Source organism: Tamlana carrageenivorans (assembly GCF_002893765.1).
GTDB classification, from domain to species: domain Bacteria; phylum Bacteroidota; class Bacteroidia; order Flavobacteriales; family Flavobacteriaceae; genus Pseudotamlana; species Pseudotamlana carrageenivorans.
The window spans coordinates 1,326,444-1,441,786 of the sequence record NZ_CP025938.1 but is presented as its reverse complement, the minus strand read 5'-3'; the positions used below and the strand labels follow the sequence as shown (position 1 = coordinate 1,441,786).

Here is a 115,343-nt window from a genome sequence, read left to right as displayed (position 1 = left end):
GCGCTATGGCATTAACTCTTATTAAAGGCGCGAATTCGGCAGCTAAAGATCTGGTTAATCCTTCGATGGCACCTTTGGATATGGCTATCTGTGAATGGAAGCTAAACCCGGATTGTACTGCTATAGTTGAGAATAGCAAAATTGAGGCCTTCTCGCTCTTTTTAAGCCTTGGTAATATTTGCTTGATAATGTTAGTTGCTCCTAGAACTTGTAATTGAAAATCTTGCATAAAGTCTTCGTCAGTAAAACGTTTGAATGGTTTTAAGTTTATACTCCCAGGACAATAAGCTAATCCATGAATTTCTTCAGGTAGTTCTTCAAGATTTAATGGTTCTACTGTAACATCTAATTTGATATACTTTACATGCGGTCTATTTTTAACTTTATTTTGGTTAAACGTAGCAATAACATGGGCTCCTTCATTCTCGAGTAGTGTTACTAATTCCTTTCCAATACCAGATGATCCGCCAATTATTAAATAGTTTTTCATGGGTTTGTTTTAATTTCGACTAACGAAAAATTTTATTCTTAGAATATCTTCAAAATTCCGCCGTTAGCTTGAGGAATTAATCAGATGTTGAAATATGGCATTCTGATTGCCTTAAAATTATATTATTGAAAATCAGTGATTCATAATTAATAAAGTTAGTCATTTAATTAAAGTTTACAGCTGCCATGGACTTAATTTTTGTTTTAAATAGAAATTCAATCTTATAAAAATGATAAGTGAGTAGGTGCTGATTCATGGTTATCTCACTTTTTTATCGATTAGGAATTACAGGACTGATGCATTGGTATTCAAATATTTTACTTAGTATTTAGCCTTATTCTGTTCAAAGAGCTTTATTTTAGTGTATTTCTTATAAATATTTACTTCTTTTACATCATCATTTTTAACGAACCTCCTATATGAAATTTATATTAACTACCTGTTTTATTTTATTCTCACTGGTATTATTTTCTCAAGAAAATTATACTATTAGTGGTACCGTAAAAGATTTTTCTAACGGTGAACTGGTGTTTGGTGCTTCGGTGTTTTTAGAGGGTACCTCTAACGGAAGCATTACAAACGCATATGGGTTTTATTCCATTACAGCGCCTCAAGGCTCCTATAATATTGTGGTGTCGTATTTAGGTTATGTTACCGAAAAGAAAGCGGTAATTTTAGATGAGAATCAGAATATAATTTTTGAACTTAAGGAAGACACGACAGCTTTAGATGAAGTGGTTATTACGGCAGAAGAATCTGAAAAAGCCAACATTAGAGATCCGCAAATGAGTGTAGCTGTTATAAAAAGTACGACCATAAAACAAATTCCTGCGGTTTTGGGTGAAGTCGATTTGGTGAAGTCCATTCAACTTCTTCCAGGGGTTACCAACAACGGCGAAGGTTCTAACGGATTTAATGTGAGAGGTGGTGCGGTCGATCAAAACTTAGTGCTGCTGGATGAAGCCATTATTTTTAATGAATCCCACTTATTTGGCTTCTTTTCGGTTTTCAATGCCGATGTGGTTAAGGATATCAAATTATATAAGGGAAATATTCCTGCTAATTATGGCGGTAGGGTTTCTTCTGTGCTTGATATTAGGCAAAAAGATGGGAATAGTAAGGGTTTTGAATTAAATGGTGGTATTGGCTTAATTTCGAGTAGATTGGCTGCCGAAGGCCCCATGTTTAAAAATAAGGGATCGTTTATTTTAGCTGGACGTTCATCCTATGCCCACTTGTTTTTAAAACTGGCGAATCAAGATAATACCGCTTATTTCTACGATTTTAATGCTAAAGGGAACTATGAGGTTGATCAAAAAAACCGCTTATATTTATCGGGGTATTTTGGGAGAGATGTTCTAAATTTCGATGATTCTTTTTCAAACTCCTATGGTAACAGTACCTTTAATTTGCGTTGGAATCATATTTTTAATGATAAACTTTTTTCTAATTTATCCTTCATTTATGGAACCTATAATTACCAATTACAACTTGGGTTTATTGGGTTAGATTGGACATCTAGTATTAACAATTTTAATACCAAGTACGATTTAAAATATTACCTAAATAATAAAACCACAATTGATTTTGGGTTAAGTTCTATTTATTACAATTTTAATCCAGGGGATGTTAAACCCTTAGATGATGAATCGGCTATTAATGAAAATATTTTAGATAAAAAACGTGCTTTAGAAACGGGTATTTACGGACAGATAGAGCATAAGTTTTCAGATAAATTTAATGTTCAAGTAGGGTTGAGAATTAGCATGTTTAATCGTTTGGGCGGACAATCTATTTCAACGTATTTAAACGATCAGCCTGTAGTTTATAATGATGAATTAGGTATTTATGAAGAAGGTGAAAGAACTGGTGAGATTGAATATGCTAAAAACGACCGTATTGCTAATTTCTCAAACATCGAACCGCGCTTAGGACTGGCTTATCAACTTAATGAAACTTCGTCTGTGAAACTTGGCTTTTCAAGAGTCGCCCAATACTTGCATTTATTATCTAATACAGCTAATGCTACACCTTTAGATGTTTGGACGCCAAGTGGCTCTTTTATCGATCCGCAAATGGCTAATCAATATTCTGCAGGATATTTTAAAGATTTGCATGGTGGCCGTTTCTCTATAGAATCTGAAGTGTATTATAAAACAGTTGATAACCGTATTGATTACATCGATGGTTCCAATTTAATTGCTAATAATTATATTGAAACGCAAATTTTACAAGGACAATCTCGCGCCTATGGTTTGGAATTTTTATTCCGAAAAAATAAAGGAAAATTTACGGGCTGGTTGGCCTATACCTTATCGAAATCTGAACAACAAACCCTTGGTGGATCGGCAGGCGGACCAGGGATTAACAAAGGTGATTGGTACAACACCCCATTTGATAGAACACATGATATTTCGGTAACAGGAAGTTACTTGTTAACCAAAAAGTGGAGTTTAAGTGGTAATTTTATCTTTCAAACCGGACGCCCCGTAACCTATCCCGTAGGGCAATATGAGTATGAAGGCTTGTCTATCGCCAATTACGATAGTAGGAATGCAAACCGTTTACCCGCCTATAACCGATTAGATTTTGGAGCGACCTATAAACCAAACCGTAAACCACAAGCCAAATGGAAAGGGGAGTGGGTGTTTAGTCTTTATAACGTGTATAATAGAAAGAATGCAGCATCCATATCCTTCGGTCAAAATCTTGAAACAGGCGCAAATGAGGCTACAAGAACAGCCATTTTTGGTATCGTACCATCGGTAACTTATAATTTTAAATTTTAAAACATCATGAAAAAGTATATATACACGAGTTTAATGGCTATTTCAGGACTTTTCTTGTCCTGTACAGATGTTATTGAGGTAGAAGTACCAACGGCCGACCCAAGATTGGTTATAGAGGCTTCGTTAGATTGGGAAAAAGGCTCTCTAGGTAATGTTCAAATGGTTAAATTGAGTACCACAACACCTTATTTTGATTCCGACCAACCCAATGCGGTAACCAATGCCGTGGTTTCTGTAACACGATTAAGTACGAATGATGTTTATAATTTCATTAACCAAAATGATGGGACATATACTACCACCCAATTTGAGCCCGTTTTTAACGAAAATTATGCCCTAACAGTGCAGTATAATAACGAAACCTATACGGCCACTGAAACCTTGTTGCCTACAACGCCAATAACGTATATTAACCAGTCGCGAAGTGGTGGTTTTTTATCTGATGCTTTAGAGTTAAATGTCCATTTTGAAGATCCAGAAGAGGAAGATAATTTTTATATTTTGAGGTTCTTACGTCAAGGCGATTTGTATCCAGAATTAAGAGATGTCTCGGATGAATTTTTAAACGGAAATGAAATTAATATTTTTTATGAAAAACGTGATGATGATGAGGGCGGTGAATTTAAACCTGGTGATGTGGTTGATATTAATTTGTTTAATGTATCCGAGCGTTATTATAAATTTATCCAACTGTTAAATAGTCAATCAGGATCAGGAAACCCATTTGCCCCTACACCTGTAGAATTACGCGGAAACTGTGTTAATATTACAAACCCAGATAACTATCCTTATGGCTATTTTCGAGTGACGGAAACCGATAAACAAGATTATATTTTTATTGAATAACCTGTAAACTGAATTTTTAAAACATAGCATGTCGTGCTGAATGACAACATATGCAAGGGAAGCTTGAAAGCGAGATGTTTAGAATTTAAAAAGTATGAATTTTGTTTTCACTGAAGCAAATACGCTCCAAAAACAGCAACTATAAAATAAATTGTGATGTTCCTAGCGCCGTCGAAGTCTTTTGCGATGCGCTGGCCCAATAGGAAGATTAAAAGCAATATACACGATAGTAGGCAAGTTATATGCGCATATAGTTTGACTTGAAAGGTTATAAGTTGGTAAATACCCAAAACAGAAAATACAACGATTAAAGCTTCTAAAAGCACAACAAAAACTAAAATAGGAGGTATGAGATTGACTAAAAAGGTTTTTGAAAAATATTGTTTTAAGAATAAAATCTGACCTTTCCAATCACTCACCTTATCGTAAAAACTCATGATAAAAGTGATGCTTAAAAAGCTTAAAATGAGGAGTTCGGCGCTATAGTTTAAAATGGTTTGCATCCTTAAAATTTAGGCCTTTTTGGTGTGTAGTAACCGGGTGAGTTTTATTGATAAATCGGTTAGAATAATTTTCGAATTGCCATTGCGTTCTATGTGGTATATGGCATCTTGTAATTCGTTGCTAATGTCCATAATGTTGTTTCCGTGAACAAAAGGTGCGAAATTTTCAAGTTTAAATTTATCGGTTTTTGGTTCGAAAAACACCAAGTCGGTGGCATTGTAATTTAATAGTAAAGCCTGACGGAAAAAATCGAGACAAAAGTTTAAAAATTGTTTTTGTGTTTCACGTCCCGTTTTAGCAATATCCTCACTCCAAGATATTAAATCGTGAATAGCAGCTTTGTTGCCCTTGGCTTTAAAGGCACTACGAATCCAGAAAATAAACCAAGTTTCAAACTGAATGTCCTCCGAATCGCGATAAATAAGGTCACAAGCCTTGTTGTAGTTTCCGTTAGATTGGTGAGCGATTTTGATGGCCTGAGCGGGCTCTACCTCATATTGTTTGATCAGGGCCTCTTTAATAACTTCTTCGGCTAACGGTGGGAAATGTAAAATTTGACATCGCGAGCGAATGGTGTTTATAATCTGCTCTTCATCTTCGGCAATGAGAATAAAAACCGTGTCCTTTGGCGGTTCTTCAATCAGTTTTAAAAGTTTATTGGCACAGGCGGTATTCATTTTTTCGGCCATCCAAATAAGCATGACTTTATGACCACCTTCGTAAGATTTTAGGGTAAGCGATTTTACAATTTCAACGGCTTCATCAACACCTATTTGTCCTTGTTTGTTATCCACTCCAAGGAGTTTATACCAATCGAAAAGGTTACCGTAGGGTTGCTCGTTTAAGAGCTGGCGCCATTCTTCCAAATAAAAGCTTGAAACGGGTTTGCTTTTTACTTTATCGCTAGTGGTTACAGGAAAGGCAAAATGCAAATCGGGATGCGAAAAGTTTTTAAACTTTAAGTTACACGACTCGTTTCCTGTATTGTTTTCGCCGCCAGAGTTTGAACACAAAATATATTGGGCATAAGCCAAAGCCATGGGTAAGGTGCCACAGCCTTCTTTACCAACAAACAATTGCGCATGCGGAATACGGTTGTTATCAACACTTTGTGTAAGGTGTTTTTTAATGTGTTCTTGGCCTAAAATATCGGAGAATAACATAAGGCAAACTTACATAAAAATTTAGTTTTTTGATGTGGGATTTGAAAGGGATGCTTTTAAATAATTAGAATTATTAATGATAATTTAAGTGCCTATATTCAAGGTGTTCTAGCGGAGTCGAGAATATGGTTTAAAATGAGTTTCCCTGTTCTCGACTCCGCTCGAACACCATAAGAAGCCGTTTATTGTATTATGAAAGTAGTGTTTTTTAGGACTTATGTTTGATGATAATAAGGCATTTCAGTGTTAGGCTATTTTTCTTGTTTCGAAGTTTATACCTATGAAAACGAAGGTTCCGCAAGAAGGATTGAGCAAGTTGTTTGAGCTCCTCGCAGAGAGCGAGTTGTGAAAGCCTGGTTGCCATTTTTCTTGGCAACTTGCCCAAAGCTATTTATTTACCAAGGACTCAGTGATGCGTACCGAGGCGATTTTTGAGGCGATAACACCTAAAATGGAAATGGTAAAAAACACAATAAAAAAGTTTTCAACCTCTATGGCAATTGGGTAGGCCAGGGTTGGAGTAATCATGACCAAGCTGAATTTTTGCTGTAAAAGGGTCACGCCAAAAGCGATGAGGATACCAATAATTCCGCCAATAATACTCATTAAACTGCCTTGGAGGAAAAAGATTTGTCGGATATCTTTTATGGTCACACCGATATTGAAAAGTGTAGAAAGGCTTTGTTTTTTATCTAACATCATCATGATTAAGGAGCCAATCACATTAAAAAAGGCAATAATTAAAACCAATGTAAATATTAAATACACTACTAAATTTTCGGTATTTAGCATTTTATACAACGAGTCGTTTAACTGGGTGCGGTTTTTTAAAATGACTTTATCGCCTAAACTGTTTTGAATTTGTAAGCGGGTTTGTTCCACATCGGCACCAGCTTTAAGTTTAAACTCGATGGTTGAAATTTGATTGGGTTTGTAGTTTAAAAGTTTTCTGGCCAAAGCGAGCGATGAAAAGACATAGGTTTCATTGAGGCTTTCATTGATAAAAAACACACCAACATTAATAACTTTTACGGTATTAAATGCTGTTTTAGCAGAAGTTATAGCACCTTTTCCTGGTTTAGGAACATATAGATTGATGTTTTTTGTGAAGTTTAAAACGCCTAATGATAAATCGTTTGAAATACCCCAACCTACAACAATTTGATTGCTGTTTTGGTCTAACCAATTCCCATGGTCGATAACCGAATCGATACTAACAACTTTCTGAAAATTTTCGTCGACACCTTTAACAACGGCTAAAGCATTTTTGTCTTGAGATTCAATGATGATGCGCTCTTCAATGGTTTTTGAATAGGATGCGATGGCATCAATTTTATTAAGACTCTCAATATTTTCTGGGGTAAGAATGAATGATTTTCCTGTGGCAGCTTCGGCTTTAAGATCGGGGTCGACTATACTCGTAAACTGAAGCGTAAAATCTTTTAAGCCCGAGAAACCAGAAAGCACAATAAATAGTGAGCCAGCACCTAAAATAACCCCTGCAATAGCGATATAGGTAATGAAATTGATGGCATTATTGGTGCTTTTGGAGCGTAAATAGCGCTTTGCGATATATAATGAAACATTCATGAGGTTAATATTATGAAAAAATAATGATTTAGAACTGAATTAAACTTTTTCCATTTGCTAAAAAATGGCCATTTTTTACCCATTTTTCACCTTTTTTTCTTTCCGTAGCTCAAACTATGGAACTCAAAAAAACTTTCAAATGGTCAAAAAATATCTAATTTTCGCTTAAACGCAAAAAGTTTAATTCAGTTCTTAATGAATGTTCAAAACCTGACTAAAAAGAATTATGATTTTTTTCTAGAGTCTAACATCGAAGGATCTTTGATAGGATTCTCGTCACCTTTAAGTGATTTTTCAATTTTATCGATGTATTCTAGTGAATCGTCTATGAAAAATTCTAAATGAGGCATGCGACGCAGTTGATTTCGTGTGCGTTGTGCCAATTCATGACGAATTAATGGGGTGTTGGATTTTATACCTTCAAGTAGGGTTTTAGCTTTGTCGTTAGGAAAAATGCTTAAATATACTTTGGCTACCGATAAATCTACGGTGACTTTAACTTTAGAAACAGAGATTAATACACCACGCATGCCGCCTTGAGTGGCTGCTTTTTGTAGCACATCGGCTAAATCGGTTTGTAAAACCGTTCCTATCTTTTTTTGTCTTTGACTTTCTTCTTCCACAGTATAAAAAATTATAACCCTTAGAGGTTTAGACTGCAAAAATACGGATATTTAGAGATTTTAAAGGCTTTAGTTGGTTATTTTCGTATTTTGATTGTTGTTTGGGTTCGTTTCATGATGTTTTTTTGGTTGTGGTTTAAATAAGTTCATATCGTGTTTATTTAGATGGTAATCAATCATATTGGCGTAGGAAGGTCCGTAACTCAGTAATTAAATAAAGGTTGATTTGTTTTATGAAGAAAATTGAACATGTCGGTATTGCTGTTAAAAGTCTAGAAGATTCCAACGATTTATTCTCAAAGTTGTTGGGAAAACCGCATTATAAAACTGAAATGGTAACTAGTGAAGGTGTAAACACGTCTTTTTTTCAAGTTGGTGAAAATAAAATTGAACTGCTCGAAGCCACCCGAAACGATAGTCCCATTGCAAAGTTTATTGATAAAAAAGGGGAGGGTGTGCATCATATTGCTTTTGATGTAGATGACATTTATGCTGAGGTTGAGCGGCTTAAAAAGGAAGGTTTCAGTATTCTTAATGAAACGCCTAAAAGAGGTGCCGATAATAAGCTGGTGGTCTTTTTACATCCAAAATCTTCTAACGGCGTATTAATTGAGTTATGCCAAGAGATAAAGGAATAATTTTCTTGTGAGGTATTAAAATAAGTAGTAATATTGCACTCCAATTTCGGTCCTATAACTCAGTTGGTTAGAGTATCTGACTCATAATCAGAAAGTCCCTGGTTCGAGCCCAGGTGGGACCACCTTAAAGCCTAAATTACAAATGTAGTTTGGGCTTTTTTTGTGCTTATTCTATAGTACTCCTGCATTTTACACACTTATACCATTTTTCTTTTAAAGCCAAGTTGCCAAGTTTTTTGGTAGTAAAAGGTTGCATATAAGGTTGCAATTGAAATTAAAAAGGTTGCAGTTTTTACCTAGTAAAACTTTAATAGATTATTGAATCTAATGATACACCTTCTTCATTTTAAAACTTCTAGATATCTCGGATCATATTGTTTGTGATTAAACCTTCTGATTTTAACTCCTCTAAATTTTAGTGATATCCAATTTAATACTCATCTTCATAGGTTGTTTTTAATAAAGAATCTTGTTGATGTATATATACTAACTCATCATCTAGATTGAAATATCACACAATGATAATTTTTCCACTAAAAGAGATTATAGCAATCTCACCTATAATTAACCAATTAAATTTTAAGAAATGAACTCAAGTAAACTTCATATATTATTTGTTATATCGACCAGTAGAATAAGAAAAGATAAAAGAGCTTCTCTTATATGTAGAATTACCTATTTAAAGGATAGAAAACAATTTGCTACAGGTAAATTTATAAATCCAGCCTACTGGCATAGAAAACAACAAGTGGTTAAACGCCCTCAACCCGATGCAGAACTAATAAACACACAATTAAGCCTGATTAAGACAAAACTTAGTCAGGCTTTTTTAATGCTTCAAGTTAAGGAGCAAAGCTTTACTGTTGAGGATGTTTATCTTCAATATAAGGGAGAAAAAACACAAAAGGATAAAGGTGCATTAGATGCTTTTAAACGTTATTTAGAATCTCTAAAAAAGCTTATAGGAATAGATATTCAAAGAGCTACTTGGGTAAAGTTTGATTATTCCTATAAACATGTTAAAGATTTCATTAAATATAAATATAAGCGCACAGATTACCCTCTAAATAAATTAAACCTTCAATTTTTAGCGGATTTAGAGTACTATTTAAAAACAGAAAAGAGTTTAGGGCAAGCTACTATAAATAAGATAATACAGCGCTTTAGAAAGCCTATTAGAATAGCTGTTGCTGAGGGTGATTTAGATAAAGATCCTTTTATGTTGTATAAAGCCAAAAGAACAAAAAACAGCATAGTCTTTTTGTCGCCTGAAGAACTTATTAAGTTAGAAAATCATGTGTTTTCACAACCTCGGCTAAAACTAGTAAAGGACTTGTTTGTTTTCTGTTGTTACACAGGATTGGCTTATACTGAATTAATGGATTTAGAACCTAAAAATATCGTTGTTGGTTTTGATAAAAACAGATGGATTAAAATGAATAGAAAGAAAACATCTAAAGCATTATCAATTCCTTTACTTCCTAAAGCTGAAACTATTTTAGATAATTATGTTAGCCATGAAATGAAGGTTTTTCCTAGAATTAGTAATCAAAAATATAATTCTTATTTAAAGGAAATAGCTGCCATTTCTGGAATAGAAAAGAACCTTACAACGCATATGGCTAGACGTACATTTGCATCGACAGTTTTGCTTTATAATAATGTGTCTATGGAAATTGTTAGTGAATTATTAGGTCATTCCAGTATGAAAATAACCCAAGAAAGTTATGGTAAGGTAGTGCAGAAGAAAATTAGTATTGAGATAGAAAAGTTAAAGGGAAGCGGTTAGCTTCCCTTTATGTTTAACTTTCTATTGTAAATACTGTAATTGTCGTCACTAAAACAAACAAAAGTAATGGACTCAATTTTGGAAGAACTGTATTTGGTTATAGTTTTAATTGCTATTTCAGCAGCTTCTTCCAAAGGGTATCAATAAATGCCAGTACTAATGTTGGGGATCAATAGTCTTAATTTCGTTTTCTTGAGTCAATTTTATTCTTTTCTAAGGCAAGAATAAAACGAAGAGGAACTAAATGATGATATTAAGATTGAGAATGAAATTAACTACGAAGTAGCTGTTTATTACATTTAAGCTTTAAAAATAAAAAAGTCGGCTACTTTTACCTCAATGGCATCTGCTATTTTTTTTAAAGTTAAAGCAGTTACATTTTGCCTGCCATTTTCGATGGCGGAAAGGTTGGGCTTTTCCATTTCTATTATAGCACAGACATCAAGTTGACTAAGATTTTTTTGTCTTCTGATGGTAGAAATGTTTCTGCCAATTGATTGTAGATATGCCTTTTCTGTATCTGTCATAATTAGATACGGCAAGGTGATTATAAATCTTTTTTAGAGGGTTATGATACATCATAACTGTTTTATTTATATTTGAAAAGAAGATTTTTTATATTAATTCTATCTAATTGTTTTTGTTACAAAATGAAAACTATAAAACTATTTAATTGAACTTATTCATGTTTAATATACTATTGATAATAAACGGAATAATCTTAACCTAAATTCTTAAAATGAAAAAACAATTTTTAAAATTAAGCCTTGTAATGTTGGGCTTAGTATCAGTTTCTTGTAGTAGTGAAGAAACTTCAGATGAAAAAGAAAATAACACAGATGAAACCCAGAAATACATTACATCTATAAAAAAACAAAACTCGAATGATTGGGAAGTTTCAACTCAGTTTATTTATGAAAATGATAAATTAAAATATACCTTTTTAGATGATTGTAGTGGAGAGTTAAATTATTACGAGTACAATAGTAAAGGTAAAATATCTAAAAGTTATCGTGGTAACATACAACTAGCAGAGGAAACTTTTAACCCTGATGTATTTGACTTAGAAGCCTTTATTAATCATGATTATACACAAGTTTTAAAATATTATTATGAGGATGATACACTTATTAGAATCCAGAAAGATGAGTCTTTCATAGATTATCAATTTACTTATTATGATGACGGAAAGCTCCAAACTGTAGAATGGTTTATTGATGGTGTAGGTTTGTGGGAAAAGTTAACTTTCGACTATTCAGAAGGAAAGGTTAGTAAGATGAATAAGAAGGAGTTTAATACCTCGGGAGGTACAGCTACTTCTAATTACGATTATACATTTGAGTTTGATGATAAGCCTAATCCATTTTATAATTTGGTTGAAAACTATAATTTAATGTTTCAATATACTTGTACTGGTTTTGATTATATTTCCTCTGAGGATATGGGGTTAAAACTTTTTAAGAATAATGTAAAGAAAGTACTTAGAGATGGAGAAGAGATATATTCAGCAACTTATCAATATGATGAAAATAATTACCCAAATAGAGTAAGTTTTACTAATACTCGAACCTCTGGTGTTTTATTACTCACATACTTAAAATAACAACAAGTGGGGGTTAAAGGGTTTATTTCTGTCTTTATTTTTTCATTATGTAGTGTTTTACAATCACAAGTAAATAGCAAAGCCCAGAAAGAATTAGAAAACAATATTGAGCTTAAAAATGAATTTAATGATTTCTTCAATCTTCATATTAAACAACCTGAAATTAATGAATTTGGAGAAATTGTTTATTACCAAATAGACCAGATTAACGCTGTAAATTATTTTGACTATAATTTTGATGGTAAAACTGATGCCTTAGTAGAGTTTTCGAGCTCTGCTTCAGATGGCGGTACGAGTTATTTTTTAACTGCGGCATTATTTGAGAGTGATTCAGTAAGTTATAACTATGTAGGTCATTTGTTTCCAAAACAAACTATGTTTGTTATGTTTCATAATAGATGTTTTTATTTTGGACGAGATGTTGAAAATCTTTTCAATGAATTGTGTTATTTTGAGTATTATGCATTTAACTTAAATAACAAAAAATTTATAAAATTGGATGAAAATTGGATTTCCCTAAAGAATTTTAAAAATTCAATAGTTAAACAAGATTCAATTAAAAATGCAAACACAGCCCCTCCTACAAAAAAGAGAAAGCTTAGACATAGAATAGACTCATCGCCTATCAAGTCTTTACCCGTATTGGGTGAACAATATCGTGCTCCTATAAGAGGTGAACAGTCTTCACGAGGAAGAGGAAGTGTTTCTCAAAGTGTAACTTCTAAAAGAAGTAGTATTGATTTACCAATTTCATTCTATGAATCCGATTCAGAAAAGCAGGAGGAAATATTGGCTAAGGAAATGCGTGAAAGTAATGTAACTAAGTATCCTCTTTCTTATGTTACACTAACTATTATAATTTTACTCGGTGTATATATTATTGCTGTATTTGTAATTAAATCAGAGTTGTCTGCGTCCAAAGCTGTTGATATAAAAAAAGGTTCAATTAAAAAAGTAGTTACCAATACGAAACCAGTACCTAAACAGATTGATATAGAATATGCTAATTCTCGTGCTTCTAAATACGATTTTAAATTATGGAAGAAAGAGATGATTGAGGGTTTGGATAAAAGTCAAACAGTTTCAGATTTATTGATTTTGAAAGAATGTAACGATATATTTTATGGAGACTTGTTAATGACTTTTGAGTGGCGGTTTAAAAGACTAAAAATTCTATTAAGAGATAATTACGCATGTCAAGATTGTGGAGATAGAAGTGTAAAAAATCATGTGCACCATAATTATTATTTAAAAGGTAAGTTTCCGTGGGAGGTTAAAGATGACGCGCTTGAAACTTTATGTCGTACCTGCCATTTAAAAAGACATGAGAATCAAACAATACCAGTTTATACTTATTCGTTGGTTGATGGAAGTTTAAAAGAAGTATCAAGAGAAAGGCCTGCTTGTTCTAGGTGTGACGGCATAGGGTATTTACCACAATATCGGTATTTCCATAATGGCGTGTGTTTTAAATGTTATGGTAATGTCATTAGCAGGAGTGTATTTTATAAAGCATTAGATAAAATCTATATGAATTCATTAGATGAGTACGAATTCAAGAAGAAGTCTGAAAGGTATTCAGCAGATTTATTTGTAAAAGGATTAAGTGATGTTGAACTATTTAGAAAGGTTCCAAATCTTGATGATTATGTTATAAATTATACTAATTATGACTCAAATGAAGTAGAAGAGGAGGAGGATTTGCCTTTTTAATCATTCATAAAAATTATCAATCCAAATACAACAATGAAAACTGAAACCCCAAAAAACATAACCCTTCAAACGTTTAATAAAACACCTCTTGAGCAAATTATTTATACCGAAATAGCTGATTCTGGTGCCATGGGTAATGCAGGTGGTATTTTGCTTTACACCATTGAAAGTGAAAAACTATGCTGTTACCAGACCAATATGTTTGAGGATGAAAAGTTATACTTAAAAATTAGAGAAGTTTTAACAAGACATCAAACAGCAATTAAAATTGAAGGTATTGAGATAGTTAAAGATATGTTTAATTATTACTATGCTGGATTTGGAAATCATGTTTTTATAAATAAATCATTCTCAGTGCGTAAAAAGGATGACTATTTGATGGTTAATGGCATGTATAAAGTAATATGTTCTGTAAAAGGTGTATTTGAAAGTATTTCGACTGGAATGGAACAATCTAAATCTTAATACTTATTTCATAATAAAAACTTGGCAAGTTGTCACGCCAACTTAATAGGTTTTTTCTAAAAAAATATTTTTAATTTTTTAAACAAAGACTACATTTCCATAAACGACTTATAAATAGCAAAACACCCCTCCCTAATCTTGAGGTGGGGGATAGTCTCCCGCCATGATTTTAATATAAACGTGTATCATGGTAACAATTAAAGATTACAAAAAGAGAGAATCAGAAAAAGGCGAGTTTTTCGTATTAGTACTTCAAGGCGAAATTGCTCCAGTAAAAAGTAAGTCAAATGGCAGAATGTATTTTACTGCTAAGACCTGTACAGTGTCTTGTACTTTTGACGAAGAAAGTTGTAAGCAACTTATAGGTATGCAGTTTCCTGGTGAAATTGTTAAGGTAACAACTGAACCTTATGAATTTGCACTTCCAGAAACAGGAGAAATCATCACGTTAGAACATCGTTGGGAATATCGAGAAAATTCAGATAAAGCTGTAGCGGAGAATGTTGTTGAAGAATCTGATGTATTCTAATAAGTGTTGATTATAAAGAATAATCAAAGAGCCATTATTGGCTCTTTTGTTTTTTATATACATGTCTAATTAAGTATTTGTTAAAATTTTAATGAAAATATATTATGGAATTACAAGTAGCAAAACGTCAAGAAGTAAAACTTAGAATTGGAATTTCGGGTGCTTCTGGTTTTGGAAAAACATATTCAGCCTTGCTTCTGGGCTTAGGTATAACAGGAGATTACAGTAAAATTGCTGTTATAGATACGGAAAATGGTTCTGCAAGCTTATATGCTAATATGGGGAATTTTAATGTGTTAAATCTAAATCCACCTTATTCGCCAGAAAACTATATTAAAGCTATTAAACTATGTGAAAATTCAGGGATGGAAGTTGTTATAATTGACAGTATTACTCATGAATGGAATGGAGCTGGAGGTTGTTTAGATATTCATGAGCAATTAGGGGGTAGATTTCAGGATTGGGCAAAAATTACTCCACGTCATCAAGCATTTATTGATGCTATTTTACAATCTAAGGTTCATGTAATTACTACAGTTAGAAGAAAAATTGATTATTCAATGGATGTGAATTCTAACGGTAGAACTAGTGTTGTTAAGCATGGAACTAAAGAAATTACGCGTGAAGGCTTTGAATACGAGTTAACAGCCAATTTTGAAATTGTAAACGATAATCATTTGGCAAGAGCCTCTAAAGACAGAACAGGACTATTTATGAATAAACCTGAGTTTGTGATCAATTCTTCAACTGGAAAAAGATTAATGAATTGGTGTAATGAAAGTACAGACTTAAAAACGGCACAAAAAGAAATTCTTAATTGTGAAACGGTGGAAGGGCTTAAGCATATCTATAAAAAGTATCCAAGTCTTCAATCAACAATTTTGGAAGACGTGTTAAAACGGAAATCAGAAATAGAAAACTTAAAAGAAGAGATAGTTGCTGTCGATGACATTACAGAACCACAAAATAACCTTGAAGATGATACAGAATCAGATTAACAATAGTGAACAATTAATAGTTCCAGAAATAGAAGTAGTAAGTGCTACTAAAAAACCATTTATTGAGGCTAATACCAAAGCTGTTAAACTTGTACATCTTAAAAAGGATTGTACTATTCCAGTATTCTCTAAGGATAATGAGTGTACTATTGCACACCAAGAGTTTATAGATATAGCCCAAGAATGTGCTTCAAATATTTTTAGTGGTCATAGTATATCACTTCCAGAAGTACGAGTAAGCCATGTTGTTAAAGGTAGAATTCCGAGTGCAATTGGTAAACCTGTAAAGGAGTTACTAGAACACGAAAAAACCATTTATTACGAGCGTATGATGTTTGCTATTGAAATACCAACAATTTCCGAAAATGTGTATGGACAGTCCTTAAAACTGACAATAGGAGGCGTTAGAGCTTACAATCAGGAAAATCTTTACAGTAAGAAGTCCATTGAAAAATTTAAATTTTTCATAGGTTTTAAAAATATGGTGTGCTGTAATTTATGTGTGTCAAGTGATGGGTATGTCGAAGAATTAAAGGTGTCTAGTGTTTTAGATCTTAAAAATAAAATCATGGAACTCATCGGTAATTACAGTATGCAAACCCATTTAAACGCTATGAGAGAGTTGCCAAATCATTCACTTACAGAGAAGCAATTCGCTCAGTTTTTAGGTAGGTGTAGGTTGTATAATTATTTGTCAAAAGAGGAAAAAGCAGCAATACCATTGTTGAGCTTAACAGATGGGCAGTTAAATATGGTAGCACGGGATTATTACCAAGATGAAAGTTTTTGTAAAGACCAGAAAGGCAATATAAATATGTGGAAACTTTTTAATTTGTTAACAGGAGCTAATAAGAGTAGTTATATTGATTCCTTTTTAGGAAGAAATGTCAACGCTTTCGAGATAGTCCAATCGCTGGGGAATTCCATTAAAAATAAAGAGAGACATTGGTTTCTTAATTAATTTACCATAGCTAAAAGGCTCAGACATTAGTTTGAGCTTTTTTAATTTAAATGTTATATGAAAGAAAATTATGCGGCAGGATTATTTAAGTATTGTTCGCCTAAAAGTATATTGGTATTAACCTGGTATAATAAACTTGTAGAGATTCATTGTCCTTTTAAGGTTAATGTTAAAGGAGATATTGGTGGTTTGAGAAAAGGGCAAAAAGTTGATGTTAGTGCTGTTAAGGTATCTTCTAATGGTAGAACAGTATTTGAAATTGCGGGAAAACCATATTACTATTTCCATTTCGATATTATTGTAAATCCTGTTTAATATTATAGCTAAAATTTATAAACGCAAATCTATAGATTGGACTTTATGTTGTATTTTGTTCCTAATTCTTTTGAGACGTTTTAGTCCAAATAAATAAAAACACTGAAAACGAATTAGAATTTTATTATATGATTGGATATACTTTTTTAGATTTTATTGATTATCAAAGATATAAGGAGCTTAAATCATCATTTTATAATATTTATTCTAAGCCGACACCAGATATTCTTATGAAGTATGAAGAATCTGAAAGACAGTATGTTATGCTGGAGTTTATTACTTTGCCAGATGAAAATGGAAAGGCAGGTTTTGATATTGTTCGTGAAATTACATTAAATGATTATTTCAAAGATATTATTGCAGACATAAAAAGAGATTATTTATATCAGGTACAGAAAGATGTTGAGGGTAAGTATAAATTCTCCAGAGAACAGTTGTTTATTTTTGTTAATTCAGAAATTGACTTATTAGAGGAGTATTCTAATCGAATAGATAAGTCAGAAATAACCTACAAAACGAAATCTTGTTTAGTTGAAACTATTAAACAGATTATAGGTGTTTTAAATGATAATTATCTGCCGAATGAATTTTTAAGTTTTGAAGAGGACAAGATAAAGTTTAAGTTGACTAAAAAAGAGGTTGTCCTGTTATTTAAAAAGATGGTTGATGCTGGTTTTATAAATTCCAAACAATCTTTTGATAAAGAACTGGGTAAACTGTTGGATAAGCATTTTTATTATTTCGATGCCAAATCAAAAACATATGTTAAAATGAATGATTCATATAAAACGATTCGGAAAGTTAATACCGATATAAATCATCAAACACCTTCAGAAATACTCAATAAGTTTTTGAAATAATCCACCAAATTATAAGCCCCATTTTATGGGGCATTTTTTTGCCCCAACCAACTTCGTTAAATCCTTTATTTCATGTGAATGATTATTGAAATTTGCATCAGTAATCAAGACAAATTGGGCCCTTTCTGTCTTTTCAAAAAGTAAAAAATGAAAGTAAAAAATGAAAACACCTTCATTGAAGTAAATAAAAACAAAGGTGTTAAATCGCAAAATGACAAAACTCCAAAACACATAAAGTTTTGGGAAACTGGTGCCACTAAGGAAGGGAAAGAGGGTACGCCAAGCATTGTCGAATCCAAATTAATTCAATTTTTAAATCAGTCTGGTTTTGGTAAAACCGAAATTTCTGAAACAGATTACGTATTAGTAGAGGATAGAGATAATATTGTTCGTGAAATCTCAGATTATGTAATTGTAGACTACGTAAAGAAGTACCTAGAAAAGCTTGAAGAACATGAAGTGTTGGAGGAATTTGTTCGCAAAGTTTCAACCTACGTTAGTAAACCTAAACTAAGGTTATTACAAACCTTTAAACTCATTAACGACCGTGATACAGAAGAAAGCAGTTGGTTCTTTTTTAAGAATATTTGTTGTCAAGTTGACAAGAATACAATTAAGGAGGTTGATTATAAGGATTTCCAAGGTAAAATTTGGAGTGCCCGAGTAATTAACAATAGTTTTAGTCTTAAGAGAGGTATTGATATTTCAATGTTTGAGAAGTTCTGTAAACGTTTAGCTAATCAAGATGAAGACCGTTTTTTAGCATTGCAAACCAATTTGGGATATGTGTTGCACAGATATCATGACCCAGCTAATCCCAAAGCGTGGATTCTCGTTGATGAAAAAATCAATTTTGATGGAACGGCAAACGGTGGGACTGGAAAAAGTTTGTTATTAAAAGCGGTTTCTAAGGTTCGTGAGGTAGTCGTAATAGATGGCAAAAACATTAAAGGTAAGAGTTGGTATAAAAATCAGCGTATTAACAGAACTACGGACGTTGTATTATATGATGATGTGACTAGAGATTTTAATATGGAAACTATTTACTCTATGTTAACCTCTGGAATTCCTATTGAGAAAAAGTACAAGGCGGAAGAATATTTATCTCCTGAAAATTCACCAAAAATTACAATTTCTAGTAATTACATGGTGCAGGGAACAGGTGGAAATACAGATGTACGTCGTCGTGCGGAATTTGAGGTTCATAATTACTATAATTTGAAAATAACGCCTGAAAGTGAATTTAAATGTTTGTTTTTTACAGGTTGGGATAACGATGAATGGAGTCGCTTTTATCATTTTATGATGACTTGTGTTCAAAAGTATTTAGAGTATGGTCTTATTATAGCAGAGCCGATAAACTTAAAAAGTAATCGTTTAATAGCAGCTACCTCGCCAGAATTTATTGCTTTTATGAGTGTTATGGAGGAAACTGATGCATGGATAGATAAACGTACGTTTTTAGACTTATTCATTAAAGAATATGTGATATACAAAACATTGTCTTCACATCAATTTACCAAATGGGTAAAGGAATATGCTAAACAAAAAGGCTTTAAATATTCTGATAGGTCCACTGGCGGTAAGTACGAATTCATGCTTGAAACACTAAAAGTAGGAAAGGAGGATACCAATGAAGAAGAATAATGGGAATTCGTTAGGTGTAATTTACACGGTTAAATGTGAAATTTCAGGAGAAATGTATGTTGGTGCCACTACAGATTCAGTCCAACAGAGAAAGTTAGATCATAATAATCGGGCAATGAGGGGTGAGAACCACCCCTTTGCTCAAGCCATTGCTACTTACGGAGCTAACGCCTTTACTTGGAATCAGACAGATACAGCATCCAGTATAGATGAACTCGCTAAAAAGGAGGTTGAAACTATTAAAAAACTTAAGGAAAATCATAAATTATATAATGCAGATAGAGGCGGAGGTTTTAAGAAAACTATATATCAGTATTCTAAAAATGATGGTAGTTTAATAGCTTCATATGATAGTTTAGAAGAAGCTGCTAAATCAGTTAATGCATCAAATACCTCTATAAGTAATGCGTGTTTAGGGTATAACAAATCTTGTTTAGGTTATTTCTGGAGTTATAATCTTTATAATACCTATAAGGGTGAAGATAGACGTTTAAAAAAAGTGCAGCAATTTGCTATTCCTTCTGGACTTCTGTTAAATACATTTAATTCTGTAGCTGAGGCATCTAGGCAAACAGGAGTGTCTAAAACCTGTATTAGCCGTGTATGTCGCGGCGAGCGTGAAAAAAGCGGCGGATTTCTTTGGAAATACAAATCCTAAATTAAAAACAATAAAGGGCAGTTTAACAGCTGCCTTTTTTTATTTTTATAACCTCATAAGAAAATGATATGTTCGAACAAATATTTAAAAATATAGACGATCTTTTATATAAAGATTCTGGTGCAGATAGTGAGTTAGATTATATAGGGCAAACCTCTTGGGTGATGTTCTTAAGATATTTAGACGAATTAGAGCAAGATAAAGCAGACGAGGCAGAATTAAAAGGGCAAGAGTATCATTTTATTCTAGCAGAAGAATACCGTTGGAATACTTGGGCAATGCCTAAAGATGCAGCAGGTAATCTAGATAACCATGCAGCCCTAACGGGTCCAGACTTAGTACAATTTGTAGATGGTAAATTATTCCCTTATTTGGCAGGCTTTAAACAAACTGCCGATAGTCCTCAAACCATAGAATATAAAATAGGTGAAATCTTTTCAGAGCTTAAAAATAAAATTCAGAGTGGGTATAACTTACGAGAAATTTTAGGCTATGCAGACGAGTTGCCGTTTCGTAGTACAAAAGACAAGCACGAGCTTAGTCATTTATACGAAAGTAAAATTAAAAACATGGGCAATGCAGGTCGTAATGGAGGGCAATATTACACCCCTAGACCGCTAATTAGAGCCATGATTCAAGTAGTAAACCCACAAATGGGAGAAACTATTTATGACGGTGCAGCAGGCTCTTGTGGTTTCTTATGCGAAGCCTACGAGTACATGTACGAGCGCATGGACAAAACCACTAGCAACCTTAAAACCTTACAAGAAAACACCTTTTATGGTAAGGAGAAAAAGAACCTTGCCTACGTTATTGGTATTATGAACATGATACTTCATGGTATAGAAGCTCCTAATATTATACACACCAATACATTAGGAGAAAATATACGAGACATTCAAGAAAAGGATCGTTATCATGTTATTCTTGCTAATCCACCATTCGGAGGTAAAGAACGTAAAGAAGTACAGCAAAACTTCGATATAAAAACAGGAGAAACGGCATTCTTGTTTATGCAGCACTTTTTAAAGAGCTTAAAAACAGGAGGGCGTGCAGCGGTAGTTATTAAAAATACGGTATTAAGTAATACAGATAATGCTTCGGTTGCTTTGCGTAAACTCATTTTAGAAGGCTGTAATCTACATACCATTCTAGATATGCCAAGTGGTACGTTTTTAGGGGCTGGTGTAAAAACGGTGGTGTTGTTTTTAACTAAAGGAGAACCAACTAAAAACATTTGGTATTACCAACTTGACCCTGGACGTAATATGGGTAAAACAAACCCTTTAAACGATAAGGATTTAGAGGAATTTGTAAGCCTACAACAAACCAAACCAGAAACAGAACAGTCTTGGAACTTACGTATGGCAGATGTAGACGGCACTACCTTCGATTTAAGTGTTAAAAACCCCAACACCCCAGAAGAAGCACCATTACGTTCACCAGAGGTTATTTTAGCAGAAATGGAGCGTTTGGATGCTGAAACGAATTGTATTTTGAATTCTATAAAGGAGTTGATATGAGAGAGGGATGGGAAGTGAAAACTTTAGATGAAATTTGTGAAAAAATTTTTGCAGGTGGAGATAAGCCGAAAGATAGTTTTTCAGAAATTAAAACTGAAGAATATAATGTGCCTATTTATGCTAATGGAGAAAAAAACAAAGGGCTTTACGGTTATACTAAAAAACCGAGAGTTTTAAAACCAAGTATAACAGTTTCTGCTAGAGGTACTATAGGTTATTCAGAAATTAGGAGAGAGCCATTTTATCCTATAGTTAGGCTGATAGTACTCACTCCAAATTTAAATTGTACATTTTCCGAGTTTTTGCAATATTTTCTAGGTGGGTTAGATTTTAAGAATAGTGGAACTTCAATTCCTCAGTTAACTGTTCCGATGATAAAAAAATATAAAATCCCAATCCCACCACTCCAAGAACAACAACAAATCGTTGCCATTTTAGATAAAGCATTTAAAGCCATAGACCAAGCCAAAGCCAATATTGAAAAAAATATAGAGAATGCTAAGGAATTGTTTCAGTCTAAATTGAATGCTATTTTTAGTCAGAAAGGTGATGGTTGGGAGGAGAAGACTTTGGGGGAGGTTGTGAAATATGACAAAACAAAATATTCAGCTACCAACAGACCTTATGTGGGTTTAGAAAATATAGAATCTAATACAGGTACATATTTAGGGTCTTTGGAAGCTCATGAAGTTAAGAGTTCAACATTTCAATTTGATGAAAGGCACGTTTTATATGGGCGATTGAGACCATATTTAAATAAAGTATTAGTGCCTAAATTTGCTGGTCATTGCTCAACAGAAATATTTCCTATTCTGCCTGGTCAAGAAGTATTAAGAGAATTTCTTTTCTATTGGTTAATGTCTCCACTTATTGTTTCAAAAATAGATGCAACTTGGACTGGAGCTAGAATGCCGAGGGCTAATATGAATGAGGTGATTAAATTTAAAATTAATATTACTTCTATAGAAAATCAAAAAGAAATTATAAAAGAACTCACTTTATTGAAGATTGAAATTAAAAATCTAGAGTCAAAATATAAAAATCTAATTAATAATATTGAAGAACTCAAAAAATCAATATTACAAAAAGCTTTTGCGGGAGAGTTAACAAGCAAGGAGGTAGTAGTATAAATTTTATTTGATGGTTATTTGATAGGTGTTGTTAATAAGCTTTAAAAGCCTTGTAGAATAAGCATTTTTTATTTGATAGTTATTTGATGGGCAGGTAAATATGACTTTTGTTGAAATCACGAATGCACCAGTAACCAACAAAAAGCTATTTTATAAGCAAAAAAATATAGAGATGAAACAAATACGTAACTTTGTAAGTTAAAAAGAAATAGAAGTAAATGAAGGGCATGTATTATAGAAGAAAAATAGTTTTAGCGTTATTACAGGCGTCTAAAGGAGCAAAGTTGGATAAATTAAGCTTGCAAAAACTATTATTCTTATTAACTAGACAGCAAGACAAAAAAAGTTACGACTTTGTACCTTATAAATTTGGTTGTTTTTCGTTTCAAGCTAATGCCGATTTGCATACGCTTTCTAAATATAATCTTGTAAAAGAATCAGACAATACCTGGGAGTGTATAGACGATTTGAATTATTTCGATGCTTTAAAAAAAGAAGATAAGGCAGCTGTATTATATATAAAGGAGAACTTCAGCAATTTTAATTCTAAGGAATTAATAAAATATACCTATCAACAATATCCATTTTATGCTACCAAAAGCACGATAGCCAAAGATGTATTAAATGACGAAGAATTAGCAAAAGTAATAGCTCAAAAAAGAATCAGTTCTGATACTGTGTTATTTACCATAGGTTATGAAGGGGTGAGTCTTGAAACTTATATTAATAAACTTATTCTGAATGATGTAAAGGTATTATGTGATGTTCGCAAAAACTCATTTAGTATGAAATATGGTTTTAGTAAATCGCAACTCCAAAAGGCATGTGAAGGGGTAGGAATTCAATTTTTACATATACCAGAAGTGGGTATAAAATCTGAAAAAAGACAAGTTTTAAATTGTCAAGCTGATTATGATGCACTTTTTGTAGATTATAAAAAAACAGTGCTACATAGCGAAACAGAAAAACAATATGAAATTTTAAAATTATTAAAAAGTAAAGATCGTATCGCTCTTACCTGTTTTGAGAAAAATATACATCAATGTCATAGAAAACACTTAGCAAATGCCATAAAACATTTAGAAGGGTTCAATTATATTGTAAAACACATTTAATGGCAAAGACTAAAGTTTTAATCATTGTAAAAACCTATCCTTCTATTTCTACCAAATACGAAGAAACTGTTTGCACTGCAGGGATGAAAGAAAATGGAGATTGGATTAGAATTTACCCGATGCCATTTCGTAAATTGCCTTATGCTCAGCAATATCCAAAATACCAATGGATTGAAATGGATTTGGTTAAAAATAAAAGTGATTTTAGACCTGAGAGTTATAGACCCAAAGATGTAGATGCTGAAGATTTAATTTCTTTTGGAGATAAAATCGATACCAAATATAAATGGGCAAAGCGTAAGCAAATTGTATTGCAAAATGTTTATACAGACCTAACATTACTTATTGATGAGGCTCAAACAGTTGGTAAATACACTTCGTTAGCAGTGTTTAAACCAACTCGAATTAAAAAGTTTGTTATAGAAAAAGCAACGAGAGATTGGAGTGAAAAACAAAAAGCAACTTTAAGGCAGGGCAATTTATTTGAGGATAAAAGTGATTTTGAAGTCGTGAAAAAACTTCCTTTTAAGTTCAGTTTTACATTTGAAGATTGTAATGGGCGCGAAAGTACTCTAATGAATGAAGATTGGGAAGTTGGTGCTTTATACTGGAAATGTTTAGAAAGACATCATGGTGATGAAGTGGCAGCATGTGCCGATGTAAAAAAGAAATATTGGGATGATTTTGCAAAAACCAAGGATCTTTTTTTCTTTTTAGGTACTACAAAGCTTAATCAATTAAGAGCTCCAAGCCCATTTGTAATAATAGGAACATTTTATCCGCCTATAGAATTGCAACAAAGTTTATTCTAAACAATGAATGAAGCACAAACCAGACTAGACCTAATAGATCCCGCCTTAAAAGCAGCAGGTTGGAATGTCGTACCAGAAAGCAAAATTAAAGTTGAAGTTATTACTATTGGTAGAATAATTGGTAAAACGGCTAGAGGAGAAAACCGTAGAAAACAACCTTTGGCTTGCGATTATGTATTAGAGTATAAAGGGAGACGTCTAGCGGTTATAGAAGCTAAAGCAAGAGATAAATATTACACCTCTGGTTTGGGGCAAGCTAAAGATTATGCCGAGAAATTAAATACACGTTTTGCTTATTGCACAAATGGTTTGCTTATTTATGGTGTAGATACACACGAAGGTACAGAGGGAGATGTCGCAAAGTTTCCTACACCAGCCGAGCTTTGGGAGATGACCTATCCTAAACCTAAAGAAGCATATAAGATAGAAATAGCTAATTGGAAGGAGCGTTTTGCAAACGTGCCTTATGCCTTATTTAAAGGGCAGTATTTGCCAAGATATTATCAACGTAATGCTGTAGAAAAGTCTTTAGCAGCTATAGCTGAGAAAAAAGATAGAATTCTACTTACCATGGCAACAGGTACAGGTAAAACAGCTACTGCCTTTCAGTTATGTTGGAAGTTATTTCATGCCAAGTGGAATCTAAAAAGAGATGGGTCTAGGAGTCCGAGAATTCTATTTTTAGCAGATAGGAATATATTAGCAGATCAGGCTTTTAATGCATTCAATGATTTTGATGTTATAGATGAAAATATAAAGAAACGTATTAGTCCAGGTGAGATACGTAAAACAGGAAGAATGCCTAAAAATGGCAGTATCTTTTTTACAATATTTCAAACGTTTATGACAACGTCTTTAGATGAGGAAACTATTGAAGATACAGAAGAAGCGCTTTCTATGGCAGCCGAGCCACCACAAGTTTATGAAAGTCCTTCTTTTAATTTTGGTCAATATCCAAAAGACTTTTTCGATTTTATTATTATAGATGAATGTCATAGAGGTGGAGCAAACGACGAGAGCTCATGGCGTGCTATCTTAGAGTACTTTAGCCCTGCGGTACAGTTAGGGTTAACGGCTACACCAAAACGTGATGTAAACGGAGATACATACGATTATTTTGGAGAACCTATTTATACCTACGCTCTTAAAGAGGGTATAAACGATGGGTTTTTAACACCATTTAGAGTAAAGCAAGTACGTACCAATTACGATGAGTACACGGTTACCTCAGACGACACTATTATTAGTGGAGAGGCTGAAGTTGGTGATACTTTTACTTATAAAGATTATGGACGAAAAATTATAATTGATGAGATTGAGCGTTTTCGTGTAAAGAAGTTTTTAAGTGAAATTAATCAAAACCATAAAACCTTAGTTTTTTGTGCCACACAAATACACGCTGCTGCAATACGTGATATTATTAACCAAGAAAGTGATAGCAGAAATATAGATTATTGTCAACGTGTTACTGCCGAGGATGGTTCGATGGGAGAACAAGCATTAAAATATTTTCAAGATAACGAGCGCATTATACCAACCATACTTACAACTTCACAAAAGTTGAGTACCGGTGTAGATGCGCCAGAAATAAGAAATATTGTCTTGTTGCGTCCTGTGAATTCTATGGTAGAATTTAAACAAATTGTTGGTAGAGGAACACGCTTATTTGATGGTAAAGATTATTTTACTGTTTACGATTTTGTAGAAGCGCATCAACATTTCCAAGATCCCTCTTGGGACGGTGAAGCAGAGCCGCCAGAACCACCAACAGGAGATGGGGGTTCAAGAACTTGTAAGGTTTGTGGTGTAAGACCATGTCAATGTACAGTAGACCCGCCAGAACCTTGTGCTGAATGTGATAACATACCTTGTATTTGTGAGCAACCACCGCAGCAAATAATAAAAATTAAACTATCAGATGGTAAGGCGAGAGAAATTGATGCTACGATACGTACAACCTTTTGGGGGTCTGATGGTAAGCAAATAGGGATGGAGGAATTTATGAATCAGTTGTTTGGCGATTTACCATCACTATTTAAAAACGAAGATGAATTAAGGGAAATATGGAGTTTACCAAGTACAAGAAAGAAGTTATTAGAAGAGTTGTCTGAAAAAGGATATACATCTTCTCAATTAGATGAATTAAGAAAGTTGGTTCATGGAGAAGATAGCGATTTATACGATGTATTATCTTTTGTTGCTTATAGTAAAGATTTAATGCCTAGACTGGATAGAGCAGAACGTGCTAAAATTCATTTCCAAGACTATAATCCTGCACAGCAGGAGTTCTTAAATTTTGTATTAGACCAATACGTAAAAGTTGGTGTAGAAGAATTAGACGACGATAAGCTAGGAGATTTGTTAATATTAAAATACAAAGGAATAGCAGATGCAAAAACACATTTAGGGGACATATCAACCATCAGAAATACGTTTATAGGCTTTCAGGAGCATTTATATCAACGTGGGGTTGTTTAATTTTTCAACTAGTAAAAAATAAAGTTGTTTTCTTCTTTCCCCAGAGTAAATTAGGTTGGTTTATTTTTGTAGATCAAAAGTTTATAAGCTCTATTTATTAGAAAAAGGTATACAAAAAGGTTGCTACTAAAGTTGGCAAGTTGTCAAATGTTTGAAAATAAGTAGTTTATTGTCCCTGGTTCGAGCCCAGGTGGGACCACTTTTAGAAATTGTAAAGCCTTACAGTAATGTGAGGCTTTTTTATTATAAATATATTTCTTATAAACCAATGCTTTATTAAAATCAAAGGCTTAAGTTTTTCCTGAATAAAGTTTAGAATATCAATTCATTGCCATCCAAAAGACGGTTGAAGTCTATAAATGAACTCTAATGGAAAAATAATTTTATGTTAATATCGTTTACTGATATTTTTTTTTAAATTTGTTCGCGTATGAAAGACAGACAATTTAAAAGAGGAGTTCTATTTGGCTTATTTTTAATAGTAAGTTTTACCGGAACAGCTTTGGTTCAAGACCCCCCTGTCCCAGCTCCACCCCCACCTCCAGGTCTTCCTATAGACGGCGGCATTATTGCTGGTATAGTTGTCGCTATAGCCTATGGGGCTAAAAAGACACTTTTTAATAAAGAGAAGTAGTTTTTATTCCTTACTTAGATCGTTTAAACGCGCCACATACTTTCCTAAAACATCAAATTCTAAATTTACAACACTACCTTTTTTAAAGGTTTTAAAATTTGTGTGTTCGTAAGTGTAGGGTATTATGGCAACGCTAAATTGGTCTTTTTGTGAGTTTACAACGGTTAAACTCGTGCCGTTTACAGTTATCGAGCCTTTTTCGATAGTGATGTTGTTTAAAGCTGCATCATATTTAAAAGTAAATATCCAACTGCCATTTTCTTCTTTCACTTCCGTACACACAGCGGTTTGATCTACGTGACCTTGTACGATATGACCATCAAGTCGGTCGCCAAGTTTCATGGCGCGCTCTAAATTGACGGCATCATCAATTTTTAAAGTACCTAGGTTTGTTTTGTTTAAGGTTTCTTTAATGGCTGTTACAGTATAGGCGTCTTCATCAATCTTCACCACAGTTAAACAAACACCATTATGTGCCACACTTTGATCGATTTTTAATTCGGATGTGATGCTGCTTTTTATAGTGATATGTAGGTTGTCTAGTTCATTTTCTAAATGAGAAACCGTACCAATCGTTTCAATAATTCCAGTAAACATAATATTGTGGGTTTATTTAATTAAATTTGCTGCATCAAAATTACAAACAAAAGTTATCATTATTTAATGACGGAGACAGAAAATATAGTAGTAGGAATATCCATAGGTGATTTAAACGGCATTGGTGGAGAAATTGTTTTAAAAACATTTGAAGATGCAAGGATTTTAGATTTTTGTACGCCCGTAATTTTTGCTTCGTTTAAAGTCATGACTTTTTATAAAACGCATTTTAAATCGGAAATAAATTTTAATAGTATAAAAGATTTAGATCAGATTGCTGCTGGAAAGGTTAATGTTTTTAATTGTTGGAATGATCCTGTTAAAATTGAATTTGGTAAAGAAGACCTTAATATAGGTGCCTTTGCTATTAAATCGTTGGAGGCAGCTACAAAGGCTTTAAAGGAAGGTTTTGTTAATGTGCTAGTAACAGCACCTATAAATAAACATAACATTCAATCGGAAGCTTTTAAGTTCCCTGGGCATACCGATTATTTGGCTCAAGAATTAGAAGGAGAAAGCTTAATGTTTATGATTCATAACGGATTTAGAGTGGGCTTACTTACCGATCATGTGCCTGTTAAAGATGTAGCCAGCCACATTACGCCAAAACGAATCGAGCAAAAAATTAATACCGTTTACGAATCCCTAAAAAAGGATTTTAAAATTCAAAAACCTAAAATTGCTGTTTTAGGGATTAACCCACATACTGGCGACAATGGTGTTATTGGGCATGAAGACGATGTTGTTTTACGACCAACTTTGCAAAAAATAAAAGAAAGTGGTAAGTTGGTATATGGACCTTATGCAGCCGATAGTTTTTTTGGTTCTAATAATTATAAAAACTTTGATGCTATTATTGCCTCGTATCACGATCAAGGATTAATTCCTTTTAAAACCTTATCCTTTGGTCAAGGCGTTAATTATACAGCTGGTTTAAATAAAGTTAGAACATCGCCCGATCATGGGACAGCTTATGAAATTGCAGGAAAAGGTGTGGCCGATGAAAATTCTTTTAAAGAAGCCGTCTACAGTGCTATGCAAATATTTAAGAACCGAACCGATTATGAAGAACTCACTGCAAATCCCCTAAAAAAGGCCTCGCGTAGTGAGCGTCGTTAACCTCTTGATTGCTAGTTTTTTTGGGTAAAACCAAAATAATTTAAGATATAAACAAAAAAATGTTAATAAGTAATGCTCCGTAAATAAAAATTTATATATTTGCGGGCTCAAAATAGATGTGATTATGAAGTCGTTAAAAGAGTTTACAATTCCATTTGTAGGGTTAAAAATTGGCAAGCATCATTTTGAGTATGACATTGAGCAATCGTTCTTTGAACATTTTGAGTATGAAGATTTTAATGATGTTAAAGTAAATGTTGATTTAGTTTTAGAAAAAAAGTCAACTTTATTAGAATTACATTTTAAAATTTCTGGATGGGTTAATGTCCATTGTGATCTCACTAACGAACCTTATAATCAAGATATCGAAAACGATTTTGATTTGGTAGTCAAGTTTGGTGATGAGTATAATGATGAAAACATTGACTTATTAATTCTTCCTCATGGAAGTTATGAAGTTAATATTCAGCAATATATTTATGAGTTAATTATTCTTGCTGTTCCTATTAAACGCATACATCCAGGTGTTGAAGATGGCACGTTAGATTCGGAAATACTCAAAAAATTAGAAGAACTAAGCCCTAAGCTTAAGGAAGACGAAACGAAAGTGGAGTTAGAGGATATGGATCCTCGCTGGAATACATTAAAGAAATTATTAACGGATAAATAGAAACTTAAAATGGCACATCCTAAGAGAAAAATCTCGAAAACAAGAAGAGATAAGAGAAGAACACATTATAAAGCAACTGCGCCACAGATTGCTACATGCCCTACAACAGGTGAGGCGCATCTATATCACAGAGCGCATTGGCATGAAGGAAAATTATACTACAGAGGTCAAGTATTGATTGATAATTCTGCAGAAATAGAAAATGTGGCATAATTAGCTATGCATGCATATTAAAAAACGCTCATTTATGAGCGTTTTTTTTATGAATTAATTTTTATGATTAACAAAAACGCGTAATTTGCGGAATATTATTTCAGAATTTAGTAGTTTTCGCCAAATTTTGAACGTTTTTGTCCATTTTTAATAAATTTTTGGTCAAATTAACTATAAAGTTATGAGTAAAATCTCAGCGGCAATCACAGCTGTAGGTGCATATGTGCCAGAATACGTATTAACCAATCAAATTCTTGAAACGATGGTTGATACCAATGATGAATGGATTACATCCAGAACAGGTATTAAAGAACGCCGTATTCTTAAAGATGATGGTAAAGGTACTTCTTACTTGGCTATAAAAGCAGCCCAAAATCTTATTGAGAAAAACAATTTAGATCCCAAATCTATCGAGTTGGTTATTGTTGCAACAGCGACACCAGATATGAAAGCAGCCTCAACAGCTTCTTATACAGCTTCTGAGATTGGTGCAACCAATGCCTTTTCATTTGATATGGATGCCGCCTGTTCTAGTTTCTTATTTGGAATGTCGGTTGCAGCCAGTTACATTGAATCTGGAAGGTATAAAAATGTATTACTTATTGGAGCCGATAAGATGTCGTCAATAATTAATTATAAAGATAGAGCTACGTGTATCATTTTTGGTGATGGTGCTGGAGCGGTGTTGTTTGAAGCTAACGATGAAGGTTACGGTCTTAAAGATGAATATTTAAGAAGTGATGGTACTGGACGTGAATTTTTACAAGCCACTTATGGTGGTTCATCGCATGCATTAACTGCTGAAGTTCTTGAAAAAGGTGGTCACTACGCTTTTCAAGAAGGACGAACCGTATTCAAAAATGCCGTTTTTAACATGGCCGATGCCGCAGAAAAAATACTGGAACGTAATAATTTAACCAAAGATACCGTTGATTGGTTAGCAGCGCATCAAGCGAATAAACGCATTATCGATGCTACGGCCCAACGTATTGAGTTAGACGAAGAAAAGGTTATGATTAATATTCACAAATACGGGAATACCACATCAGCAACTTTACCTTTATTAATAAATGATTATGAATCGCAATTAAAAAAGGGAGATAATGTTATATTTGCCGCTTTTGGAGGCGGATTTAATTGGGGGTCTATTTATTTAAAATGGGCATACGACTCTAAAAACTAACCACTAAATAATTAGCAATATTATGGATATAAAAGAAATTCAGAATTTAATTAAGTTTGTTGCCAAGTCTGGTGCAAGCGAAGTTAAACTAGAAATGGATGATATTAAAATCACCATTAGAACTGGGTCTGAGTCAGACACAACTATTGTTCACCAAGTACCTGCACCTCAATTAGCGCCACCTGTTGTCGCTGCTCCTGTAGTGGAAGCCTCGGCTCCTGCTGCCGCTCCTGTAGCTGCTGCTCCTGCCGATGAGGATTCGAAATATATAACTATCAAATCTCCAATTATTGGAACTTTCTATAGAAAGCCATCTCCAGATAAACCATTATTTGTTGAGGTTGGACAGACTATAGCCGAAGGTGATGTCCTTTGTATTATTGAAGCCATGAAACTATTCAATGAAATTGAGTCTGAAGTTTCAGGAAAGATCGTTAAAATATTAGTTGATGATTCTTCACCAGTTGAATTTGATCAACCATTATTTTTAGTAGATCCATCTTAATGAATTCAGAATTCTGAATTCAGAATTCATAATTTTTACAAAGTTATGTTTAAAAAAATATTAATAGCCAATAGAGGTGAAATAGCACTACGTGTTATTAGAACCTGTAAAGAAATGGGCATTAAAACCGTGGCTGTATATTCTACAGTCGACGAAGAAAGTCTACATGTAAAGTTCGCCGACGAAGCGGTTTGTATTGGACCAGCAGCCAGTAGCGAGTCTTATTTAAAGATGTCAAATATTATATCTGCTGCAGAAATAACTAACGCAGATGCCATTCATCCAGGTTACGGATTTTTGTCTGAAAACGCTAAATTCTCAAGAATTTGTGAAGAGCACGGTATTAAATTTATCGGTGCCTCTCCAGAAATGATTGACCGTATGGGAGATAAAGCGAATGCTAAAGCAACTATGAAAGCTGCAGGTGTTCCTTGTGTTCCAGGTAGTGATGGGGTTATTGAATCTTATGAAGATTGCGAAAGAATTGCTGAAGAAACAGGTTACCCAGTCATGCTGAAAGCTTCTGCCGGTGGTGGAGGAAAAGGGATGCGTGGCGTTTTCAAAAAAGAAGATTTAAAAGCAGCTTGGGACTCGGCAAGACAAGAGTCGAAAGCCGCCTTTGGTAACGACGATATGTACATGGAAAAGCTTATTGAAGAGCCAAGACATATTGAAATTCAAATTGTTGGAGATTCTACAGGTCGTGCGTGTCACTTATCTGAAAGAGATTGCTCGGTACAACGTCGTCATCAAAAATTAACGGAAGAAGTACCTTCACCATTTATGACGCCTGCATTGCGTAAAAAAATGGGTGAAGCGGCAGTAAAAGCGGCAGAGTACATCAAATATGAAGGCGCCGGTACCATTGAGTTTTTGGTAGATAAGCACAGAAACTTCTATTTCATGGAAATGAATACCCGTATTCAAGTAGAGCACCCTATTACTGAACAAGTGATCGATTTTGATTTAATTCGTGAGCAAATTTTAGTAGCTGCAGGTGTGCCAATTTCTGGTAAAAACTATTTACCAAAATTACACTCTATAGAATGTCGTATTAATGCTGAAGATCCTTTTAATGGTTTTAGACCATCGCCTGGAATGATTACTACGTTACATGCTCCTGGAGGTCATGGTGTGCGTTTAGATACTCATGTATATGCAGGGTATGCGATTCCGCCAAACTACGATTCGATGATTGCTAAGTTAATTACAACGGCGCAAACTAGAGAAGAGGCGATTAATAAAATGAAGCGTGCTTTAGATGAGTTCGTGATTGAAGGCATTAAAACAACCATTCCTTTCCACAGACAATTAATGGATCACCCAGATTATTTAGCTGGTAATTATACCACTAAGTTTATGGAAGATTTTGTTATGAAAAAGGAATAGTAAAACCATATAGAATAAAACTCCGAAATTGCTTTCGGAGTTTTTTTATGCCTTATTTTTACAGTCAAATTTTTAGTATCTACTTATGCGTTTTTTTAGATTTCTGTTTAAAATTTGCTTTTGGTTTGTTGTGTTTACACTGGCTTTAGTGCTCCTGTATAAATTTGTGCCCGTGCCATTCACCCCGTTAATGGTTATTCGTTATTTTGAAAACGATTCCTCCAAAGTATTAAAACATGATTGGGTTCCTATAGATGACATTTCTACTAATTTACAACGTGCAGTCATTTGTAGTGAAGATCAAAATTTTTTAAAACACTCAGGTTTAGATTATAAAGCTATAGAAAAAGCAATTTCATCTAGCCAAAAAGGAAAACGCTTGCGAGGCGGAAGTACTATAAGTCAGCAAACGGCTAAAAATGTATTTCTTTGGCCAGAACGTAGCTGGGTTAGAAAAGGTTTTGAAACCTATTTCACTTTTTTAATAGAATTGTGCTGGTCTAAACAGCGCATTTTAGAAGTGTATTTAAACAGTATTGAAATGGGAAAAGGTATTTATGGAGCCGAAGCAGCTTCGAAGTATTGGTTTAAAAAACCGGCTAAAAACCTATCACAATATGAAGCGGCTGCCATTGCGGCTATATTACCAAATCCGAGAAAATATAGAGCTTCTCCAGCCACAGCTTACATGGAGTCTAGAAAAGCGTGGATTGTGAAGCAAATGCGCTATTTTGGCCCTTTAAAGTTTAAAGAAAAGGATCATGGCAAGCGCTAAAATTAAGGAGGCATTATACCGTTTATGTTGCGATTTTATTGATGATCGCTTTAAAACCATTCAGAAAACCATCTCCGAAATTCAAGAGTCTTTAACTTCCGAAACTAAAAGTAGTGCAGGCGATAAACATGAAACGGGCAGAGCCATGCTTCAATTGGAACGCGAGAAAGCAGGAAATCAATGGGCCGAAATTCAAAAAACTAAAGAAATTCTGGATAAGGTCAATTTGAGTAAAGTGTCTAAACAGATCGGTTTAGGGAGTGTGGTTTATACCAGTCAAGCCAACTATTTTATTGCTATTAGTGCGGGCGTGCTAAAAGTTGAGGAAGAGCGTTTTTATGCGATATCTTCAAACACACCTATTGGGCAATTATTAATGGGGCATACTGTAAATGATAGCATCACCTTTAGGGATCAGCGTTTTATTATTACGCAGGTGTTTTAAACGTTTCAATTCATATTATAAAAATAATACAGTGGATACGGCAGGTTGTAAATGTTGAAGTTATGAGTATCGAACTTTTTGAATTGATTATATAACCTTATCTATCTTTTAGCCTTGTACCTTAGAAAATCTTGAACACTAAGTTATTTATATTAACTTGTCTCGTTTTTTGAAAAGACTGTCTATGGTTTATACTTTTTCATTTTTATGCTTGATCGCTGTAATCATTTTTGCTTTTCGTTTGTTAAAAACAAAAAAGCCTGACTCTTTTCCTGAGGGATGGAAACAGCTTTTAGTAGAGCATGTTACCTTTTATAAGGATTTAACACCCAAACAGAGAAGGGACTTTGAAAATCGTATCATGATTTTTCTAAATGAAGTGCATATTGAGGCGGTTGCGTTTGACTTAGAGGATTTAGATCGAGTATTAGTTGCGGCAAGTGCTGTTATTCCTGTATTCGGATTTCCAGAATGGCATTATACCAATTTGAGCGGTGTTATATTATATCCGGATAATTTTAATGCCGATTATGAATTTGGACATAAAAACGAGCATCGAAATATTATGGGCATGGTTGGTACTGGCCGTTTAGAAAAGCAAATGATACTTTCTAGGAAGGCTTTACATCACGGGTTTTCTAATGCGACCGATAAAAGCAATACTGCCATTCATGAATTTGTACATCTCATAGATAAAATGGATGGCGCTACCGATGGTGTTCCAGAGTATATTATGAAACACAGTTACAGTATTCCGTGGCTAAATCTTATTCATAAAGAAATGGAAGCCATACATAAAAACAAATCGGATATAAGAAGTTATGGAGGAACCAATCAAGCGGAATTTTTTGCTGTAGCTTCCGAGTATTTCTTTGAAAATCCTAAGCTCATGCAAAGGAAGCATCCTGAATTATACCGTATGCTTCAAATGAGTTTTCATACTAAAAAATGAAACTAGGTCCTTTCAGTTAGCTTTAAGTTTTTTCTTTAGATAATTCTTATTTATTCACCTCAAGATATACCTCATCAGAAGCCATTAAGGTCTTATCATGCTCAAAAAATATAGTTTGACCTTTTAAATCGGCTTCCACCAAATAGAAATGTCCTTTATAATAAGAGCGCTTTATAGTGGCCTTTAGATTGGAACGATTTACCACTTGCAATTGATGGGCATAGATTAAATCACCTTCAATAGTATTAAATTCTCCGAAAAAAGACGCGATTAAGGGGGTTTTAGGGCTTTTAAAAAGTTTTTCAGGGGTATTGTGCTCTAAGATTTTATGATCGCTTAAAACGATCATTTGATCGGCAAAACCTAATACATCCTCTTTATCATGAGTGGCTACGATACAGCTGATGTTTTTTTTCTTCAGATATTGAAACACATTCCGTCTTAAACTTTGCTTTTTGAAATTATCAATATGGCTAAAAGGTTCATCTAAAAGCATGATTTCAGGTTGTTTTGCTAAAGCCCGCGCTATGGCTACCCGCTGTTTTTGTCCGCCACTTAAAAGTTTTACTTTGGTTTTTGCGAAAGCTGTAAGTTCTACCACTTCAAGAAGTTCGGCAGTGCGTTCTTTTTTTTCTTCAGGAAAGAAATTAGATAGGAATTTCCCAATATTTTCGGCTACCGAGGTATAGGGCATCAAATCGAATTCTTGTGCCACATATTTCATGAAATCGTAGCCAACTACCAAGTTGTATTTGGGCCCTAGAATTTCGTCTTCCTTCCAAAAAATATGTCCGCCATCCAAATCATATTCACCATACAAAAGTTTTAAAAGGGTGCTTTTTCCGCAACCGCTTTCTCCAATAATGGCTAAGTTTTCACCCGGTTTCACCTGAAATGAAATATTGGCTAAAACAGGTTTTTTATGATAAGAAAAAGTAAGTTGATTAACGCGTAGCATATAGAAGAAGTCCTAATAATTAAGACGATAAAAATCGTTTGAGGTTTTAAAATTATACAAGGATGGTTAAAATAAATGAGCCAAATCCTCTAATTTAGAATTTGGCTCAAAGGTATTATTTATATAAACATGTTTATATTTTATTCGGTAAGCTTTTAAATTTCATATTGTATAAGGTAAAGCCAAAAATATCGGCATATTGCTCAATAGATTTACTAATAGGTGTTCCAGCGCCATGGCCCGCATCGGTTTCAATACGAATTAAAACGGGATGTTTTCCAACTTGTTTGGCTTGTAAAGCAGCAGCAAATTTAAAACTATGTGCAGGAACCACGCGGTCGTCATGATCGCCAGTTGTGATTAGGGTCGCAGGATATTCAAAGCCTTTTTTCACGTTGTGAACAGGTGAATATTTTTTAAGGTATTCGCACATCTCTTTACTGTCTTCTGCTGTACCATAATCATAGGCCCAACCGGCACCAGCCGTAAAGGTATGGTATCGTAACATATCTAAAACACCAACCGCAGGTAAGGCAACTTGCATAAGATCTGGTCGTTGTGTTAAGGTGGCTCCAACAAGTAAACCTCCATTTGATCCACCTCTTACTGCTAAGAACTTTGAAGACGTGTAGTTGTTTTTAATCAAGTATTCGCCAGCAGCTATAAAATCGTCAAATACATTTTGTTTTTGCATTTTTGTTCCAGCATCGTGCCATGCTTTTCCGTATTCGCCTCCACCACGTAGGTTAGGTACGGCATAGATACCACCTTGCTCCATCCATACAACATTAGGAACGCTAAAGGTTGGAGTTAAACTAATGTTGAAACCACCATAGGCATAAAGCATGGTTGGGTTTTTACCGTTTAATTCTAGGCCTTTTTTATAGGTAATCATCATGGGGATTTTAGTGCCATCTTTTGAGGTGTAAAATACTTGGTGACTTTCGTAATCGGCACTATTAAAATCGATAGCAGGTTTCCAGTATAATGCTGTTTCGCCAGTTTCAAGATCTAAGGCGTAGATGCTTAATGGTGTGTTGTAGTTTGTAAATCATTAGTGTCCGATAAAAGATTTAAAAAGCGGGATTTCCAAGATAGGATTTCCCGCTTATTTTGTATCTTGAAGTTATCACACATCCAAGATATGAATAAAAGTAAAAACTTTAGCGGACAACCCATAATCAAACAGGTATTAAATTTCATTTTGCCCAAAGATGTTCATCGGACAGCCAAAAAGCACAACAGCGATCGCTATACCAAAAAGTTTACCACCTATGAGCATTTGGCCACTATGGTATTTACCGTGATCAGTGGCTGTAGCTCACTTCGTGAGGTTTCCAGTATTATGCTTGCCTGCGAGGGAAAGATCAACCATCTAGGACTCACGGACTTTCCAAAACGCAGTACCTTGTCAGATGCTAACAGGAGAAGAAGCTCTGAAGTATTTGCCGATATTTATCATTTACTCTACAAACGTTACCATCGCTTTTTATCGGACAGCAGACCCTTAGAACCTGCAGTGAAGAACCTTAAAATCGTTGATTCCTCGACCATCCCCCTATTTAGTGACATTCTTAAAGGTGTAGGAAGGAACCCGCTCAACGGCAAAAAGAAAGGAGGTATCAAGATGCATACTATGATAAACGCCATGGAAGACGTTCCTTGTCTGATTAAGTTTTCAAGCGCGGCCACGCACGACCACACCTTTTTAAAAGACCTGGAACTCAAGAAGGGCTCTTATGTGGTTTTTGACAAAGGGTATGTGGATTATGAGCAATACCAAAAATGGACACTGGAAGATGTTTACTTTGTGACTCGGCAAAAGGACAATGCTCGCTATACAAGCCTTGAAGAGTTTGATATCTCCAATAAAGTGGACGATGCTGTCTTAAAGGACGAAAAAATAGGGCTTACGGACAAAAACGGCAATGCTTTTTCCCTGAGGAGAATCGCTTTTTGGCACGAAAAGCACCAAAAAGTTTATGAGTTCATCACTAATAATTATGATCTTGATGCAGACAAAATAGCCGACATCTATAAAAATAGGTGGCAGATTGAGACGATGTTCAAGCGGCTTAAACAGAACTTTCCGCTAAAGTATTTTTTGGGAGACAATCAAAATGCCATCGAAATACAAATCTGGGTCAGTTTGATAATCCAGCTCATTATGCTTGTGATCCAAAGAAAAGCCCAAAGAAACTGGGCTTATTCCAATATGATGTCCGTCATACGATACCATTTGATGACATATATCGATTTGTTCAAATTCCTGAAAAACCCAGAAGCTAATTGGGAAGAGATTACAACCAAAAACATTGGGCAATTAAGCCTTTTTGACCCATAAGGAGGTTCTGTTTTCAAAATAAAGAGTGCGATCAATAAAAAAGGCCAACACCAAAGCTTTTTTAGCTAATTCTGTTTTTTATCGGACAACAATAATAAAAAAATATTTAATTTGTTATACAATTATTTCATACCGCCACAAAAAAATAGTTACGTCTAACTAGCTCACTGCGTCCAGCGCTTTTGTTTTGGTATGGCTAAAGTAAACGCGTTCACTGCACAAACCTTGCAGTGAAGTATTTTTCTTTAAAAAATAGCTGCCGCCAAAAACCTCAATGGCTTCGTTATTACTTAATGCGGTTACCGATATACTTACTTGCAACTCAAAATCGTCGCAATAAAAATAGGTTTTGCGCTTACGGTTGTAGCATATTGGTGCTGTTAAATCCTTTAATTGCTCGATGAGTTTATATACTGTACGCTCGCTAATGCGCATGTTATGCGCTAATTCCTTAGGTGTTCCGGTGTTTTCCTGACTTATACGTTGATGCAATTGCTGCAACCGCTCTAAGTTTTTTAGGTTTTTCATTTTTATTGGTTAGTTTATTCTGGTTTGTTTTGTTTTAGGAATTACTATGCGTTCATGTAAAAGCAATTTAAAGCTTCGTCATGGTTACTTGATTTGTATCAGCAAAGGACTTCGCGCTTGGGTTTAACCAATTATCTACCTTGTCGTACAACAAGTCAAATAGGCTGCGTTTAGCTAATTTAAATTGAGCACTTAGTGTCATTCCTTTTTTTAGTTTGCCAACAAAACCATTTTTAAGTTGCAACTCTTTATTATGTAGCTGACACAAGACTTTAAACATAGAGGTGTTGTTTATTATTTCTACATCCTTCCCTATATCGGTAACACGGCCTGTGGCTAAGCCCCATTGGTTGTAATTAAAAGCATCTAATTGAAAATGAACTTCGTTATCCATTTTTAACAAGCCTATATCTTGAGGCGATATATAACACTCTACTAATAAGTTGGTGTTTGGTGAAATGTCCACAAAGGTTTGTCCGGCATTTAAATAGCTGCCCACCTCCATAGCAGCGGTATTAATTAAAACTCCAGTAATTGGTGCGGTTATCACAAATTGCGACTTGTTTTTTTCAAGCTGTGCGCTAGTACTTTTTAATTCTAGTAGCTTGTTTTGGAATTCTGTTAAACTAGATTGCCAGGTACTAAACTGTTGTTGGTTTAATTGATTGAAATTGCTTAAAGCCAAATCGTACTCAAAATTAGTATCTTCAAATTCCACCCTTGCAATAACACCTTTATCAAATAGCTTGGCACTGCGCTCTTTATCGATTTTAAGTTTATTAAGTCGGGTACGTAACTCTAATTTTTTCTGTTTGTATAACAGATACTCTTTTTTATATTTCCCTGATTGAAGTTCTGTTAACTTAACATTTTTGGTATTCAACAAATACGATAAATCTTCAACAAACGCACTCAGATCAACAATTTGCTGCTGCGCTAAATTGTATTTTTCAAGGATGATAGCATTGTCCATAACCAAAAGGGTATCCCCTTTAGTGACCTCTGTGTTATTTTTTAAATTTACATGTGTAATTTTACCCGAATTTGGGACTTGTAAAGTAAAACGCTCTTTATCTGGCCTTACAATGCCCCTTGCACTGGTGTAAATAGAAACCTTTAACACTGGCAATAAACAAATAACCACAAGTAAGGTTATTAAAATAACACTATAAATAATCTGACTTTTTTTGCCATGCATAAACTGATGGACTTCGGTAGTGCTACTTAAAATTTCTTTAGGAAATAGGTCTTTCATAATAAACTGTTTTGCAACAATTAATCATCAAATAATCCCGAAAAAGTAAAAAAAATGAGAGAGTAAATAATAGCAAATGCAATTATCTTCGCTTCAAATGAAAAAAAAAGAAACAAGCAGGTGAAGTTTTTTCCTACTTTTATAAAAGAAAAATAGTAAATGAAAAAATAGTATTAAACCATTTAATTATTTTCATTAAAACAACCTTTCAACAAGAAAATCTTCAACTTGAAGTAAAACAAAAAAATCGCCTAAAGCAAAAAGCTCCAGACGATTCCGTATTTTAAAAGCTATCTAAGCTTATTATTTCGCTGCTGCGTAACGTTTTTCAACTTCGTTCCAGTTTAGTACATTAAAAAATGCAGAAATGTAACCCCGATAGCGCGGACTTGTACCTTAAATCCGTAGGTACAGAGTAAAAAACAACCGCAAACTATTTGTTTACAAAGGTTTGCGGTTTTGTGTGTTTTCACCTAAATTGGTGTTGCTACAAAAAACACATTATGAAAATAATAAAATCTCAACGTATTAACCCTTTTGGGGGATTAAATTTTGTTATCAATGAGTTTGAACAGCTTGGTTTAGGCACATTGCTTGAAAACAATTTACCTCATATTGTTCAGCAAGCTTCTTATAGTTGGAAAGACTTATTATATTCCTTTTGGTCTATCTATTTTTGTGGAGGAGATTGTATTGAAGATATCTCGTTGAACTTAAAAGAACATCTAAGAGACAATCCTTTTTTTAAAGTACCAAGTCCTGATAGGATTCTTGATAGGTTCAAAGAATTATCACAGACAAAAGACCTTTTTACATTACCCAGAGGTACTAGTTTACATCAATTTGGCTTGAACTTTACTTTAAAGGAGTTGAATTTAAGGTTATTGAAAAAGTTGAACTTAACTACCACGAATGATCATATTTTAGATTATGACAATACGATTCTATACACCAATAAAAAAGACAGCATAAGAACTTACAAAAAGGGCTCTGGATACTGCCCAGGAGTGGGGATAATTAAGAATAATATTGTTTATGTTGAAAATCGAAATGGAAATAGTGCAGCCAAAGATTTACAGTTAGAAACATTAACTAGAATGTTTTATGAACTCGAAAATCAAGGAATACAAATTGATGCTTTTAGAGCCGATGCAGCTTCTTATCAAGTTAATGTGGTTGATTTTATTTCTACAAAAGTTAATCGATTCTTTATTAGAGCATGTATGAGCGATGCATTGGCTAAAAGGATATCTGAAATAACTAACTGGTCTGAAGAAGGGGTCGGCTCCGAAACAATTTTCAGAGGAGAAATAAAATTCACTCCCTTTATAAGATCATTAAAACGAAAAAAACAACTCCATAAAACTAAGGAATACAGGCTTGTTGTAAGTAAAATAGAGCGTAATGACAAACAGGTAAATTTATTTACTAAAGATGCTTATTTGTATTCAGCGATATTGACCAACGACTTTTCGATGTCCATCAATGAAGTTGTTGATTTTTACAATCAACGTGGAGCGATTGAAAAAGAATTTGATATTCTCAAGAATGACTTTGGATGGAACAACTTGCCGTTTTCAAAATTAGAGCAAAATACAGTTTTTCTGTTATTTACTGCTATGTGCAGGAATTTGTATCAGTATATTATAGAACGGTTTTCCAAACGGTTTAAGGGTTTAAAGGCAAACTATAGAATTAAAAAATTTATCTTTAGATTTATATCCATTCCTGCCAAATGGATAAAAACGGCTAGGCAATATAAGTTAAGGATATATGGAATTATTCACTTTAAAACTTAACCAAAAAAAGTGTCAAGCTCCAACAGTTTAGTGTGAAAAAAATTAAACCCCAACAAAGTTGGGGCTGTCCTATATACAGTAGCTTCCTTGTGTAAGCAAGCAGTTCAAACACAAACACAAGAACCTTAAAAACTTCAAACATTTAACACCTGAAAAAATGAGAAATACTACTAAAAATCATTACAGCTAAGCAAAATACTACAACCTACGGATTTAAGGTTGTAGTCCGTGCAACACGAATAACTAAATAGGACTGCTCATTATACCCTAAGTATAAATAGCTAAACCTTTATGTTGTTTACAGTATTATAATGCATTTAACCCGTTGTGCATTTTAAATAATGTTAATTTTAATATTATTAATGTTTCTCCCAAAAATAAACTTATTGATATACTGAATAGTTGTTAAAGCAGTTATCTTAGCTACGATTCTTGTTTTAAAACCTTCAAAAGTTTTAGCATAATTGCGTCTTATCATAAATTGGTCACAAAGTTGTGAAAATAATGTTTCTATCCTTTTCCTCTTTTTTCTAAATACATAAGGCTGTACTTTGTAATTTTTTTGATTGCTTCTCATAGGTGTATTTAGCGTTATATTACAGGTTTCAAACAAGTTAAGCTGTATTTCTGTTGATAAATAGCCTTTATCACCAATTAATGTACAATCGCTTATTTGCATCTTAATATCTTTAAGATAATTAATATCGTGTACAGATGCTGGACTCAAATCGATACTTTGAAAGACACCATTTACAGAACAAACAGCGTGCAGTTTATAACCGTAATAATTAGAACTTTGAGCTGCACAATAACCTTTATCTGGAAATGCATAAGTGTTTTCTTTACAAATCTTTGAACGAGAACTGCGTGATAATTTACAAACTTCTAAAGGCATACTATCTACTACAAAATAATCTTCAAATTCATTAAAATGGGAAGCTAAGCTTAACCTGATACTGTTGAGCTTATTAACTAGTTTTCGTCTTTGATAACTTAAAAGTTGTTCTTTCGATATTTTTCTTAATACTTCCAATATTCTTTCGTAATTTGCACTCAAGTTGTTCATTATTAATGATTTGTAGTTAAATCAATTTACTGATTTTCAGTAAGATGAACAACTTTTTTCTTTTAAATCATAATGCACAACGGGTAGTATTAATTAAATTTAACTATTATTGTATGATCTCTTAAAGTGGCACGGTTTGACCGAAATACGTGGCATGGTCACTCCGAAATAGCCAAATGCTAATGTGCATATTAAAAGAGTTAAAAAGGCCTTGCCTAAGCACGGAAAAATAGGAGTTTTGTGTATTACCGATAAACAGTTTGGTAATATGGAGCTGTTTCACGGTAAAAAGCCTACCGATTTACCGGGTGTTACCCAGCAATTAGAATTATTTTAAAATTACCTTTTTAAAGGTGCTTCAAGCGGAGTCGTGATGTTATGCGTGTAATTAGATACAATTATATTGTTCTCGACTCCGTTCGAACACCCCAGTTTAGAATTTTAAAACTTAAATTTATTTTTTAATACCTATATTATTGGGCTACTTTTTTTCATTCTAAAAAACAATCCCCAAACCTTTATTTGACTAAAGTTTTGGGGATTGACCTTGTGATTGCTCACGTAAAAATACAATTTGAAATCAATTCACAACCCGCTTAGAGTTACGGACGGAGCAGAGCAACTTGTGATTGCTCACGTAAAAATACAATTTGAAATCAATTCACAACTATTTGTGGTGCATAGCTTCAATCGATAAGCTTGTGATTGCTCACGTAAAAATACAATTTGAAATCAATTCACAACACTATTAATTTCGTTGAAAACGGAGTTTCTCTTGTGATTGCTCACGTAAAAATACAATTTGAAATCAATTCACAACTAGTAGCATTGGACTTACAACTCTGTGTGCCTTGTGATTGCTCACGTAAAAATACAATTTGAAATCAATTCACAACTGTTTACGTGATGTATCATAAAATGACAAACTTGTGATTGCTCACGTAAAAATACAATTTGAAATCAATTCACAACTTTTATTCATAAATTGAAAACACAACTGATCTTGTGATTGCTCACGTAAAAATACAATTTGAAATCAATTCACAACTAACCTTGGTCAAAATAAAACTGCACCTTACTTGTGATTGCTCACGTAAAAATACAATTTGAAATCAATTCACAACCTAACTGCTGATACCCTGCTGTTGTGGGGTCTTGTGATTGCTCACGTAAAAATACAATTTGAAATCAATTCACAACTGCTTAATCTCATCCCATTCTGGAGAGTTCCTTGTGATTGCTCACGTAAAAATACAATTTGAAATCAATTCACAACTTCAGCCCCTCTGTGTTTAAGCTAATTGCACTTGTGATTGCTCACGTAAAAATACAATTTGAAATCAATTCACAACAACACATCCTTACTCAATTCAAATATTCGGCTTGTGATTGCTCACGTAAAAATACAATTTGAAATCAATTCACAACAACTAATTGATAATGCAAACCTCTAATAGTCTTGTGATTGCTCACGTAAAAATACAATTTGAAATCAATTCACAACTGTCATATCTGTTATTTTTAAAATTATCAACTTGTGATTGCTCACGTAAAAATACAATTTGAAATCAATTCACAACTGAAGCTCTAAGCATGTATAATTTACTTATCTTGTGATTGCTCACGTAAAAATACAATTTGAAATCAATTCACAACTATAAAGCCAAACTTTTAAAAGCATCGAAACTTGTGATTGCTCACGTAAAAATACAATTTGAAATCAATTCACAACATCCAATTTGAAGGGATTAAAACCTACCAACTTGTGATTGCTCACGTAAAAATACAATTTGAAATCAATTCACAACTAGCAGGTGTGACAACATGGGTTTTAGATGCTTGTGATTGCTCACGTAAAAATACAATTTGAAATCAATTCACAACTGCTTTTTTTAAGTTTTTTCCAATTTGGATCTTGTGATTGCTCACGTAAAAATACAATTTGAAATCAATTCACAACACACCATTTTTCGTCGTCTTTAAAATTTACCTTGTGATTGCTCACGTAAAAATACAATTTGAAATCAATTCACAACTCAGGCAGCGCAACTATAATTAGAAACATGCTTGTGATTGCTCACGTAAAAATACAATTTGAAATCAATTCACAACGTATATAAAGGAATTTTAAAAATTGGAATTCTTGTGATTGCTCACGTAAAAATACAATTTGAAATCAATTCACAACAGTATTTGGATCACTTACCTGCTCTTCTGCCTTGTGATTGCTCACGTAAAAATACAATTTGAAATCAATTCACAACAAAGTTACATCAGTAGCAGAATAGAATCTACTTGTGATTGCTCACGTAAAAATACAATTTGAAATCAATTCACAACTGGAACTACCTTCAGGACTTTTAGATGTCCCTTGTGATTGCTCACGTAAAAATACAATTTGAAATCAATTCACAACTCTATAAAAAAAATGAAACGAAATCAATTACTTGTGATTGCTCACGTAAAAATACAATTTGAAATCAATTCACAACTGAAGTTCTAACCTTTCAGCCTCTTTTTCTCTTGTGATTGCTCACGTAAAAATACAATTTGAAATCAATTCACAACTTAAAATCTCCTTTTGTTTTTACCTCGAAACTTGTGATTGCTCACGTAAAAATACAATTTGAAATCAATTCACAACCAGGTTCAACAACTAAATCGGTTACTACATCCTTGTGATTGCTCACGTAAAAATACAATTTGAAATCAATTCACAACAACATCGTATTTTGATTTGGATTGATTTAACTTGTGATTGCTCACGTAAAAATACAATTTGAAATCAATTCACAACGATGCAGAAGAAAATAAATGGTTTGTAAACTTGTGATTGCTCACGTAAAAATACAATTTGAAATCAATTCACAACAAGCCGAGGTAAGTGCAGCGGTTAGAGTTGCTTGTGATTGCTCACGTAAAAATACAATTTGAAATCAATTCACAACATATAATGATGAATGTTATAAAACCCGTTGTGCATTTTAAATAATGCTAATTTTAATATTATTAATGTTTCTCCCAAAAATAAACTTATTGATATACTGAATAGTTGTTAAAGCAGTTATCTTAGCTACGATTCTTGTTTTAAAACCAATCCTGTCCTAAACATTTTTGATCTAATCAAAAGTCAACGATTTTACTGGTAATTAGCCATGTTTTTTATCTTTTTCAAAAAAGAACCCCTTGTGTATAATTTTGTTTGGGGGGAGGCTGCTCGTTAAAAGGGCTATCAATCCATTTTTGCAAATCCACTTTGACAAAAAGGTTAAGTCTTATAAAAGCTACTAAATTGGACAAGTACCAATTATATTTTGCATTTGCTTTTAAGGCTTTTAGGATGAGTATAGTAATAAGAGCCGTCCATATTTGTATCATTACGGCATTTTCAGAAGTTCCTATAAACGATTTAATATGTAGCTGTTGTTTGATGTCTCTAAAGAATATCTCAATATCCCATCTAGCTTTGTAGAGTTGGCTAATTGTGTTTGCTGTCTAAGACATTTGGTTGGTAATAAGTTCTATTTCCTGGTTATTTTTATCGTCCCATACAGCTATTCTACGTAGCTTCTTTGGGTATTTTGTTTTTGATTTAGCCCCTGTTAGCTCAATGATTTCATCTTTTAAAACATGATGATGTCTATTTTCTGGCAATTCTTTTTCTTTAATACTCTTAAATTGGATGTTTTCTTTGTGCCTAATTACAAAAAACACTTGGTTGCTGTCCCAAACGTTAAGTAACGAAAAATCATTATAAAATCGATCTGCGACAATAACCGAACGGCTAATCAAAGGAATATCGTAAGCTCCTTTATTATCTGCTGTTTTACCATCGCTAATATTTACATAGTGCGGTAAATTACCATCATAATCAAGCAAGGTGTGCATTTTTACAGCTCCTTTGTGGGTTTTGTATTTTGCCCAATCAAAGAGACTTAAACATAGACTTATCGTTGTAGAATCTAATAGAAATATCTTGGATTTAATTTTGAATTTAACACGTTTTAAGTGAGGGTGCTGTCCAAAACTTTTTAAAAGAACATAGTAGTAATCTCGATAAAGCGTCCAGTCTCGATGTTTGTTTTGATAGCTTATCGTTGATTTAGAAGGTGCTTTCTGTATGCCTAAATGATTAAGGTTTCCTGTGGCAGAGCGAAGTCCATTACTTATATCTCGGACGGATTGACTTTTTGCAAATTGACAAAACAACATGGAGACTAAATGTGTCCAACTATTAAATCCTTTTTGATGTTTATCTGTTCCCTTGGCTTTTACAAGTTTAGAAAAACTAGAACGGTCTAATTTGGAGATTATCTGAGAGAACAATGTTATATTTGTCATGGAGAAAGGTTGTTTTTTGTTGTGCAACTCAAAAATAATATTTTGAGATACAAAATCCCTTTCTCTTTTTAAGCGTTTTGGACGCTATTGGTTTGAAACCAATAATTTGTTTTAAAAATTATAACTTTTGTAGAATTTAAATACCTATAACCCGTTGTGCATTTTAAATAATGCTAATTTTAATATTATTAATGTTTCTCCCAAAAATAAACTTATTGATATACTGAATAGTTGTTAAAGCAGTTATCTTAGCTACGATTCTTGTTTTAAAACCTTCAAAAGTTTTAGCATAATTGCGTCTTATCATAAATTGGTCACAAAGTTGTGAAAATAATGTTTCTATCCTTTTCCTCTTTTTTCTAAATACATAAGGCTGTACTTTGTAATTTTTTTGATTGCTTCTCATAGGTGTATTTAGCGTTATATTACAGGTTTCAAACAAGTTAAGCTGTATTTCTGTTGATAAATAGCCTTTATCACCAATTAATGTACAATCGCTTATTTGCATCTTAATATCTTTAAGATAATTAATATTGTGTACAGATGCTGGACTCAAATCGATACTTTGAAAGACACCATTTACAGAACAAACAGCGTGCAGTTTATAGCCGTAATAATTAGAACTTTGAGCTGCACAATAACCTTTATCTGGAAATGCATAAGTGTTTTCTTTACAAATCTTTGAACGAGAACTGCGTGATAATTTACAAACTTCTAAAGGCATACTATCTACTACAAAATAATCTTCAAATTCATTAAAATGGGAAGCTAAGCTTAACCTGATACTGTTGAGCGTATTAACTAGTTTTCGTCTTCTTCTATTGTAGACACTTCTCTCTATTTTTGATAATAGGGAATCTGGAAGTTTTCTAAAAAGGTCATTTTCACTATCTATTCCCATAAATTCGGCAGTAAGACTCAAACTGATAAGTTCTAAATCACTAAGCTTTGGTTGTCGTCTTTGATAACTTAAAAGTTGTTCTTTCGATATTTTTCTTAATACTTCCAATATTCTTTCGTAATTTGCACTCAAGTTGTTCATTATTAATGATTTGTAGTTAAATCAATTTACTGATTTTCAGTAAGATGAACAACTTTTTTCTTTTAAATCATAATGCACAACGGGTTACCTATAATAATAAACTAATTAATTCACTTTTAAAAATGAAAAATTTCCTTTTAGCCTCCCTTTTACTTGTTGTGAGTTTTGTTCAAGCTCAGACTAATGATGATTTTAAAAATGAAGCCATTGAGTTTATAAAGCTTACAGGTGCAACTTCGGCGTTTGATGCTGCCATAGAGCAATTAGGTGCTACGGTACCTGCTGAAAAAAAAGAGGCCTATACTAAGGAGGCAGAAGGCACTTTAAAAACACTATACGATCAGATGGCCGATTTGTATATGAGTGAATTTACCCAAAAAGAAATAAAAGATTTAATTGCCTTTTATCAGACACCATTAGGTAAAAAATTGTCGTCAAAGCAATTGCAAATGACTCAAAAAGCCATGATGCTTGGGCAAAATTGGGCTATGGGGGTGCGTGATGTTGCAAATAAATACCAATAACATGCTAAAACTTTTTTTGAGTTTAGAGTGGAAGTCTTTTTTAAGATCAGCAAGTTTTGGTAAAAGCTTAGGCTTGAAAATTGTAATGGGCTTTTTTGCATTGTATTTTATGGTCATGTTTTTGGGTCTTGGTATTTCAGCTTTTTTTATTTTAAAGGATACCTTTCCCAACCAAGAGCCGTTATTTGTTGTAAATAGCTATTTGTTTTACTGGTTTTTAGGCGATTTAGTTATGCGTTTCTTTTTTCAGAAACTCCCGGTAATGTCGGTAAAACCCTTGCTAACCCTGCCTATTAAACGTCATAAAATCGTTAATTATGTGTTGTGGAAGTCGGCGGTAGCATTTTTTAACTTTTTACCTTTATTTGCTGTAATTCCTTTTGGACTGACTTTAATTTCTAATGGTTATCTAACGGGTAACGTCATCATCTGGATGTTAGCTTTGCTACTACTCACTTTAATAGTTAACTTTTTAAATTTTATTATTGAGAGTCTTAGTGCTCAAAATGAACTGTCGGCATTGCCCATAGTTGCCATTTGTTCGGTGTTATTTGGCTTAGATTATTTTCAAATTATATCCTTTTCAAATCTATTCGGAAAAGCATTTTATGCCATTTATGAAAATCCTATTTTTATAATAGTTCCTATTTTGGTTTTAGGAGTCTTATATCGTATAAATTTTAAGATGCTTCGCCAAAAAATATTTTTAGATAGTGGGTTGAAAAACAAGGTTGAAGAGGTAAAAGCATCCAATTTAGAATGGACTAATTATTTTGGTGATATTGCGCCATTTATGCAACTGGATTTAAAATTAATCTGGCGTAATAAACGCACAAAATCTTCCGTTTGGATGTTGCTTCTTGGGCTGTTTTATGGTTTGTTTTTTTATACGAATGAAAGGTATATAAATGCACCTTGGATGTACATCTTTATAGGAGTTTTTTCTACAGGGAGTTTTTTAATCAATTTCGGACAATTTATTCCGGCTTGGGATAGCACGTATTACAAGCTTTTAATGAGTCAGAATATTAAATATGAAAAGTATTTAAAATCCAAATTTACCTTAATGGCACTTAGTGTGATTATCCTTTTCGTTATAGGAATTCCTTATGTGTATTTTGGTTGGAAAATTCTATTGGCCCATTTTGCTTCAGCCATTTACAATGTTGGGGTGAATACCCATGTGATGCTTTATGGTGGTTCATATAATCGAAAAAAGATAGATCTTAATCAAAAGGCTGCGTTCAACTATCAGGGTACAGGTGCTGTGCAATGGTTAATAGGTATTCCATTACTTGTGGTGCCTATGGTTATTTTCGCCATACTTTATTATTTTTTAAATTTTGAATATGCTTGTGCTATAATTGCTGGTTTGGGGATTATTGGTGTTGTTTTACACGACAAGTTATTGGGTATAATAACCTCTAAATATTTAAAATCAAAATACGAAACGATTCATGCTTTCGAGCAAGATAACTAATTAAAAATATGATTACGACTTCTAATTTAACTAAAAAATATGGAGGTACTCAGGTTTTAAACATGGGGTCTCTAGAAATTCCTAAAGGACAAAGTTTTGGCTTAGTAGGAAATAACGGCGCTGGTAAAACCACATATTTTAGTTTGTTACTCGATTTAATTAAGCCTTCAACAGGGTTTATAAATTCTAATGCTGTTCAGGTTAATACGAGTGAAGACTGGAAGCCTTTTACGGCATCCTTTATAGATGAAAGTTTTTTAATCGGGTATTTAACTCCCGAAGAATACTTTTATTTTGTAGGGGAATTACGGGGACAAAATAAAGCCGATGTAAATAAAGTTTTGCTTCAGTTTCAAGATTTTTTTCATGATGAAATATTAGGAAAAAGAAAATATTTACGCGATTTAAGTAAAGGCAATCAAAAGAAAGTGGGTATTGTAGCGGCTTTAATAGGAAGTCCTGAAGTGGTTATATTAGATGAACCTTTTGCTAATTTAGATCCAACAACCCAAATTCGTTTAAAATCTATAATCAAAGATATCGCCGAAACACAAGGGGTTACCGTGCTTATTTCAAGTCATGACTTATTGCATATTACCGATGTTTGTGAGCGTATTGTTGTTCTAGAAAAAGGTGAAATCGTTAAGGATTTAGAAACCAATACAGAGACTTTAAAAGAATTGGAAGCGCATTTTGCAAATTAGTTTCCTTTTTAAAAGTGATTACATTATTTAGGTTAATTCAAAAAGATGCTTATTTTTACCCCTATATATAATAATTACAAGCCTTTGTAGTTATTATTAAGACTAAAAAAACCAGCGTTGAAAACATTTTTTAAAGTCTTAGTAACCTGTGTATTTTGTACCTTATTCGCCTTAAGTTGCTCCAGGAAAAAAGACAAATTTATTAGTAGAAATTATCATGCCGTTACAGCCGAGTACAATGTGCTTTTTAACGGTTATAATGCTTTAGAGGCCGGGAAATCTACTTTAAATGATTCTTATTTTGATAATTATTGGGAACTGCTCCCCGTAGAGCGGATGCAGATCTCTGAGGATATTTTACTTCCTGGTCAATCTCGAAACGAAAATTTTACCATCGCTGAAGATAAAGCAGCAAAAGCCATTCAAAAGCATAGCATGCATATTGATGGTAAAGAAAAAAATCCGCAAATGGATGAGGCTTATCTGTTATTAGGTAAGGCACGATATTTCGATCAGCGTTTTATTCCAGCTCTAGAAGCTTTCAATTACATTCTTTATAAATACGCGGCAAGCGATAAAATTAATCAGGCGAAAATTTGGCGCGAAAAAACCAATATGCGTCTCGATAATAATGAATTGGCTATTAAAAATTTAAAACGCTTATTGCGATACGCCGATTTAGAAGGTCAAGATTTAGCCGATGCCAGCTCAACTTTAGCTCAGGCATACATTAATACTCAAGTGATAGATACCGCGATAACAAAATTAGGTGTTGCGGCGCAAGCTACTAAAAGTCATGATGAGCGCGGTCGTTATCTTTTTATTCAAGGGCAGTTGTATAATGAATTGGGGAAAAAGGATAGTGCTAATATGGCTTTCGATAAAGTTGTTGCCCTTAATCGTAAAACGCCAAGAGTATATTGGGTAGTAGCACACCTTGAGAAAATTAATAATTTCGATTTTGAAAATGGCGACAAACTAGCCATGAGCGAAATGCTTAACGAGCTTGAGGAAAACAGAGAGAATCGTCCGTATTTGGATAAGATCTATCATCAAATTGCAGTGTATCATTTAAGAAATGGCTCCGAGTCCATAGCTACTCGTTATTTCAATAAATCTTTGCGAACCAATACCAAGGACACCTATTTAAAGGCTAAAAATTATGAAATTCTTGGTGATATGAATTTTGATAATTCTGTTTATGCTAAAGCGGGGCAGTATTACGATAGTACGATGATGAATATGACCGATAATTCCAAACCTTTTCGCGTCATGAAAAGGAAGCGGGATAATCTAAAAGATGTCATATTATATGAAGGTATTGCAAAGGTTGATGATAGCATCATAGGCTTGGTAAACATGCCAGATGCCGATAGGCAAGCGTATTTTTCTGAATATGTTGCCGAGTTAAAACGTAAAGATGAAGCGCTTAAGGCTCAAGAGGAAGCGGCAAAGCGCAATAGCGGTCTCGTTACTGTAAATAATCAAATTGGAGGTGTGCGCACCGGAACACCTGGACAAGCGGCCTTATTTTATTTCTATAACCCTACAACAGTGGCTTACGGAAAAAATGAGTTTGTTAAAATATGGGGTGATCGCGCTGTAGAAGATAATTGGCGTTTGTCTAGCAAAGGCATTTCAACTGGTTCGGCGACAGTAGAACCAGTGGTTGTTGCGGAAACGGCTTCAGATGACGAACGTTTTGATCCGGAGTTCTATATTTCCAAAATTCCTTCAGATGAAAAGGTTATTGATAGCATTTCTAAAGAGCGTAATTATGCCTATTATCAGTTGGGATTAATTTATAAGGAGAAGTTTAAAGAATACGAGTTGTCTAAAGATAAATTTCAGGATTTATTAGAAAGCGAGCCAGAAGAGCGCTTAGTGTTGCCTTCAAAATACCATTTATATAAAATTTATGAGTTGCTGGGCGAAACCGATGAGGCCGAAATCGCAAAAAAAGAGATCATTTCAAAATATCCAGATTCTCGGTATGCTCATATTTTAGAACATCCGGAGTTGGTAACTGATGCCGATGAAAATAGTCCGCAGTATATTTATGAGAAATTATACGAACAGTATGAAAATCAGGAATTTCAAACGGTAATTTCAAAATGCGAAGAATATATCAATCGTTTTGATGGCGAGACTATAGTGGCAAAATTTGAATTATTAAAAGCATCGGCTTCAGGACGATTAAATGGGTTTGAAGCTTATAGCGAGGGAGTCAATCGCGTAGCTGTAGAATATGCCAATACAGATGAAGGTAAGCAAGCTAAGCATATCGTTTCAAAAGTTTTACCACGCCTTGCTTCAAAGGAGTTTGCTGCCGATGTAGAGGGCGTTTCCGAGCATTATAAGGTTGTTTTTAGTTTTACAAATGAGAGTGACGAAGCCATTTCAAAATTCAAAACCACTTTGGATGAGGTGTTGAAAAACATCAGTAATTATTATGTGTTAAAATCTTCTATAGATGTTTACAATGCAAATACATTATTTGTGGTGGTTCACGGTTTAAAAACCAAACAACTTGCAGAAACATTTCATCAAATCCTACTTAGTAAAGACAAGAGTAAAATAAATGTCCCCTATTTTGTAGCATCGTCTACAAACTATCAAATTATTCAAATTCATAAAAATTTGGATGATTATTTGAATCTTTATAATAAATAACTTAACCAGATTATGTTCTCAGATAATAAAAAAGAAAAAAGCATGGCAGAAGGCGGATCAAGTCAGAATTTAATAGCACAAGGCACAAAAATAGTTGGTGATTTAACCAGTGAGGGTGATTTTAGAATCGATGGTACCATTGAAGGTAATATAAAAACTACAGGAAAAGTAGTTGTTGGTAAATCAGGGTTAATAAGTGGTACTTTAGATGGTACCGATGCTTATTTTGAAGGCAGTTTCTCTGGGAAATTAACCTTGTCCGGTACCCTTACTTTAAAGTCATCGGCACGTATTGAAGGCGAAGTGGTGTCAGGTAAATTAGCTGTCGAGCCAGGCGCTACATTTAATGTAACATGTTCTATGAAAGGAACTGGAATAGCATCTCAACATGGACAACAAAAATCAAAAACCGAAAAAACAACTAAATAAATACGTTAGGTTTACTTCCATAGCGCTACAAATGGGGTTAACCATTTATTTAGGTAGCTTGTTAGGTGGTTGGGTCGATTCTAAATTAGGAAACACCAATCAATTGTATTATAAAATTATAACATTGCTAGCTGTATTTCTAGCAATGTTTTCTGTTATTAGGCAGGTTCTTAATATCACAAACAACGATAAGAATGATTAAAAGAATTCTCGTTTTTACATTATGCATATTGCTGCTTTTTGCTATATCATTAAGTGTGCATAGTTATTTTATTTCCCAGCCTATAGCTTTCCAGCTTTGGCAAGTATATCTCTATCATGCCGTAGCGGCTTTAATCGTTTATGTGAGTATAGAAGGGGTGTCGCGTACTTTGCCCAATCAGGCGGGTTATGCTTATCTGGCTTTAATGCTTTTTAAAATTGGAATTTTTGTGTTTGTTTTTAAGGATTCGGTATTCGAAAATGAGGCGTTAACACGTACTGAACGCGTGGCCTTAGTAGTGCCATTATTTCTTTTTTTAACGGCCGAAGCCATTGGTGTGGCAAAATTGTTAAATAATCAAAAATAAACGCCTAACAGTTTAAAGTTGGTAATTCTAGATATCCATAAGTACTAAATATAAAAAACTGCTTGCCTTTTTAAATAATTATGTACATTTGCCAAAAATTTTAGAAAGCGTAATTTTTCATTAGTTTATAAAAATATGATGCTAGTAAAACAAACTACCAAGTTTATTGCAATTTTAGTTTTATTGATGACTTCAGTTTCGAGCTTTGCTAATACACAAGAGCATGGCGATGAGCATCAGGGGGATAAAGTGGATACTCCAGAGGAGATTAAAGAATATATTGCGCATCACTTAAAAGATTCACACGACTTTCATTTGTATACCAACCATGAAACCGGTAAACACGTTGGGTTTCCGTTACCAGTAATAGTTTGGACAAGCGAAGGATTAAAAACATTCATGTCTTCAGAATTTCATCACGATGATAACGGTCAAGTTATCGTAGAAAAAGGTGGTGTTAAACTAACAAAAATTCACAGTAAAATATACGAGTTGGAAGCTGGGGCAGAAGCCGTAGTTTTTGATGATCACCATCATGCTGAAAATGCACATAAGGTTTTAGATTTTTCTATTACTAAAAGTGTCTTCGGGATGTTGTTAACAGGGGTGTTGATGCTTTTAATGTTTGTGTCTCTTGCTAGAACTTACAAAAAAGGTCCTATCCCAACAGGTGTATCTAGAGCTTTAGAACCTTTAGTTATTTATGTGCGTGACGAAATTGCACGTCCGAATATTGGTGAGAAGAAATACAAAAAGTTTATGTCATTTTTGTTAACCGTGTTCTTTTTCATCTGGATATTAAATTTATTAGGCTTAACACCATTTGGATTTAATGTAACAGGTCAAATTGCCGTAACAGCATGTTTAGCGATTTTTACCTTAGTGATATACTTGTTTAGTGGTAGTAAGGATTTTTGGGCACACACCTTATGGATGCCAGGAGTACCAGTAATATTACGCCCGATATTAGCGGTAATAGAGCTTGTTGGTTTTATATTGATTAAACCTTTCTCGCTTCTAGTGCGTTTATTTGCCAACATTACGGCAGGACACTTCGTAGTTATGAGCTTAATTGCTTTAATGATTACCATGAAGCAAGCCTTTGGCCCTGTAGCTTCTACAGGAATGTCGTTGGTATTATCATTATTTATTATGGTCATTGAAATTTTAGTGGCCTTTTTACAAGCGTTTATTTTTACGATGTTATCATCGTTATTTATAGGTATGGCTGTTGAAGAACATGACCATCATTAATAAGAATTTGTTTAATTAATATTTTAAAAATCAATTAGTATGTACAATTTAATTGGAGCAGGTTTAATCGTTATCGGAGGTGGTATCGGTTTAGGTCAAATTGGTGGAAAAGCAATGGAAGGTATTGCTCGTCAACCAGAAGCAGCTGGAAAAATCCAAACTGCCATGATCATTATTGGAGCTTTATTAGAAGGTTTAGCATTTGGTGCATTAATCTTAGGTAAATAATCCTGCAAGAAACAAAGTAGAAGCAGCATTCTGTAACGGTTGGTTACAGAAGCTGTTTTTAAAATTAAACAAAAAAAGAAGTTAAACTTATTATATAGTTACACATGGATCAGTTATTAAATGATTTTTCTCCAGGATTGTTTTTTATGCAAGCCATCATCTTATTAATCTTAATTGTATTAATGAGAAAGTTTGCATGGAAACCTATTTTAGATTCTTTACAAACTAGAGAAGACGGCATAAAAGATGCCTTAGATGCCGCTCAAAATGCAAAATTAGAATTAGAAAATCTTCAAGCCGATAACGAAAAGTTATTACAAGAGGCTAGAATAGAGCGTGAAACTTTATTAAAAGACGCACGTGATATTAAAACTAAAATGATTGAAGACGCTAAAGATGAAGCTGAAACTCAAGCTAACAAAATGATTGAGCAAGCTCAAGCAGCTATTGAAAGCGAAAAGAAAAGCGCTATGGTAGAGCTTAAAAAGCAAGTGGCCGATTTATCTTTAGAAATCGCCGAAAAAATGATGCGTAAAGAATTATCTAGCAATGACAAGCAATTAGAATTGGTGGAAACCATGCTGTCTGAAAAATCATTAAACTAATACATAATGGCAGGAGCAAGAGCAGCAATACGATATGCTAAAGCAGTATTAAGTGTGGCAACAAATCAAGGTACAGCCGAGGTTGTAAATAATGATATGAAGCTTATCACCAGTACGATTGCAGAAAGTAAAGACTTAAGCGACATGCTTCAAAGTCCTGTAGTACCGTCTTCAGTAAAAAAATCGGTTTTATTAGAAGTGTTTAATACAGCAAGTAAAGATGTATTAAGTTTAATCGATGTTTTAATCAAAAATAACAGAATCAATATTTTTGATCAAGTGGCTATAAAATATAACCAGTTATTTGATGAACTAAACGGTATTGAACACGCTACAGTAACTACAGCAGTGGCTTTAACAGCAGATTTACAACAGCAAGTTTTAGAAAAAGCTAAAGCGCTTTCTGGAAAAAATGTTGAAATTAAAAATATTATCGATGAAAGCATTATTGGTGGTTTCATCTTACGTGTAGGTGATTTGCAGTATAACGCAAGTATCGCAAATCAGTTAAACAAATTAAAAAGAGAATTTACATTAAATTAAAAAGTTTTTAGATACGTGGTAGACAACATCACTTATCTAAAGTCTAATACTAAATAACGATGGCAGAAGTAAAACCAGCTGAAATATCAGCAATCTTAGAAAAACAACTTTCAGGCTTTGAGGCAGGTGCTTCATTGGATGAAGTAGGAACTGTATTAACTGTAGGTGATGGTATTGTACGTGCTTACGGATTGTCTAACGCACAATATGGTGAGTTAGTAGAATTCGAAGCGGGATTAGAAGGTATCGTACTTAACCTTGAAGAAGATAACGTTGGTATTGTATTATTAGGAGGATCTGTAGGTGTTAAAGAAGGTTCTACTGTAAAACGTACAGGACGTATCGCTTCTATTAATGTAGGTGAAGGTATTGTTGGTCGTGTTGTTGATACTTTAGGTACGCCAATAGATGGTAAAGGTCCTATTGCTGGTCAAACTTACGAAATGCCACTAGAGCGTAAAGCACCTGGTGTAATTTACCGTGAGCCTGTTACCGAGCCATTACAAACTGGTATTAAATCTATCGATGCCATGATTCCTGTGGGACGTGGACAACGTGAGTTAGTTATTGGTGACCGTCAAACTGGTAAAACAACAGTTTGTATCGATACTATCTTAAATCAAAAAGAATTCTACGATGCAGGTGAGCCTGTGTATTGTATATATGTTGCTGTAGGACAAAAAGCTTCGACAGTAGCAAATATTGCTAAAGTTTTAGAAGAAAAAGGAGCGCTTGCTTATACCACTATTGTAGCTGCCAATGCTTCCGATCCTGCTCCAATGCAAGTTTACGCGCCAATGGCGGGTGCTGCAATTGGTGAGTATTTTAGAGATACTGGTCGTCCAGCCTTAATTATTTATGACGATTTATCTAAACAAGCTGTTGCTTACCGTGAGGTGTCTTTATTATTACGTCGTCCACCAGGACGTGAGGCGTATCCAGGTGACGTTTTCTACTTACACTCGCGTTTATTAGAGCGTGCGGCTAAAGTGATCAATAACGATGAAATCGCTAAAGATATGAACGATCTTCCAGATACCTTAAAACCTATCGTGAAAGGTGGTGGATCTTTAACAGCTTTACCAATTATCGAAACACAAGCGGGTGACGTATCAGCCTATATTCCAACAAACGTAATTTCGATTACCGACGGACAAATTTTCTTAGATGGTGATTTATTTAACTCTGGGGTTCGTCCAGCAATTAACGTAGGTATTTCGGTATCTCGTGTTGGTGGTAACGCTCAGATTAAATCAATGAAGAAAGTATCAGGTACTTTAAAATTAGATCAAGCGCAATTCCGTGAGTTAGAAGCTTTCGCGAAATTTGGTTCTGATTTAGATGCTGTAACTTTAAATGTAATTGAAAAAGGAAAACGTAACGTTGAAATCTTAAAACAAGCACAAAACGATCCGTTTACTGTAGAAGATCAAATTGCAATCATCTATGCAGGTTCTAAAAATTTGTTAAGAGATGTGCCTGTTGAAAAAGTTAAAGAATTTGAAAGAAACTTTTTAGAGTTATTACGTTCTAAGCACAGTGGTGTTTTAGCAACTTTAAAATCTGGAAAATTAACTGATGAAGTTACAGATACTTTAACAGCTGTAGCAAAAGATTTATCAGCACAATATAAAAAGTAATTTAAGTTAAAAGTTAGAAGTTAAAAGTTAGAAGTTACGCTTCCTAAATTTTAACTTTTAGTATACGATAATGAATCTTAAAAGTGAAGGGTTAACTTGTATTTATTAATAATTATTAAAAAATCGGACTCTAAACTCATAATTCATAATTCATAATTTGACAAATGGCAAATTTAAAAGAAATACGTAACAGAATATCTTCAGTATCTTCAACCATGCAGATTACCAGTGCCATGAAAATGGTATCGGCTGCAAAGTTAAAGAAGGCCCAAGATGCTATTACTGGAATGCGTCCGTATTCAGATAAGCTAACTGAACTTTTACAAGGTTTAAGTGCTACTTTAGACGCCGATTCTGAAAGCAAATATTCTGAACAACGTGAGTTAAAAAAAGTACTTATTGTAGCGATTACTTCTAACAGAGGTTTAGCAGGTGCTTTCAATTCAAATATTATTAAAGAGGTTAACCTTTTAACTTCTGAAAAATATGCGAACCAAGAAGTATCTTATGTGGCTATTGGAAAAAAGGCTAATGACGCTTTCAAAAAAACCAATCGCGTTATTGCTAACGAAAGTGATGTTTACGACGATTTAACTTTCGAGAATGTAGCAGTGATAGCAGAGTCTTTAATGGAGAAATTTGTTGAAGGTGAGTTTGATAGAATTGAAATCGTTTATAACAAGTTTAAAAATGCCGCGACTCAAATCGTGACTACCGAACAATTTTTGCCAATTGTTCCTATTGAAGGTGATGTTAGCAATGAAACGTTCTACATTTTCGAGCCTTCTCAAGAAGAAATCATTGAGCAATTAATACCTAAATCTTTAAAAACTCAGTTATACGGAGGTATTAGAGATTCGTTTGCAAGTGAGCACGGTGCGCGTATGACGGCGATGCATAAAGCAACCGACAATGCTACCGAGTTAAGAGATCAGCTTAAATTGACTTACAACAAAGCACGTCAGGCTGCTATTACTAACGAGATTCTTGAAATTGTTGGTGGTGCCGAAGCCTTAAATAACTAAATTCTAGAAACTTATATTAGTTTCAAAAATATATTAAAAAACCTCACATTTTGTGAGGTTTTTTGTTTTTAGAGTGGAACGACTTATCTATTATTGACACTTTAAATGATTTTAATAACCACTTAGCGTTTCAAACTAAAATGTCCCGTAATGGTGGTGTTGTTCACGATAATAACATACCAGTAATCATCAGAATTCACTAATTTTCCATTAAAAGTACCATCCCACGAAAATGAATTGCTTTTACTATGCTTTAAGAGTTTTCCAAAGCGATCAAAAATAGAAACTTCATTAATAAGGATTTCGTTGCTACTTTTTAATTCGAAAGTATCATTATAACCATCGTTATTGGGAGTAAAAAATTTAGGAATTTTAAAGTGTACATGTTCAAAAGTACTAGTGGTATCACAGCTATAATTTTTAACCACAATATTATAAACTCCAGAAGGCATGTTGTAAAAAATGTTTTGACTTTTAAAACTAGTTCCGCCGTCTATGGAGTATAAATAATTGCCTGAATTAGACATGTAAATAACAACATCGCTTTTTTGCGACTCCACCTTATCAATTATTGGAGGTTCGATTTTAGTAACTGTAAAGGTTGCTTTTCTAGACAAGCATCCACTTACAGATATATCAACACTATATTGGCCTTCTTGATTTACAGTGATGCTTTCTGTGGTTTCTCCCGTGCTCCATAAAAAGCTTGTACCACTTGCGTTGTTGTTTGTTGTTAAAATAACAGATTTGTTTGTACACAATTCGGCGTCATAAGTTTCTGTTACGATAGTGCTTTCTATATCCCACGAACAAGTCGTGTAATTAAAAGTAGCCGTTTCCCAGCATTCTAGGTTAGTAGGTTGTGTAGGTTGGGTTCCTGTAACCTCCCACGCACAGGTTGTGTTATTAAAAGAAGCCGTTTCCCAACATTCTAGGTTGGTAGGTTGTGCTGGTTGAATCCCTGTAACGTCCCATGAACAAGTCGTGTTATTAAAAGTAGCGGTTTCCCAGCATTCTAAATTAGTAGGTTGTGCTGGTTGAATCGCTGTAACTTCCCACGAACAAGTCGTGTTATTAAAAGTAGTTGTCTCCCAACATTCTAGATTAGTAGGTTGTGCAGGTTGGGTTCCTGTAACCTCCCACACACAGGTTGTGTTATTAAAAGTAGTCGTCTCCCAACATTCTAGATTAGTAGGTTGCGCAGGTTGCGTTCCTGTAACGTCCCATGAACAAGTCGTGTTATTAAAAGTAGTCGTTTCCCAGCATTCTAGGTTAGTAGGTTGTGTAGGTTGGGTTCCTGTAACCTCCCACGCACAGGTTGTGTTATTAAAAGTTGTCGTTTCCCAGCATTCTAGGTTAGTAGGTTGTGCTGGTTGAATCCCTGTAACGTCCCACGAACAATTCGTATTATTGAAAGAAGCCGTTTCCCAACAATCTAGGTTGGTAGGTTGTGCTGGTTGAATCCCTGTAACGTCCCACGCACAAGTCGTGTTATTAAAAGTAGTCGTCTCCCAACATTCTAGATTAGTAGGTTGTACAGGTTGGGTTCCTGCGATGTCCCACATGCAAGTCGTGTAATTAAAAGTAGCCGTCTCCCAACATTCTAGGTTGGTAGGTTGCGCAGGTTGTGTTCCTGTAACGTCCCACGCACAGGTTGTGTTATTAAAAGTAGCCGTTTCCCAGCATTCTAGGTTGGTAGGCTGCGTAGGTTGTGTTCCTGCGATGTCCCACGCACAAGTCGTGTTATTGAAAGTAGCCGTTTCCCAGCATTCTAGGTTAGTAGGTTGCGCAGGTTGAGTACCTGTAATCACCCATGTACATGTAGCTGGGTCAAGGGTTGCCGTTTCCCAACATTCTAATCCTGTAGGCGGTGTTGTGGTTAGGATGCTTATTTGAAAGGTGTCAGAATACGTTATACAATTTAAGTTGTTTAAATTGTTAGGATGTTCAGCAACTTTGGCTCGGTAATACATGGCAGTGTTAATGCCAGAAACATTTAAATCTTCAGAGGTTGCGCCTAAGATATCTGTCCAGGTTGTACCATCGCTACTTTCTTCCCATTGATAAAAGTGAGTGTTGAAAACAGCATGATCTGGAACAGCCGTAATGGTGGTGCTATAAGGTAAATTAGAAGGGCATACATCGACTTGATCGCTTGTGCCGTCGGTAACAGCAATAGTGTCCCCGCAACTTCTAAATACGATATCATCGATAGCTAAATCGTTACCATAGCCTCCAACGCCGTTATTAACAATTTTTAAAACCACTTCGGCTTGTCCGGCCTGAGTTTGGAAAACGAGACCATATTGTTCCCATTTGCCAGGTTCTCCCAATAGGCTTCCATAAAAGTCGCCGGTATCTCCCGACTTGATTATGGTAGTTTCTGTACTGTCCCATATTTCAAAACTTACGTTACAAGGGTTTGGATAGCTTCCGTTGTGCAAGTCATCACGTGGGGTTAAATTAAGAACCCAGGAGGAGAACTCGTAGGTGGTGTTCTCGCAAAGCCCAGTGACGCGCAAATTAAAAAACTCACCCTTTACAAGGGCAGCATTTACGAGTAGCATGCGGCCATTAGTGTCCCCCGTGGTATGGTCTTCAGTGTTAAACCAATTAAATTGTTGATAGTTCATATTGGTTACGGTGTATTTACCGTCACCAAACGGAGTTTGTGGATTACCTAAAAAGGTGTAATTGGTGGTTCCAGGAGGCGGTAAAGGCATGTGTTCTGTGGCAGATGATGGTGCTGTACCGAAATCTTCAATAAAAATTGGAGCGCCAGAATTTCCTCCACAGAAGCCTAGTTGGGCATGTAAACTTAATATACTTATAAAAAAGAATAAAGAAGAACATAATGTTTTTCTCATTTTTAGAATTTGGGGCATGTCTAAATGTTTTAAAAAACGATATTAATTAAAAGCCTTAAAGGCAGCTGACTAAAATCTAACCGATATAGGTTTTATATTACCTTATTGATAAAATTTTGATGAAAATTTTAAGACTTAGTTAGGTAACCCGTCAAATTAATGGATAATTGTAGATTTAATAAGGTTTTTCAACTAGACAAAAACTAACAGTTGGAAGAAAACTTGAAATTTTATTTTTTAAAGGAATATTTTAAGGCATGAATTTGAATAGGATGAGATGGATAAAAAACTAGTTAATCTAAGGCTTTTCAGTTTACATAATTGCTGAGAATTGATAATTTTGATATTATTTGTGTACTTTTATCCAACTAAATACTATCTGTTTGGGCGCACTCAAAAATTTATTTAAACAAACATTTATTTATGGTTTAGCCACGGTTTTACCTAGAATGTTAAGCTTTTTATTAGTCCCTTTATACACCACAAAAGGAGTGCTCTCCTCTGTTGCAGAGTATGGTGAAGTGTCGGTAATATTTTCATATTTTGTGCTTTTTAATGTGATTTTAGCTTATGGAATGGAAACAGCATTCTTTCGCTTTTTTAATAAAGATCTCGATAAATCCATTGTTACCAGTACGGTTGCTATATCTTTGATACTTTCTTCATTCGGCTTTTTCGCTATAGGCTTTTTGTTTAAAAGTCATATTGCCGAATTTATCGAAATTAAGGAGCACTATGTGACCTATGTGTTTTGGATTTTGCTTTTAGATGCCTTAGTGATTATTCCATTTGCTTGGTTAAGAGCTAACCAGCAGCCTATGTGTTATGCTTTTATTAAGATTTTTAATGTGATTGTAAATATTGGACTAAATCTATTCTTATTACTGGCATTAAAAAACTTGGCAGCAAAGGGTGTTATTTTTAAAAGTCTGTATATTCCTAATTTTGGAGTGAGCTATATTCTAATTGCCAACGTTATCGCAAGTGGCATCACGCTTTTGATAATGATGCCTTTCTACGCGCGTATTAAATATAAATTCGATCTCGCTTTATGGAAAAGTATGATGAAATATGCGATACCAGTATTAATTGCCGGTGTAGCTTTTTCAATCAATGAAACTTTCGATCGTATTTTACTAAACCATCTTTTACCAGCCGATATCGCTAAAACCCAAATTGGTCTGTATTCCGCTTGTTATAAATTAGCCTTGTTTATGACTTTATTTGCTACGGCATACAGGTTAGGCATTGAACCTTTTTTCTTTAGCCATGCTAAAACCAAAAATCCGCAAAAAAATTATGCGCTCATTTTAGAGTTTTTCGTCATTTTTGGATCTATCATCCTTTTAGGGGCTATTGTTTTTGTGGACCTATTAAAAGAAATAATTGTTCGAGGCCAAGGTTATTGGGAAGCCATGTGGATTGTACCCTTAGTACTAATCGCAAACTTTTGTTTGGGGATATACCATAATCTTTCGGTGTGGTACAAAATTACAGACCGTACCCGTTTTGGAGCATATATATCCATTTTTGGCGCTTTAGTAACCTTAGTTTTAAATTTTTGGCTCATTCCTATTATAGGGTACCGTGGTTCGGCTATTGCTACATTAGCTGCCTATGCATCCATGATGTTTTTGTCGTTTTATTTCGGAAGAAAATATTACCCCATCCCTTATAATCTTAAAAAAATAGGTTTATATATGGGCAGTTCCATCATCTTATCGTTATTATCATTCTACGAATTTAGAGGTGATTATGTTATCGGAGTTTCCATGTTAATTGTATTTTTGGGAATCGTTTATTATTCAGAACAAAAAGTAATCAAGCAACTTTTAATAAGAAAGCATGACAATTAAAATTATAAACAAATCCACTCACGAGATGCCAAACTACGAAACCTTGGCTTCAGCTGGCATGGATTTACGAGCAAATTTATCAGAATCAAGAGTTTTAAAACCCCTAGAGCGTAGTATTGTGGGAACCGGTTTATTTATTGAATTACCTGTTGGTTATGAGGCACAAGTACGCCCAAGAAGTGGCTTAGCCGCTAAAAAAGGCATTACAGTATTAAATGCGCCTGGAACCATTGATGCCGATTACCGAGGTGAAATAGGGGTGATTTTAGTTAATCTTTCTCATGAAAATTTTACCATTCAAAATGGTGAGCGTATTGCGCAGCTGGTTATCGCGAAGCATGAGCGCGCCGAATGGGAGGTTGTTGAAACCCTTACCGAAACCGATCGTGGCGAAGGTGGCTTTGGAAGTACCGGGGTGAAGTGATAAATTCCTGCGAACGCAGGAATCTCATGATTTAAAAAAAATAGTCAATTCGCAAGAGCAGTATTTAATAGAAACGTATATTATTAGAAAATGCCATATTGGTATGTTTACATTATGACGAACAAACCCAACGGGGTATTATATATTGGAGTAACAAACAATATTGAAGAACGCGTAAAAGAACATCAATTAAAAATATACCCAAAGTCATTTACAGCAAGGTATAATTGCGATAAATTGGTTTATTTTGAAGCGTTTGAAGATGGAGCTGAAGCCGAAAAAAGAGAAAGACAATTCAAAAAATGGAAGCGGCAATGGAAAGTAGAGTTAATAGAAGATATGAATCCGAGTTGGACTGATATAAGTGTCAACTGGAATTTAAATTATAATATCTTAAGATCATGAATACCTGCGAAGGCAGGATTATTAAATATTAAAAAATAGATTTTCAGGTCGTAACGATAAAAGAATATTAATATAATAAGATTCCTGCCTGCGCAGGAATATGTTTAACATTAAAAAGATACCCGCCTGCGCGGGCATTCGTATGAAAATAATAGTACCAATGGCGGGACGCGGATCTCGTTTAAGACCACACAGTTTAACCGTGCCAAAACCATTAATTCCAGTTGCAGGACAACCTATTGTTCATCGGTTGGTAAAAGACATCGCTAAAGTTTTAAAACAACCCATAGATGAAATTGCCTTTGTTTTAGGTGATCCGGCTTGGTTTGGTGACGATGTGGTGTCTAGTTTAGAAGATTTAGCTAAAAGTTTAGGAGCTAAAGCCTCTATTTATCGCCAGGACAAACCACTTGGAACAGGTCACGCAATCATGTGTGCTAAACTATCGCTTTCTGGGCCTGCCGTTATTGCCTATGCCGATACGTTAATTCGTGCGCAATTTGATTTAGATCCGAGTGCCGATAGTGTGATTTGGACCAAGCAAGTAGAAAATCCAGAGGCTTATGGTGTGGTTAAATTAAATGATAACCAAGAAATCGTTGAATTGGTTGAAAAGCCAGAAACATTTGTTAGCGATCAAGCAGTAATAGGGATTTATTATTTTAAGGATGTAGCTATTTTAAAAGATAAATTACAAGAAATTCTTGATGAGAATGTTATGAACGGAGGCGAATACCAAATTAACGATGGTATTAAACGCATGATGGCCGATGGGAAAATATTTAAAACTGGAACTGTTGATGAGTGGATGGACTGCGGAAATAAAGCCATTACCGTTGAAACGAATCAGCGTATGTTAAGATTTTTAAAAGCTGACGGTGACGAACAATTAGTAGCTACTTCAGCCAAATTAGAAAATGCTAATATTATTGAGCCTTGTTTTATCGGTGAAAATGTGGTTATTAAAGATGCCACTGTTGGTCCTTTTGTATCCATTGGAAACGATAGCGTTATTGAAAACGCAACCATTAAAAACAGCTTAATACAAAGTCATACCAGCATTAAAAATGCGAATTTGGATCATGCTATGATTGGTAATCATGTAAAATATAACGGGGAATTTACTAGCATTAGTATTGGTGATTATTCTGTTTTAGAATAATTCCTGCGAACGCAGGAATCTCATAGAGCTGAGTTGTGAATATCAATTACCCCAAAAGTCTTGCTAAGCTTATTGACGCATCACTTTAACAGGAATTATTATTTACGCGATATGTATATTGTTATTTATAGGTTTAAAGTCAAACAAAATCTAGATCAAGATTTTATTAAATCCTGGAAAGGACTTACCGATTTAATCTATAAATATGAAGGCAGCCTTGGGTCAAGGTTACATAAGGAGAAACTTAATTATTATATCGCCTACGCCCAATGGCCAAGTAAAACGGTGTTTGAAAACTCAGGCGGGAAATTACCAATTGAAGCGATTAAATACAGAGATTCCATGCGATTAGCTTGTGAGGAGATTGAAGTTAGTAACAAACTTGAAGTTGTGGAAGATTTACTAATGGATAAAATACATGCTGAAAAATAGCTTAAAGATATATTGAAACTAACTAATTTTGCCTTACTTATTGAAGCATTATAAAAAATGAAAAATAAAATCTACATCCTTTGTTTGCTTTTCGGAATATTATTGTTTCCGCAGCTGAACTATGCTCAAGTAGATTTTAATAAAAAACCAGACGACGATTTAGGTAATAATGAAGATGAGTTTCAAGAACTTTTTTATGAAGCTTTAAAGCAAAAAGGTATTGAAAACTACGATAAAGCTGCTGAAGCTTTTTTGAAATGTATTAAAATAGATAAATCGGTGGCTGTACTTTATTTCGAGTTGGGTAAATGCTACAATCATCTTAAAAATTTTGGCGCGGCCGAAGGAGCTTTAAAAAAAGCGGTTGATAAAGACCCCGATAATGAATGGTATTTGGATGAGTTATACGGCTACTACGCAGCCCAAAACGAACATGATAAGGCCATCAAAACCATTAAGCAACTGGTTAAATACCATCCCGATTATAAAGAAGATTTAGCCGGCCTCTATGCGCGAACAGAAAAATATGATGAAGCATTAAAAATACTTGATGAGCTCGATGCCGAATTTGGCATTTCCATGAATCGGGATATCATGCGAAATCGTATTTATGAAGCTACTGGTAGAAAAAAAGATCAGATTAAAAATTTACAAGCTCGCGTTGAAAATAATCCCGAAAAGGAATCCAATTATTTAGCCTTGATTTTTAGATACAGTGAAAACAATGAAAAAGAAAAGGCCTATGAAACGGCTAAGGAATTGTTAAAAATAAACCCCAATTCCCAATTAGTGCATTTGGCTTTATATAAATTTTATTTAGACGACAATGAAACAGAAAAGGCTGTAGAGTCAATGAAAATTGTAGTGCAGAGCAACGAAATTAAACCCGATGCTAAAATGAAAGTGCTTACCGATTTTATGGCTTTTGTACAAAATAATCCGGAGTATGAATCCGATTTAATCGAAGCAACTGCCTTGGTTAGCGATTCTAATAATAGCAAAACCGTTATGGAATTGGGCCAGTATTACTTGTCTAAAAATGAAAAAGAAAAGGCTTTAACTTATTTTGAAACGGCGCTGCGCTTAGAGCCTAATAATTTTAACGTGCTACGTCATGTGATGCTTTTATATATCGATTTAAAAAAGTATGATTTAGCTAAGGAAAAAAGTGAGGAGTCCTTACAAAAATACCCCGCTCAGCCTTTGTTTTATTTAATAAATGGGGAGGCTTTAAACGCTTTAAATCAGCCTAAAAAAGCCTTGTCGTCATTAGAAATGGGACTGGATTTTATAATAGAAGATTCTCAAATGGAAATCGATTTTTATTCAGAAATGAGTAAAGCCTACACCATGTTAAACCATACAGCCAAAGCGAAATTATATAGTGATCAAGCCAAACAAATTCAATCCTCAAATTAATGCGTAAATCTGTATATATTAGTTTAAGTGTCATACTTTTACTTCTATTTAATTGTAAGTCGGTAAAATCTATAAAACCGGGAGAAGAAAACTTTAAACTATCCACCAAGCAATTAATAAAAGTAAATAACGATCAGGAGGCTCGGTTTAAAACCTTGCAGTCCAAACTTCGAATTGGCTTTACCCACCAAGGAAAATCACAAACCTATACGGTGACTTTACGCGCTAAAAAGGATGAAGTGATATGGATTAATGCGCCTTTTTCGGTGATTAGAGCTAAGGTTACTCCCGATAAACTCAGTTTTTATAATAAATTGGATAACACGTATTTTGATGGCGATTATCAATATATCAGTAAGTTGTTGGGGACCGATTTTGATTTTCAGAAGGTTCAAAACTTGTTGTTTGGAGAAACGATTTTCGATTTAACTACCAATGAATATACGGCTTCGGTTGCCGATGGAGCTTACGTGGTTCAACCTAAACAGCAACAAGCTTTGTTTGAGATTTTCTTTTTATTAAGTCCGAAAACCTTCAAAGTGACCTCACAACAAATTTCGCAACCCTCAGAATTTCGTCATTTGCAGGTCGATTACGAAGCGTATCAGTTGGTAGAAAATCAAAATCTTCCGCAGCGCATTAAAGTGATGGCTGTCGAGGCTAATGAAGAAACCCTTATCGACCTAGAATTTAGAAATGTGACTTTAAATGAAGATTTTAGATTTCCGTTTAAAATACCTTCAGGATTCAAAAAAATTGAGCTATAAATGCTAAGATTACCTGCCACATATAAAACCCTTTTTCTAGGTCTTGTTTTGCTTTGCAATCTTGTTGGTTTTGCTCAAAATAATAAGCAAAAACAATTGGAATCGCGTAGGCAAGAATTACGCCGAGAAATTCAGAAAATTAACGAATTGCGCATCGCGCATAAATCTAAGGAAAAATCGGAGCTGTCGTTAATTGAAGATTTTAATTATAAAATCAATGTGCTTTCTAACCTGATTAAAGTCACCAATCAGCAGGCCAATTTGTTGTCTAGGGAAATTAATAAAAATCAGAAACACATTTCCGAATTACGGGACGAATTAAAGCAGCTTAAAGAAGACTATGCTGCTATGATTGTGAAATCCTATAAAAGTAAAAATCAGCAAAGCCGTATCATGTTTTTATTGTCTTCAGAAGACTTTAAACAGGCCTATAAGCGTATTCAATATATTAAGCAATATTCAAATTACCAGAAGAAGCAAGGCGAGTTGATAAAAGATAAGACCAACGAACTTCAAGAAACGAATACGAAGTTGCTAAAACAGCAAGAAGAAAAAAAGGCCTTAATTGCTGAAAATAGAATCACTCAAAAATCACTAGAAAAGGAGCGAAAAGATCATCAAGTTTTGATGCAGTCGATCAAGAAAAACTTATCGTTATACGCTTCTCAAATAAAAGAAAAGCAGCGTGAAGCCGATAGAATTGACCGAGAAATAGACCGTTTAATTAAGGAAGCTATTGCAAAATCGAATGCCAAGGCGGGTAAAACTGTGAGTTCAAAAAGTTTTGCTTTAACAGCCGAAGAAAAGGTGTTAGCTTCTAATTTTATAGCCAACCGCGGGAAATTGCCTTGGCCTGTAGAACGCGGTGTGGTACGTTTGGGTTATGGTACACAACGTCACCCTATCGATAATTCATTAACTATAAAAAGTAATGGTGTGCGTATTGAGACTTCTAAAGGGGCTAAAGTTCGGGCTGTTTTTAATGGTGAAGTGAGCGAAATTTTAAGGATGAAACACGTAAACCCAATCGTGATGATTCGTCATGGTAATTACCTAACTATCTATAAAAACTTGTCGAAGGTTTATGTTAAAAAAGGTGATAAGGTCGTTACCAAACAAGAAATAGGTGAGGTGGCTACCAACCCAAGCAATGGTGAAACCATTTTAAGTTTTATACTTTCCAAAGGTCGTGATACTGAAAACCCAGCGAGCTGGATTTATAAAATGTAAAAGTTATAAAAAGATATATATATATATATATATATCATTAGTGTCCGATAAAAGATTTAAAAAGCGGGATTTCCAAGATAGCTTATTATGGTGGTATTATAGTATGCGGTTTTATAGTAGGACTCCTTTTTGAGGTAATCGCTCCAGGTGCGATTGATAGTGTCAATAATACCTTACTAGGTATTTTGATGCTTCCTTTTGGGATATTAAGCTGCTATTTGCTTTATAAATTTTTAGAAAAGAAATGGCAAAAGACGTGTTCACACCCTGCTGATCTGATAAATGATATAGGGAAACCTGTAGATTAAACCTTAAAAAGGCAGTCCGTATTCAAGAACTTAACGCAACAAATCTAAATTAATAGATTTGTAATTATGGTACGAAAAAAAACAGGTAGACTTACCCTTAAAGAAAGAATACAGATTGAGACTCTTTTAACTGAAAAAAAGAATAAATCATACATCGCTATAACCATTAACAGAGCTCGATCTACGGTTACAAGAGAAGTTAATAAATGGGTGCAAACAGATAGAGATAAATACTCAGCAGAACTAGCTCATTGGTGCGCCAAAGATGATTACCTAAACAAAAGAAATATTGATAAAATATCTAAGTACCCTAGACTTCGAATTTATGTCTATAGGGGCTTATTATCACAATGGACTCCTGAACAAATTGCTGGAAGACTAAAAGAAGAATTCCCAAATGATCCTATAATGTCTATTTCTCACGAATCAATTTATAGGTACATATATGCAAAGCCTCAAGCTAGTTTAAATAAAAAACTAATTAAACTCCTCGTACGCAAAAAAACAAGACGTAGACCCTCTAAAAAAAGACGCAGAACAGGATCTAAAATATTAAACCAAGTCAGTATAGACCTAAGGCCCGAGCATATTAACCTAAGAAATGAAATCGGACACTGGGAAGGAGATTTAATGATTGGGAAGGATCAAAAATCGGCTATTGGAACTATCGTAGAACGCAAATCTAGATATACATTAATTATCAAACTAAAAGCCAGGAACTCTAAGGAAATTGCTAAAATGTTTTCTAAAGAACTTAACAAACTAGATCCCATATTCAAAAAATCTATGACCTACGATAATGGAATTGAAATGGCAAGACACGAAACAATTACCAAGAAAACAGGTATGAAAATTTACTTTGCACACCCCTATTCTTCTTGGGAAAGAGGTACCAATGAAAACACTAACGGACTCATCAGAAGGTACCTCCCAAAAGGAACAGATTTTAACAAAATTGACTTAAATACATTCATCGAAATTCAAGAAAAATTAAACAATAGACCTCGTAAAATTATTGGATTTAAAACCCCTAATGAAGTTATGATAAAAGAACTAAAAATTGTAGCTTAGACTCATACAAAAAAAAGCAACGTTTGTTGCGTTAGAACCTTGAATGCAGCCACTAAATAAATAAAGCCTTTAATTCTGTAGCATCCTGAGGCTTTATTTTCCCTGCTAAAAGTAAACTAAGTTGTTTACGGCGTAAGGCCGCTGCAAAGCGTTCTTTTTCCAAATCGCTTTCAGGGGCTACTTCTGGTACGGCTACTGGTCGCCCGGTTTCATCAACGGCCACAAAAGTGTATATGGCTTCATTAGCTTTTGTACGTGCACCCGATTCGCGATCTTCAATCCATACATCAATAAAAACCTCCATAGAAGTTCTAAAGGCTCGTGAAACTTTGGCTTCTACAGTAACTACACTTCCTAAAGGGACAGCGCTATTAAAAGCGACATGGTTTACAGAAGCCGTTACTACAATTCTACGACTATGGCGTCTTGCCGAAATAGCAGCAGCACGATCCATTCTAGCTAATAACTCGCCTCCAAAGAGGTTGTTTAAGGGATTGGTTTCGCTTGGTAAAACCAAATCGGTCATTATAGTTCTGGATTCTTTGGGTGCTTTAGCTGTCATGGACTCTGAATTAAAGTGCAAAGGTACTTCGTTTTATGTGATTTTTAGAGGTTTTACGCCTTGGAAGCATCACTTTTGACAACATTTAAATGTTAGACCTCAATTGTTTAAAGAGTAGATGGCTATAAGTGTTAATTTTTTTGATATATAATAGTATTTTGATTCCTAGGTGAGATCTACTATATGAGCTTTCTTTTGAAGTTATTTATAGTTTACTATGGAAAGCGTTAATGTGGGAGGGCTAATAAGTTTAAAAACAAATTGAAGTTGGTGATACCACACAGAAAGAATTGCCATTTTTAGAGGCGTAAAATAATCCCTTTTAAATTATGGGGAGTCCTTTTCCTTGTTTTTTCAAGATACCTAGAAACGTTTTAGCGTTAAGATCAATTTTTTGAATAAACTCATTGTTAACCACAAATACTTCACCTTCTAAATGATTGGTTGTGCTTGGAAAGAATACCACAGAACTTGTTTCTTTTTCATCAATTAAAAGGCCGGGCTTAGCACCCATAGGGGTATTAACTAATACCGGAATGCGGTTATCTGGTTTTGGACTTACTTTATTCTCTAAATCTGCTTTATACTTTGTATATCAAGGAATTACATTCAATAGCTTGCCTTCAAACCAATTGTAAAATTTCATAAAACGAGGTAAGGTTGCCAAGTATCCAAAAGTATAAAAAGTAAGTAGTATAATTAAACCTGTGGTTAAGGTTAAGGAATACTTACCAAGGAAAGCATCTAAATTTAAATTATGAATAATCACTTTTCCTACATGTTTTATTTTGTACCATAGTTTTTTAAGGACTATAAATAGAATAAATACATCATACCACTAACAATTTTGTTTCTAGATTTTGCTAGCCGTTTTTTTAAATTTTTCATTTGTACCGGGTTCGTATATTTTACTGTTTAAATCCTTTCTTTTTAATGCCAAATCGATACTGTAATCCAGTCATTAAAAAGCGTTGAGAATCGGCTACACCATATTCGCCACGTAACATCCAGTTTTTATTGAATTGTAAATTGAAACCAAACTGAAAAGTTATGGTTTGTATAAGTTCTTTTCTAATAAAATAATCAATTTGAGTGGTAAATAGTCCGCTGTCATTTACGCCTTCTTGAATAGTAGTTAGGGCCTGATTTTGAGCTTGTAATTTAAGTTTTTGTGCAGGAGGTGTCGAGGGGTCGTCAATGATATCTTGGTTTGAGGATATTTTGTTGTTGATTCTTTGGTTGAAGGAGGTTTCTAATTTAGGAAAAACTTGGTTCAGATTAATAGAGCCACTACTTCCATCGGCACCAACAAAATCTCGATACATCATCCCGACATAAGGACCAATGAAAAAGTCTTTGTTTTTTTTACTTAGGCCAAAAATATGACCGAGGCGCCCCGACATGGTGAGGTACCCAATTTGCTCTTTCAGTAAATCGGTATCTGTGGCCGAATAATTCATATCGACGCTAGAAAAATAGCCGTTCCAGCCAAAAACTAACGTGGTTCCTAAGCCATAAGCCAAGGCATCAAAATCGACACTAGAAGAAAATTTTGGTAGTTGTAGCATGATTTCTCCTGTCCCGTCTTTCCAAGTGGGTTGAAGAGTAACATTGGTGCCACCTGCAACTTTAGACATTAAGGCATAAACATTTAAGAATGGTAAAACCCAAGCATCGGCTCTAAAATTAACACCGTTTGTGGTACCACTTACTTCCTGAAAGTTCAAGGTTTCAGCATTAATAATACCTGATAAGTCTCTGCCTCCAAACAACAACTCAAATTCTGTAATTTTTAAATCAATATAGGCGTTTACGTAGTTTACATTTAAACCAAAAGGTAGCTGAAGTTTATCGGCCATGCCTCTTTCGGCTACTTTATCGCCCCAAATGGGTAGTACATAAGGAAAAGCGATGGAGTCTTGAGTTTGTGCAAAGCTTTTCACTGGTAAGTATATTAGAACACATATTAAAAATAAATACCGCTTCATAATAACAGGTCGTTTGAATTTGAGTTTTAGAAACTCTAAAGTAATTAAAATTTTGAATTTAGTTTTACCTATTGCTTATAGATTTATGTAAAATGAATCGGGATGAATAAAAGCACACGCCCTTTACGTTGTAAAATATAGTGACTAGAATAGAAAAAAGGTTAGTTTCTCCAGAAGCTAACTTTTTTTTATGTGTAAATAAATATGTTGTTACTAATCTAATTGCTTGGTTAATAGCCAAGCATCAGAGTTATGCGTGTTTTTAATGTTACGCAGCGCTTTTAAAGCTTCTAAACGGTCTTCGTAACTGGCATAAACCACTTGATGTAAACCGTAACGATTTACGCCAATTTTTCTTGCACTGAAGCCTTCATTTTTAAGCTCTTTTACTTTTTTATCACAGTTTTCTTCTATACGAAAAGCACCAGCGATAATATGATAATTCCCTGTTTGTTTAGTTACATTTAAGGTAACAGCAGGCAGCGGATTTAAATTAAAAGTAGCTTGTTGAATTTTGCTATCCAATTGTTTTGTGGCCTCTTCTTGGGCCAATTGATTATGCGTCTCCACTTGGTCTACATAATATTTTGAAGCCCCAAAACCACCTAAAGTCAAAGCAATTAAAGCTACTGCAGCGTATTTTAAATATGATTTTGCCTCTCGTTTTTCAGGAGTGATGGCAATAGGAATCACTTTTTCGATTTTTTCAACCTCTTTTTTGTACACTTCACGTGCAATTTCAGGAGTTGAAAATTGAGATAACCCAAAGGCATCAGGTAAGTAATTTAATTGATACGTAGGTTCAAATAAAATTTTACCTTCTTTATTAAAAACAATATCACCAATGTTTTTAAAAGTTAAAGTTTCACCTTGTGTTAAATATGATTTTATAAGTCGAACACGTTTCTCGATTTTTTTGTTGGCAATCTCGAACGGGATTTTTTCAACCTCAGCAATATAATTGGCAAGTAAGCCATCATTTTTCTGAATTTGCTCATTAAAAGACAACACTTTTTTAGGTGCATGAAAAGTGTTCGACGCCACATCAACAGTTGCCGAAACATTTTGTGTTAAAAAAGCACCAAAACCAGGAATGGTAACGCACTCATATCTATAGAGTAAATCGCTTATGTATATTTCTAATTGCATAAGTTCAAAGTTATAAAATTATGGGGTTAGATAAAATTTACACTTCACTTTTTATTAACAGAATAAAAATTCTTTTATTTTAGATTAAAAATCAATTAGATAGGATGACAGAAAATGATTTGCTTTACACGCTTGCGCTTCAGCATGTACCCAATATTGGTGATATTACAGCTAAAAAACTCATAGCACATTGCGGTTCTGCACAAGCGGTTTTTAGAGAAAAACAACAGAACTTACTTAAAATTGATGGTGTTGGCCAAGTGATTTTGAACAGCTTGTTTAAACCACATCATTTAAATGAAGCTGAAAAGGAAATCGAATTTATTTATGCCAATGAAATTAAAGTATCCTTTTTTGAGGATGACGATTATCCAGATAAATTGAAACACTGTGTTGATGGCCCTATCTTACTGTTTGAATCGGGACAAATCAATTTGAAAAAACAACACATCATAAGCATTGTAGGCACTCGGAAAATAACAACCAGTGGTGTTGCTTTTTGTGAAGAACTGGTAGAACGTTTGGCGCCTTACAATCCTATTATTGTTTCGGGGTTTGCTTATGGTACCGATATTACCGCACATAAAGCGGCTATAAAAAATGATTTGCAAACGGTAGCCTGTTTGGCGCATGGATTAAATCAGGTTTATCCTAAAGTGCATAAAAAGTATATGGTTGATATGGAGAAAAACGGCGGTTTTATTACCGATTTTTGGAGTAATTCAATCTTTGATCGTAACAACTTTTTAAAGCGAAATCGGGTTATTGCTGGTTTAAGTGAAGCGACTATTGTTATTGAATCTGCCGAAAAGGGCGGAAGCCTTGTTACGGCTGATATTGCTAATTCTTATAACCGCGATGTTTTTGCCGTTCCGGGAAGAATTACCGACAGCCAAAGTATAGGCTGTAATAATTTGATAAAGCAACAAAGAGCACACATGCTTACTACGCCATTAGATGTGCCCTATATTTTAAATTGGGAGTTAGAAAATTTTAAAAAACCAGCCATTCAAAAACAACTTTTTGTGGAATTGGACCCTTCCGAAAAATCAATTTATAGTTACCTAAAAGACAATCAAAAACAGCTGTTAGATGTTATTGCTTTAGAATGCCGATTGCCTATTTTTAAGGTAGCGGGTATTCTTTTAAATATGGAGCTTAAGGGGGTTGTTAGGCCTTTACCAGGGAAGTTGTTTGAGGTGATATAATTCCTGCGAGAGCAGGAATATTAATAAGCAATACTTTGGTTTTTAAAGGATTGCTGTCATTCAGACGAAGAATGAGGAAGAATCTGTTCGTGTAAATATTGCAAAAGTAGTTTCGCTGAGATACACAGAGAAGTCATAGAGGTTCACAGCGTCATTCTTCAGTAAAAAACATTATGGAAAACAAAAACGTTCAAAATCAATAAAAAATAATTCTATTGAAGTTGAACGTTTTATTATTTTGAAATCTCGTATTTAAATCATAAGATTCCTGCCTTCGCAGGAATTAGTAACCAACTTTAGCGCGAACACGGGCTAACACTTCATCGGCAACCAATCGGGCTTTTTTAGCACCAATGGCTAAGGCCGCATCAATTTCGTCCAAGTTATTCATGTAGTAGTTATAACGCTCGCGTTGGGTGGCGAATTTTTCAACAACTAATTCAAACAAGGCTTGTTTGGCATGACCATAACCATAGTTGCCATTTTCATAATTGGCTTTCATGGTCTCAATCTGTGCATCATCAGCTAATAAACTATAAATAGCGAAACAGTTACAAGTTTTCCAATCCTTTGGGTCTTCAAGCGCTGTGCTATCCGTTTGAATAGACATAATTTGCTTACGTAATTTCTTATCTGTTAGAAAAATGTTTATGGTGTTGTTTCTACTTTTACTCATCTTTTCACCATCTATTCCAGGAATAAGCATGGTGTTTTCTTGTATTTTTCCTTCAGGTAATACAAAAGCTTCTCCCATTTTAGCATGGAATCGGGAAGCGACATCGCGCGTCATTTCAATGTGTTGCAATTGATCCTTTCCAACAGGTATAATATTAGCGTCGTATAATAAAATATCGGCAGCCATTAACATGGGATAGGTGAAAAGTCCCGAATTTACGTCTTCTAATCTATCGGCTTTATCTTTAAAACTATGTGCTAATGTTAAACGTTGGTAAGGGAAGAAACAGCTTAAATACCAAGACAATTCTGTGGTTTGTGGCACATCACTTTGTCTATAAAACACGGTTTTTTCTATATCTAGGCCAAAAGCAAGCCAAGTAGCGGCAACGGAGTAGGTGTTTGATTTTAAGGTCTCTGCATCTTTAATTTGAGTTAAGGTGTGCAAATTTGCTATAAATAAAAAGGACTCATTTTTAGGGTCGTTTGCCATTTCAATGGCTGGAATTAGTGCGCCTAAAATGTTTCCTAAATGTGGTGTTCCTGTACTTTGAATGCCTGTGAGTATACGTGCCATAAATTTTATATAAAAGGCAAATTTAAAGATAAGTTGGACAATAAAAAAAGTGGCAGACGCCACTTTTTTAAATAAGCTGCAATATGTTTACTTTTTAAACAAACTGGCAATAAATAATATGACGCAAGCTCCTATAGCACCCGTTAAAATATCACCAATAAAGCCTTCAATAAATGAAATGCCAAGTGTGGCAAATAACCAGTTTCCTACCAATCCGCCAATAATACCAATAACGATGTTTAGCAGGAGTCCAAATCCGCCACCTTTCATTAAATTTCCAGCTAACCAGCCGGCTAGTGCTCCAATTAGTAAAGCATAAAGTAATCCCATAATGTCTATTTTTAGTGAACTCGTTTTGACTATTTCTATTCCCTAAAAAATGTTTAAAATTCACCCATATTTTGCTGTTTTTATTAGTCGTAGCGATACTATGACTTTCTAAAAACACCTCGTCTGGTCAAATTTTATTTCATTTTCGGTTAAACGTAAAAAGTCAAGACGAGTTCGGTTAGTATGTTTTAAAGATAATCAAATTATAATAACCCGTTGTGCATTATGATTTAAAAGAAAAAAGTTGTTCATCTTACTGAAAATCAGTAAATTGATTTAACTACAAATCATTAATAATGAACAACTTGAGTGCAAATTACGAAAGAATATTGGAAGTATTAAGAAAAATATCGAAAGAACAACTTTTAAGTTATCAAAGACGACAACCAAAGCTTAGTGATTTAGAACTTATCAGTTTGAGTCTTACTGCCGAATTTATGGGAATAGATAGTGAAAATGACCTTTTTAGAAAACTTCCAGATTCCCTATTATCAAAAATAGAGAGAAGTGTCTACAATAGAAGAAGACGAAAACTAGTTAATAAGCTCAACAGTATCAGGTTAAGCTTAGCTTCCCATTTTAATGAATTTGAAGATTATTTTGTAGTAGATAGTATGCCTTTAGAAGTTTGTAAATTATCACGCAGTTCTCGTTCAAAGATTTGTAAAGAAAACACTTATGCATTTCCAGATAAAGGTTATTGTGCAGCTCAAAGTTCTAATTATTACGGTTATAAACTGCACGCTGTTTGTTCTGTAAATGGTGTCTTTCAAAGTATCGATTTGAGTCCAGCATCTGTACACGATATTAATTATCTTAAAGATATTAAGATGCAAATAAGCGATTGTACATTAATTGGTGATAAAGGCTATTTATCAACAGAAATACAGCTTAACTTGTTTGAAACCTGTAATATAACGCTAAATACACCTATGAGAAGCAATCAAAAAAATTACAAAGTACAGCCTTATGTATTTAGAAAAAAGAGGAAAAGGATAGAAACATTATTTTCACAACTTTGTGACCAATTTATGATAAGACGCAATTATGCTAAAACTTTTGAAGGTTTTAAAACAAGAATCGTAGCTAAGATAACTGCTTTAACAACTATTCAGTATATCAATAAGTTTATTTTTGGGAGAAACATTAATAATATTAAAATTAGCATTATTTAAAATGCACAACGGGTTATAATAGTATTTTTGAAGCTTATGAAAATTCTGAAATACATATTTGGGACCCTTTACCGTGTTTGGTTCTACATTTTAGTATGCTTACCAATACTAATATTGTTTCCGTTTTTAATAATATCTATTTTAAAGGAATCTTGGTATTCATTCTTTTTTAGGTTAGCACGCATTTGGGCTAAATTTATTTTAATGGGCATGGGGTTTGTTCCCATTATAAAACGCGAAGAAGCTTTAGACAAAAGCAAAAGCTATATGTTTATTGCTAACCATACGTCTATGGCCGATATCATGCTCATGCTGGTTACGGTTAAAAACCCGTTTGTTTTTGTTGGGAAAGCCGAGTTGGCTAAAATTCCACTATTTGGATTTTTCTACAAACGTACTTGTATTTTGGTAGATCGCAGTTCGGCTAAAAGTAGGCATGCTGTTTTTTTAAGGGCTCAAAAGCGCTTAAAATCAGGATTAAGTATTTGTATTTTTCCAGAAGGTGGTGTACCCGAAGAACATATTGAATTAGATACCTTTAAAGATGGGGCTTTTCGACTGGCGATTAATCATCAAATTCCAGTGGTGCCTTTAACATTTGCCGATAATAAGAAACGATTTTCTTTTACTTTTTTTAGCGGAAGTCCTGGTCGTATGCGAGTGAAGGTACATAAACTTATTCCAACCAGGGGTTTAACTATTGATGATACTAAAGACTTAAATGCTAAGGCTCGTGAGGTTATTTTGAAGCAGTTGGAGGTTTTTTGTGGTTCCTAGGCTTAGATTAATCATATTACAGTATAAATGAGATAAAAAACACCGCAAAAAGCAACTGCTTTTTACGGTGTTTCGTGATGTCGTATGAATTAATGTACTATAAATTTTTTGATCATATTCTTATTGGATGCATCAGTAAAATAAGCTAAATACAGGCCTTTGCTAATACCGTTTAGAGGTATAATGTTTTCGGTGTTATAAACTATATTTTTAGATAATACTTTGCGTCCAGAAATGGTATAAATGGACACATTTAATTCATCGCTAGTTGATGATTTTGGCGTATTAACTTTAAGACCTAATCCTTTAATGTAAGCTGCGTTAATAGTTTTAAAGTCTTGTTGGTTTATGTTTAATGTGTAGGTGCAACCATTAAAAACATCATAAGTATTATTTCCAGAATTCACTAGAGTTATTACTCTGTCGCTCCCAGAAACCGTAGCGCAACCTGAGGCTGGTGTTTCTTCTGTGCCCCATGAATTTCCATTAAGGTATTTGTATTGAGGAGTAACGGGGTAATCTGCTGGCGAAGCAAGTCTAACGGTTTTACTGTAAATATCTCCAGAGGTATTTGTAAGCATCAAATCATCGGTGGTCCAGCCATTCATATTACCAACAACATGTATGCCAGCTGCATCTATAGTAGATAAGGAAGACGTATCGACATTAAATGTTAAATCGAACCCCGTACCGTCGGCATTACAACCTCCAAAAGGGACGGTTTCTAAAACTAAATCGGTTCCAGAATCGTTAACATAAATCATCCTGTTCCCTTTGCTTGTAGCGCATGGTGCTGAAGGTGACTCTTCGGCACCCCAGGTGTTTCCATTTACAAATTTATACGCATACCAGCCTTCAGTTAGCGGTATTACCGTAGAATAAATGGTTGTACTTCCTTCCTGTGTCAACGTGGTTATGCTTGGATCCCATCCGTTCAATGAACCTACAATGTGGATGCCATTGGGGCTAATAATTTCAGAGCCTAAGTCTACGCGAAATATAACGTCTACTTGAGCAAATAATGGAAATGATAGTAATAGTGTTAATGCAATAGTACTAAGCATGTAGTTGTTTTTCATAATATATAAAATTAAAGGGTTAATAGACTATGGATTGAATGGCATGGGCAGGGATGTTTAGTGATACTTCTTGGTTTTCAACAATAAATTTATAGGCAATCGCCTCATTTGTTTTATTCATAACGACGGTTACAAATTCATCATTCTCATTTTTAAACGTTGTGCTTTCAATGGTGCTTCTGCTTGTAGTTGTGCTTATTCTAAGGGCATTTGGTTTAATAAATTTTGAAAAATGTCCTATGTAATAATAAGACGGTGTGTAAATTAATTCGTTGGTTCTAGTATCGGCATGAATAGGAGCGAAACATAAATTCTGAACATGATTTGGTCCGCCAGTTTCGTCAAGTAAAATATTCCAATCTGTCCAGCCTACCGTACCGTTGTTGAAATCGTTAATCATGGAATTGCCATAGCGTTCGGCATTAGACCATCTAAAATAATGTTCTGCACTAAAAGCTTCTTGGCAGCCTTCGGTAAATAGTAGGTTTTTAGTAGGAAAGGATTCTTTAATGTTTGCTAAATTTTCATACTTAGGATCGCCACCTGTCCATGTTTCATACCAGTGAAAACCAATACCCCAAGCATATTTTGCAGCTTCTGGATCTTCAAAAATAGTATTAGCCCGTTGCGAAATTAAGTCCCTGTTATGGTCCCAAACCACAATGTTTTTATCGCTAAAACCAGCCTTTTCAAATGTTGGGCCTAAGTTGTTTTTTAAAAAGTCGCGTTCTTCTTCTGCTGTATAGATACAAGATTCCCAGCGTTGTTTCGCCATGGGTTCGTTTTGAATGGTTACCCCCCAAACAGGAATACCTTCAGCTTCATAAGCCTTAATGAATTTAACAAAGTAATCGGCCCAAGTTTGATAGTATTCTGGGCGTAGTTTCCCGCCTTGTAACATATCATTATTGGTTTTCATAAATGGTGGTGGACTCCATGGTGTTGCATAAAAAACCAAATCATCTTTAATTAAAGCTATGGCTTTTTTAATCATTGGGATTCTAAATTGTTTGTCCTTTTCAATAGAGAAGGTTTTTAATTCAGTATCACCTTCTTCAATATAGGTATAGCTTTTTGAGCTAAAATCACAGCTGTGAATATGGGTTCTAATAATGTTGTAATTAATGCTGTTTTTGCCGTAATACGCCTGTAAGAGCTCTTCTTGTTTATCGGCGCTTAATTTTGCAAATACTTCTGCTGAAGCATCGGTTATGGCACCACCAATACCTAAAAATTTCTGGAAACTCTTTTTGGGATTTACAAACACCGAAATATCCGTTTCTAAGGGCTGTTTTGCAGGTTTAAAGGAAGCTTCATCAGTTAAACTCAATTTTAAATTGGTGTTTTCGGCTGTGGTATAAACCTTTAAAGATGTTATGTTGTAGCTTGTTTCAGGAGCTTTTTCGTCTACTATTTCTGTCGATTTGGTTTTCGTATCTGTACAAGAAGCCAAAAAAATAGTAGCTAGAAGGAGGAGGTTGTATTTTGAAAAAATCATAGTCGCTAAATTTTAAATTACCAAATAAATGTTCCTAGAGCCCCAGCGTCAAGTGACGTTGTAACAGGTTCGTCTGAAGCATTTATATTGAAAGTTTTTTTAGTGTCTGTATTATTTAAAACAATGACAACTATTTTGCCATCTGGTGTTTTAAAAGCTACGTTAGGCAGGTTGGAAGCATAATTAGATTCAATTCTTTTCGATCCTGGTCTCACAAATTTTGAAGCATGAGCAATGATGTAATACGCTACGTTTTTCTTAACCGTATTGCCATCAATGGTTAAGGCGCCTAAACATTCTGTGCAACCACCATCGGTGTGTGGTTCTAAATTAGAATCTGCTGCAAGGTTCCATTCCAAAACAGTTTTGCACCAATTTCTTGTTGCACCAATTATGAGTTCTCTGGCGTGCCATTTTAAGTTGTTGTCAAAGGTTTCATTAACCCCTACCCACTGCTCGGTAAAATATAAGTTTTTGTCAGGGTGCGCATTGTGTACTAAGCTCAATTTATCGATACTTCCACCATATAAATGAAAGGCAGAACCGTCAATATATTTTTTGGCATCCGGATCATTTAGAATAGAAATTGGGTAATCGGTTCTATCGGCATTATGATCATAAATAATGATTTTTGTAGGGATTCCTGCTGTTTCAAATGCAGGTCCTAAATGGTTTTTAACAAAAACGGCCTGATCGGCAGCTTCCATTAATAAACTCGGGTTGTTGCCAGGGTGTAAAGGTTCATTTTGCACAGTAACGGCATCAATAGTAATACCTTCGGCAGCCATAGCTTCAACATATTTCACAAAATATAAGGCATAGGCATCGTAGTATTCAGGTTTTAAACTGCCCCCCTTAAAGCTTTGGTTGGTTTTCATCCAAGTTGGAGGTGACCACGGTGAGCCCATTATTTTAATGTTTGGGTTGATGGCTAAAATCGCTTTAAGAACAGGGATTAAATTTTCTTTGTCTTTTGCTATTGAAAATTTGGTCATAGCAACATCTGTTTCGCCTGCTGGCAAATCGTTGTATGAAAATGGTGCGGCATCTAAATCTGATGCACCTATGCTTATTCTTAAATAGCTAACACCAATATTTTCGCCATCCCATTTAAAAAGATCGTTTAATAGGTTGCTTTTATTGGCTGAAGATAAGTTGTTAATGTGTAACGCACTTCCGCCAGTTAATGAATAGCCAAAACCATCGATTTCTTGATACGTTTTACTGCTAGAAACGTTAATGGTGAAATTTGAATTTTCCTTATAAGCTGAAACTCCAGCATCCTGTTTTTTGAATAAAACCGATTGGTCTGCTTTTGTAAGATAAAAATCTACATCTACAGTTTCTGGTGTTGTTGGTGGGGTAATTTGGCCGGAAACGTCGTCGTCTTTTTGACAACTTTGACAACCAAAAAATGATGCTATTAATGCTGCTGAAATGAAGCTTTTTTTTAAGATTTTTAAATTCATTTTTTTTAGTGTATTGAATCTACGAACCCCTAACCCGTAGGGGTTCGTAGATTTTGTTGTTTAGGGTTGAGTGAATTCGTAGGTTCCTGTGGTGTAGTTGTTTGTAACTTCAACGTTAACTAGGTAATTGCCGTCTGTTACAATGTTTCTAATGTTAGAGCCGCCGCCGTTAGTCATGCCTCCAGATAAAGCTGAAGGGTCGTCGCCTCCAAAATCGTTATCCCAAGGTGAGAAAAACTTCATATCGAAATTTGCTTTTAAAGCAACGGTACTCGTAAATTTAAATGGGTGTTCATAAGTTAATAAATACTCGTTTCTGCCATCCCAATCTTGATTGATTTCATCCCAGTGAAATAAGAAAAGATTGTAGTAGCTCCATTGAAATTTAGCATTAGCAAAATCGATAGCAAAGGCATAGGCTTGGTCTCTTTCAACTGAAATATCGCCTGATTCTTCACTTAAATCTGAACTCATCATAACTTTGGCATCATCGGTAGCATCGGTAGCACCAATATTGGCAAACATGGTATAGCTTGTTCCTGAGCCATCGGCTGAGGTATTTAAAGCAACCATATCCCCGTTTTGTAGGGCGAAATGCGCGTCGGTTTTAAATACATCGCCATCTTTGGTTAACTCGGTAGCCATATTGCCGTTTACGAATAAAAATAAGCTGTCGGGCGTATCAATTGGTTCTGATGCATTAGGATCTTTTTCAATGTTGTAGGTATAGGAGCTGGCTGATAAATCTAGAGTAACTATAACACTGCCTTTAATTTCTCCAGGCACATCTTCATAAGTTACGCCTTGACTTGCGGCATCAGATTCCATAATAACTTGGTTGGTAGTCCCTGTAACACGTTTCATTAGGTAATCCCAGTAGCCACCGTCGTTAACATCGGCACGGAATAAAAATCCGCCTGTGTCTACAAAGTCCATGGTCGCTTGCCATACGCCGCCTCCAATGTATTCCAGAGGTTCATCGCTACCCCATCCACCAACAATTGGGCTACCTTTCACATTCCAACGTTCTATTTTAAGTATGGAGTAGGTGTTGTTGTCTAAATCTATTCGAATTCGGTATGCACCATCTTCGCTTACCGAGATTGCTGTTCCAGATTTTACCAGTTCACCATCGTTAGCGCCGCCTCCGTAAACATGAGCAGGTAAAGATTGTTCGCTGTATAATTTAAAAGTTTTACCGGCTGTTAAACTGGTATAAATTTCATGGATATTTGAAGGGTCCCCATCAGCATTATTTAGTCTTTTTAGAGGAATAGCTTCAGCGATATTATTATTGTTTTCTACAGCATTACCCGATAAAAATAATTGATCAGGAATAATTTCATTCTCAAACCTTTTAACGGTTATTTTTTGAATGTCTGTAGATTGTTTATTAATGCTACTTGCTTGAACCGCCCAAGATAGTTCGGCATTACTATTCGCAGGGTAGCCGGCTATAGATAAAGCTTCGTCTAAAGTTTCATGAGAAACGGAGGCAGATAAATCTTTACCTCCATTTCCTGAAACAAAAATTAACAAAGGGTTATCAAACGCAGTTGTTCCTAAGGTGTCAATAAGGACCTTGTAAGTAACAATGTATCCTGCTGATGATTCGGCAGCATCCCAATTAAATGTTATCAACTCATCAGGTGTATTTTGGTTTAAAATGATTGTAGCATCATTTTCGGGTGAAGTTATGGCAGGGTTACTTAACTCCCATAGTCCTTCAGGTTGTAAGTTGTCTTCTGTTTCGCAGGCTACTAAAGTAACAACTGCTAAAAAAAAGCAAATAATGTTTTTATATAGTGTTTTCATAATGGTTGTTTTATAGTGGAGGAAGCGTTAATGATGGGTTTCTATCTAATTCTTGTTGTGGAATAGGTAAAAATATTTTGTCTTCGGTCATATTATAATTCACGGTGCTACCATCTCTTAAATCAATTTCTACTAGATTATTCATGGTTGAAACCAATTGATTATAACGTGCTAAATCGTCCCATCGCTGGCCTTCTTGGACCAACTCTAAACGGCGCTCATTAAGTATGGTTTGTTTTAATACGTCTTTTGAACTTTTTTGCGCGTCTGTAAGATCTGGTAGGTTTACTCTATTTCGAATTCTGTTCACCTCTGTTGCAGCGGCTTCCAATTGATTTAATTCATTTAGTGCTTCAGCCTTTAAAAGCACAATATCACCGTATCTTAGTATGTACTGTCTGTTAGAGCTTGCCCATCCGCTAGCTTGTTTCCATTTGTAACTAAAAGGAATAGAGCTACCTGAGGCATTGCCCCAATACTCATCAACCCACTGTACTTCTTCAAATAAAACAGAGGCGTTTTTTCTAATATCATCACCTTGTGCATCAAAGGCGTTTATTAAATCGTGTGAAGGGGTCACAAATTTTCTCCAAGAATCACCAGAAATTGATGGTGGTAAAAGAAGTTGTGGCCCAAAATTACCTTCGTTTCCTCCTAAATATTGAATTTCAATAATAGATTCGGCATTGTTGTAATTATTGCCATCAAATAAATTTTCAAAGGGAATAAGCGTGTAGTTTGCTGCGCTAGATTCTACTTTTTGAATATGGCTTAATACCTTGTCATAATCTGGGTTAGGTTGTTGTGCATAAGCTTTTGCGGCTAATGCATACGCAGCTCCAGCGGTTGCTCTTGCTTTGTTTATGCTAGAATCATCGCCATAAACGTCTGGTAAAAGTGTAGCCGCTAGCTCTAGATCTGAAGTGATTTGCTGATAAATTTTTTCTATGGATGTTCTAGGAATTTGAACACTTTCTGGCGAAGTCGATTTTATAGTACTCGTAATTAATGGTACTGCACCCCATGATTTAACAAGGGTAAAATAATGGTATGACCTTAAGAAATAGGCTTCCCCCTTTATTTCTCTTTTTCTAGCTTCTGTTAATAGAGGGTCTGTAACATCATCAACACGTTCTAAAACAATATTAGCTTTAGAAATGGCATTGTAAATATTAGACCAATTTTTATATAGCCTAGAATGTGTAGGCGTGATTTCTAAAAAATCGATAGCGAAAATTTCAGGATTATCACCTCCCGCATAATTATTATCTGAACGAACGTCTTGGAAAAGAATATTATCCCAAACATAGTATTCAGCCGATTGAAAAGATTCGTAAGCACCAATAAGCGCTGATTCAATTTGACTTGCGGTTTCGTAAGCGTTTTCACTAGTTTCTTCCGAAATGGGGGTTAAATCTAAATAGTCCTCACAAGATGCTAATACTAATAGGCTTAGTAATAGTGTTATTATTTTATTTGTTTTCATGATTGTGTTTTTTGATTAAAAAGTAACGTTTAAACCAAAAATGGCTGTTCGTGTTTGTGGGTAGGTGCCAAAGTCTATACCTCTTACGGTATTACTTCCTCCAAAAGCATTCACTTCTGGATCGAAACCAGAATAATCTGTGAAGGTTAAAAGGTTTTCTCCGGTTACATATAGTTTTAAAGCACTCATTTTTAATTTGTTTAAAATGCTGCTTGGAAACGCATAACTTAATGTAACAGCCTTAACTCTTAAATACGAAGCATCTTCAATAAAGCGTGTTGAAATTCTAGAGTTATCAGCATTACCAAAACTAGAAGCTGGGATATCTGTAAAATCTCCAGGTTGGCGCCATCTATCTAATACCGCTAACGATTGATTTTTAGGATCTGTCATGCCCTCAATTTCAATCCTTGTGGCATTTAACATGTCGTTACCTTGAGAACCTTGTAAGAAAACCAATAAACTTAAATTTTTATAGGTGAAGGTGTTTGTAAATCCGTAAGTAAAGTCGGGATTAGCATCACCAATAATGGTACGGTCGTCTGCAGATGGTGTAAATGTAGAATCACCATTATTATCTAAATAGAATGCAGCACCGGTTTGCGGATCTACTCCGCCATATCTGTAACCATAAAGAATTCCTAAAGGCTCACCTTCTCTAATTAAACTAGCTTCGCCTCGTCCTCCAGAAATGGTGCCCTGAAAAACATCGGCATCTACGAGTTTTGTAATTTTATTTCTATTGAAGGCCATATTGAAACCAGATTCCCATGAAAAGTTTTCATGATCTATATTTATGGTGTTTATGCTAAATTCAACACCTTTATTTTCTAACTCTCCAATATTTTGTATAGCGCTTTCAAAACCTGTAGCTGTAGGTAGTGGTGCGTTATACAGTAAGTCTTTTGTTTTTTTAATGTAGGCATCGGCAGTAATATTTACGCGGTGCTGAAATAAAGAAAGATCAATACCAATATTGGTTTGGTTAGATTCCTCCCATTTTAAGTTTAAATTTTCAATAGATGAAGGGAAAGTACCTGGTTGGGTAACGCCTCCAATAGGGTAGTTGGCACCACTACCAGCTCGTCCTAAATAGGAGTAAGGGGCAATTTGATCATTACCAACAATACCCCATCCAGCTCTAAGCTTTAAATCACTTAAAGCGTTAGCGTTGTTTAGAAATCCTTCTTCTGAAACTCTCCAACCTGCAGAGAAAGAAGGGAAATAGCCCCATCGTTGTTCTGGGCCAAAAACACTAGAACCATCTGCTCTAAAGTTAGCTGTAATCAAGTATTTATCGGCATAGCTATAATTTAATCGGCTAATGAACGATGCATTTGATTTTTCATCTTTTCTAGCAGTACCCTTTATTACTTCCGAGCCTCCGTTTGGTGTGGTAACCGAAGCACTTGCAAAATTTCTAGTTTCAATTTCACTAGTTTCCCAAGTGCTTTTTTGATTAACAGAACCAATAAGCGCTTCTATTTTGTGATTGTTGATTAGCTTGTCGTATCTTAAAGTATTCTCAATAATGTAATAAGAATCTTTATTGGTATTGTTTATAGCTTGTCCTTTTAATGATCTACCATAACCTGTTCTAAAAGGATCTAAAAACGAATCGTATACACCATGGCTATTATCTATACCCAGATTTGTTTTGAAAGTAAAATCGTTTAAGAATTTAAACTCAAAGTATAAGTTTCCTAATAATCTTTGGTTTTTGTATTCTCGATCTAAGCCATCGGTTGAGGCAAGAGGATTTTCCCAGTTTTGAAAAGGGTTGCTGGTAAAAGAGCCATCAGGATTATAAATATCAATAATTGAAGGGGTGGATAATGCCCCAAGTAAAACACCTCCAGAGTTTACATTCGTGTTGTCTTTAACGTCTACATCGCGGTATTGCGTGTAGGCTATTCTAGAGCCAATAGTTAGCCAGTCACTTACTTTTTGGTCTAGGTTTATTTTGAAGTTATAGCGTTCTATTTCAGAACTTCTAACAGCCCCTTCTTGTGTTAAGTACCCCGCTGAAACGTAGTAGTTGGTGCCTTCAGTTTTACCAGATAAGGCTAATTGATAGTTGTTTGTATAACCATTTTGGAAAATTTCCTGTTGCCAATCTGTAGTACTTGTGTATAAATCCCAATTGGTATTTTGGCCCATTTCGGTCATTAAATCGCGGTATTGTTCGCCATTTAAAACAGGTAAAGTATTCCAAACTTGAGATACACCTGTGTACGTGTCAAAAGATATTTTTGGTTTTTCGGAAGTACCTCTTTTAGTTGTTATAATAACAACACCATTGGCACCTTGTGCACCATAGATGGCTGCAGAAGAGGCATCCTTTAATACCGAAATGGCATCAATATCTGAAGGGTTTATAGAGCGTGTATCGGTGGTAGGTACGCCGTCAACAATATAAAGTGGCTCGCTACCAGAAGTAATCGAGTTTGTTCCTCTAATTCGTATACGCATACCTTCAGATGGTTTTCCAGAGTTTGCTAATACCTCTACACCCGCGGCCTGACCTTGTAGTAAGGACCCTAATTGTGCATTCGATCTTTCTTCGAAAGATTCAGAATTTACAAGGGCAACCGCACCAGTTACATCTTTCTTTTCTTGTGCGCCATATCCAATAACAATCACCTCGTCAAGCGATTGTGTGTTCTCTTGCAGGGTTACGTTAATGGTTGTTCTATTATTAACAGCTTCTTCAATGCTTGTCATACCAACATAACTGAATACGAGTATGGATTCAGGACTAATATTGGCGTGTAGTTCATAAATACCATCAAAATCTGATGAGGTTCCGCTGGTTGTTCCTTTTAAAATTATTGTGGCTCCAGGAATCGGGTGACCATTAATGTCGGATATTTTTCCTTTAATAGTCTTTTCCTGGGAAAATGCACAAAATGATAATAATAAGAGTAACAGGGAAATTGTTCTTCTGTGTTTAGTTTTTACATTCATTATTGTTTAGTTTTTTGGTAAAATTTGAAACATGTTTAGTTTTTAGTGTTATAGAAACAAATTAACCCCTATAGGTCTGAAAAAGCAACACGAAGTATTTCAAATGTAGATTTGTTGTAACTAAATAATAATATAAGTATCTAAAAATTAAAGGATTATAATTTTAGTGCTTGGTGTATTAAGTGGATTTAATGTAGAAGTGATATAGTAATTTTTACTGTATTTGTGCTAAATACATAAAAAAACACGGGCAATATTGCTATATTTTAGGTTTTAAGAGATTTTTTTAACCATATTCTCGAACTCATCTCTGTTAATGGCGCTATTTTTTACTTTTACACGATAATTATAAATGGTGTTTACAGAGTATCTAAGAATTTTGGAGATTTTCGAGCTGTTGGTTATGCCTAATCTTATTAAAGCAAATATTCGTAGCTCTGTGTTTAAACTTTCGCCTTTTTTAAGAACAATTTGTTTGTCTTCATGCAGGAGTTTGTTTAATTCCTCGACAAAGTTAGGATAGATGTGTAAAAAAGATTTATCGAAGTTTTCATAGAAAAGATTTAGCTCGTTTTCTATAACTTGTTTTGATTTTGTTAATTCAAGTAATGAATTTGTTCTGTTTGAAACAATATAGGTTCTTACCATTTTACGGTAAGTATCTAGCTTGTTTATGTAATCAGAATATAAATTTAAAAATGTGCCTATATATTGCTCTTTTATTCTGTCGGAATCCGATAGTTCGTTGTAAAGTCTATTAAGGTCTTCATTAGAAAAACTTAATTGTTCATTTAAGTCTTTTAATTGATTGTTGGCATTTTTTAAGCTTTTCCGAGCTGCCGAAAGTTTTTTAATTTGTTTGTAGATGTAAAAAATCGTTATCAGTAAAAACAAGACCAAAACACTAATGAACAAAAGCATCTTTTTGAGTTCTTCTTTTTGTTCTATACTGCGAGCTTCGTATGCTTTTGAAATGACTGATAATTTATTAGATATGTTAATATAACGAAGTCGGGAGTTGTATAACTCAGCATCTTCAACAGAAAAATCGATATACTTATGTGCGCGATCTATATCACCTTCTTTAAAAAACACCATAGCTAATTCGGTTAGAGAAGCGTTGTCTTTAACTGAAGACTGAATATCTGAAATGGCCGATAAGATTAAGTATTTTTTTTGCTGATCCCGGTGGTTGTTTAAGTCGTATAGCAACGCTCTTTCAAAAGTAATTAACGAATATAGTGGGGTGCCCAGTTTTACCTGAGACAGGCGTTTAGAGTTTGTTTGAAGAGCGTCATTAATTTTTCTTTGATCTCGTAAGTTTTTTTCTTTTAAAGCTAACGATTCATCCGAGTTAGGTCCTAATCGCTGCATTAATGAATCTTGATAGGCTTGGTATAATGAGGAGTAATTTTTTTTACTTTTTTGAACGCTGGTATAGAAGCTGAGCCCCGAGTAACCTTCTTTATAGTTATAATAATATTTATTGCGTAGTTTTTCGGGTAGTTTTTTCCTGTTTAACTCATTTAGAGCGTCGATAGATTCTTTATATCTACCAGACTGAACAAGCAACTTGGCTAGTTTTAATATGGATTCTTTTTCGAGGTAAATATTATTTATAGCTTTAGCTGTGGCAATATTTTTCTCGATGTAATATAAGGTGCTATCAAAACTGTATTTTTCATATTCTTCAATGATTTTGGTGGTAAGAAAATATTTGTTTTCTAGCGTTGTAGATGTTTCACCCAGGAGTTTTTTTAACTCTTTAATGCGTGTTTCTTTAGCGGCGTCATAAGTTTTACGCATGGCCATGCTTTTCTCTAAGCGCGTTAAAAGAGAGTCAATCTCATTAACAGAAAAAGTAGAATTAGAAAAGATAAAAAACAAAAGAAGAGTGAAAATGTATTTCAAGGCTCAAGAATTTATGATAGATCTGAATAACAAATTTAATGGTTTTTATGCTAATACCATTTATTTGTCGACTATGCCCGTTGTGATGCCAATCTGGCGTATGCTAATAGTTGCTATTAAACAAAAAAAACTGCCCTCACATGAGCAAGGACAGTTATGCGTTTTTAAGGCTTGGGGCTTATTTGAAAATGATTAATAATGCCTTTTAATTATTTGTGATTATAAATGAAAACGACAACCGAAGTTGCCGTTTTAAATGTTTTCACAACGGAATAATCCTTATTGTGAATTGATTTCAAATTGTACTGCTAATATAAAAAGATTTGGGAAGTTTTAATAGAAAAGCCTATTTTTAATTCCGTCTTTAAAAAAATAACACAAGACTTTACTGCTAAAAAAAATCAATTTTCTGTTGCTGTTTGGGTAATGGATTTATAGAATAATATGAAAAAAATACTAGGACTAGATTTAGGGACAACTTCTATTGGTTGGGCTTTAGTAAATGAAGCCGAAAATATAAATGAAACTTCTGAAATAATTAAACTCGGTGTTCGAGTAAACCCTTTAAGTTCTGATGAAATTACTGATTTTGAAAAAGGGAATCCATTATCTGTAAATGCAGATAGAACATTAAAAAGAGGGGCGCGTAGGAACTTGCAACGATTTAAATTAAGAAGAAAAAACTTAATAGAAACGTTGTTAAAAAACAAGGTCATCCAATCGGAATCAATATTAACAGAAATAGGAAGTAATTCTACTTTCGAAACCCTTTCCTTAAGAGCTAAGGCAGCTAAAGAACGTGTTGAAAAGGAAGAGTTTGCAAGAATACTTTTAAGCATCAATAAAAAAAGAGGGTACAAGAGTAGTAGAAAAGCTAAAAGCGAAGAGGAAGGTACTTTAATTGATGGCATGTCGGTTGCTAAACATTTGTATGAGAACAATTTTACGCCAGGACAATATGTTTATCAGCTTTTATTAGAAAATAAAAAGTATATCCCTGATTTTTATCAATCTGATTTAAAAAGTGAATTTTTAAAAATATGGAATTTTCAAAAAGAATTTTATACCGAAATTTTAACCGATGAGCTTTTCCAAAATTTAGAAGGTAAAAGCAAAAACCAAACATGGGCAATTTGCAAAGAACCTTTTAAAATTACTGGAATTACCCAAAAAGGTAGTGCCTCCCAAAAGAAACTAGAAAAATATAAATGGAGGAGCGAAGCTTTAGAAAGCAAAGTCGATTTAGAGATTTTAGCTATTGTATTTCAGGAAATAAACAATGACTTAAACAAATCGAGTGGGTATTTAGGTGCTATTGGAGATAGAAGTAAAAAACTATATTTTAACAAAATTACAGTTGGGCAATATTTGTATCGACAAATAGAACTAAATAGGCATACAAGCTTAAAAAATCAAGTCTTTTACCGTCAAGATTATTTAGATGAATTTGAACAAATCTGGGAAACACAAGCTAAGTATCATACAGAACTAACGCCTTCATTAAAAGAAGAGCTAAGAGATATAATTATTTTTTATCAACGAAAATTAAAGTCTCAAAAAGGGTTAATTAGCATTTGTGAGTTCGAGCAAAAAACAATTGAAGTAACAGTTGAAGATAAAGTTAAAAAGAAAACTATAGGGCCAAGAGTTGTCCCTAAATCATCTCCTGTATTTCAAGAATTTAAAATATGGCAGGTTTTAAACAATCTTAGTTTTACACCTATAAAAGAAACTCCAACGGATCTTTTTAAAAAGGAATTTCCAGAAGAAGTATTAACTCTAGATCAAAAAAAATTAATTTTTGAAGAACTAAATACAAGGGGGAAATTAAAAAATACAGATATTTTAAAACTACTGAAATTAAAGACAAAAGATTGGAAATGTAATTTTGAATCTATTGAAGGAAATAATACCAATCAAGCAATTTACAATGTATTACAGCAAATTTCTGAAAACGAAGGACATGGTTTTGATTGGAACAAAAAAAATGCCTCTGAAATAAAGGAAGAGTTAAAAGCAACATTACCAGAAATAGGTGTCAATCCAAATATTTTAGACTTTGATATTAATGCTGATAATTTTGAACAGCAAGCCAGTTATCAATTATGGCATTTGTTATACTCTGCCGAAGACGACACTAAAATAAGCAAGCAAGACGAGGCCATTTACGGGAAAACCTCTGTAAGCCTAAAAAAGAAATTGCATTTAAAATTTGGCATTCCTGTAAAATACACCGCTCTATTTGCTAATATTAGTCTTCAACCAGATTACGGAAATTTAAGTGCTAGAGCTATTCGTAAAATTATGCCACACTTACAAGATGGTATAGAATATTCGCAAGCATGTGTACTAGCGGGCTATAATCATTCAAACAGCATTACTAAAGAAGAAAATTTAAAAAGAGCATTAAAAGAAAAACTGGAACTTTTACCAAAAAACAGTTTAAGAAATCCTGTTGTAGAAAAAATATTAAACCAATTAGTTAATGTTGTTAATCAAATAATTGATAGCTATGGTAAACCTGATGAAATTAGAATTGAATTAGCCAGAGAATTAAAAAAATCGGCTAAGCAGCGTAAAGAAATGACTGTTGGTATTGCTGCAGCAACTAAGCGCAATGAAGGGGTAAAGAAAACACTTCAAAAAGCCCCATTTAATATTTTAAATCCTACTAAAAATGATGTCACTAGATATAGGTTGTATCAAGAACTGGAAACAAATGGATACAAAACACTATACACCAATCAATATATAGCACCAAACAAACTATTTTCTAAAGAAATAGATATAGAACACATCATTCCTAAAGCTAAATTATTTGATGATTCTTTTTCTAATAAAACCCTAGCGTTTAGAACAGTGAATCTTACCAAATCTAATATGACATCCTATGATTTTATTGCAGAGAAATATAATGATGATTTAGAAAACTATGTTTTAAGAGTAAAAAACTTATATGATAATGGTGTGATTTCCAAAGGAAAATATAGTAAGTTACTCATGAAAGAGAGTAACCTGGCTGATGGCTTTATTGAAAGAGATTTAAAAAACACACAATACATCGCTAAAAAAGCGAAAAACATGTTGCAAGAAGTTGTTAGAAACGTCGTGCCTACAACCGGAAGTATTACAGACAAACTACGAGAGGATTGGGATTTAATTAATGTAATGAAAGAGTTAAACCTTCCTAAATACAGACAACTTGGTTTAACTGTTCTGGAGGAACGAAAAAATGGAAATAAAGTAGAACAAATTATAGACTGGAGCAAAAGAAACGACCATAGGCATCATGCTATGGATGCATTGGCTGTTGCTTTTACAACCCATAATCACATTCAATATATTAATAATTTAAATTCTTCCAGAGATGAGGAAAGCAGTTCGGAGTATGCTAAAAAGTCTAAAAAAGAAATTAATTTATTTAGTATAAGAAATAAAATCACTAAAAATTATGACCAAAAAAATGGTGGTAAAAAAAGAAAATTCATTCCTCCATTAACAAATTTTAGAGCAGAAGCTAAAAAACATATTGAGGGTATTTTAATTTCTTTTAAAACTAAAAATAAAGTAGCTACAAAAAATATAAACAAAACTAAAAAACAAGGAGGCTATCATGTTCAAAAAGCCAAAACGCCTAGAGGCCAACTGCATAAAGAAACGGTTTATGGGCGCTCAAAAAAAGAAATAGTAAAACAAGAAAAAATTGGAACTTCCTTTACAATTGATAAAATAAATACGGTTACGCAGCCAGAATACAGAACACTACTTTTAAAGAAGATTACCCAATTTAACAACGATCCTAAAAAAGCTTTTGGGGGTAAAAATGCACCTAGTAAAACGCCTATATACTTAGCTAATGGTAAACAAATGCCCTTAACAGTAACTACTAAAACTTACCAAGACGTATACACCATACGTAAAGAAATAACACCTGATTTAAAAATAGAAAAAATAGTAGATGCTAAAATTAAAGCGCTTTTGTACCAAAGAGTAGAAGCTTTTAATGGCGATAAAAAAGCGGCTTTCTCTAACTTAGATAACAATCCTATTTGGTTGAATAAGGAAAAAGGCATTGCTATAAAGCGTGTTACCATTAGTGGAGTATCAAACGTAGAGGCTTTACATGATAAAAGAGACTATTTTGGAAACCTTATTTTGGATGCCGAAGGCCATACGCAACCTGTAGATTTTGTAAGTACCGGAAATAATCATCATGTCGCTATTTATAAAGACGAGAAAGGAAAATTACAAGAACAAGTTGTTTCTTTGTTTGATGCTATAGCTAGAGTAAATCAAGACCTACCTATAGTGAACAAAGATTACAACAAAGACAAAGGTTGGGAATTCTTATTTACACTCAAACAAAACGAACTTTTCATTTTTCCTACGGATACTTTTAATCCAGAAGGAATAGACTTGTTAAATGAAAATAATTATGCCTTGATTAGCCCTCATTTGTTTAGGGTACAGAAAATAAGTTCATTATTATCGGGATTATGGTTTAGGCACCATCTTGAAACTACTGTATCTGTAAACAAGTCTTTGAAGGACACAACTTATAAAGTAATACAATCATTAAGTAAAATTGAAAACATTATTAAAGTCCGAACTAATCACCTGGGTAACATTGTTCAAATTGGAGAGTATTAATCAATAATATGTTATGATAAAACGCACTGTCTATATAGGAAACCCAGCCCACCTCAAATTAAAGAACCAACAATTGTTAGTGCAAGAACCTTTGGGAGATGTAAAAGGTTCTGTACCTATTGAAGATATGGCCTTGTTGGTTTTGGACCATTATCAAATTACTATCAGTACGCAGGTTATTAATAGTTTACAAGGGAACGGCGTGTGCATTGTAACCTGCGATGCACACCACCTGCCTTTTGGGATTACCTTACCATTGTATGGTCATACAGAACATTCAGAACGTGTTAAGTATCAATTAGAGGTTAGTGATCCTTTAAAAAAACAGTTATGGAAACAAACTGTGATTCAAAAAATTAAAAATCAAGAAGCCTTACTGAAACTCAACAACCGTGTGCATGAGCCTATGGAGATGTATCGTACCACCACCAAAAGTGGTGATACAACTAATACTGAAGGGAAAGCAGCACAACATTATTGGAAACATTTGTTTCCTGATTTTCAGCGTAATCGATTTGGCGACGCTCCAAATGCGCTTCTAAATTTTGGATATGCAATTTTGCGTAGTATTGTAGCTAGGGCTTTGGTGAGTTCTGGATTATTACCTGTTTTGGGATTGTTTCATAAAAATAAATACAACCCCTATTGTTTAGCAGATGATATTATGGAGCCTTATCGCCCATTTGTGGATAAAATGGTGGTAAATTATGTAAATAATAATGGCGAAACCGATGCGCTTACTAAAGAAGTAAAAGCATATTTGTTAGGTATTGCTACACAAGATGTTTGGATAGATGGGCAACAAAGGCCTTTAATGATAGCAGTAACAACTACTACGGCTTCTTTGTATAAATGTTACACAGGAGAATTAAGACAGATAAAATATCCTGAATTAGATTAACCATGTCTCAAGACAGATTTAATGCGTATAGAATTATGTGGGTTTTGGTGTTTTTTGATTTACCAACCGAAACTAAAGTAGAGCGAAAAGCAGCTAGCTTGTTTCGGAAAAATCTATTAAAAGATGGTTTTGATATGTTTCAATTTTCCATATACCTCCGTAATTGCCCAAGCCGCGAAAATGCAAATGTGCATATTAAAAGAGTGAAAAAGGCTTTGCCTAAACACGGAAAAATAGGAGTTTTGTGTATTACCGATAAACAGTTTGGTAATATGGAGCTGTTTCACGGTAAAAAGCCTACCGATTTACCGGGTGTTACCCAGCAATTAGAATTATTTTAAAATTACCTTTTTAAAGGTGCTTCAAGCGGAGTCGTTATGTTATGCGTGTAATTAGATTGGCTAACACGGTTCGATTTGTGCCAGTGATTTCGGAGTTACTGTGCCGTTGATTTCGGTTTAAATTGTGCCACACGGAAATTGAGTTAGCTAAAAACGGTTTGATTTGTGCCAATGTTTCCGTTTCGATTTGTGCCACTTTAAGAGATCAAGTAATTACCTTATTGCTCTAAAAAGCGATATGGCCAACACACTTGATCCAAAGGACCTAAAACAAATTATCAACTTAAAACAAGATGGTTATAGTAACCGTCAAATTGGAGCCACACTTGGCATTTGCCGCAACACTATAAATAGCTATATACACCTATTTAAAGGTAGTGGTTATAGTTTTAAGGAGTTATTAAAGCTAGACAACCACACCCTAGAAAAGCTCTTTACATCTCATACAACCATAAATAACAAACGCTATGATGAATTGATGTTTTATTTTGAAAGTATTAATAAGGCTCGGAACCACCCAGGATTTACTTTTTTGTACCACTACACAGAATATAGTCAAAAGGTTAAAGACCCTTATAGTTACACTCAATTCATGGAGCATTACCATCGTAAATATGCCAAGATCAAGGGATCTATGAAACTTGAACACGAGGCAGGGAAAGAGATATTCGTGGACTTTGCTGGAAAAAAACTTCAGATAGTAGACAAAATCACAGGCGAGATACTTCCAGTAGAGGTCTTTGTTGCCATGCTCCCTAACAGTCAGTATACCTATGTTGAGGCTTGTATGAGCCAAAAGCGTGAAGATTTTATAAGTTGTTGCGAAAACGCCCTTCATTTCTACGGGGGAGTACCCAAGGCCATCGTATCAGACAATCTAAAATCAGCCGTTACCAGATCTAGTAGATACGAAGCTCAGGTTAACCGTAGTTTTAAAGACTTTGCCCGCCATTACAACTGCGTGGTCAATCCAACGCGTAGTTACTCCCCTCAAGATAAAGCGCTGGTGGAAAACGCGGTGCATCTAGCTTATCAACGGATTTATTATCCCCTTCGGGAAATGACCTTTTTTTCTTTAGCAGATCTAAACAAAGAGATAAAACTTCTGCTAGAGTGCTACAACAACCTATTATTCCAACGCAAAGAAGCTAGTCGTCTGGAGCTCTTCCAAAGCGTCGAACGAGAGTATCTAAAACCCTTAAGCAGTACACGCTACGAGATAAAAGAATATAGAAGAGCTAAGGTTCAGAAAATAGGCTATATCTATTTTTCACCAGATAAGACTTACTACAGCGTTCCATATCGTTACATTGGCAAGGAAACCACGCTACACTATACCAAAGGCATGGTAGAGGTGTATTATAATCAACAGCGCATAGCTATACACCAACGTAGCGGTTCCAAAGGCGCATACATAACCAACAAGGATCACCTTAGTAGTTCTCATAAACAATACAGCCAGTGGAGTCCGCAATACTTTAAGAACAAGGCAGCTGTCCATGGTAGTTATGTTGCAGCATGTGTCGAGCGGATTATTGCTGCGTTGGATTATCCTGAAACAGGGTATAAAAGAGCTATGGGCGTTATACAACTCCATAAGTCTTATGGCTCCCAAAGGTTAGATAATGCTTGCAAAAGAGCCATACAGGCTGATGCTGTAAGCTACAACAGGATAACCAACATACTGAAGAATAATCTAGATCAAAGCTCCTTATTCCTACAAGAAGAAACAGACCGAGGTTCTCATATCCCCAAGCATGCGAACATCCGTGGGGCATCCAATTATAAGTAAAAACAACACGAAAAAATCACTTAAATTTTATACATATATGAATACAAATCACACCATCGAAAAACTCAGAAAAATGAGATTAACAGCTATAGCTGAACTCCATCACAACCACCTTAGTGATAACCGAATAGAGTGTCTTACGCCAGATCAATATCTAGCATTGCTTACCGATCACCAATGGGAAGACCTTCAGAATAGAAAGATAAAAAGGCTTACAACGCAAGCAGCCTTTAAGCAGGGAGCTACACTTACAGATATTAATTACCTGCACAACAGAAGCTTGGACAGAAATATGTTCGAGCGTTTGGCTACTCTAGATTTTGTACAAAAAAAGGAAAACTTGATTATCACAGGATCCTCTGGAGTGGGTAAAAGTTATATAGCTCAGGCATTGGGACATCAAGCTTGTATGATGAATAAAAGAACCCTATACACAAATACTGCTAGACTGATGAAACGATTAAAACTAAGTAAAGTAGATGGCACTTACCTTAAAGAACTTGCAAAACTATTAAAAGTAGATCTGCTTATCCTTGATGATTTTGGTTTACAGAGCTTCGACAATCAGGACAGAGAGGCGCTTATGGACATAATCGATGAAAGACATGATAAAAAAGCAACGATTGTAGCTTCACAAATACCTGTATCCGCTTGGTACGATATTATCGGCGAAAGCACTATCGCTGATGCGATACTAGATCGTATTGTAAATTCATCGCATAGGATAAACCTTACTGGAGAATCCTTGAGAAAAGGTAAGTTGAAAGAACAGTATTAATTAAATTTAACTATTATTGTATGATCTCTTAAAGTGGCACGGTTTGACCGAAATACGTGGCATGGTCACTCCGAAATAGCCAGGTTCGCCATTTAAAGCCAATTTGCTAATGTAAACCACATTGCCTTCAATACGCGTAGGAGGCTTGTAAATGATCTCTTCTTTTTCCTTTTTAAATAAAACCAATCCAGATTTTACAGAAAATGGAATTGAACTTATTATAAGGCCTTTGTCTATTTCAAACTTATATGCGCCATTGGGCAATAAGGTAAGGTCGAAATTGGAAGATAAAATTCCTGTGGTCTGTATTACTTCTTTATGTACAATCACGCCATGACTATCTTTAATCGATAATAAATTCCCTGCTTTAACACGTTTTAAAACTAGAGAGGTGCTTGATGTTTCATTTTTAATGTTAAAAAATGGAACTTCATTTGCAAAACTTAGCATGGCAGTGCACATCATTACCATCAAGATTCCTTTTTTTGAATGTTTAAGTACGTTTTTCATAATAAAGTGTTTTTAACGTTCAACATATCAAACTTAACAATTAAAATCCTGACGTAAAACACTGAAATGGACGCAATTATGTGTTAAATTCTCCTTTTAGGTGTGATTAAGAAACCATGTTTATTCAGGTCTCTTTTTAAAATTAATGGAAATAAAAAAGGTGCACCTTACAGAAGGTGCACCTTTTTATCAACTAAACTAAACTAAAATTTCTTAGATCTTTTTTTCAAATCTTCTTCCAGCAGTGTGAAGAATCACTTGGTATTCACCAGGTCTAGCACTGCTTAATTGGTAAGCTCTTTCAATTTTATCTTTATTTTTTATTTTTTCTGAAACTACAACCGTAGAATTCATGCTGTTTTTTGGAGTGAAAAGAATTTCAATATCTAATGGTTCTCCGTCAATGGCTAATTTGCTAACAAATACCATGTCTGCAGACACACGAATGAAAGGTTTGTAAATTACTTTTTCTTCATTCTTATTAAATAAAGCTTCACCAGATTTTATTGAAAAAGGAATTTCATTAATCTCTAAACCTTTATCTACTTCAAACATGTAATTTCCATTTGATAAGAAAGATAAATCAAATTCTCTAGTATATTTTCCAGTAGTTTTAATCGTTTCCGAAGCGATTACTTGTCCTAAAGCATTTTTAAGTGAAAGCAAGTTACCTTCTTTAACATGGTTAATAGTTAAAGTTGTTTTGTTTGCTACAACAGAAACGTTGTAAAATGAATTTTCATTTGCGAAACTTACTATAGTTACCGTTAATGCTAATAGTAAGATTCCTTTTTTTGCGTTTTTAATTATATTTTTCATAGTAAATAATTTTATCTTTTGTATACCACAAAGATATGGCGCAAGCAGATCCTGCAAAACATGGGAATTGATGAATTTGTATGCTAGATTATCTGTTATATTAATGTTGATTTTGTGTTAAGTTAATTTAGCATATAAAAAGGTTAATTTATCGGAATTATTTTAAGGTGTTATTATAGCTGAAGCCAGAAAGGCTATAAGCCTCTTTCTCAGTGAGAGTACAGCCTAAGTGATGAAATGTTTATTATTTAAGACGTATTTTCTAATCACTTTTGCATTATTAATAAAGTGTGTTGTTTTTTAAGTTATCATGATATTGAAAAGGAGAATAAAACCCATAGTGAATATTAGGGTGTATCTTAATAATGTTTTTAAAACTTATACACCTAACAAGTCAAAATTTGTGCTAATTAGTTAAATTCCTGCCTTTGTTCATTTAACTCCTTTTTCAGTTTTAAACTTGCAATCGCCATAAAGACCCTGTTGCAAGCTTACAGTTAAATGAATGAAATACAAGTATTGCATTCATGACTCTTTAATAAAATAAAAAAGGCGACCCTATTTGAGGTCACCTTTTTTCAACTAAACTAAACTAAAATTTCTTAGATCTTTTTTTCAAATCTTCTTCCAGCAGTGCGAAGAATCACTTGGTATTCACCAGGTCTAGCACTGCTTAATTGGTAAGCTCTTTCAATTTTATCTTTATTTTTTATTTTTTCTGAAACTACAACCGTAGAATTCATGCTGTTTTTTGGAGTGAAAAGAATTTCAATATCTAATGGTTCTCCGTCAATGGCTAATTTGCTAACAAATACCATGTCTGCAGACACACGAATGAAAGGTTTGTAAATTACTTTTTCTTCATTCTTATTAAATAAAGCTTCACCAGATTTTATTGAAAAAGGAATTTCATTAATCTCTAAACCTTTATCTACTTCAAACATGTAATTTCCATTTGATAAGAAAGATAAATCAAATTCTCTAGTATATTTTCCAGTAGTTTTAATCGTTTCTGAAGCGATTACTTGTCCTAAAGCATTTTTAAGTGAAAGCAAGTTACCTTCTTTAACATGGTTAATAGTTAAAGTTGTTTTGTTTGCAACAACAGAAACGTTGTAAATTGAATTTTCATTTGCGAAACTTACCATAGTTACCGTTAATGCTAATAGTAAGATTCCTTTTTTTGCGTTTTTAATTATATTTTTCATAGTAAATAATTTTATCTTTTGTATACCACAAAGATATGGCGCAAGCAGATCCTGAAAAACATGGGAATTGACGAATTTGTATGCTAGATTATCTGTTATATTAATGTTGATTTTGTGTTAAGTTAATTTAGCATATAAGCTAGGTAATTGTGTTTTGTTTTGTGGTTTTTACGTGTTTTTATGATGTTATATTATCGCGTTATTGTAAGTATTCCTTTAAGTTCGAATAAAAAAAAAGGGCAACCTTTAAAAAGATTACCCTTGTGATATAAAACTAAAATTAGTTTAAATATTTTTTTCAAAGCTTCTATTTCCAGAGTGTAATATAATTTGGAATTCACCTTTGTTCATACCTTCTAATTTATATACTTTTTCGATTTTATCGGTCGATTTAAGTTTTTCTGAAACCAAAAGTGTCGAATTGTGTTTGTTTTTTTCAGTAAAATAAATTTTTACGTCTAAAGGTTCACCATCTACTGCTAATTTAGTAATGTATAATAAATCGTTTTCTACTCTAATAAACGGTTTATAAACCACTTTTTCCTTATTGAATTTTGCAACTCCAGCATTTAAAGTAAATGGAATTTCTTTAATCTCTAAATCTTTGTTTATTTCAAAAAAATAGTTTCCATTTGGTAAAAAGTTTAGATCAAAATCTCTTTTGTATCTCCCAGTGGCTTTAATAGTTTCAGAATATAAAACGGATCCATTGGCATCTTTAATAGCTAAGGCAGTACCTTCTTTCGCGTAATTTAATGTTAAGGTTGTTCTGTTACCTTCAGCATTTATGCTATAGAAAGCATTTTCGTTTGCGAAACTTAAGGTAGAAATTAATAACGCTACCATTAAAAAACCTTTTTTTGTGTTTGTCAATATGTTATTCATAATATATAAATTTTCTATTTTGATACTGCAAAGGTACGGGAGATGGTTTAGGTGTAAAACACTGAAATTGACCAACTTGTGTGTTAAATTAACCGTTGGATAGAGTTGGGGAAGTTTGAAGGGGAATAGGTTAAATTAGAGGTAATTTTGGTAATTTCTCCAATGCTGCTAAAAAAGGAGGTCATTTGAGAAAGCGGCTAAAGTTTGATTTGTGTGGTGGCGCTTATGAAACCGATGTTTATTGCTAAGGTTAAAAATATTTTTACGGGTGCCATATAATATGATAATAGCATACTATATAAACGATCCCTTTTAACATCATCTCATTTTAGGGGGGTTAGAATGAGTTTAGTAAATGGTTTTTGTATTTTTTTCGCTCATCATAAAGTCTGATTTGTGATCTGTGATCATAAATATTTTTAATATGGCAAAAACTTTGAAATTGTTTAAGATTTATAAGTGTTTCTTTGTTGTTTATGAATACCATACCTGATGAAATAATTATAGGTATTCTCATAACTTCCGCCGAGTTTATTATTTTAATGGTATAATGCCCATCTTTAATATGGTCCAGGTCTAACGCCGAAATATTTCGATGGTGTTTATTTAATAAAATCTGGTTTTTGTCATTTAGTAATAATAATGAACTTCCTTTGGAAATATCGTTCAATCTTAATAAGGATTGTTTTTTAGAATTTTTAACATTGTAATAAGCGGCTTTCTTTGCATGGCCTTGTAAACTGCATAACAAGACTGTTAAAAGCAGTAAATTTTGTGAGAGACGAGTTATGTTTTTCAAAATGAGGTATTTATGTGTAAATTTATAAGAATAGTCTTCATTTTAAAACATCGTAATTGATTATAATGTGTGCTATATTGATTCTGTGTGATTATGCTACGCAACAATAAGAGGTTTCAAAGTTGTGTTTTCATGTCTTATAAAGGTAAAAACAAATCCTATGGAAGTTTAAGTCGCATAACCTAAAAAATAAAACAAAAAAAAGTGGGCCACCACAGCCCACTTTACCAACTAAACTAAACTAAATAAGACATTAAACTAATTATTAATGAATTTTGTGTACTCCTTATTATTAGAGTGTATTGTAATTTTATAATTTCCTTTATTCAATTTATAAACCTTTTTGATAGCTAAGGTATTCTCGATCAATTCCGAATGAACCATTTTGTAGGTACCTTGTTCAACTTCATTAAAAATATTAATGATGGTTGCTTCATTGTTAGAACAAAGTTTGGTTACATAAAGTAAATCGGCTTCCTTCTTTGTATGTGGTTTAAAATATGTTGATTCTTCAGATTCATCAAATTCAATTTCATTAGCACGAACTTTAAATGGAATCGTGTTTACTTCTAAATCTTTATCAATTTCGAAAACATAATCGCCATTGGCTAATTCTGTTAAATCAAATCCTTTTTTATAAGTACCAGTAGTTTCTACCGATTCTTTAAAAATGATGATACCCTGGTTGTCTTTTATAGAAACTAAATCGCCCGGTTTGACATCCTCTAATGTTATAGTCGTTTTTTTTGCGTCTCTCTTTACGATAACCTTAGCATCTCCTTCAGCGAAACCTAAAACGGTTGCAAGCATAGCAACTATCAAGATCCCTTTTTTCGTTAGTGTAAGTATGTTTTTCATAGTGAGTCGTTTATAACGTTCAACGGTACAAAGATATGTGAGATGCAGAGGTTACAAAACATCAATTTTGGCTTATTTATATGCTATTTTATCTATTAAGTAATTGTTAACTGTGAGTGAAGTTAATTTAACATATATTTGAGTTAAATAAATATACAACGTATGCATAATATGTATTAATTTTGCTAATAAAAACCCTCGATTATGATTGCTAAGAAACCCACATTAAAGAAGCTAAGTCCAAGTTTTGGTAGCTCGATCTTGGTTAAACAGCATGTAGAACAGGTAGATAAGAATGGCGCCTTCTGGCATTTCCATCCAGAATTAGAACTTATATATATAAATAAAGGACAAGGGAAGACTCATATTGGTACACACTTGTCCTATTTTAACAACAGTCAGTTAATATTAATAGGTTCTAATTTACCTCATAATGGTTTTACAGACCGTTTAACCGCTAATGGTACAGAAACGACTATACAGTTTAAATCTAATTTTTTAGGAGACGATTTTTTAAATGTTCCCGAAATGGCCAATATCGCGGCTTTATTTGAAAGGGCTAAAAAGGGTATTCGCTTTAAAGTAGAAACCAAGCAAAAAATAGGTCCGAAAATTGAAAAATTATATGAATATAAAGGCTTAAAGCGTGTTATTAAATTTTTGGAGATTCTACGTTATTTATCCAAAACCGACGATTATAGTTTATTGAATGCCGACGGTTTGGCTTTCGAAGCCGAAGCACAAGACAGTGCTAAAATTGGTGTGATTTTTAAATATGTGAATAAAAACTTTACGCACCATATAGCCTTAGATGAAATTGCAGACAAGGTTAGTATGACGGTTCCGGCCTTCTGTAGGTACTTTAAAAAGGCCACTGGTAAAACCTTTACACAAATTGTTAATGAATACCGTGTGGTACATGCGACCAAATTACTTTCTGAAGAGTTAGAAATGAGTATCGCCGATGTTTGTTTTGAGTGTGGATTTAATAACTTTTCGCACTTTAATAAAACTTTTAATGATATTACCGGTAAAAGTGCCTCAAATTATAGAAAGGAAATTAAAAAGATGATTAGTTAGGGGTGATGTCCCCATTGTGTTATAACCTAAAAATCTCAGATTGGCTTTAATCCATCTGAGATTTTTATTTATAGTAGCCTATAATTATATTATTTCAGTCCTTCCCACTCCTTGTAGAATTGCTCTAAAAAGCCTAACATATAATTATGGCGTTCTAGGGCTATTTTTTTTCCTGTTTCGGTATTCATGCGATCTTTTAGTAGCAAAAGTTTTTCGTAAAAATGATTTATAGTTGGTGCAGTTGAGTTTTTGTATTCGGCTTTTGTCATATTTAAATTAGGAGTAATATCCGGATTGTAAAGTGCACGATTTTTAAATCCGCCATAATTAAAGCATCTCGCAATACCTATGGCGCCAATAGCATCCAATCTATCGGCATCCTGAACAATGGCTAATTCGGGCGATGTAAATGTTTGCGTTTCATTGCCACCTTTAAACGAAATATGTTTGATGATATTTACTACATGAGTAATTACGGCCTCATCTACCTTTAATTCCGAAAGAAAGGCTTGTGCTTTTTTAGGGCCAACAGTTTCATCGCCGTTATAAAACTTACTATCGGCAATATCATGAAGTAACGCGCCTAAAGCAATTATAAAATCGTTTGCTTTTTCAGTTTTGGCTATAAGCAACGCGTTTTTATAAACCCGTTCTATATGAAACCAATCGTGGCCACCTTCGGCATGGGCTAAAGTCGATTTTACAAAGGCAATGGTTTTATTAATGATAACTTCGGAAGTGTGCATATTTTAAAAGAAAAAATTCCTTCCAGTTAAACTGAAAGGAATGAATTTATGTAATTATAATATTGTGTTTTTCAGTGAAACGAATTAACAATCTATTTAATAATAGCTGGCTCCACCCATTTAAATTGAAAAGAATTTTCAGGAATCTTCATGCGGTCGGCTAAACGGTACATTCTGGCAGGAAGTTTCATTAAATAATCTCTAGCTTTTTCAGCTTCGTCATTCAATCCAGTAATTTTATCGATTTCCCAACGGTCTATTAATTTCTGAAGAATATCAACATAATCGGTAGAAGTGTAAACTCCAATTCGCTGTGCTGTGTTTGAAAACTCTTCAAAAGCAGAACTTATTTTACCGCCAGATTCTCTTAAGAAATGTGCAGGCATGGTAATTTTTTGTTTCATCATATAATGAAAAGCCATCATCATTTGGCTTGGATCTACTTTAAAAATACGATCTACAAAATCTGAATAGGCATGGTGATGGCGCATTTCATCACCAGATATAATTTTACACATTTTAGACAAACGTTTGTTGCCCACGTCTTTTGCTATTTTTGCAACGCGATTATGCGAAATGTAAGTTGCTAATTCTTGAAAACTGGTATATACAAAGTTTTTATAAGGGTCGCGGTCTGTACCAATATCAAAACCATCGGCAATTAAATGCTGAGTGGTTATTTCAATTTCTTTCATATTTACCCTGCCCGATAGATAAAGGTATTTATTTAGAACGTCGCCGTGTCTGTTTTCTTCGGCGGTCCATTGGCGTACCCATTTTGACCAACCGTTTTCTTTACCGTCCATTTGGTTGACGCCTTCAACATCCATTAACCACGATTCGTAAGTTGGTAAGGCTTCTTCGGTAATCATATCACCTACTAAAACCACCCAAAAATCATAAGGGAGTTCTTTGGCAAGTTCACGAATTTCTTTTACTTCTTCGAAAAACTTATCATCTGTAGTTTCAGAATTCGGTAAAAAGTCGGTTGGTTGCCAAATGGAATCAATAGGAATTAAATATTTTTCCATTAGGGCGTCAACGTCTTTTTCCAAAAACTGCATGACTTCTAACCTTTTATTTTTTAATGACATGGTTTGTAATGTTATGGTTCGATACTATTTGTTATAGTAGTTTCAATACTATGTATTAGGTCTTGTTTATTTGCAAAGGTACTAACTTTTAAAGGCTTATGCACGGTAAATGTGATATGAGTCCCTAAACCCATAGGGAAATTTCCATATTTTAACATTTTCCATGAGTTATTTATAGTGATAGGAACTACCAGTGCCGAAGGAATTTTTTTGAATAAAATTTCTAAGCCTTTGGTTTGAAATGGTTTTGGTGTGCCATCTTTACTACGTGTGCCTTCTGGGAAAATGACTGCAGCTCGTTTATTGTTTTCAATATACTCACCAAACTTCATTAAGGCAGGAATAGATTGACGAGGATTTTTACGGTCTATTAAGGCACCACCACCGTGACGTAAATTATATGAAACACTTGGTATGCCTTTTCCTAATTCAATTTTACTAATAAATTTAGGATGGTGTTTACGCATATACCAAGTAATGGGATAAATATCGTGTAAGCTTTGATGATTAGCCACGATAATTAAGGGCACATTGGTATCAATTTTATAAGGGTTCGTAAAGGTAAATCGGGTGCCTAAAATGTTGGCGCAGCGCATTAAGCAAAATTGTAAAGCATCGACAACTTTTTTATGCATGCTGTAACCAAAAACATTAAAGGAAAACCACTGTAAACCGTGAAAAATTACTAGGGTAATAAAAAACAAAAAAGTATATATAATACTTAAGGGGTATGAGATGATTTTTTGCATGGTTCAAAAATAAGTAAATCTTGGTTTGGTTTAAATGTAGGTCACAAAAAAACCACAATAAGTGTATTATCGTGGTTTTGTATGGTAATAAACCGGTTTTTCACAGTATCGTTCATCACTCTGAAACGTTTCCAAATTTCAGTGAAAAACTAATGTTTAACAATGCTCGTTGTAGGCATCTTTTAAATTGTCTGCAATAAGTTCGGCTGGACGACCTTCAATATGATGGCGCTCTAACATGTGTACCAATTCACCATCTTTAAATAAAGCCATGCTAGGAGAGCTTGGAGGGAAAGGTACCATATGACCACGAGCAGCATCAACAGCTTCTTTATCAACCCCAGCAAAAACCGTTACAATATGATTAGGTTTTTTGGCATTGTCTAAACTCATTTTTGCTCCTGGGCGTGCATTAGCAGCGGCACAACCACAAACCGAATTTACAACGACTAACGTTGTTCCTTCTTTTGCTAAAGCAGTTTCAACCTCTTGGGCTGTATGTAATTCTTCAAAACCAACTTGGGTTAAATCTTCGCGCATTGGTTTTACTAATTCTGCTGGATACATATATTATAATTTTAATAATTAAAAATTTTGATTGCAAAGATACCAATTGTGTTACAATTGCGTAAAGCAATCCATTAACAAATATTATATTTACGCTTATTATTTAATTTAAAATTTGAGCTAAGCGTAAAGACTATCAACCTAATTCTTTTTAATTAAAGAAATAGGTATTGATGGTGTTGGACGTTAATTAAAACAAATACTTACATGAGTTATTCAAAATGGATTGGTGGTGCTATTGGATGGTCGTTTGGCGGACCTATAGGCGCCATTATTGGTGTGGCTATAGGGAGTTTAATAGATTCAATGTCTGAGGGTATTGATCCTTTTTTTTCCGAAAAGGAAGCCTTCGATAAAAGACAAAGAGCTCAAACACGCACCCAATCGGGCGATTTTGAAGTGAGTTTACTCATTTTAGCATCCTCGGTAATCAAAGCAAACGGAAAACTAGATCAGCGTGAATTGGATTTCGTACGTCAGCAATTTGTGGGTATGTACGGAAAGGAGCGTGCTAATCATGCCTTTAAACTTTTTAAGAATATTAATAAGCAGCAAGTGTCGCTGCGTCCCGTTTGTTTGCAAATACGCCAGATGATGGAGCATGCTTCACGTTTACAACTTTTACATTTTTTATTCGGAATTGCTAAGGCCGATGGTGCTGTTACTCAAGATGAGGTCGATCAAATTTTTAAGATTTCAGGCTATTTAGGGATTTCAGAAAGAGATTATGAAAGTATTAAAGCCATGTTTTATAACGATAGCAATGCGGCTTATAAAGTTTTAGAGATCGATAAATCGGCTTCTGTCGACGAGATTAAAAAAGCTTACCGTAAAATGGCTAAAAAGTATCACCCTGATAAAGTGATTCATCTTGGACCTGCACATCAAAAAGGCGCCGAAGAAAAGTTTAGGCAAGTGCAGGCTGCTTATGAACAAATTCAAAAGGAGCGCGGGTTTTAAACCCTGTATTCACAGTCTAAAAAAGCCACCGTGTTGTCTCAATCATAGGTGGCTTTTTTTGTAATGTTGTAGTATGCTACTGGTGTTTAAGGGTTATTTTTCGAAGTTTATTGTAGATTTTTCTTTTTCAACAGAAAGGTTTACAACACGGCCAAAAATTAAAGCCCGATTGTCCTTGTCATGTCCAGCTGGCATATTAAAAGTCACAGGAAAGTCGTAATCGGCTAAAACGTCTAAAATAAGTTGTTCTATGGAGCTGCCCCATGGGGTGGTGTTTTTCTTAATTTTGGTCATATCGCCAACAATAACCCCTGCGCAATGATCAAAATATCCCGCACGCTTTAAGCTTTGTAATAAGCGATCAATATGATATTTGTATTCACCAATTTCTTCAATAAATAGTATTTTTCCAGAGGTATTAAGGCTAGAATTAGAACCCAACATGGTTTGTAAAATGCTTAAATTTCCACCAACTAATTCACCAGAAACTGTTCCTGGTTTGTTGTAGTTCGACCCCTTTAAAGTATAGGAATTAGGCGTTCCCATAAGGGTGTTTTTAAAGGTTGAAATGGTTTCTTTAATAGATTCTGGAGTATCTTGTAAACTCGTACACATCATAGCGTGTAGTGATTGGTAGCCTAAATTATGGACATCGCTATGCAGGGCTGTAATATCCGAATAACCGATAATCCATTTCGGATGTTTTTTAAAATTCGTCCAGTTCAATTTGTCCAAAATACGTACAGCGCCGTAACCGCCTCTAGCACACCAAACGGCTTTAATACTAGGGTCGTCTATGGCGTTTTGGAAATCTTCACAGCGCTCATCATCACTGCCAGCAAAATGATTGTTTTGTGTAAATACATGTTTTCCAACCACAGTGTGTAAGCCCCAACTTTTTAAAAGGGCTTGTGCTTTTTGTATTTCAGCCTGTCTGTTTTTTAAAATGCCCGCAGGCGCTACAATAGCAACAGAATCGCCTGCTTTTAGATATGGTGGTTGTTTCAAACTACTTTGTGATGTTTTAACAGCAACATTTTGAGCAGTATAATTTTGAATTCCGAAGAAAAAAATTGCGCAAAATAAGCTGAATGTTAGAAGATTTTTTGCCATAATGTAAAAGTACATTTTTTTTCTAAATCGCTTGTTAAATGATTACTTTTGTGGCTTAAAAGAACAGTCATTACAAAAAAACAGAAGCCTTTTTCGAATTAAAAGGTTTATTGTCATGACACCCATAATTATTTTTTTAGACTAGATGAATACACCAAAAAGATACACTGTTACTACAGCTTTACCTTATACAAATGGCCCAATTCATATCGGGCATTTAGCGGGCGTTTATGTGCCTGCCGATATTTATGTGCGCTATTTACGCTTAACAGGTAACGATGTTGCTTTTATTGGGGGTAGTGATGAGCACGGTGTGCCCATTACTATTAAGGCGAAAAACGAAGGGGTTACACCTCAAGATATCGTAGATAAATACCATGCTATTATTAAAAAGTCTTTTGAAGATTTTGGGATTACCTACGATAATTATTCGCGTACTTCGGCTCCAATTCATCACGAAACGGCTTCCGATTTTTTTAAAACTTTGTATGATAAGGGTGAATTTATTGAAGAGTCTACCGAACAATTATACGACGCTGAAGCCAATCAGTTTTTAGCCGATCGTTTTGTGGTTGGAACTTGTCCGAAATGTGGCAATGAAGAAAGTTATGGCGACCAATGTGAAGCTTGTGGTACCAGCCATAATGCTACCGATTTAATTAATCCGAAGTCAGCCTTAACAGGAAACACACCTACGCTAAAAGAAACGAAGCACTGGTTTTTACCCTTAGATAAGCACGAAGCTTTTTTAAAAGAATGGATTTTAGAGGGGCATAAAAAAGATTGGAAACCTAATGTGTACGGCCAGGTAAAATCATGGATTGATGATGGTTTACGCCCAAGAGCCGTAACACGAGATTTAGATTGGGGTATTCCTGTACCTGTAGAAGGTGGTGAGGGCAAAGTGCTTTACGTATGGTTTGATGCACCTATCGGTTATATTTCATCAACTAAAGAATGGGCCGATCGAGAGGGCAAAGATTGGAAACCGTATTGGAAAGATAAAGACACCAAATTGGTGCATTTTATAGGTAAGGATAATATCGTATTCCACTGTATCATTTTTCCGGCGATGCTTAAAGCTGAAGGGTCTTACATCATGCCAGATAATGTGCCTGCAAACGAATTTTTAAACCTTGAAGGTAATAAGTTGTCAACGTCTAAAAACTGGGCCGTATGGTTGCCAGAATATTTAGAGGAGTTCCCTGGGCAACAAGATGTGTTGCGCTATGTATTAACAGCAAATGCACCGGAAACAAAAGACAATGATTTTACTTGGAAAGATTTTCAAGCTAGAAATAATAACGAATTGGTTGCTATTTTTGGAAACTTCATTAATCGTGTGGTGGTTTTAACTAATAAATATTATGAAGGCATTGTTCCTACACCTAACAGTTTAGAAATAGTCGATGAAGAGACTTTAGCTGCTGTAAAAGCATATCCAGACGTGATTTCTAGTTCTATAGAGCGTTACCGTTTTAGAGAGGCCGGACAGGAACTTATGAATTTAGCACGTCTAGGAAACAAATATCTAGCCGATGCCGAGCCATGGAAAGTGATTAAAGTCGATGAAGAGCGCACTAAAACCATCATGTATGTGGCGCTTCAAATTGCTTCAGCTTTAGCGACTTTAAGTGAGCCGTTTTTACCATTTACTTCCGAGAAACTAAAAAATATTTTAAATTTAAATGAGGATGCAGCAAACTGGAATGAGGTTAAAACTAAAGACGTGCTGCTTTCCGCAGGACATAAAATAGGAAAAGCCGAATTGTTATTTTCTAAAATTGAAGATGAAACCATTCAGAAACAATTGGATAAATTAGAAGCCAGTAAAAAGGCTAATGAAGCTGCTAATAAAGCTGTCGAGCCTCAAAAAGCTACGATTACCTTCGATGATTTTACCAAGCTAGATCTTCGTGTGGGGACTATTATTGAAGCTGAAAAAATGCCAAAAGCTAAAAAGTTATTGGTTTTAAAAGTTGATACAGGCATCGACGTACGTACCATAGTTTCGGGAATAGCCGAGAGTTTTAAACCTGAAGATATTATTGGTAAACAAGTCACTGTTTTAGTGAACCTAGCGCCAAGAGCATTACGCGGTGTAGAAAGTGAAGGTATGATATTAATGACCGAAAACGCCGAAGGAAAATTAGTTTTT

At 34.3% G+C, this 115,343-nt stretch carries 102 protein-coding genes, 1 tRNA gene, 4 pseudogenes and 1 CRISPR repeat array (2 of these 108 cut by a window edge); of the genes and pseudogenes, 67 read left to right on the top strand and 40 right to left on the bottom strand.

The genetic code is table 11. The features are described 5' to 3' along the window. Positions 1-490, bottom strand: partial view of an SDR family NAD(P)-dependent oxidoreductase gene (locus C1A40_RS06480; protein WP_102995186.1) — the 5' portion only. Its footprint begins 206 nt before the window's first position; the window shows 490 of its 696 coding nt (coding positions 1-490); it begins with the start codon at positions 488-490; its stop codon lies beyond the left edge, outside the window. A gap of 419 nt (positions 491-909) precedes the next feature. Here C1A40_RS06480 and C1A40_RS06475 point away from each other — a divergent pair, with 419 nt between their 5' ends. Both C1A40_RS06475 and C1A40_RS06470 read left to right on the top strand, forming a co-directional pair. Beyond that, positions 910-3,279 carry a TonB-dependent receptor gene (locus C1A40_RS06475; protein ID WP_102995185.1) on the top strand — a complete coding sequence of 790 codons (2,370 nt, stop codon included), beginning with the start codon at positions 910-912 and terminating at the stop codon, positions 3,277-3,279. Positions 3,280-3,285: 6 nt separating this feature from the next. Further along, a complete protein-coding gene (locus tag C1A40_RS06470) occupies positions 3,286-4,125 on the top strand; it encodes a DUF4249 domain-containing protein (RefSeq protein ID WP_102995184.1) in 840 nt (279 codons plus the stop codon). Positions 4,126-4,232: 107 nt separating this feature from the next. Here C1A40_RS06470 and C1A40_RS06465 read toward each other — a convergent pair whose 3' ends face one another. The 4 genes from C1A40_RS06465 to rbfA form a co-directional block, all read right to left on the bottom strand. Further along, complete coding sequence (locus C1A40_RS06465; protein ID WP_102995183.1) at positions 4,233-4,628, bottom strand: DoxX family protein; 396 nt, start codon at positions 4,626-4,628, stop codon at positions 4,233-4,235. 9 nt (positions 4,629-4,637) lie between these two features. Further along, on the bottom strand, positions 4,638-5,792 hold the full coding sequence (locus C1A40_RS06460; RefSeq protein ID WP_102995182.1) for a DNA polymerase III subunit: 1,155 nt from the start codon (positions 5,790-5,792) through the stop codon (positions 4,638-4,640). A 387-nt stretch (positions 5,793-6,179) separates the two neighbouring features. Further along, positions 6,180-7,382 (bottom strand): ABC transporter permease, encoded by a 1,203-nt coding sequence (locus C1A40_RS06455; RefSeq protein WP_102995181.1) that lies wholly within the window; start codon positions 7,380-7,382, stop codon positions 6,180-6,182. Between the two features lie 224 nt (positions 7,383-7,606). Then, positions 7,607-8,005 (bottom strand): 30S ribosome-binding factor RbfA, encoded by a 399-nt coding sequence (gene rbfA / locus C1A40_RS06450; RefSeq protein ID WP_067145483.1) that lies wholly within the window; start codon positions 8,003-8,005, stop codon positions 7,607-7,609. A 233-nt stretch (positions 8,006-8,238) separates the two neighbouring features. On the opposite strand from rbfA, the gene mce reads away from it, so the two are divergent. The 3 genes from mce (at position 8,239) to C1A40_RS06435 (ending at position 10,432) form a co-directional block, all read left to right on the top strand. Continuing rightward, positions 8,239-8,643 carry a methylmalonyl-CoA epimerase gene (gene mce, locus C1A40_RS06445; RefSeq protein ID WP_102995180.1) on the top strand — a complete coding sequence of 135 codons (405 nt, stop codon included), beginning with the start codon at positions 8,239-8,241 and terminating at the stop codon, positions 8,641-8,643. 48 nt (positions 8,644-8,691) lie between these two features. After that, a tRNA-Ile gene (locus tag C1A40_RS06440) sits at positions 8,692-8,765 on the top strand. Positions 8,766-9,229: 464 nt separating this feature from the next. Beyond that, positions 9,230-10,432: a site-specific integrase gene (locus tag C1A40_RS06435; protein ID WP_102995179.1), complete on the top strand. Its 1,203-nt coding sequence runs from the start codon at positions 9,230-9,232 to the stop codon at positions 10,430-10,432. A gap of 299 nt (positions 10,433-10,731) precedes the next feature. On the opposite strand, the gene C1A40_RS06430 is transcribed toward C1A40_RS06435, so the two are convergent. Beyond that, positions 10,732-10,959: a helix-turn-helix domain-containing protein gene (locus tag C1A40_RS06430; protein ID WP_067145475.1), complete on the bottom strand. Its 228-nt coding sequence runs from the start codon at positions 10,957-10,959 to the stop codon at positions 10,732-10,734. 245 nt (positions 10,960-11,204) lie between these two features. Between C1A40_RS06430 and C1A40_RS06425 the strand changes: the two genes are divergently transcribed. The 16 genes from C1A40_RS06425 to C1A40_RS06350 all read left to right on the top strand — a co-directional run bounded on the left by C1A40_RS06425 (position 11,205) and on the right by C1A40_RS06350 (position 27,873). Next, complete coding sequence (locus C1A40_RS06425; RefSeq protein ID WP_158651305.1) at positions 11,205-12,035, top strand: hypothetical protein; 831 nt, start codon at positions 11,205-11,207, stop codon at positions 12,033-12,035. A gap of 6 nt (positions 12,036-12,041) precedes the next feature. Then, entirely contained in the window at positions 12,042-13,748 is a 1,707-nt protein-coding gene (locus C1A40_RS06420) for an HNH endonuclease (protein ID WP_102995177.1), read from the top strand. Between the two features lie 33 nt (positions 13,749-13,781). Continuing rightward, positions 13,782-14,213, top strand: a complete 432-nt coding sequence (locus C1A40_RS06415; RefSeq protein ID WP_102995176.1) for a hypothetical protein — start codon at positions 13,782-13,784, stop codon at positions 14,211-14,213. A gap of 187 nt (positions 14,214-14,400) precedes the next feature. Further along, the gene (locus C1A40_RS06410) at positions 14,401-14,742 is read left to right on the top strand and encodes a hypothetical protein (protein WP_102995175.1); all 342 of its coding nucleotides are present in this window, start codon (positions 14,401-14,403) and stop codon (positions 14,740-14,742) included. A 104-nt stretch (positions 14,743-14,846) separates the two neighbouring features. Then, entirely contained in the window at positions 14,847-15,740 is an 894-nt protein-coding gene (locus tag C1A40_RS06405; protein WP_102995174.1) for an AAA family ATPase, read from the top strand. Then, a complete protein-coding gene (locus C1A40_RS06400) occupies positions 15,721-16,701 on the top strand; it encodes a DUF3871 family protein (RefSeq protein WP_102995173.1) in 981 nt (326 codons plus the stop codon). The genes C1A40_RS06405 and C1A40_RS06400 overlap by 20 nt, the downstream gene beginning before the upstream one ends. A gap of 57 nt (positions 16,702-16,758) precedes the next feature. Next, positions 16,759-17,016, top strand: coding sequence for a hypothetical protein (locus tag C1A40_RS06395; protein ID WP_067145455.1), 258 nt, complete (start codon positions 16,759-16,761; stop codon positions 17,014-17,016). A 128-nt stretch (positions 17,017-17,144) separates the two neighbouring features. Further along, positions 17,145-17,876: a hypothetical protein gene (locus tag C1A40_RS06390; protein ID WP_102995172.1), complete on the top strand. Its 732-nt coding sequence runs from the start codon at positions 17,145-17,147 to the stop codon at positions 17,874-17,876. 147 nt (positions 17,877-18,023) lie between these two features. Beyond that, the gene (locus C1A40_RS06385; RefSeq protein WP_102995171.1) at positions 18,024-19,523 is read left to right on the top strand and encodes a hypothetical protein; all 1,500 of its coding nucleotides are present in this window, start codon (positions 18,024-18,026) and stop codon (positions 19,521-19,523) included. Then, positions 19,510-20,181, top strand: a complete 672-nt coding sequence (locus C1A40_RS06380) for an NUMOD1 domain-containing DNA-binding protein (RefSeq protein ID WP_102995170.1) — start codon at positions 19,510-19,512, stop codon at positions 20,179-20,181. Before C1A40_RS06385 ends, C1A40_RS06380 begins: the two co-directional genes overlap by 14 nt. Positions 20,182-20,249: 68 nt before the next feature. Continuing rightward, a complete protein-coding gene (locus C1A40_RS06375; protein ID WP_102995169.1) occupies positions 20,250-21,704 on the top strand; it encodes a class I SAM-dependent DNA methyltransferase in 1,455 nt (484 codons plus the stop codon). Continuing rightward, positions 21,701-22,834, top strand: a complete 1,134-nt coding sequence (locus tag C1A40_RS06370; protein WP_158651304.1) for a restriction endonuclease subunit S — start codon at positions 21,701-21,703, stop codon at positions 22,832-22,834. Before C1A40_RS06375 ends, C1A40_RS06370 begins: the two co-directional genes overlap by 4 nt. Positions 22,835-23,118: 284 nt before the next feature. Continuing rightward, the gene (locus C1A40_RS06365) at positions 23,119-23,949 is read left to right on the top strand and encodes a DUF488 domain-containing protein (RefSeq protein WP_241910501.1); all 831 of its coding nucleotides are present in this window, start codon (positions 23,119-23,121) and stop codon (positions 23,947-23,949) included. Beyond that, positions 23,949-24,761, top strand: a complete 813-nt coding sequence (locus C1A40_RS06360; RefSeq protein WP_102995166.1) for a hypothetical protein — start codon at positions 23,949-23,951, stop codon at positions 24,759-24,761. The genes C1A40_RS06365 and C1A40_RS06360 overlap by 1 nt, the downstream gene beginning before the upstream one ends. 3 nt (positions 24,762-24,764) lie before the next feature. Then, entirely contained in the window at positions 24,765-27,239 is a 2,475-nt protein-coding gene (gene hsdR, locus C1A40_RS06355) for an EcoAI/FtnUII family type I restriction enzme subunit R (RefSeq protein ID WP_102995165.1), read from the top strand. A gap of 430 nt (positions 27,240-27,669) precedes the next feature. Continuing rightward, positions 27,670-27,873 (top strand): hypothetical protein, encoded by a 204-nt coding sequence (locus C1A40_RS06350; RefSeq protein WP_102995164.1) that lies wholly within the window; start codon positions 27,670-27,672, stop codon positions 27,871-27,873. 3 nt (positions 27,874-27,876) lie between these two features. On the opposite strand, the gene C1A40_RS06345 is transcribed toward C1A40_RS06350, so the two are convergent. Next, positions 27,877-28,470, bottom strand: a complete 594-nt coding sequence (locus C1A40_RS06345; RefSeq protein ID WP_102995163.1) for a riboflavin synthase — start codon at positions 28,468-28,470, stop codon at positions 27,877-27,879. A 66-nt stretch (positions 28,471-28,536) separates the two neighbouring features. Between C1A40_RS06345 and pdxA the strand changes: the two genes are divergently transcribed. The 9 genes from pdxA to C1A40_RS06300 all read left to right on the top strand — a co-directional run bounded on the left by pdxA (position 28,537) and on the right by C1A40_RS06300 (position 35,721). Further along, positions 28,537-29,589: a 4-hydroxythreonine-4-phosphate dehydrogenase PdxA gene (gene pdxA / locus C1A40_RS06340; protein WP_102995162.1), complete on the top strand. Its 1,053-nt coding sequence runs from the start codon at positions 28,537-28,539 to the stop codon at positions 29,587-29,589. A gap of 124 nt (positions 29,590-29,713) precedes the next feature. Next, positions 29,714-30,259, top strand: coding sequence for a YceD family protein (locus C1A40_RS06335; RefSeq protein ID WP_102995161.1), 546 nt, complete (start codon positions 29,714-29,716; stop codon positions 30,257-30,259). Positions 30,260-30,268: 9 nt separating this feature from the next. Continuing rightward, on the top strand, positions 30,269-30,472 hold the full coding sequence (rpmF, locus tag C1A40_RS06330) for a 50S ribosomal protein L32 (protein WP_067145427.1): 204 nt from the start codon (positions 30,269-30,271) through the stop codon (positions 30,470-30,472). Between the two features lie 181 nt (positions 30,473-30,653). Continuing rightward, positions 30,654-31,655 (top strand): beta-ketoacyl-ACP synthase III, encoded by a 1,002-nt coding sequence (locus tag C1A40_RS06325; protein ID WP_102995160.1) that lies wholly within the window; start codon positions 30,654-30,656, stop codon positions 31,653-31,655. Positions 31,656-31,677: 22 nt separating this feature from the next. Next, complete coding sequence (gene accB, locus C1A40_RS06320; protein ID WP_102995159.1) at positions 31,678-32,160, top strand: acetyl-CoA carboxylase biotin carboxyl carrier protein; 483 nt, start codon at positions 31,678-31,680, stop codon at positions 32,158-32,160. A 45-nt stretch (positions 32,161-32,205) separates the two neighbouring features. Further along, positions 32,206-33,549 carry an acetyl-CoA carboxylase biotin carboxylase subunit gene (gene accC, locus C1A40_RS06315; protein ID WP_102995158.1) on the top strand — a complete coding sequence of 448 codons (1,344 nt, stop codon included), beginning with the start codon at positions 32,206-32,208 and terminating at the stop codon, positions 33,547-33,549. Positions 33,550-33,634: 85 nt separating this feature from the next. After that, positions 33,635-34,324, top strand: a complete 690-nt coding sequence (mtgA, locus tag C1A40_RS06310; RefSeq protein ID WP_102995157.1) for a monofunctional biosynthetic peptidoglycan transglycosylase — start codon at positions 33,635-33,637, stop codon at positions 34,322-34,324. Further along, positions 34,311-34,769 (top strand): 3-oxoacyl-ACP synthase, encoded by a 459-nt coding sequence (locus C1A40_RS06305; RefSeq protein ID WP_102995156.1) that lies wholly within the window; start codon positions 34,311-34,313, stop codon positions 34,767-34,769. Before mtgA ends, C1A40_RS06305 begins: the two co-directional genes overlap by 14 nt. 184 nt (positions 34,770-34,953) lie before the next feature. Beyond that, a complete protein-coding gene (locus tag C1A40_RS06300; protein ID WP_102995155.1) occupies positions 34,954-35,721 on the top strand; it encodes a M90 family metallopeptidase in 768 nt (255 codons plus the stop codon). Positions 35,722-35,767: 46 nt separating this feature from the next. On the opposite strand, the gene C1A40_RS06295 is transcribed toward C1A40_RS06300, so the two are convergent. Continuing rightward, positions 35,768-36,679 carry an ABC transporter ATP-binding protein gene (locus C1A40_RS06295; protein WP_102995154.1) on the bottom strand — a complete coding sequence of 304 codons (912 nt, stop codon included), beginning with the start codon at positions 36,677-36,679 and terminating at the stop codon, positions 35,768-35,770. 133 nt (positions 36,680-36,812) lie between these two features. After that, a pseudogene (locus C1A40_RS06290) lies at positions 36,813-37,730 on the bottom strand (prolyl oligopeptidase family serine peptidase); the annotation flags it as partial. Positions 37,731-37,823: 93 nt separating this feature from the next. On the opposite strand from C1A40_RS06290, the gene C1A40_RS06285 reads away from it, so the two are divergent. Beyond that, positions 37,824-39,023 (top strand): IS4 family transposase, encoded by a 1,200-nt coding sequence (locus tag C1A40_RS06285; protein WP_102994338.1) that lies wholly within the window; start codon positions 37,824-37,826, stop codon positions 39,021-39,023. 159 nt (positions 39,024-39,182) lie between these two features. Here C1A40_RS06285 and C1A40_RS06280 read toward each other — a convergent pair whose 3' ends face one another. Next, positions 39,183-39,551 carry an HTH domain-containing protein gene (locus C1A40_RS06280; RefSeq protein WP_102995153.1) on the bottom strand — a complete coding sequence of 123 codons (369 nt, stop codon included), beginning with the start codon at positions 39,549-39,551 and terminating at the stop codon, positions 39,183-39,185. 67 nt (positions 39,552-39,618) lie between these two features. Beyond that, positions 39,619-40,806 carry an HlyD family secretion protein gene (locus tag C1A40_RS06275; protein ID WP_102995152.1) on the bottom strand — a complete coding sequence of 396 codons (1,188 nt, stop codon included), beginning with the start codon at positions 40,804-40,806 and terminating at the stop codon, positions 39,619-39,621. A 503-nt stretch (positions 40,807-41,309) separates the two neighbouring features. Between C1A40_RS06275 and C1A40_RS06270 the strand changes: the two genes are divergently transcribed. Beyond that, on the top strand, positions 41,310-42,605 hold the full coding sequence (locus C1A40_RS06270; RefSeq protein WP_102995151.1) for an IS1380 family transposase: 1,296 nt from the start codon (positions 41,310-41,312) through the stop codon (positions 42,603-42,605). A 334-nt stretch (positions 42,606-42,939) separates the two neighbouring features. On the opposite strand, the gene C1A40_RS06265 is transcribed toward C1A40_RS06270, so the two are convergent. Then, positions 42,940-43,671 carry an IS982 family transposase gene (locus tag C1A40_RS06265; protein ID WP_102995150.1) on the bottom strand — a complete coding sequence of 244 codons (732 nt, stop codon included), beginning with the start codon at positions 43,669-43,671 and terminating at the stop codon, positions 42,940-42,942. 175 nt (positions 43,672-43,846) lie between these two features. Here C1A40_RS06265 and cas2 (C1A40_RS06260) point away from each other — a divergent pair. Next, a pseudogene (cas2, locus tag C1A40_RS06260) lies at positions 43,847-44,008 on the top strand (CRISPR-associated endonuclease Cas2); the annotation flags it as partial. A 209-nt stretch (positions 44,009-44,217) separates the two neighbouring features. Continuing rightward, a CRISPR array of direct repeats spans positions 44,218-46,619; the repeat unit is 46 nt; unit sequence CTTGTGATTGCTCACGTAAAAATACAATTTGAAATCAATTCACAAC. 36 nt (positions 46,620-46,655) lie between these two features. Here the strand turns inward: cas2 (C1A40_RS06260) and C1A40_RS06255 are convergent. From C1A40_RS06255 to C1A40_RS06245, 3 genes and pseudogenes are all read right to left on the bottom strand, one after another. Next, a pseudogene (locus C1A40_RS06255) lies at positions 46,656-46,766 on the bottom strand (IS982 family transposase); the annotation flags it as partial. A 76-nt stretch (positions 46,767-46,842) separates the two neighbouring features. After that, positions 46,843-48,012: pseudogene (locus C1A40_RS06250) on the bottom strand (IS4 family transposase). A gap of 163 nt (positions 48,013-48,175) precedes the next feature. Next, positions 48,176-49,054, bottom strand: a complete 879-nt coding sequence (locus tag C1A40_RS06245; protein WP_102995149.1) for an IS982 family transposase — start codon at positions 49,052-49,054, stop codon at positions 48,176-48,178. 122 nt (positions 49,055-49,176) lie between these two features. Between C1A40_RS06245 and C1A40_RS06240 the strand changes: the two genes are divergently transcribed. The 13 genes from C1A40_RS06240 to atpG all read left to right on the top strand — a co-directional run bounded on the left by C1A40_RS06240 (position 49,177) and on the right by atpG (position 60,728). Continuing rightward, on the top strand, positions 49,177-49,578 hold the full coding sequence (locus C1A40_RS06240; RefSeq protein WP_158651302.1) for a DUF2059 domain-containing protein: 402 nt from the start codon (positions 49,177-49,179) through the stop codon (positions 49,576-49,578). A gap of 1 nt (position 49,579) precedes the next feature. Beyond that, positions 49,580-51,058, top strand: coding sequence for a DUF5687 family protein (locus C1A40_RS06235; RefSeq protein WP_102997154.1), 1,479 nt, complete (start codon positions 49,580-49,582; stop codon positions 51,056-51,058). Between the two features lie 8 nt (positions 51,059-51,066). Then, complete coding sequence (locus C1A40_RS06230; RefSeq protein ID WP_102995147.1) at positions 51,067-51,762, top strand: ABC transporter ATP-binding protein; 696 nt, start codon at positions 51,067-51,069, stop codon at positions 51,760-51,762. A 117-nt stretch (positions 51,763-51,879) separates the two neighbouring features. Then, complete coding sequence (porW, locus tag C1A40_RS06225; protein ID WP_102995146.1) at positions 51,880-54,435, top strand: type IX secretion system periplasmic lipoprotein PorW/SprE; 2,556 nt, start codon at positions 51,880-51,882, stop codon at positions 54,433-54,435. Positions 54,436-54,447: 12 nt separating this feature from the next. Beyond that, the gene (locus tag C1A40_RS06220) at positions 54,448-54,864 is read left to right on the top strand and encodes a bactofilin family protein (RefSeq protein ID WP_102995145.1); all 417 of its coding nucleotides are present in this window, start codon (positions 54,448-54,450) and stop codon (positions 54,862-54,864) included. Next, complete coding sequence (locus C1A40_RS06215) at positions 54,824-55,066, top strand: AtpZ/AtpI family protein (RefSeq protein WP_102995144.1); 243 nt, start codon at positions 54,824-54,826, stop codon at positions 55,064-55,066. Before C1A40_RS06220 ends, C1A40_RS06215 begins: the two co-directional genes overlap by 41 nt. Continuing rightward, the gene (locus tag C1A40_RS06210) at positions 55,059-55,433 is read left to right on the top strand and encodes a DUF6168 family protein (RefSeq protein ID WP_102995143.1); all 375 of its coding nucleotides are present in this window, start codon (positions 55,059-55,061) and stop codon (positions 55,431-55,433) included. The genes C1A40_RS06215 and C1A40_RS06210 overlap by 8 nt, the downstream gene beginning before the upstream one ends. Before the next feature lie 135 nt (positions 55,434-55,568). Then, positions 55,569-56,687, top strand: a complete 1,119-nt coding sequence (atpB, locus tag C1A40_RS06205; RefSeq protein WP_102995142.1) for a F0F1 ATP synthase subunit A — start codon at positions 55,569-55,571, stop codon at positions 56,685-56,687. 39 nt (positions 56,688-56,726) lie between these two features. Beyond that, positions 56,727-56,915, top strand: coding sequence for an ATP synthase F0 subunit C (gene atpE, locus C1A40_RS06200; RefSeq protein ID WP_004569351.1), 189 nt, complete (start codon positions 56,727-56,729; stop codon positions 56,913-56,915). A 104-nt stretch (positions 56,916-57,019) separates the two neighbouring features. Next, positions 57,020-57,520, top strand: a complete 501-nt coding sequence (locus C1A40_RS06195) for a F0F1 ATP synthase subunit B (RefSeq protein WP_102995141.1) — start codon at positions 57,020-57,022, stop codon at positions 57,518-57,520. A gap of 6 nt (positions 57,521-57,526) precedes the next feature. Beyond that, positions 57,527-58,063 carry an ATP synthase F1 subunit delta gene (atpH, locus tag C1A40_RS06190; protein WP_102995140.1) on the top strand — a complete coding sequence of 179 codons (537 nt, stop codon included), beginning with the start codon at positions 57,527-57,529 and terminating at the stop codon, positions 58,061-58,063. Positions 58,064-58,122: 59 nt separating this feature from the next. Next, positions 58,123-59,703: a F0F1 ATP synthase subunit alpha gene (gene atpA / locus C1A40_RS06185; RefSeq protein ID WP_102995139.1), complete on the top strand. Its 1,581-nt coding sequence runs from the start codon at positions 58,123-58,125 to the stop codon at positions 59,701-59,703. A 164-nt stretch (positions 59,704-59,867) separates the two neighbouring features. Further along, positions 59,868-60,728, top strand: coding sequence for an ATP synthase F1 subunit gamma (gene atpG, locus C1A40_RS06180; protein ID WP_102995138.1), 861 nt, complete (start codon positions 59,868-59,870; stop codon positions 60,726-60,728). A 122-nt stretch (positions 60,729-60,850) separates the two neighbouring features. On the opposite strand, the gene C1A40_RS06175 is transcribed toward atpG, so the two are convergent. Next, complete coding sequence (locus C1A40_RS06175; protein WP_158651301.1) at positions 60,851-63,595, bottom strand: T9SS type B sorting domain-containing protein; 2,745 nt, start codon at positions 63,593-63,595, stop codon at positions 60,851-60,853. 383 nt (positions 63,596-63,978) lie between these two features. Here C1A40_RS06175 and C1A40_RS06170 point away from each other — a divergent pair, with 383 nt between their 5' ends. From C1A40_RS06170 to C1A40_RS06130, 9 genes are all read left to right on the top strand, one after another. Then, on the top strand, positions 63,979-65,451 hold the full coding sequence (locus C1A40_RS06170; RefSeq protein ID WP_102995136.1) for an oligosaccharide flippase family protein: 1,473 nt from the start codon (positions 63,979-63,981) through the stop codon (positions 65,449-65,451). Next, a complete protein-coding gene (gene dut, locus C1A40_RS06165) occupies positions 65,441-65,875 on the top strand; it encodes a dUTP diphosphatase (RefSeq protein WP_102995135.1) in 435 nt (144 codons plus the stop codon). The genes C1A40_RS06170 and dut overlap by 11 nt, the downstream gene beginning before the upstream one ends. A 90-nt stretch (positions 65,876-65,965) precedes the next feature. Further along, complete coding sequence (locus C1A40_RS06160) at positions 65,966-66,280, top strand: GIY-YIG nuclease family protein (protein WP_102995134.1); 315 nt, start codon at positions 65,966-65,968, stop codon at positions 66,278-66,280. Positions 66,281-66,422: 142 nt separating this feature from the next. After that, a complete protein-coding gene (locus C1A40_RS06155) occupies positions 66,423-67,442 on the top strand; it encodes a sugar phosphate nucleotidyltransferase (protein WP_102995133.1) in 1,020 nt (339 codons plus the stop codon). A gap of 72 nt (positions 67,443-67,514) precedes the next feature. Beyond that, positions 67,515-67,874, top strand: a complete 360-nt coding sequence (locus C1A40_RS06150) for an antibiotic biosynthesis monooxygenase family protein (protein WP_158651300.1) — start codon at positions 67,515-67,517, stop codon at positions 67,872-67,874. Positions 67,875-67,931: 57 nt separating this feature from the next. After that, the gene (locus C1A40_RS06145; RefSeq protein ID WP_102995131.1) at positions 67,932-69,293 is read left to right on the top strand and encodes a tetratricopeptide repeat protein; all 1,362 of its coding nucleotides are present in this window, start codon (positions 67,932-67,934) and stop codon (positions 69,291-69,293) included. Next, positions 69,293-70,060 carry a lipoprotein insertase outer membrane protein LolB1 gene (lolB1, locus tag C1A40_RS06140; protein ID WP_102995130.1) on the top strand — a complete coding sequence of 256 codons (768 nt, stop codon included), beginning with the start codon at positions 69,293-69,295 and terminating at the stop codon, positions 70,058-70,060. Before C1A40_RS06145 ends, lolB1 begins: the two co-directional genes overlap by 1 nt. Beyond that, a complete protein-coding gene (locus C1A40_RS06135) occupies positions 70,061-71,290 on the top strand; it encodes a murein hydrolase activator EnvC family protein (RefSeq protein ID WP_102995129.1) in 1,230 nt (409 codons plus the stop codon). 374 nt (positions 71,291-71,664) lie between these two features. Beyond that, positions 71,665-72,669 carry an IS30 family transposase gene (locus C1A40_RS06130; protein WP_102994224.1) on the top strand — a complete coding sequence of 335 codons (1,005 nt, stop codon included), beginning with the start codon at positions 71,665-71,667 and terminating at the stop codon, positions 72,667-72,669. A gap of 52 nt (positions 72,670-72,721) precedes the next feature. Here C1A40_RS06130 and C1A40_RS06125 read toward each other — a convergent pair whose 3' ends face one another. The 4 genes from C1A40_RS06125 to C1A40_RS06110 all read right to left on the bottom strand — a co-directional run bounded on the left by C1A40_RS06125 (position 72,722) and on the right by C1A40_RS06110 (position 76,368). After that, positions 72,722-73,231, bottom strand: a complete 510-nt coding sequence (locus C1A40_RS06125) for an acyl-CoA thioesterase (protein ID WP_102995128.1) — start codon at positions 73,229-73,231, stop codon at positions 72,722-72,724. 322 nt (positions 73,232-73,553) lie between these two features. Then, on the bottom strand, positions 73,554-73,745 hold the full coding sequence (locus C1A40_RS06120) for a hypothetical protein (RefSeq protein WP_102995127.1): 192 nt from the start codon (positions 73,743-73,745) through the stop codon (positions 73,554-73,556). Positions 73,746-74,139: 394 nt separating this feature from the next. Then, positions 74,140-75,219, bottom strand: a complete 1,080-nt coding sequence (locus C1A40_RS06115) for a hypothetical protein (protein WP_206748205.1) — start codon at positions 75,217-75,219, stop codon at positions 74,140-74,142. Between the two features lie 213 nt (positions 75,220-75,432). Next, positions 75,433-76,368 carry an HU domain-containing protein gene (locus C1A40_RS06110; RefSeq protein ID WP_102995125.1) on the bottom strand — a complete coding sequence of 312 codons (936 nt, stop codon included), beginning with the start codon at positions 76,366-76,368 and terminating at the stop codon, positions 75,433-75,435. A gap of 104 nt (positions 76,369-76,472) precedes the next feature. Between C1A40_RS06110 and dprA the strand changes: the two genes are divergently transcribed. Continuing rightward, the gene (gene dprA, locus C1A40_RS06105; protein ID WP_102995124.1) at positions 76,473-77,576 is read left to right on the top strand and encodes a DNA-processing protein DprA; all 1,104 of its coding nucleotides are present in this window, start codon (positions 76,473-76,475) and stop codon (positions 77,574-77,576) included. A gap of 283 nt (positions 77,577-77,859) precedes the next feature. Here the strand turns inward: dprA and trpS are convergent, their stop codons facing one another. Together trpS and C1A40_RS06095 are read right to left on the bottom strand one after the other, a co-directional pair. Further along, positions 77,860-78,828, bottom strand: coding sequence for a tryptophan--tRNA ligase (gene trpS / locus C1A40_RS06100; RefSeq protein WP_102995123.1), 969 nt, complete (start codon positions 78,826-78,828; stop codon positions 77,860-77,862). An 87-nt stretch (positions 78,829-78,915) separates the two neighbouring features. Further along, positions 78,916-79,158, bottom strand: coding sequence for a GlsB/YeaQ/YmgE family stress response membrane protein (locus C1A40_RS06095; protein ID WP_102995122.1), 243 nt, complete (start codon positions 79,156-79,158; stop codon positions 78,916-78,918). A gap of 296 nt (positions 79,159-79,454) precedes the next feature. On the opposite strand from C1A40_RS06095, the gene C1A40_RS06090 reads away from it, so the two are divergent. Both C1A40_RS06090 and C1A40_RS06085 read left to right on the top strand, forming a co-directional pair. Next, positions 79,455-80,333, top strand: coding sequence for an IS982 family transposase (locus tag C1A40_RS06090; protein ID WP_102994439.1), 879 nt, complete (start codon positions 79,455-79,457; stop codon positions 80,331-80,333). Positions 80,334-80,369: 36 nt separating this feature from the next. Further along, positions 80,370-81,110 carry a lysophospholipid acyltransferase family protein gene (locus tag C1A40_RS06085; protein ID WP_102995121.1) on the top strand — a complete coding sequence of 247 codons (741 nt, stop codon included), beginning with the start codon at positions 80,370-80,372 and terminating at the stop codon, positions 81,108-81,110. An 89-nt stretch (positions 81,111-81,199) separates the two neighbouring features. On the opposite strand, the gene C1A40_RS06080 is transcribed toward C1A40_RS06085, so the two are convergent. From C1A40_RS06080 to C1A40_RS06050, 7 genes are all read right to left on the bottom strand, one after another. Continuing rightward, a complete protein-coding gene (locus tag C1A40_RS06080; protein WP_102995120.1) occupies positions 81,200-82,189 on the bottom strand; it encodes a T9SS type A sorting domain-containing protein in 990 nt (329 codons plus the stop codon). A 19-nt stretch (positions 82,190-82,208) separates the two neighbouring features. Then, positions 82,209-83,687, bottom strand: coding sequence for a glycoside hydrolase family 30 protein (locus C1A40_RS06075; protein ID WP_102995119.1), 1,479 nt, complete (start codon positions 83,685-83,687; stop codon positions 82,209-82,211). A 17-nt stretch (positions 83,688-83,704) separates the two neighbouring features. Continuing rightward, positions 83,705-85,156, bottom strand: a complete 1,452-nt coding sequence (locus C1A40_RS06070) for a glycoside hydrolase family 30 protein (RefSeq protein WP_102995118.1) — start codon at positions 85,154-85,156, stop codon at positions 83,705-83,707. A gap of 60 nt (positions 85,157-85,216) precedes the next feature. Beyond that, positions 85,217-86,971, bottom strand: coding sequence for a SusE domain-containing protein (locus tag C1A40_RS06065; protein ID WP_102995117.1), 1,755 nt, complete (start codon positions 86,969-86,971; stop codon positions 85,217-85,219). Positions 86,972-86,981: 10 nt separating this feature from the next. After that, positions 86,982-88,457 (bottom strand): RagB/SusD family nutrient uptake outer membrane protein, encoded by a 1,476-nt coding sequence (locus C1A40_RS06060; protein ID WP_102995116.1) that lies wholly within the window; start codon positions 88,455-88,457, stop codon positions 86,982-86,984. A 15-nt stretch (positions 88,458-88,472) separates the two neighbouring features. Then, positions 88,473-91,424, bottom strand: a complete 2,952-nt coding sequence (locus C1A40_RS06055; RefSeq protein ID WP_102995115.1) for a SusC/RagA family TonB-linked outer membrane protein — start codon at positions 91,422-91,424, stop codon at positions 88,473-88,475. A 273-nt stretch (positions 91,425-91,697) separates the two neighbouring features. Then, positions 91,698-93,230 carry a DUF6377 domain-containing protein gene (locus C1A40_RS06050; RefSeq protein WP_206748204.1) on the bottom strand — a complete coding sequence of 511 codons (1,533 nt, stop codon included), beginning with the start codon at positions 93,228-93,230 and terminating at the stop codon, positions 91,698-91,700. On the opposite strand from C1A40_RS06050, the gene C1A40_RS06045 reads away from it, so the two are divergent. From C1A40_RS06045 to istB, 6 genes are all read left to right on the top strand, one after another. Next, positions 93,229-93,531, top strand: a complete 303-nt coding sequence (locus C1A40_RS06045) for a hypothetical protein (RefSeq protein ID WP_158651299.1) — start codon at positions 93,229-93,231, stop codon at positions 93,529-93,531. The two genes, C1A40_RS06050 and C1A40_RS06045, sit on opposite strands and share 2 nt — an antisense overlap. A 248-nt stretch (positions 93,532-93,779) precedes the next feature. After that, positions 93,780-97,985, top strand: coding sequence for a type II CRISPR RNA-guided endonuclease Cas9 (gene cas9, locus C1A40_RS06040; protein WP_102995112.1), 4,206 nt, complete (start codon positions 93,780-93,782; stop codon positions 97,983-97,985). Between the two features lie 13 nt (positions 97,986-97,998). Continuing rightward, positions 97,999-98,886, top strand: coding sequence for a type II CRISPR-associated endonuclease Cas1 (gene cas1, locus C1A40_RS06035; protein WP_102995111.1), 888 nt, complete (start codon positions 97,999-98,001; stop codon positions 98,884-98,886). A 2-nt stretch (positions 98,887-98,888) separates the two neighbouring features. Then, positions 98,889-99,227 carry a CRISPR-associated endonuclease Cas2 gene (cas2, locus tag C1A40_RS06030; RefSeq protein ID WP_102995110.1) on the top strand — a complete coding sequence of 113 codons (339 nt, stop codon included), beginning with the start codon at positions 98,889-98,891 and terminating at the stop codon, positions 99,225-99,227. A 238-nt stretch (positions 99,228-99,465) separates the two neighbouring features. Continuing rightward, on the top strand, positions 99,466-101,019 hold the full coding sequence (gene istA / locus C1A40_RS06025; RefSeq protein WP_102995109.1) for an IS21 family transposase: 1,554 nt from the start codon (positions 99,466-99,468) through the stop codon (positions 101,017-101,019). Positions 101,020-101,056: 37 nt separating this feature from the next. After that, positions 101,057-101,797: an IS21-like element helper ATPase IstB gene (gene istB, locus C1A40_RS06020; RefSeq protein WP_102995108.1), complete on the top strand. Its 741-nt coding sequence runs from the start codon at positions 101,057-101,059 to the stop codon at positions 101,795-101,797. Positions 101,798-101,803: 6 nt separating this feature from the next. Here istB and C1A40_RS06015 read toward each other — a convergent pair whose 3' ends face one another. The 6 genes from C1A40_RS06015 to C1A40_RS05990 all read right to left on the bottom strand — a co-directional run bounded on the left by C1A40_RS06015 (position 101,804) and on the right by C1A40_RS05990 (position 106,876). Then, entirely contained in the window at positions 101,804-102,307 is a 504-nt protein-coding gene (locus C1A40_RS06015) for a hypothetical protein (protein ID WP_102995107.1), read from the bottom strand. 213 nt (positions 102,308-102,520) lie between these two features. After that, complete coding sequence (locus C1A40_RS06010) at positions 102,521-103,126, bottom strand: hypothetical protein (protein WP_102995106.1); 606 nt, start codon at positions 103,124-103,126, stop codon at positions 102,521-102,523. A gap of 602 nt (positions 103,127-103,728) precedes the next feature. Beyond that, a complete protein-coding gene (locus tag C1A40_RS06005; RefSeq protein ID WP_102995105.1) occupies positions 103,729-104,334 on the bottom strand; it encodes a hypothetical protein in 606 nt (201 codons plus the stop codon). A gap of 285 nt (positions 104,335-104,619) precedes the next feature. Further along, complete coding sequence (locus C1A40_RS06000) at positions 104,620-105,219, bottom strand: hypothetical protein (RefSeq protein ID WP_102995104.1); 600 nt, start codon at positions 105,217-105,219, stop codon at positions 104,620-104,622. A gap of 337 nt (positions 105,220-105,556) precedes the next feature. Further along, a complete protein-coding gene (locus C1A40_RS05995) occupies positions 105,557-106,018 on the bottom strand; it encodes a hypothetical protein (protein WP_158651298.1) in 462 nt (153 codons plus the stop codon). Between the two features lie 258 nt (positions 106,019-106,276). Further along, entirely contained in the window at positions 106,277-106,876 is a 600-nt protein-coding gene (locus C1A40_RS05990) for a hypothetical protein (RefSeq protein ID WP_102995102.1), read from the bottom strand. Positions 106,877-107,080: 204 nt separating this feature from the next. Here C1A40_RS05990 and C1A40_RS05985 point away from each other — a divergent pair, with 204 nt between their 5' ends. Then, positions 107,081-107,956, top strand: coding sequence for an AraC family transcriptional regulator (locus C1A40_RS05985; protein ID WP_102995101.1), 876 nt, complete (start codon positions 107,081-107,083; stop codon positions 107,954-107,956). A gap of 89 nt (positions 107,957-108,045) precedes the next feature. Here C1A40_RS05985 and C1A40_RS05980 read toward each other — a convergent pair whose 3' ends face one another. The 4 genes from C1A40_RS05980 to C1A40_RS05965 form a co-directional block, all read right to left on the bottom strand. Then, on the bottom strand, positions 108,046-108,702 hold the full coding sequence (locus C1A40_RS05980; RefSeq protein WP_102995100.1) for an HD domain-containing protein: 657 nt from the start codon (positions 108,700-108,702) through the stop codon (positions 108,046-108,048). A gap of 92 nt (positions 108,703-108,794) precedes the next feature. After that, entirely contained in the window at positions 108,795-109,796 is a 1,002-nt protein-coding gene (locus C1A40_RS05975; RefSeq protein WP_102995099.1) for an acyl-ACP desaturase, read from the bottom strand. An 11-nt stretch (positions 109,797-109,807) separates the two neighbouring features. Continuing rightward, complete coding sequence (locus C1A40_RS05970) at positions 109,808-110,545, bottom strand: lysophospholipid acyltransferase family protein (RefSeq protein WP_102995098.1); 738 nt, start codon at positions 110,543-110,545, stop codon at positions 109,808-109,810. A gap of 156 nt (positions 110,546-110,701) precedes the next feature. Next, positions 110,702-111,112 (bottom strand): BrxA/BrxB family bacilliredoxin, encoded by a 411-nt coding sequence (locus C1A40_RS05965; RefSeq protein ID WP_102995097.1) that lies wholly within the window; start codon positions 111,110-111,112, stop codon positions 110,702-110,704. A gap of 207 nt (positions 111,113-111,319) precedes the next feature. Between C1A40_RS05965 and C1A40_RS05960 the strand changes: the two genes are divergently transcribed. After that, positions 111,320-112,072, top strand: coding sequence for a TerB family tellurite resistance protein (locus C1A40_RS05960; RefSeq protein WP_102995096.1), 753 nt, complete (start codon positions 111,320-111,322; stop codon positions 112,070-112,072). Positions 112,073-112,165: 93 nt separating this feature from the next. Here C1A40_RS05960 and C1A40_RS05955 read toward each other — a convergent pair whose 3' ends face one another. Continuing rightward, on the bottom strand, positions 112,166-113,185 hold the full coding sequence (locus C1A40_RS05955; protein ID WP_102995095.1) for a S66 peptidase family protein: 1,020 nt from the start codon (positions 113,183-113,185) through the stop codon (positions 112,166-112,168). Positions 113,186-113,330: 145 nt separating this feature from the next. Here C1A40_RS05955 and metG point away from each other — a divergent pair, with 145 nt between their 5' ends. After that, positions 113,331-115,343: the 5' portion of a methionine--tRNA ligase gene (metG, locus tag C1A40_RS05950; RefSeq protein ID WP_102995094.1), read on the top strand. It continues 48 nt past the right edge of the window; only the first 2,013 of its 2,061 coding nucleotides appear in the window; it begins with the start codon at positions 113,331-113,333; its stop codon lies beyond the right edge, outside the window.

What these genes read in the sequence shown, in the direction of transcription:
- C1A40_RS06145 (WP_102995131.1), top strand. Translation starts at nt 67,932, where the DNA reads ATGAAAAATAAAATCTACATCCTTTGTTTGCTTTTCGGAATATTATTG.
- C1A40_RS06125 (WP_102995128.1), bottom strand. Translation starts at nt 73,231, where the DNA reads ATGACAGCTAAAGCACCCAAAGAATCCAGAACTATAATGACCGATTTG.
- atpA (WP_102995139.1), top strand. Translation starts at nt 58,123, where the DNA reads ATGGCAGAAGTAAAACCAGCTGAAATATCAGCAATCTTAGAAAAACAA.
- C1A40_RS05985 (WP_102995101.1), top strand. Translation starts at nt 107,081, where the DNA reads ATGATTGCTAAGAAACCCACATTAAAGAAGCTAAGTCCAAGTTTTGGT.
- C1A40_RS06335 (WP_102995161.1), top strand. Translation starts at nt 29,714, where the DNA reads ATGAAGTCGTTAAAAGAGTTTACAATTCCATTTGTAGGGTTAAAAATT.
- C1A40_RS06215 (WP_102995144.1), top strand. Translation starts at nt 54,824, where the DNA reads ATGGACAACAAAAATCAAAAACCGAAAAAACAACTAAATAAATACGTT.
- C1A40_RS06425 (WP_158651305.1), top strand. Translation starts at nt 11,205, where the DNA reads ATGTTGGGCTTAGTATCAGTTTCTTGTAGTAGTGAAGAAACTTCAGAT.
- accC (WP_102995158.1), top strand. Translation starts at nt 32,206, where the DNA reads ATGTTTAAAAAAATATTAATAGCCAATAGAGGTGAAATAGCACTACGT.
- C1A40_RS06050 (WP_206748204.1), bottom strand. Translation starts at nt 93,230, where the DNA reads ATGCGTAAAACTTATGACGCCGCTAAAGAAACACGCATTAAAGAGTTA.
- C1A40_RS06005 (WP_102995105.1), bottom strand. Translation starts at nt 104,334, where the DNA reads ATGAAAAATATAATTAAAAACGCAAAAAAAGGAATCTTACTATTAGCA.
- C1A40_RS05965 (WP_102995097.1), bottom strand. Translation starts at nt 111,112, where the DNA reads ATGTATCCAGCAGAATTAGTAAAACCAATGCGCGAAGATTTAACCCAA.
- C1A40_RS05955 (WP_102995095.1), bottom strand. Translation starts at nt 113,185, where the DNA reads ATGGCAAAAAATCTTCTAACATTCAGCTTATTTTGCGCAATTTTTTTC.
- lolB1 (WP_102995130.1), top strand. Translation starts at nt 69,293, where the DNA reads ATGCGTAAATCTGTATATATTAGTTTAAGTGTCATACTTTTACTTCTA.
- C1A40_RS06390 (WP_102995172.1), top strand. Translation starts at nt 17,145, where the DNA reads ATGATTGGATATACTTTTTTAGATTTTATTGATTATCAAAGATATAAG.
- C1A40_RS06115 (WP_206748205.1), bottom strand. Translation starts at nt 75,219, where the DNA reads ATGAAGCGGTATTTATTTTTAATATGTGTTCTAATATACTTACCAGTG.
- C1A40_RS06000 (WP_102995104.1), bottom strand. Translation starts at nt 105,219, where the DNA reads ATGAATAACATATTGACAAACACAAAAAAAGGTTTTTTAATGGTAGCG.
- C1A40_RS06015 (WP_102995107.1), bottom strand. Translation starts at nt 102,307, where the DNA reads ATGAAAAACGTACTTAAACATTCAAAAAAAGGAATCTTGATGGTAATG.
- C1A40_RS06275 (WP_102995152.1), bottom strand. Translation starts at nt 40,806, where the DNA reads ATGAAAGACCTATTTCCTAAAGAAATTTTAAGTAGCACTACCGAAGTC.
- C1A40_RS06405 (WP_102995174.1), top strand. Translation starts at nt 14,847, where the DNA reads ATGGAATTACAAGTAGCAAAACGTCAAGAAGTAAAACTTAGAATTGGA.
- rpmF (WP_067145427.1), top strand. Translation starts at nt 30,269, where the DNA reads ATGGCACATCCTAAGAGAAAAATCTCGAAAACAAGAAGAGATAAGAGA.
- C1A40_RS06220 (WP_102995145.1), top strand. Translation starts at nt 54,448, where the DNA reads ATGTTCTCAGATAATAAAAAAGAAAAAAGCATGGCAGAAGGCGGATCA.
- C1A40_RS06395 (WP_067145455.1), top strand. Translation starts at nt 16,759, where the DNA reads ATGAAAGAAAATTATGCGGCAGGATTATTTAAGTATTGTTCGCCTAAA.
- C1A40_RS06265 (WP_102995150.1), bottom strand. Translation starts at nt 43,671, where the DNA reads ATGAACAACTTGAGTGCAAATTACGAAAGAATATTGGAAGTATTAAGA.
- C1A40_RS06375 (WP_102995169.1), top strand. Translation starts at nt 20,250, where the DNA reads ATGTTCGAACAAATATTTAAAAATATAGACGATCTTTTATATAAAGAT.
- C1A40_RS06065 (WP_102995117.1), bottom strand. Translation starts at nt 86,971, where the DNA reads ATGAAAACACTATATAAAAACATTATTTGCTTTTTTTTAGCAGTTGTT.
- C1A40_RS06210 (WP_102995143.1), top strand. Translation starts at nt 55,059, where the DNA reads ATGATTAAAAGAATTCTCGTTTTTACATTATGCATATTGCTGCTTTTT.
- C1A40_RS06160 (WP_102995134.1), top strand. Translation starts at nt 65,966, where the DNA reads ATGCCATATTGGTATGTTTACATTATGACGAACAAACCCAACGGGGTA.
- istA (WP_102995109.1), top strand. Translation starts at nt 99,466, where the DNA reads ATGGCCAACACACTTGATCCAAAGGACCTAAAACAAATTATCAACTTA.
- hsdR (WP_102995165.1), top strand. Translation starts at nt 24,765, where the DNA reads ATGAATGAAGCACAAACCAGACTAGACCTAATAGATCCCGCCTTAAAA.
- C1A40_RS06370 (WP_158651304.1), top strand. Translation starts at nt 21,701, where the DNA reads ATGAGAGAGGGATGGGAAGTGAAAACTTTAGATGAAATTTGTGAAAAA.
- C1A40_RS06010 (WP_102995106.1), bottom strand. Translation starts at nt 103,126, where the DNA reads ATGAAAAATATAATTAAAAACGCAAAAAAAGGAATCTTACTATTAGCA.
- C1A40_RS06465 (WP_102995183.1), bottom strand. Translation starts at nt 4,628, where the DNA reads ATGCAAACCATTTTAAACTATAGCGCCGAACTCCTCATTTTAAGCTTT.
- C1A40_RS05980 (WP_102995100.1), bottom strand. Translation starts at nt 108,702, where the DNA reads ATGCACACTTCCGAAGTTATCATTAATAAAACCATTGCCTTTGTAAAA.
- atpG (WP_102995138.1), top strand. Translation starts at nt 59,868, where the DNA reads ATGGCAAATTTAAAAGAAATACGTAACAGAATATCTTCAGTATCTTCA.
- cas2 (WP_102995110.1), top strand. Translation starts at nt 98,889, where the DNA reads ATGTCTCAAGACAGATTTAATGCGTATAGAATTATGTGGGTTTTGGTG.
- cas9 (WP_102995112.1), top strand. Translation starts at nt 93,780, where the DNA reads ATGAAAAAAATACTAGGACTAGATTTAGGGACAACTTCTATTGGTTGG.
- C1A40_RS06410 (WP_102995175.1), top strand. Translation starts at nt 14,401, where the DNA reads ATGGTAACAATTAAAGATTACAAAAAGAGAGAATCAGAAAAAGGCGAG.
- C1A40_RS06130 (WP_102994224.1), top strand. Translation starts at nt 71,665, where the DNA reads ATGGTACGAAAAAAAACAGGTAGACTTACCCTTAAAGAAAGAATACAG.
- mtgA (WP_102995157.1), top strand. Translation starts at nt 33,635, where the DNA reads ATGCGTTTTTTTAGATTTCTGTTTAAAATTTGCTTTTGGTTTGTTGTG.
- C1A40_RS06385 (WP_102995171.1), top strand. Translation starts at nt 18,024, where the DNA reads ATGAAAGTAAAAAATGAAAACACCTTCATTGAAGTAAATAAAAACAAA.
- C1A40_RS06110 (WP_102995125.1), bottom strand. Translation starts at nt 76,368, where the DNA reads ATGCAATTAGAAATATACATAAGCGATTTACTCTATAGATATGAGTGC.
- C1A40_RS06080 (WP_102995120.1), bottom strand. Translation starts at nt 82,189, where the DNA reads ATGAAAAACAACTACATGCTTAGTACTATTGCATTAACACTATTACTA.
- C1A40_RS06235 (WP_102997154.1), top strand. Translation starts at nt 49,580, where the DNA reads ATGCTAAAACTTTTTTTGAGTTTAGAGTGGAAGTCTTTTTTAAGATCA.
- C1A40_RS06195 (WP_102995141.1), top strand. Translation starts at nt 57,020, where the DNA reads ATGGATCAGTTATTAAATGATTTTTCTCCAGGATTGTTTTTTATGCAA.
- C1A40_RS06060 (WP_102995116.1), bottom strand. Translation starts at nt 88,457, where the DNA reads ATGAAAACAAATAAAATAATAACACTATTACTAAGCCTATTAGTATTA.
- C1A40_RS06240 (WP_158651302.1), top strand. Translation starts at nt 49,177, where the DNA reads ATGAAAAATTTCCTTTTAGCCTCCCTTTTACTTGTTGTGAGTTTTGTT.
- mce (WP_102995180.1), top strand. Translation starts at nt 8,239, where the DNA reads ATGAAGAAAATTGAACATGTCGGTATTGCTGTTAAAAGTCTAGAAGAT.
- dut (WP_102995135.1), top strand. Translation starts at nt 65,441, where the DNA reads ATGACAATTAAAATTATAAACAAATCCACTCACGAGATGCCAAACTAC.
- istB (WP_102995108.1), top strand. Translation starts at nt 101,057, where the DNA reads ATGAATACAAATCACACCATCGAAAAACTCAGAAAAATGAGATTAACA.
- C1A40_RS06280 (WP_102995153.1), bottom strand. Translation starts at nt 39,551, where the DNA reads ATGAAAAACCTAAAAAACTTAGAGCGGTTGCAGCAATTGCATCAACGT.
- atpE (WP_004569351.1), top strand. Translation starts at nt 56,727, where the DNA reads ATGTACAATTTAATTGGAGCAGGTTTAATCGTTATCGGAGGTGGTATC.
- atpB (WP_102995142.1), top strand. Translation starts at nt 55,569, where the DNA reads ATGATGCTAGTAAAACAAACTACCAAGTTTATTGCAATTTTAGTTTTA.
- C1A40_RS05990 (WP_102995102.1), bottom strand. Translation starts at nt 106,876, where the DNA reads ATGAAAAACATACTTACACTAACGAAAAAAGGGATCTTGATAGTTGCT.
- accB (WP_102995159.1), top strand. Translation starts at nt 31,678, where the DNA reads ATGGATATAAAAGAAATTCAGAATTTAATTAAGTTTGTTGCCAAGTCT.
- C1A40_RS06285 (WP_102994338.1), top strand. Translation starts at nt 37,824, where the DNA reads ATGAATAAAAGTAAAAACTTTAGCGGACAACCCATAATCAAACAGGTA.
- C1A40_RS06360 (WP_102995166.1), top strand. Translation starts at nt 23,949, where the DNA reads ATGGCAAAGACTAAAGTTTTAATCATTGTAAAAACCTATCCTTCTATT.
- C1A40_RS06380 (WP_102995170.1), top strand. Translation starts at nt 19,510, where the DNA reads ATGAAGAAGAATAATGGGAATTCGTTAGGTGTAATTTACACGGTTAAA.
- C1A40_RS06045 (WP_158651299.1), top strand. Translation starts at nt 93,229, where the DNA reads ATGGCCATGCTTTTCTCTAAGCGCGTTAAAAGAGAGTCAATCTCATTA.
- C1A40_RS06430 (WP_067145475.1), bottom strand. Translation starts at nt 10,959, where the DNA reads ATGACAGATACAGAAAAGGCATATCTACAATCAATTGGCAGAAACATT.
- C1A40_RS05960 (WP_102995096.1), top strand. Translation starts at nt 111,320, where the DNA reads ATGAGTTATTCAAAATGGATTGGTGGTGCTATTGGATGGTCGTTTGGC.
- C1A40_RS06085 (WP_102995121.1), top strand. Translation starts at nt 80,370, where the DNA reads ATGAAAATTCTGAAATACATATTTGGGACCCTTTACCGTGTTTGGTTC.
- C1A40_RS06055 (WP_102995115.1), bottom strand. Translation starts at nt 91,424, where the DNA reads ATGAATGTAAAAACTAAACACAGAAGAACAATTTCCCTGTTACTCTTA.
- C1A40_RS06075 (WP_102995119.1), bottom strand. Translation starts at nt 83,687, where the DNA reads ATGATTTTTTCAAAATACAACCTCCTCCTTCTAGCTACTATTTTTTTG.
- cas1 (WP_102995111.1), top strand. Translation starts at nt 97,999, where the DNA reads ATGATAAAACGCACTGTCTATATAGGAAACCCAGCCCACCTCAAATTA.
- C1A40_RS06120 (WP_102995127.1), bottom strand. Translation starts at nt 73,745, where the DNA reads ATGGGTGCTAAGCCCGGCCTTTTAATTGATGAAAAAGAAACAAGTTCT.
- C1A40_RS06350 (WP_102995164.1), top strand. Translation starts at nt 27,670, where the DNA reads ATGAAAGACAGACAATTTAAAAGAGGAGTTCTATTTGGCTTATTTTTA.
- dprA (WP_102995124.1), top strand. Translation starts at nt 76,473, where the DNA reads ATGACAGAAAATGATTTGCTTTACACGCTTGCGCTTCAGCATGTACCC.
- C1A40_RS06175 (WP_158651301.1), bottom strand. Translation starts at nt 63,595, where the DNA reads ATGAGAAAAACATTATGTTCTTCTTTATTCTTTTTTATAAGTATATTA.
- C1A40_RS06455 (WP_102995181.1), bottom strand. Translation starts at nt 7,382, where the DNA reads ATGAATGTTTCATTATATATCGCAAAGCGCTATTTACGCTCCAAAAGC.
- C1A40_RS06090 (WP_102994439.1), top strand. Translation starts at nt 79,455, where the DNA reads ATGAACAACTTGAGTGCAAATTACGAAAGAATATTGGAAGTATTAAGA.
- C1A40_RS06070 (WP_102995118.1), bottom strand. Translation starts at nt 85,156, where the DNA reads ATGAATTTAAAAATCTTAAAAAAAAGCTTCATTTCAGCAGCATTAATA.
- C1A40_RS06270 (WP_102995151.1), top strand. Translation starts at nt 41,310, where the DNA reads ATGAAAATAATAAAATCTCAACGTATTAACCCTTTTGGGGGATTAAAT.
- C1A40_RS06305 (WP_102995156.1), top strand. Translation starts at nt 34,311, where the DNA reads ATGGCAAGCGCTAAAATTAAGGAGGCATTATACCGTTTATGTTGCGAT.
- C1A40_RS06155 (WP_102995133.1), top strand. Translation starts at nt 66,423, where the DNA reads ATGAAAATAATAGTACCAATGGCGGGACGCGGATCTCGTTTAAGACCA.
- C1A40_RS06475 (WP_102995185.1), top strand. Translation starts at nt 910, where the DNA reads ATGAAATTTATATTAACTACCTGTTTTATTTTATTCTCACTGGTATTA.
- C1A40_RS06230 (WP_102995147.1), top strand. Translation starts at nt 51,067, where the DNA reads ATGATTACGACTTCTAATTTAACTAAAAAATATGGAGGTACTCAGGTT.
- C1A40_RS06300 (WP_102995155.1), top strand. Translation starts at nt 34,954, where the DNA reads ATGGTTTATACTTTTTCATTTTTATGCTTGATCGCTGTAATCATTTTT.
- C1A40_RS06400 (WP_102995173.1), top strand. Translation starts at nt 15,721, where the DNA reads ATGATACAGAATCAGATTAACAATAGTGAACAATTAATAGTTCCAGAA.
- pdxA (WP_102995162.1), top strand. Translation starts at nt 28,537, where the DNA reads ATGACGGAGACAGAAAATATAGTAGTAGGAATATCCATAGGTGATTTA.
- C1A40_RS06345 (WP_102995163.1), bottom strand. Translation starts at nt 28,470, where the DNA reads ATGTTTACTGGAATTATTGAAACGATTGGTACGGTTTCTCATTTAGAA.
- C1A40_RS06435 (WP_102995179.1), top strand. Translation starts at nt 9,230, where the DNA reads ATGAACTCAAGTAAACTTCATATATTATTTGTTATATCGACCAGTAGA.
- C1A40_RS06470 (WP_102995184.1), top strand. Translation starts at nt 3,286, where the DNA reads ATGAAAAAGTATATATACACGAGTTTAATGGCTATTTCAGGACTTTTC.
- C1A40_RS06095 (WP_102995122.1), bottom strand. Translation starts at nt 79,158, where the DNA reads ATGGGATTACTTTATGCTTTACTAATTGGAGCACTAGCCGGCTGGTTA.
- C1A40_RS06415 (WP_102995176.1), top strand. Translation starts at nt 13,782, where the DNA reads ATGAAAACTGAAACCCCAAAAAACATAACCCTTCAAACGTTTAATAAA.
- C1A40_RS06460 (WP_102995182.1), bottom strand. Translation starts at nt 5,792, where the DNA reads ATGTTATTCTCCGATATTTTAGGCCAAGAACACATTAAAAAACACCTT.
- atpH (WP_102995140.1), top strand. Translation starts at nt 57,527, where the DNA reads ATGGCAGGAGCAAGAGCAGCAATACGATATGCTAAAGCAGTATTAAGT.
- C1A40_RS05970 (WP_102995098.1), bottom strand. Translation starts at nt 110,545, where the DNA reads ATGCAAAAAATCATCTCATACCCCTTAAGTATTATATATACTTTTTTG.
- C1A40_RS06245 (WP_102995149.1), bottom strand. Translation starts at nt 49,054, where the DNA reads ATGAACAACTTGAGTGCAAATTACGAAAGAATATTGGAAGTATTAAGA.
- C1A40_RS06135 (WP_102995129.1), top strand. Translation starts at nt 70,061, where the DNA reads ATGCTAAGATTACCTGCCACATATAAAACCCTTTTTCTAGGTCTTGTT.
- C1A40_RS06325 (WP_102995160.1), top strand. Translation starts at nt 30,654, where the DNA reads ATGAGTAAAATCTCAGCGGCAATCACAGCTGTAGGTGCATATGTGCCA.
- C1A40_RS05975 (WP_102995099.1), bottom strand. Translation starts at nt 109,796, where the DNA reads ATGTCATTAAAAAATAAAAGGTTAGAAGTCATGCAGTTTTTGGAAAAA.
- C1A40_RS06295 (WP_102995154.1), bottom strand. Translation starts at nt 36,679, where the DNA reads ATGCTACGCGTTAATCAACTTACTTTTTCTTATCATAAAAAACCTGTT.
- trpS (WP_102995123.1), bottom strand. Translation starts at nt 78,828, where the DNA reads ATGGCACGTATACTCACAGGCATTCAAAGTACAGGAACACCACATTTA.